Source organism: Achromobacter sp. (assembly GCF_032102605.1).
Lineage (GTDB): Bacteria > Pseudomonadota > Gammaproteobacteria > Burkholderiales > Burkholderiaceae_B > Achromobacter.
Genome location: NZ_DAMDGT010000001.1, coordinates 732381 through 842456, shown reverse-complemented (window position 1 = coordinate 842456; position 110076 = coordinate 732381). Strand labels below are relative to the sequence as shown.

At 66.0% G+C, this 110076-nt stretch carries 112 protein-coding genes and 1 pseudogene (1 of these 113 cut by a window edge); 56 read left to right on the top strand and 57 right to left on the bottom strand.

The genetic code is table 11. The annotated features are described in order from the left end of the window. Positions 1 to 142: 142 nt before the first annotated feature. A complete protein-coding gene (locus tag RT614_RS03970; RefSeq protein ID WP_313620428.1) occupies positions 143 to 979 on the top strand; it encodes an alpha/beta hydrolase in 837 nt (278 codons plus the stop codon). A gap of 78 nt (positions 980 to 1057) precedes the next feature. On the opposite strand, the gene RT614_RS03965 is transcribed toward RT614_RS03970, so the two are convergent. The 3 genes from RT614_RS03965 to RT614_RS03955 all read right to left on the bottom strand — a co-directional run bounded on the left by RT614_RS03965 (position 1058) and on the right by RT614_RS03955 (position 3453). Then, positions 1058 to 1987 (bottom strand): CysB family HTH-type transcriptional regulator, encoded by a 930-nt coding sequence (locus RT614_RS03965; protein WP_313620426.1) that lies wholly within the window; start codon positions 1985 to 1987, stop codon positions 1058 to 1060. Between the two features lie 10 nt (positions 1988 to 1997). Continuing rightward, positions 1998 to 2348 carry a VOC family protein gene (locus tag RT614_RS03960; protein ID WP_313620425.1) on the bottom strand — a complete coding sequence of 117 codons (351 nt, stop codon included), beginning with the start codon at positions 2346 to 2348 and terminating at the stop codon, positions 1998 to 2000. 268 nt (positions 2349 to 2616) lie between these two features. Then, entirely contained in the window at positions 2617 to 3453 is an 837-nt protein-coding gene (locus RT614_RS03955) for a DUF4189 domain-containing protein (protein WP_313620424.1), read from the bottom strand. 311 nt (positions 3454 to 3764) lie between these two features. On the opposite strand from RT614_RS03955, the gene RT614_RS03950 reads away from it, so the two are divergent. Then, positions 3765 to 4331 (top strand): hypothetical protein, encoded by a 567-nt coding sequence (locus tag RT614_RS03950; RefSeq protein ID WP_313620423.1) that lies wholly within the window; start codon positions 3765 to 3767, stop codon positions 4329 to 4331. A 96-nt stretch (positions 4332 to 4427) separates the two neighbouring features. Here the strand turns inward: RT614_RS03950 and RT614_RS03945 are convergent, their stop codons facing one another. The 5 genes from RT614_RS03945 to RT614_RS03925 all read right to left on the bottom strand — a co-directional run bounded on the left by RT614_RS03945 (position 4428) and on the right by RT614_RS03925 (position 9963). Then, positions 4428 to 6053, bottom strand: a complete 1626-nt coding sequence (locus tag RT614_RS03945) for a PepSY-associated TM helix domain-containing protein (RefSeq protein ID WP_313620421.1) — start codon at positions 6051 to 6053, stop codon at positions 4428 to 4430. Between the two features lie 2 nt (positions 6054 to 6055). Beyond that, positions 6056 to 6358 (bottom strand): hypothetical protein, encoded by a 303-nt coding sequence (locus tag RT614_RS03940; RefSeq protein ID WP_313620420.1) that lies wholly within the window; start codon positions 6356 to 6358, stop codon positions 6056 to 6058. Then, on the bottom strand, positions 6345 to 6632 hold the full coding sequence (locus RT614_RS03935) for a hypothetical protein (protein ID WP_313620418.1): 288 nt from the start codon (positions 6630 to 6632) through the stop codon (positions 6345 to 6347). Before RT614_RS03935 ends, RT614_RS03940 begins: the two co-directional genes overlap by 14 nt. Before the next feature lie 77 nt (positions 6633 to 6709). Further along, positions 6710 to 8818 carry a TonB-dependent siderophore receptor gene (locus tag RT614_RS03930; protein ID WP_313620417.1) on the bottom strand — a complete coding sequence of 703 codons (2109 nt, stop codon included), beginning with the start codon at positions 8816 to 8818 and terminating at the stop codon, positions 6710 to 6712. Positions 8819 to 9075: 257 nt separating this feature from the next. After that, a complete protein-coding gene (locus RT614_RS03925) occupies positions 9076 to 9963 on the bottom strand; it encodes a LysR family transcriptional regulator (protein ID WP_313620415.1) in 888 nt (295 codons plus the stop codon). 97 nt (positions 9964 to 10060) lie between these two features. Here RT614_RS03925 and RT614_RS03920 point away from each other — a divergent pair, with 97 nt between their 5' ends. Then, positions 10061 to 10810 carry a glucose 1-dehydrogenase gene (locus RT614_RS03920; protein ID WP_313620414.1) on the top strand — a complete coding sequence of 250 codons (750 nt, stop codon included), beginning with the start codon at positions 10061 to 10063 and terminating at the stop codon, positions 10808 to 10810. Between the two features lie 13 nt (positions 10811 to 10823). Here the strand turns inward: RT614_RS03920 and RT614_RS03915 are convergent, their stop codons facing one another. Then, positions 10824 to 11171, bottom strand: coding sequence for a DUF2625 family protein (locus RT614_RS03915; RefSeq protein WP_313620413.1), 348 nt, complete (start codon positions 11169 to 11171; stop codon positions 10824 to 10826). A 368-nt stretch (positions 11172 to 11539) separates the two neighbouring features. Between RT614_RS03915 and RT614_RS03910 the strand changes: the two genes are divergently transcribed. Further along, a complete protein-coding gene (locus tag RT614_RS03910; RefSeq protein ID WP_313620412.1) occupies positions 11540 to 12874 on the top strand; it encodes an MFS transporter in 1335 nt (444 codons plus the stop codon). A gap of 143 nt (positions 12875 to 13017) precedes the next feature. Next, entirely contained in the window at positions 13018 to 13785 is a 768-nt protein-coding gene (locus tag RT614_RS03905; protein WP_313620411.1) for an SDR family oxidoreductase, read from the top strand. Positions 13786 to 13801: 16 nt separating this feature from the next. Here RT614_RS03905 and RT614_RS03900 read toward each other — a convergent pair whose 3' ends face one another. Both RT614_RS03900 and RT614_RS03895 read right to left on the bottom strand, forming a co-directional pair. Continuing rightward, entirely contained in the window at positions 13802 to 15715 is a 1914-nt protein-coding gene (locus RT614_RS03900; protein WP_313620410.1) for a B12-binding domain-containing radical SAM protein, read from the bottom strand. Between the two features lie 81 nt (positions 15716 to 15796). Then, the gene (locus RT614_RS03895) at positions 15797 to 17002 is read right to left on the bottom strand and encodes an alpha/beta hydrolase family protein (RefSeq protein ID WP_313620409.1); all 1206 of its coding nucleotides are present in this window, start codon (positions 17000 to 17002) and stop codon (positions 15797 to 15799) included. Between the two features lie 256 nt (positions 17003 to 17258). Here RT614_RS03895 and RT614_RS03890 point away from each other — a divergent pair, with 256 nt between their 5' ends. The 5 genes from RT614_RS03890 to RT614_RS03870 are packed head-to-tail and all read left to right on the top strand — an operon-like array spanning position 17259 to position 22141. Continuing rightward, on the top strand, positions 17259 to 17912 hold the full coding sequence (locus RT614_RS03890; RefSeq protein ID WP_313620408.1) for a hydrolase: 654 nt from the start codon (positions 17259 to 17261) through the stop codon (positions 17910 to 17912). Between the two features lie 13 nt (positions 17913 to 17925). Then, complete coding sequence (locus RT614_RS03885) at positions 17926 to 18225, top strand: XapX domain-containing protein (protein ID WP_313620406.1); 300 nt, start codon at positions 17926 to 17928, stop codon at positions 18223 to 18225. Next, a complete protein-coding gene (locus tag RT614_RS03880) occupies positions 18218 to 20125 on the top strand; it encodes an amidohydrolase (protein ID WP_313620405.1) in 1908 nt (635 codons plus the stop codon). The genes RT614_RS03885 and RT614_RS03880 overlap by 8 nt, the downstream gene beginning before the upstream one ends. Next, positions 20122 to 20532, top strand: coding sequence for a DoxX family protein (locus RT614_RS03875; protein ID WP_313620404.1), 411 nt, complete (start codon positions 20122 to 20124; stop codon positions 20530 to 20532). The genes RT614_RS03880 and RT614_RS03875 overlap by 4 nt, the downstream gene beginning before the upstream one ends. Further along, the gene (locus RT614_RS03870) at positions 20519 to 22141 is read left to right on the top strand and encodes an MFS transporter (RefSeq protein WP_313620402.1); all 1623 of its coding nucleotides are present in this window, start codon (positions 20519 to 20521) and stop codon (positions 22139 to 22141) included. The genes RT614_RS03875 and RT614_RS03870 overlap by 14 nt, the downstream gene beginning before the upstream one ends. A gap of 24 nt (positions 22142 to 22165) precedes the next feature. Here RT614_RS03870 and RT614_RS03865 read toward each other — a convergent pair whose 3' ends face one another. After that, positions 22166 to 23278, bottom strand: coding sequence for a cyclic nucleotide-binding domain-containing protein (locus tag RT614_RS03865; protein WP_313620401.1), 1113 nt, complete (start codon positions 23276 to 23278; stop codon positions 22166 to 22168). Between the two features lie 287 nt (positions 23279 to 23565). On the opposite strand from RT614_RS03865, the gene RT614_RS03860 reads away from it, so the two are divergent. Further along, positions 23566 to 24477 carry an AraC family transcriptional regulator gene (locus tag RT614_RS03860; protein ID WP_313620400.1) on the top strand — a complete coding sequence of 304 codons (912 nt, stop codon included), beginning with the start codon at positions 23566 to 23568 and terminating at the stop codon, positions 24475 to 24477. A gap of 14 nt (positions 24478 to 24491) precedes the next feature. Here RT614_RS03860 and RT614_RS03855 read toward each other — a convergent pair whose 3' ends face one another. After that, positions 24492 to 25418, bottom strand: coding sequence for an AraC family transcriptional regulator (locus RT614_RS03855; RefSeq protein ID WP_313620399.1), 927 nt, complete (start codon positions 25416 to 25418; stop codon positions 24492 to 24494). A 326-nt stretch (positions 25419 to 25744) separates the two neighbouring features. Between RT614_RS03855 and RT614_RS03850 the strand changes: the two genes are divergently transcribed. Beyond that, a complete protein-coding gene (locus RT614_RS03850; protein WP_313620657.1) occupies positions 25745 to 27469 on the top strand; it encodes a sulfate permease in 1725 nt (574 codons plus the stop codon). A gap of 82 nt (positions 27470 to 27551) precedes the next feature. Here the strand turns inward: RT614_RS03850 and RT614_RS03845 are convergent, their stop codons facing one another. The 5 genes from RT614_RS03845 to RT614_RS03825 are packed head-to-tail and all read right to left on the bottom strand — an operon-like array spanning position 27552 to position 32476. Further along, the gene (locus RT614_RS03845) at positions 27552 to 28736 is read right to left on the bottom strand and encodes a M20 aminoacylase family protein (protein ID WP_313620398.1); all 1185 of its coding nucleotides are present in this window, start codon (positions 28734 to 28736) and stop codon (positions 27552 to 27554) included. Further along, the gene (locus RT614_RS03840; protein WP_313620397.1) at positions 28736 to 29749 is read right to left on the bottom strand and encodes a tripartite tricarboxylate transporter substrate binding protein; all 1014 of its coding nucleotides are present in this window, start codon (positions 29747 to 29749) and stop codon (positions 28736 to 28738) included. Before RT614_RS03840 ends, RT614_RS03845 begins: the two co-directional genes overlap by 1 nt. 17 nt (positions 29750 to 29766) lie before the next feature. Further along, the gene (locus tag RT614_RS03835) at positions 29767 to 30684 is read right to left on the bottom strand and encodes a polysaccharide deacetylase family protein (protein ID WP_313620395.1); all 918 of its coding nucleotides are present in this window, start codon (positions 30682 to 30684) and stop codon (positions 29767 to 29769) included. 26 nt (positions 30685 to 30710) lie between these two features. Beyond that, positions 30711 to 31451: an SDR family oxidoreductase gene (locus tag RT614_RS03830; protein WP_313620394.1), complete on the bottom strand. Its 741-nt coding sequence runs from the start codon at positions 31449 to 31451 to the stop codon at positions 30711 to 30713. Beyond that, entirely contained in the window at positions 31448 to 32476 is a 1029-nt protein-coding gene (locus RT614_RS03825; protein ID WP_313620393.1) for a 2-dehydropantoate 2-reductase, read from the bottom strand. The genes RT614_RS03830 and RT614_RS03825 overlap by 4 nt, the downstream gene beginning before the upstream one ends. Before the next feature lie 139 nt (positions 32477 to 32615). On the opposite strand from RT614_RS03825, the gene RT614_RS03820 reads away from it, so the two are divergent. Genes RT614_RS03820 through RT614_RS03810 form a run of 3 tightly spaced genes read left to right on the top strand, consistent with a single transcriptional unit; the run spans position 32616 to position 34626 of the window. Beyond that, on the top strand, positions 32616 to 33533 hold the full coding sequence (locus tag RT614_RS03820) for a LysR family transcriptional regulator (protein ID WP_313620391.1): 918 nt from the start codon (positions 32616 to 32618) through the stop codon (positions 33531 to 33533). Next, a complete protein-coding gene (locus tag RT614_RS03815) occupies positions 33530 to 33988 on the top strand; it encodes a DUF1801 domain-containing protein (RefSeq protein WP_313620390.1) in 459 nt (152 codons plus the stop codon). The genes RT614_RS03820 and RT614_RS03815 overlap by 4 nt, the downstream gene beginning before the upstream one ends. 32 nt (positions 33989 to 34020) lie before the next feature. Beyond that, positions 34021 to 34626, top strand: coding sequence for an HD domain-containing protein (locus RT614_RS03810; RefSeq protein WP_313620388.1), 606 nt, complete (start codon positions 34021 to 34023; stop codon positions 34624 to 34626). A gap of 73 nt (positions 34627 to 34699) precedes the next feature. On the opposite strand, the gene RT614_RS03805 is transcribed toward RT614_RS03810, so the two are convergent. Then, entirely contained in the window at positions 34700 to 35167 is a 468-nt protein-coding gene (locus tag RT614_RS03805; RefSeq protein WP_313620387.1) for a YMGG-like glycine zipper-containing protein, read from the bottom strand. Positions 35168 to 35385: 218 nt separating this feature from the next. Then, positions 35386 to 35910, bottom strand: a complete 525-nt coding sequence (locus RT614_RS03800) for a GNAT family protein (RefSeq protein ID WP_313620385.1) — start codon at positions 35908 to 35910, stop codon at positions 35386 to 35388. A gap of 87 nt (positions 35911 to 35997) precedes the next feature. Between RT614_RS03800 and RT614_RS03795 the strand changes: the two genes are divergently transcribed. Continuing rightward, complete coding sequence (locus RT614_RS03795; protein WP_313620383.1) at positions 35998 to 36816, top strand: alpha/beta hydrolase; 819 nt, start codon at positions 35998 to 36000, stop codon at positions 36814 to 36816. Positions 36817 to 36864: 48 nt separating this feature from the next. Here RT614_RS03795 and RT614_RS03790 read toward each other — a convergent pair whose 3' ends face one another. Both RT614_RS03790 and RT614_RS03785 read right to left on the bottom strand, forming a co-directional pair. After that, the gene (locus RT614_RS03790) at positions 36865 to 37833 is read right to left on the bottom strand and encodes a tripartite tricarboxylate transporter substrate binding protein (RefSeq protein ID WP_313620381.1); all 969 of its coding nucleotides are present in this window, start codon (positions 37831 to 37833) and stop codon (positions 36865 to 36867) included. Then, a complete protein-coding gene (locus tag RT614_RS03785) occupies positions 37830 to 38396 on the bottom strand; it encodes a GAF domain-containing protein (RefSeq protein WP_313620380.1) in 567 nt (188 codons plus the stop codon). Before RT614_RS03785 ends, RT614_RS03790 begins: the two co-directional genes overlap by 4 nt. A 63-nt stretch (positions 38397 to 38459) precedes the next feature. On the opposite strand from RT614_RS03785, the gene RT614_RS03780 reads away from it, so the two are divergent. Continuing rightward, positions 38460 to 39425 carry a LysR family transcriptional regulator gene (locus RT614_RS03780; RefSeq protein ID WP_313620379.1) on the top strand — a complete coding sequence of 322 codons (966 nt, stop codon included), beginning with the start codon at positions 38460 to 38462 and terminating at the stop codon, positions 39423 to 39425. Here RT614_RS03780 and RT614_RS03775 read toward each other — a convergent pair. The 3 genes from RT614_RS03775 to RT614_RS03765 all read right to left on the bottom strand — a co-directional run bounded on the left by RT614_RS03775 (position 39418) and on the right by RT614_RS03765 (position 42633). Beyond that, the gene (locus RT614_RS03775; RefSeq protein WP_313620377.1) at positions 39418 to 40608 is read right to left on the bottom strand and encodes a M24 family metallopeptidase; all 1191 of its coding nucleotides are present in this window, start codon (positions 40606 to 40608) and stop codon (positions 39418 to 39420) included. The genes RT614_RS03780 and RT614_RS03775 overlap by 8 nt on opposite strands. Positions 40609 to 40630: 22 nt before the next feature. After that, positions 40631 to 41614 (bottom strand): tripartite tricarboxylate transporter substrate binding protein, encoded by a 984-nt coding sequence (locus RT614_RS03770; protein ID WP_313620375.1) that lies wholly within the window; start codon positions 41612 to 41614, stop codon positions 40631 to 40633. Positions 41615 to 41736: 122 nt separating this feature from the next. Beyond that, entirely contained in the window at positions 41737 to 42633 is an 897-nt protein-coding gene (locus tag RT614_RS03765) for a LysR family transcriptional regulator (protein ID WP_313620373.1), read from the bottom strand. A gap of 226 nt (positions 42634 to 42859) precedes the next feature. On the opposite strand from RT614_RS03765, the gene RT614_RS03760 reads away from it, so the two are divergent. The 4 genes from RT614_RS03760 (at position 42860) to RT614_RS03745 (ending at position 46485) form a co-directional block, all read left to right on the top strand. Then, positions 42860 to 43843, top strand: a complete 984-nt coding sequence (locus tag RT614_RS03760) for an aromatic alcohol reductase (RefSeq protein WP_313620371.1) — start codon at positions 42860 to 42862, stop codon at positions 43841 to 43843. Between the two features lie 138 nt (positions 43844 to 43981). Further along, positions 43982 to 45208 carry a sulfite oxidase gene (locus RT614_RS03755; protein WP_313620370.1) on the top strand — a complete coding sequence of 409 codons (1227 nt, stop codon included), beginning with the start codon at positions 43982 to 43984 and terminating at the stop codon, positions 45206 to 45208. 14 nt (positions 45209 to 45222) lie between these two features. Then, on the top strand, positions 45223 to 45594 hold the full coding sequence (locus RT614_RS03750) for a cytochrome c (protein WP_313620368.1): 372 nt from the start codon (positions 45223 to 45225) through the stop codon (positions 45592 to 45594). A gap of 372 nt (positions 45595 to 45966) precedes the next feature. Continuing rightward, the gene (locus RT614_RS03745) at positions 45967 to 46485 is read left to right on the top strand and encodes a hypothetical protein (RefSeq protein WP_313620367.1); all 519 of its coding nucleotides are present in this window, start codon (positions 45967 to 45969) and stop codon (positions 46483 to 46485) included. A gap of 2 nt (positions 46486 to 46487) precedes the next feature. Here the strand turns inward: RT614_RS03745 and RT614_RS03740 are convergent, their stop codons facing one another. The 5 genes from RT614_RS03740 to RT614_RS03720 are packed head-to-tail and all read right to left on the bottom strand — an operon-like array spanning position 46488 to position 51227. Continuing rightward, positions 46488 to 47573, bottom strand: a complete 1086-nt coding sequence (locus RT614_RS03740; protein WP_313620366.1) for an SDR family oxidoreductase — start codon at positions 47571 to 47573, stop codon at positions 46488 to 46490. A gap of 7 nt (positions 47574 to 47580) precedes the next feature. Beyond that, a complete protein-coding gene (locus tag RT614_RS03735) occupies positions 47581 to 48552 on the bottom strand; it encodes a tripartite tricarboxylate transporter substrate binding protein (protein WP_313620364.1) in 972 nt (323 codons plus the stop codon). 58 nt (positions 48553 to 48610) lie between these two features. Further along, positions 48611 to 49528 (bottom strand): SMP-30/gluconolactonase/LRE family protein, encoded by a 918-nt coding sequence (locus tag RT614_RS03730; protein ID WP_313620362.1) that lies wholly within the window; start codon positions 49526 to 49528, stop codon positions 48611 to 48613. Between the two features lie 11 nt (positions 49529 to 49539). Continuing rightward, entirely contained in the window at positions 49540 to 49866 is a 327-nt protein-coding gene (locus RT614_RS03725; protein ID WP_313620360.1) for a hypothetical protein, read from the bottom strand. Positions 49867 to 49868: 2 nt separating this feature from the next. Further along, positions 49869 to 51227 carry an acyclic terpene utilization AtuA family protein gene (locus RT614_RS03720; RefSeq protein ID WP_313620359.1) on the bottom strand — a complete coding sequence of 453 codons (1359 nt, stop codon included), beginning with the start codon at positions 51225 to 51227 and terminating at the stop codon, positions 49869 to 49871. A 109-nt stretch (positions 51228 to 51336) separates the two neighbouring features. Here RT614_RS03720 and RT614_RS03715 point away from each other — a divergent pair, with 109 nt between their 5' ends. Next, positions 51337 to 52230 (top strand): LysR family transcriptional regulator, encoded by an 894-nt coding sequence (locus tag RT614_RS03715; RefSeq protein WP_313620358.1) that lies wholly within the window; start codon positions 51337 to 51339, stop codon positions 52228 to 52230. 19 nt (positions 52231 to 52249) lie between these two features. Here RT614_RS03715 and RT614_RS03710 read toward each other — a convergent pair whose 3' ends face one another. The 5 genes and pseudogenes from RT614_RS03710 to RT614_RS03690 all read right to left on the bottom strand — a co-directional run bounded on the left by RT614_RS03710 (position 52250) and on the right by RT614_RS03690 (position 55300). Beyond that, positions 52250 to 52966, bottom strand: coding sequence for an immunity 52 family protein (locus tag RT614_RS03710; protein ID WP_313620357.1), 717 nt, complete (start codon positions 52964 to 52966; stop codon positions 52250 to 52252). A gap of 159 nt (positions 52967 to 53125) precedes the next feature. Next, complete coding sequence (locus RT614_RS03705; RefSeq protein ID WP_313620356.1) at positions 53126 to 53245, bottom strand: hypothetical protein; 120 nt, start codon at positions 53243 to 53245, stop codon at positions 53126 to 53128. Then, positions 53242 to 53526, bottom strand: a complete 285-nt coding sequence (locus tag RT614_RS03700; RefSeq protein WP_313620354.1) for a hypothetical protein — start codon at positions 53524 to 53526, stop codon at positions 53242 to 53244. Before RT614_RS03700 ends, RT614_RS03705 begins: the two co-directional genes overlap by 4 nt. Positions 53527 to 53933: 407 nt before the next feature. After that, positions 53934 to 54152, bottom strand: a pseudogene (locus RT614_RS03695) (transposase); the annotation flags it as partial. A 323-nt stretch (positions 54153 to 54475) separates the two neighbouring features. Next, the gene (locus RT614_RS03690; RefSeq protein WP_313620352.1) at positions 54476 to 55300 is read right to left on the bottom strand and encodes a class I SAM-dependent methyltransferase; all 825 of its coding nucleotides are present in this window, start codon (positions 55298 to 55300) and stop codon (positions 54476 to 54478) included. Between the two features lie 458 nt (positions 55301 to 55758). Here RT614_RS03690 and RT614_RS03685 point away from each other — a divergent pair, with 458 nt between their 5' ends. Beyond that, positions 55759 to 56628 carry a LysR family transcriptional regulator gene (locus RT614_RS03685; RefSeq protein ID WP_313620351.1) on the top strand — a complete coding sequence of 290 codons (870 nt, stop codon included), beginning with the start codon at positions 55759 to 55761 and terminating at the stop codon, positions 56626 to 56628. Here RT614_RS03685 and RT614_RS03680 read toward each other — a convergent pair. Further along, positions 56625 to 58163, bottom strand: coding sequence for an AMP-binding protein (locus RT614_RS03680; RefSeq protein ID WP_313620349.1), 1539 nt, complete (start codon positions 58161 to 58163; stop codon positions 56625 to 56627). The genes RT614_RS03685 and RT614_RS03680 overlap by 4 nt on opposite strands. A gap of 293 nt (positions 58164 to 58456) precedes the next feature. On the opposite strand from RT614_RS03680, the gene RT614_RS03675 reads away from it, so the two are divergent. Genes RT614_RS03675 through RT614_RS03665 form a run of 3 tightly spaced genes read left to right on the top strand, consistent with a single transcriptional unit; the run spans position 58457 to position 61249 of the window. Beyond that, positions 58457 to 59215, top strand: a complete 759-nt coding sequence (locus tag RT614_RS03675) for a class II aldolase/adducin family protein (RefSeq protein WP_313620348.1) — start codon at positions 58457 to 58459, stop codon at positions 59213 to 59215. Positions 59216 to 59260: 45 nt separating this feature from the next. Further along, positions 59261 to 60250, top strand: coding sequence for a 2-dehydropantoate 2-reductase (locus tag RT614_RS03670; RefSeq protein WP_313620347.1), 990 nt, complete (start codon positions 59261 to 59263; stop codon positions 60248 to 60250). Positions 60251 to 60283: 33 nt separating this feature from the next. Beyond that, positions 60284 to 61249 carry a tripartite tricarboxylate transporter substrate binding protein gene (locus RT614_RS03665; RefSeq protein ID WP_313620345.1) on the top strand — a complete coding sequence of 322 codons (966 nt, stop codon included), beginning with the start codon at positions 60284 to 60286 and terminating at the stop codon, positions 61247 to 61249. Positions 61250 to 61261: 12 nt separating this feature from the next. Here the strand turns inward: RT614_RS03665 and RT614_RS03660 are convergent, their stop codons facing one another. Beyond that, on the bottom strand, positions 61262 to 61714 hold the full coding sequence (locus RT614_RS03660; protein WP_313620343.1) for an IclR family transcriptional regulator C-terminal domain-containing protein: 453 nt from the start codon (positions 61712 to 61714) through the stop codon (positions 61262 to 61264). Beyond that, positions 61645 to 62037: a helix-turn-helix domain-containing protein gene (locus tag RT614_RS03655; protein WP_313620341.1), complete on the bottom strand. Its 393-nt coding sequence runs from the start codon at positions 62035 to 62037 to the stop codon at positions 61645 to 61647. The genes RT614_RS03660 and RT614_RS03655 overlap by 70 nt, the downstream gene beginning before the upstream one ends. A gap of 156 nt (positions 62038 to 62193) precedes the next feature. Between RT614_RS03655 and RT614_RS03650 the strand changes: the two genes are divergently transcribed. The 5 genes from RT614_RS03650 (at position 62194) to RT614_RS03630 (ending at position 67708) form a co-directional block, all read left to right on the top strand. Continuing rightward, positions 62194 to 64182: an NAD(P)/FAD-dependent oxidoreductase gene (locus RT614_RS03650; protein WP_313620339.1), complete on the top strand. Its 1989-nt coding sequence runs from the start codon at positions 62194 to 62196 to the stop codon at positions 64180 to 64182. After that, positions 64183 to 65079, top strand: a complete 897-nt coding sequence (locus RT614_RS03645; RefSeq protein ID WP_313620337.1) for a patatin-like phospholipase family protein — start codon at positions 64183 to 64185, stop codon at positions 65077 to 65079. Between the two features lie 17 nt (positions 65080 to 65096). After that, positions 65097 to 66089 (top strand): tripartite tricarboxylate transporter substrate binding protein, encoded by a 993-nt coding sequence (locus RT614_RS03640; protein ID WP_313620336.1) that lies wholly within the window; start codon positions 65097 to 65099, stop codon positions 66087 to 66089. Then, the gene (locus RT614_RS03635; RefSeq protein WP_313620334.1) at positions 66086 to 66829 is read left to right on the top strand and encodes an SDR family oxidoreductase; all 744 of its coding nucleotides are present in this window, start codon (positions 66086 to 66088) and stop codon (positions 66827 to 66829) included. Before RT614_RS03640 ends, RT614_RS03635 begins: the two co-directional genes overlap by 4 nt. A gap of 348 nt (positions 66830 to 67177) precedes the next feature. Further along, complete coding sequence (locus tag RT614_RS03630; protein WP_313620333.1) at positions 67178 to 67708, top strand: hypothetical protein; 531 nt, start codon at positions 67178 to 67180, stop codon at positions 67706 to 67708. 43 nt (positions 67709 to 67751) lie between these two features. On the opposite strand, the gene RT614_RS03625 is transcribed toward RT614_RS03630, so the two are convergent. The 7 genes from RT614_RS03625 to RT614_RS03595 all read right to left on the bottom strand — a co-directional run bounded on the left by RT614_RS03625 (position 67752) and on the right by RT614_RS03595 (position 75444). After that, the gene (locus RT614_RS03625) at positions 67752 to 68132 is read right to left on the bottom strand and encodes a lysozyme inhibitor LprI family protein (protein ID WP_313620332.1); all 381 of its coding nucleotides are present in this window, start codon (positions 68130 to 68132) and stop codon (positions 67752 to 67754) included. A gap of 47 nt (positions 68133 to 68179) precedes the next feature. Continuing rightward, entirely contained in the window at positions 68180 to 68926 is a 747-nt protein-coding gene (locus RT614_RS03620; RefSeq protein ID WP_313620331.1) for a LysM domain-containing protein, read from the bottom strand. A gap of 420 nt (positions 68927 to 69346) precedes the next feature. Beyond that, positions 69347 to 70843 (bottom strand): PepSY domain-containing protein, encoded by a 1497-nt coding sequence (locus RT614_RS03615; protein ID WP_313620330.1) that lies wholly within the window; start codon positions 70841 to 70843, stop codon positions 69347 to 69349. A 13-nt stretch (positions 70844 to 70856) separates the two neighbouring features. Beyond that, complete coding sequence (locus RT614_RS03610; RefSeq protein WP_313620328.1) at positions 70857 to 72968, bottom strand: TonB-dependent receptor; 2112 nt, start codon at positions 72966 to 72968, stop codon at positions 70857 to 70859. Between the two features lie 186 nt (positions 72969 to 73154). Further along, complete coding sequence (locus RT614_RS03605) at positions 73155 to 73559, bottom strand: DUF2946 family protein (protein WP_313620326.1); 405 nt, start codon at positions 73557 to 73559, stop codon at positions 73155 to 73157. Positions 73560 to 73702: 143 nt separating this feature from the next. Then, positions 73703 to 74254, bottom strand: a complete 552-nt coding sequence (locus tag RT614_RS03600) for a sugar O-acetyltransferase (RefSeq protein WP_313620325.1) — start codon at positions 74252 to 74254, stop codon at positions 73703 to 73705. Between the two features lie 47 nt (positions 74255 to 74301). Further along, positions 74302 to 75444 carry a citrate synthase family protein gene (locus tag RT614_RS03595; protein WP_313620323.1) on the bottom strand — a complete coding sequence of 381 codons (1143 nt, stop codon included), beginning with the start codon at positions 75442 to 75444 and terminating at the stop codon, positions 74302 to 74304. Between the two features lie 131 nt (positions 75445 to 75575). Here RT614_RS03595 and RT614_RS03590 point away from each other — a divergent pair, with 131 nt between their 5' ends. The 4 genes from RT614_RS03590 to RT614_RS03575 all read left to right on the top strand — a co-directional run bounded on the left by RT614_RS03590 (position 75576) and on the right by RT614_RS03575 (position 79146). Next, positions 75576 to 76529 (top strand): 2-hydroxyacid dehydrogenase, encoded by a 954-nt coding sequence (locus RT614_RS03590; RefSeq protein WP_313620322.1) that lies wholly within the window; start codon positions 75576 to 75578, stop codon positions 76527 to 76529. Between the two features lie 29 nt (positions 76530 to 76558). Then, complete coding sequence (locus tag RT614_RS03585; RefSeq protein WP_313620320.1) at positions 76559 to 77257, top strand: fumarylacetoacetate hydrolase family protein; 699 nt, start codon at positions 76559 to 76561, stop codon at positions 77255 to 77257. A 55-nt stretch (positions 77258 to 77312) separates the two neighbouring features. Next, the gene (locus tag RT614_RS03580) at positions 77313 to 78077 is read left to right on the top strand and encodes an SDR family oxidoreductase (protein ID WP_313620319.1); all 765 of its coding nucleotides are present in this window, start codon (positions 77313 to 77315) and stop codon (positions 78075 to 78077) included. A 94-nt stretch (positions 78078 to 78171) separates the two neighbouring features. Then, positions 78172 to 79146, top strand: coding sequence for a tripartite tricarboxylate transporter substrate binding protein (locus RT614_RS03575; protein WP_313620317.1), 975 nt, complete (start codon positions 78172 to 78174; stop codon positions 79144 to 79146). 67 nt (positions 79147 to 79213) lie between these two features. Here the strand turns inward: RT614_RS03575 and RT614_RS03570 are convergent, their stop codons facing one another. Further along, on the bottom strand, positions 79214 to 79945 hold the full coding sequence (locus RT614_RS03570) for an IclR family transcriptional regulator (protein ID WP_313620316.1): 732 nt from the start codon (positions 79943 to 79945) through the stop codon (positions 79214 to 79216). Between the two features lie 95 nt (positions 79946 to 80040). Between RT614_RS03570 and RT614_RS03565 the strand changes: the two genes are divergently transcribed. From RT614_RS03565 to RT614_RS03530, 8 genes are all read left to right on the top strand, one after another. Continuing rightward, positions 80041 to 81009, top strand: a complete 969-nt coding sequence (locus RT614_RS03565) for a tripartite tricarboxylate transporter substrate binding protein (RefSeq protein WP_313620314.1) — start codon at positions 80041 to 80043, stop codon at positions 81007 to 81009. Between the two features lie 128 nt (positions 81010 to 81137). Continuing rightward, positions 81138 to 81821: an RraA family protein gene (locus RT614_RS03560; RefSeq protein WP_313620313.1), complete on the top strand. Its 684-nt coding sequence runs from the start codon at positions 81138 to 81140 to the stop codon at positions 81819 to 81821. Further along, the gene (locus RT614_RS03555; protein ID WP_313620311.1) at positions 81818 to 82765 is read left to right on the top strand and encodes an NAD(P)-dependent oxidoreductase; all 948 of its coding nucleotides are present in this window, start codon (positions 81818 to 81820) and stop codon (positions 82763 to 82765) included. Before RT614_RS03560 ends, RT614_RS03555 begins: the two co-directional genes overlap by 4 nt. Positions 82766 to 82776: 11 nt before the next feature. Beyond that, positions 82777 to 83838, top strand: coding sequence for a cyclase family protein (locus RT614_RS03550; RefSeq protein WP_313620310.1), 1062 nt, complete (start codon positions 82777 to 82779; stop codon positions 83836 to 83838). A 75-nt stretch (positions 83839 to 83913) separates the two neighbouring features. Next, positions 83914 to 84864, top strand: coding sequence for a tripartite tricarboxylate transporter substrate binding protein (locus RT614_RS03545; RefSeq protein WP_313620309.1), 951 nt, complete (start codon positions 83914 to 83916; stop codon positions 84862 to 84864). Between the two features lie 42 nt (positions 84865 to 84906). Beyond that, positions 84907 to 85869 carry a tripartite tricarboxylate transporter substrate binding protein gene (locus RT614_RS03540; protein WP_313620308.1) on the top strand — a complete coding sequence of 321 codons (963 nt, stop codon included), beginning with the start codon at positions 84907 to 84909 and terminating at the stop codon, positions 85867 to 85869. A 30-nt stretch (positions 85870 to 85899) separates the two neighbouring features. Then, the gene (locus RT614_RS03535; protein WP_313620307.1) at positions 85900 to 86898 is read left to right on the top strand and encodes a tripartite tricarboxylate transporter substrate binding protein; all 999 of its coding nucleotides are present in this window, start codon (positions 85900 to 85902) and stop codon (positions 86896 to 86898) included. Between the two features lie 12 nt (positions 86899 to 86910). After that, positions 86911 to 87834 carry an SMP-30/gluconolactonase/LRE family protein gene (locus tag RT614_RS03530; RefSeq protein ID WP_313620306.1) on the top strand — a complete coding sequence of 308 codons (924 nt, stop codon included), beginning with the start codon at positions 86911 to 86913 and terminating at the stop codon, positions 87832 to 87834. Between the two features lie 43 nt (positions 87835 to 87877). On the opposite strand, the gene RT614_RS03525 is transcribed toward RT614_RS03530, so the two are convergent. Genes RT614_RS03525 through RT614_RS03505 form a run of 5 tightly spaced genes read right to left on the bottom strand, consistent with a single transcriptional unit; the run spans position 87878 to position 92678 of the window. After that, on the bottom strand, positions 87878 to 89146 hold the full coding sequence (locus tag RT614_RS03525; RefSeq protein ID WP_313620305.1) for an FAD-binding oxidoreductase: 1269 nt from the start codon (positions 89144 to 89146) through the stop codon (positions 87878 to 87880). A 22-nt stretch (positions 89147 to 89168) separates the two neighbouring features. Next, on the bottom strand, positions 89169 to 90467 hold the full coding sequence (locus tag RT614_RS03520) for an FAD-binding oxidoreductase (protein ID WP_313620304.1): 1299 nt from the start codon (positions 90465 to 90467) through the stop codon (positions 89169 to 89171). A gap of 10 nt (positions 90468 to 90477) precedes the next feature. Next, on the bottom strand, positions 90478 to 91209 hold the full coding sequence (locus RT614_RS03515; RefSeq protein WP_313620303.1) for an amino acid ABC transporter ATP-binding protein: 732 nt from the start codon (positions 91207 to 91209) through the stop codon (positions 90478 to 90480). Then, a complete protein-coding gene (locus tag RT614_RS03510) occupies positions 91206 to 91865 on the bottom strand; it encodes an amino acid ABC transporter permease (RefSeq protein WP_313620301.1) in 660 nt (219 codons plus the stop codon). Before RT614_RS03510 ends, RT614_RS03515 begins: the two co-directional genes overlap by 4 nt. Positions 91866 to 91922: 57 nt before the next feature. Then, complete coding sequence (locus RT614_RS03505) at positions 91923 to 92678, bottom strand: transporter substrate-binding domain-containing protein (protein ID WP_313620300.1); 756 nt, start codon at positions 92676 to 92678, stop codon at positions 91923 to 91925. Between the two features lie 323 nt (positions 92679 to 93001). On the opposite strand from RT614_RS03505, the gene RT614_RS03500 reads away from it, so the two are divergent. Beyond that, positions 93002 to 93859, top strand: a complete 858-nt coding sequence (locus RT614_RS03500) for an IclR family transcriptional regulator (RefSeq protein WP_313620299.1) — start codon at positions 93002 to 93004, stop codon at positions 93857 to 93859. Here the strand turns inward: RT614_RS03500 and RT614_RS03495 are convergent, their stop codons facing one another. Continuing rightward, positions 93860 to 94762, bottom strand: coding sequence for a LysR substrate-binding domain-containing protein (locus tag RT614_RS03495; protein ID WP_313620298.1), 903 nt, complete (start codon positions 94760 to 94762; stop codon positions 93860 to 93862). Between the two features lie 232 nt (positions 94763 to 94994). On the opposite strand from RT614_RS03495, the gene RT614_RS03490 reads away from it, so the two are divergent. The 3 genes from RT614_RS03490 to RT614_RS03480 all read left to right on the top strand — a co-directional run bounded on the left by RT614_RS03490 (position 94995) and on the right by RT614_RS03480 (position 98072). Continuing rightward, positions 94995 to 95780, top strand: coding sequence for an SDR family oxidoreductase (locus tag RT614_RS03490; RefSeq protein WP_313620297.1), 786 nt, complete (start codon positions 94995 to 94997; stop codon positions 95778 to 95780). Positions 95781 to 95804: 24 nt separating this feature from the next. After that, a complete protein-coding gene (locus RT614_RS03485; protein WP_313620296.1) occupies positions 95805 to 96740 on the top strand; it encodes a dihydrodipicolinate synthase family protein in 936 nt (311 codons plus the stop codon). 453 nt (positions 96741 to 97193) lie between these two features. Further along, entirely contained in the window at positions 97194 to 98072 is an 879-nt protein-coding gene (locus tag RT614_RS03480; protein WP_313620295.1) for a hypothetical protein, read from the top strand. A 34-nt stretch (positions 98073 to 98106) separates the two neighbouring features. Here the strand turns inward: RT614_RS03480 and RT614_RS03475 are convergent, their stop codons facing one another. The 3 genes from RT614_RS03475 to RT614_RS03465 all read right to left on the bottom strand — a co-directional run bounded on the left by RT614_RS03475 (position 98107) and on the right by RT614_RS03465 (position 101493). Next, on the bottom strand, positions 98107 to 99285 hold the full coding sequence (locus tag RT614_RS03475) for a GGDEF domain-containing protein (RefSeq protein WP_313620293.1): 1179 nt from the start codon (positions 99283 to 99285) through the stop codon (positions 98107 to 98109). Between the two features lie 139 nt (positions 99286 to 99424). Then, positions 99425 to 100411, bottom strand: a complete 987-nt coding sequence (locus RT614_RS03470) for a tripartite tricarboxylate transporter substrate binding protein (RefSeq protein WP_313620292.1) — start codon at positions 100409 to 100411, stop codon at positions 99425 to 99427. A gap of 239 nt (positions 100412 to 100650) precedes the next feature. Continuing rightward, complete coding sequence (locus RT614_RS03465; RefSeq protein ID WP_313620291.1) at positions 100651 to 101493, bottom strand: IclR family transcriptional regulator; 843 nt, start codon at positions 101491 to 101493, stop codon at positions 100651 to 100653. Positions 101494 to 101712: 219 nt separating this feature from the next. Between RT614_RS03465 and RT614_RS03460 the strand changes: the two genes are divergently transcribed. Genes RT614_RS03460 through RT614_RS03425 form a run of 8 tightly spaced genes read left to right on the top strand, consistent with a single transcriptional unit; the run spans position 101713 to position 107855 of the window. Next, positions 101713 to 102540, top strand: a complete 828-nt coding sequence (locus RT614_RS03460) for an enoyl-CoA hydratase (RefSeq protein WP_313620289.1) — start codon at positions 101713 to 101715, stop codon at positions 102538 to 102540. A 26-nt stretch (positions 102541 to 102566) separates the two neighbouring features. Continuing rightward, positions 102567 to 103466: an SDR family oxidoreductase gene (locus RT614_RS03455; protein WP_313620288.1), complete on the top strand. Its 900-nt coding sequence runs from the start codon at positions 102567 to 102569 to the stop codon at positions 103464 to 103466. A gap of 14 nt (positions 103467 to 103480) precedes the next feature. Continuing rightward, positions 103481 to 104161, top strand: a complete 681-nt coding sequence (locus RT614_RS03450; protein ID WP_313620286.1) for a 3-oxoacid CoA-transferase subunit A — start codon at positions 103481 to 103483, stop codon at positions 104159 to 104161. Next, positions 104145 to 104828, top strand: a complete 684-nt coding sequence (locus tag RT614_RS03445) for a 3-oxoacid CoA-transferase subunit B (protein WP_313620285.1) — start codon at positions 104145 to 104147, stop codon at positions 104826 to 104828. Before RT614_RS03450 ends, RT614_RS03445 begins: the two co-directional genes overlap by 17 nt. A gap of 1 nt (position 104829) precedes the next feature. Then, positions 104830 to 105795, top strand: a complete 966-nt coding sequence (locus RT614_RS03440) for a nitronate monooxygenase family protein (RefSeq protein WP_313620284.1) — start codon at positions 104830 to 104832, stop codon at positions 105793 to 105795. A gap of 43 nt (positions 105796 to 105838) precedes the next feature. Beyond that, a complete protein-coding gene (locus tag RT614_RS03435; protein WP_313620282.1) occupies positions 105839 to 106303 on the top strand; it encodes a MaoC family dehydratase in 465 nt (154 codons plus the stop codon). Continuing rightward, positions 106300 to 106701, top strand: a complete 402-nt coding sequence (locus RT614_RS03430) for an OB-fold domain-containing protein (RefSeq protein ID WP_313620280.1) — start codon at positions 106300 to 106302, stop codon at positions 106699 to 106701. Before RT614_RS03435 ends, RT614_RS03430 begins: the two co-directional genes overlap by 4 nt. Continuing rightward, entirely contained in the window at positions 106698 to 107855 is a 1158-nt protein-coding gene (locus RT614_RS03425) for a thiolase (RefSeq protein WP_313620279.1), read from the top strand. Before RT614_RS03430 ends, RT614_RS03425 begins: the two co-directional genes overlap by 4 nt. Before the next feature lie 38 nt (positions 107856 to 107893). Here the strand turns inward: RT614_RS03425 and RT614_RS03420 are convergent, their stop codons facing one another. Together RT614_RS03420 and RT614_RS03415 are read right to left on the bottom strand one after the other, a co-directional pair. Next, positions 107894 to 108376: a VOC family protein gene (locus tag RT614_RS03420; RefSeq protein WP_313620277.1), complete on the bottom strand. Its 483-nt coding sequence runs from the start codon at positions 108374 to 108376 to the stop codon at positions 107894 to 107896. 136 nt (positions 108377 to 108512) lie between these two features. Further along, positions 108513 to 109391 carry a PhzF family phenazine biosynthesis protein gene (locus RT614_RS03415; protein WP_313620276.1) on the bottom strand — a complete coding sequence of 293 codons (879 nt, stop codon included), beginning with the start codon at positions 109389 to 109391 and terminating at the stop codon, positions 108513 to 108515. A gap of 163 nt (positions 109392 to 109554) precedes the next feature. Between RT614_RS03415 and RT614_RS03410 the strand changes: the two genes are divergently transcribed. Then, a protein-coding gene (locus RT614_RS03410) for an isochorismatase family cysteine hydrolase (protein ID WP_313620275.1) crosses the window boundary here: on the top strand, positions 109555 to 110076 show its 5' portion. Its footprint extends 81 nt past the window's final position; the window shows 522 of its 603 coding nt (coding positions 1–522); its start codon is at positions 109555 to 109557; its stop codon lies off the right edge, out of view.

The window sequence follows — 110076 nt, the reverse complement described above, 5'->3', positions numbered from 1 at the left end:
GGATGGTGGCGCATCGGCCACATCCGCCGCCGGCAAGCGCCTATACCTTTGTATGACGCGCCAAGCCCACCGTAGGATGTCGCCGCGACGCATTAGGCCCTAGTCTATCGCTGCGGTCCAACCCACCCCGGAGCAACTGACCATGAGCTTCATCACCACCCCCGACGGCGTCGACATCTTCTACAAGGACTGGGGCCCCAAGACGGCCCAACCCATCGTCTTCCACCATGGCTGGCCCCTGTCCAGCGATGACTGGGACACGCAGATGCTGTTCTTCCTGGCCCAGGGCTACCGTGTCATCGCCCACGACCGCCGGGGCCATGGCCGCTCCAGCCAGGTCAGCGATGGCCACGACATGGACCATTACGCGGCCGATGCCGCGGCGTTGGCCCAACACCTGGACCTTCGCAACGCCGTGCACATCGGCCACTCGACCGGCGGCGGCGAAGTCACCCGCTACGTCGCCCGCCATGGCGAGCCGCAGGGCCGCGTCGCCAAGGCCGTGCTGGTCAGCGCCGTCCCTCCCCTGATGGTCAAGACCGAGGCCAACCCGGGCGGCACACCGATCGAAGTGTTCGACGGCTTCCGCAAGGCCCTGGCCGACAACCGCGCGCAATTCTTCCTGGACGTGGCCGCCGGCCCCTTCTACGGGTTCAACCGGCCCGACGCCAAGGTCTCGCAGGGCGTGATCGACAACTGGTGGCGCCAGGGCATGATCGGCAGCGCCAAGGCGCACTACGAGGGCATCAAGGCCTTCTCCGAGACCGACCAGACCGAAGACCTGAAGGCCATTTCCGTGCCCACGCTGGTGCTGCATGGCGACGACGACCAGATCGTGCCGATCGACGATTCCTCGCGCCTGTCGGTCAAGCTGCTGAAGAACGGCACGCTGAAGGTGTACCCGGGCTTCCCGCACGGCATGCTCTCGACCCACGCGGACGTGATCAACGCGGACCTGCTGGCGTTCATCAAGGGCTGATCCCTTGCCTGCACGTGAAAAAGGAAGGCACATTGCCTTCCTTTTTTTTTGGGCCGGTGCGCACGGGGCGCAGGACGTTCAGGCCTCGCCTTTGAGCTCGCGCTCCACCACCTCGCGCGTCAGGGTCGGCACGAACATCTCGACAAAATGGAAGGCGTAGCCGCGCAGCCAGGCGCCTCGACGGATGGCCAGCCGCGTCAGGTTGATTTCGAACAGGTGCCGCGCATCGATGGCGCACAGCCGGCCGTCCCGCTCGGCGTCCCAGGCGACCGCGGCCACGATGCCCACGCCCAGCTCCAGCTCGACATAGGTCTTGATCACGTCCGCGTCCATCGCGGTCATGACGATATCGGGCGTAATCCCCGCCCGCGCGAAGGCCTCGTCGATATGCGCGCGGCCCGTATAGCCGCGGCCATAGGTGATGATGGGAAAGCGCGATAGCTGCGACAACGTGACGCCATCGTGCTGGCGCTCCAGCGGATGGCCGCGCGGCACGATGATGCTGTGGCTCCAGCGGTAGCACGGCAGGTTCACCAGGCCCGGATAGTCGGCCACGGCTTCTGTGGCCACGCCGATGTCGGCCTCGCCTTCCAGCAGCATTTCCGATACCTGCTTGGGCGAACCCTGGTGCAGGTGCAGCACCACGTCGGGATAGCGCTGGCGGAATTCCTTGATGACGGGCGGCAAGGCATAGCGCGCCTGCGAATGCGTCGCCGCGATCGACAGCACGCCTGTCCGGCTGTCCGCGTATTCCGCGCCCGCATGACGGATGTTGTCGGCGCACTGAAGAATCTGCTCCACCAGCGGCAGGATCAGCTCGCCCGGCGGCGTCAGGCCGATCAGCCGCTTGCCGGATCGCACGAAGATGTCCACGCCCACCTCCTCTTCCAGCTCGCGTATCTGGCGGCTCACGCCGGGCTGCGAGGTGTGCAGGCTTTCGGAAACGTCGGTCAGGTTGAAGTCGCGGCGCACGGCTTCGCGCACGGATCGCAGCTGCTGGAAGTTCATCTTGCGCGCCTCAGTCCAGGATGGCCAGCTGATTGCCGGACGGGTCTTTCACGTACATGACGCGCGGCTGCACCTGGGGCAGCGAACATACCGGGTGATGGCCCGCGCCGACAAGCCGCGACAGGATGGCGTCATAGGCGCCGGCCTTGATGGCCAGGTAATCCGGCCGGACCTCCCGGCTGATCTCAAGAACTGGCGACAACGACAGCGTCGCATCGCCCAAGGCGAAACGCAGCCGCTCACCGTCGGCGTTGGGCACCTCTTCCAGTCCGATGACCCGCAAGTAGAAATCGCGGACAGCATCGTGCCGATGCGACAAAAATGGAAGCTGTACCGATTCGATCGAGAGTAGTGTGGACATGCCCTGCCGCCAGCAATGGAACAGGGCAAATTCTAGGATGCGCAGGTACAACCAGACAAAGAGGTTGTAATTGCTTCTACATTGCCGGAAGCCCTAAAGACGGGGGCTCATTTGCATATGCGTGACGTGGCGTGACTGATCCGCTAGCCATTCCGGCACCGTGCATCGTGAATGGAGCGCGCGCGGCATTTCAACGTACATGGCCACGGCGCCCCACCCGGTTACCTTCCGACGTCGCTTCCGAAAACGACCGGCGGCGTCGCCGAACCTAGTTCGCCTTTTCGTCTTCGCCGGCGTAGCCGTCGATGTAGGCGCGTCCCGAGCAACGCACCATGGCCACGCAGGCGGGGTTGCCCGTCTTCGCCGTGCACGCTGAACGGGATTCGTCGCGGGCCGTCTTGGGATCGGTGTTGAGCGCCGTGAAGCTGTTGCCTCGGCCCTTGTTGCCTTTTGCCCAGGCCAATCCGACGCAGCTATCGGTATAGGTCAGCACCTTCCGGCAGCCCTTGCAGTCTTCCCATTCCAGCAGCTTCGACAACGCGTCCTTTTCGTTCGGGTAGCCATCCGCATAGAGCAGATCGCCCGCGTCGCTTTCAGCAATGGCGCCCCAGTACTCGCGCTGATTCATCCGGGCGGACAAGGCCTCCAGATCGGCGGGCCGCGCCCTGGCGGCCGCCTGCAAGTCCGCCGCGCTGTAGCCAGGGCCCACGCACAGCGGCATGGTCGTCAGGCGGCATTTCCCGTCGGGGCTGCCGGCCGTGCAACGGCGTATCGCCTTCTTGGCGGCCATTTCCGGCGAGACACTGTTGCCCGGGAAAAGGTCCTGGACCGAATTGCGCGCATAGACCATGCAACTGTCGGAGAACCAGCTCAGCACCTTGCAGTCCTTGCCGCCTGCTTTGCGGCATTCCGCCAGGGCCTCGGCCTCGGCCTCCTTGCGGTTCATCTCTGGCGCCGCCCAATACATCTTGGAATGCTTGCCGTCGGTGGCGAAGCCGCCGAAAAGCTGTTCGGCGGCGTGGGCTGTCGGGGACGCCAGGCCCGCGATCAGGGCAACAGCGGCGAATGCGGCGCGGACCATCGGAAGGAATCGGGCAGTCATCATCGTGGGAGATCGGCGTGGAGGATTTTGGCGGGACGATGTTAGCCCAGGGGTCCCTCGTTCCGTCCCTCTATGCCACCCTGCGGCCGGCATATTAAGTAACAAATTTCACACTTGTCTAAGGGGACTCCGGCCCCCTTTATCGGTAAAAATGTCGCACTTTGTTAAGCGGGGCGTCAGCGGCAGGGCCGTGCAACGCCCGACATGGGTCGCGGCTCAATGCCGACGCGTGTCACGAACAGAAACAATAGCGGCCGGGTCCTGCATCCCGCATGGGCGACGACCGACCAGTCACGGAACCTGGACAGCTCACCATGACGTCGCAACAGCCAACCCACCACTGCCGCGGGCCCCTCCTGATCTCGGCCTGCGCTTTCGTCGCGCTCGCCCTGCCCGGCTGCGCGCCGATGCCCACCGGCGGCAGTTCCACGATGCCGTCGCTGAGCCAGGTCTTCAAATCGGGGATCTCGTTTTCGCCCAGCGTGAACGTGGCCAAGAACATGGAAGGCCGCAGCATCAACGACGCCATTGCGGCGCTGGGCGAACCGTCCAGGAAGCGGTCCATCGGCAACACCATGGAGCTTGAGTGGTCCGACTTCCAGTCGGCTCCTTATACGGAGTGGGTCGTCACCGGATCCAGCCAACAGGTAGTGGGAATGATCCCCGCCACCAACACCACGGCCGCCACGCCGGTGTTCCAGACGAACACCACCGGCCATTACGCCAACCGCACCCGCGTCTACGAATGCAAGGTCCTGATGCGCATGCAGGACAGCGTCATCACGGACACGAGCGTCGACGGGAACGTATGCCCGGAATTCATCTCGGCCCTGCGCAAGTGGGCAGGAGAAGCCGAGATGAAGAACTACGTCGTGAATTGATTCGGCAGGCGGCACCGGCCGCCTTTTTTATTGGGTGGGCGGACGGCGCCAGGCGGCGAACGCCTGGACATGCGGTACCGATTCTGACGTTGGCGTCTACGCCCCGGATGCGAGCGTCCGGGGCGCCCACACGCTGTCCGCATCGCCGCGGGCCAGCCGGCGACGCGCCGCGACCGCCATCCAGGCAAAGCCCAGTCCCGCCGCCAGTGCGGTCGCATCCACGCCAAGCGTGGCGGGCGACGCATGCGCCCACAGTCCCGTCGCGGGGAACAGCGCCCCCAGCGCCGATGTGGCCGGAATGGCCAGCGTCAACGCCGCGGCCAGCCACAGCAGATGCACGCCCGCCGCCGCGCCGCCGCGCAGGAACGACCACGCGATGCCTGCAAAGAACGCCGCGTAGTACACGCCCTTGAGCCAGGCGTCCAGGTCCGCGACGCGGCCGCTCAGCGCTTTGGCGGCGATCATCATCAGCGAGATGCCGCATACGCTGCCCAGGCACACGCCGACGGTCGCCGACGCCATCAGCCTCGTATCCAGCCGCTGCGCCGGCAGTTCTCCCGTGCGCCGATCCGCGCGCTTGCGGCGCGTTTCGATCCACAGCAGGTTTCCGCTGTAGAAAAGCCACGCGCCGGCCAGTCCCAGCACGAAGTAAAGCCACTGCACCGCCACACCGCCGAAGGACGCCATGTGCAGCGCGAAGAAACTGCTGACCCACAGGTTGGCGGCGTCCTGCCGGCCCGGCATGTAGTCGGTGCTGAGCACCTTGCCACTGTACGGATCGATTGCCACGAAACCGCCGCGGGCACGCGGCGAGATTGCGGCCGGGTCCTTGCCCCAGATGCGCACGATGGCGCGCGGCGCCGTCACCTGCGTGTATTGCAGCGCAATCGGTTCGAACGACGGCGCGAGGCTGCGCGCTCGCGCCAGCAGCTCGTCCGGCGGCAGCATGGCCGACGGGTCGCGCGGCGCGGCGTCCGCCGCCGGTCCGCCGGCCCGCTGGAACACCGATTCCAGCTTGCCTTCGTACATCAGCCTGTCCTGCAGGTCGTAGATGCCGTCGTGAAAAGCGAAGACGACCGAACTGAGCGCCATGACGATGTGAAACGGCAGCGAAATGATGCCCACCACGTTGTGCGCGTCCAGCCACATCCTTTTCAGGTTCTTGCCCACGCGCAGCGCGAAGAAATCCTTGACGAGCGAAGGCAGCAGGACGATCACGCCGGACACCAGCGCAATGGCGTACAAGGACGCCACGACGCCCATGAACCAGCGGTTCGGGTCGCTGTCCACGGGCAGCCCGACCACGCGATGCAGCACGTCGATGAAGTTGCCCAGCCCGCTGGGCTGGGCTTGTTCGATCTGCACCCCGCCGTCCGCGTCCAGCCGCGCCACGTAATGCCGCACGGACGATTCGTCGTGATCGTTGGCGTGCGGATCGCGCACTTCCCATCCCATGCGTGCCGGCACGTGTTCCGCGTCCTGCAGGTGGATGGTGAATCCCTTGGCCACGTCGGGCCGCGTCGCCAGCGTCCTGGCGATCAGATCCGGGGCGGATTCCAGCGGCGTCATGGCGACGGCGTGCTGCGGCGAGGCCCAGCGGGCGATCGGCTCCTTGAACACGGTCAGCGCGCCGGCATAAAAGGCGATGAAAAGCGCCATGCCGGTCAGGATGCCCGTCCAGGTATGGACCGATTTATAGATGCGGATGTAGTCGGCGCGCATGATCACGGCCCCCCTTGGAGCGCCCCGGCGGCGAATAGTCCGCCATAGAGCGCGAGGCATGCTCCGCCCAGCCAGCCCCAGGCGCGCAGGCCGCTGCCGAAGAAATACACGGTGGAAAGAATGCCCAGCCACACGGGCGGCACCAGCCACATCGCAAGCTGCGAACGCGTCGCCAGCGGCACGCCTGCCGTGACGGCCGCCAGCGCCGCGCTGCATCCCACGGCGATGGCAAACCCGAGGAGAGCCCCGGCCAGGGTCTTGGAGATCCAGTCACGACGGATCGGCGCGGGCTTAGCGGGCGTCATGGGCCTCTCCCCGGCGAAGCTGCCGCAGCACGCCGATGTACGGAATGAGGCAGAAGAACAGCATCAGCGCCGTGCCGAACACGAACACCGCGGCCACCGGGGTGTAGCCTTGCAGGCAGCCCCAGCCGCCCAGCGCCAGCAGTGCGACGCCCGCGATGCGCGCGGGCGCGACGGGCCAGGACGCGCGCCCCCAACGCTGGTTGGGCGAAGCGCGATAGATGCAGAAACAGCCCAGGAACAAGGCAACCAGGCTTGAGAGGATCAGGACTTGCATTGCCATCTCGATAATCAGGGTGTCAGGCCCGCGCCGCTCCCGGATCGGGAATCACCGGGAGCGGCGGGCCTTGCCGATCAGAAGCTGATGTTGGCGCCCAACATGACGCTGCGGGCCGGCCCCAGGGTCGCGATCGGGGTGGTGTCGCTGAAGACGCCGGCGTAGTAGTACTTGTTGAACACGTTGTTGACGTTCAGCCGCAGCACCACGTCGCGGCCGTTGACCTGCGTGGCGTAGCGCGCGCCCAGGTCCACCTGGCCCCACCCGGGGATCTCTATTTTGTTGGCCGAGTCCGCATACTGGCTGGAGGTTGCCTGAATGCGGCCGGACAACGTCAGGCCGGGCACCCACGGAGTGTCCCACTCCAGCCCCGTGTTCACCTGCCAGCGCGGCGCGCCGACGGCGGTGTTGCCGTTGTAGCGGTTGTACGAGGTCTTGACCTGCGTGCCCTGCGTGTAGGTCACGCCGCCCAGCACGCGCACGCCTTGCGTGATTTCGCCGAACGTATTCCATTCCACGCCGCGCACGCGCTTTTCGCCGCCGTCCGCGTATGTCGGGTTCGACGTCGAGCCTTCGGTCACCAACATGGGCTTTTCAATTTCGAAGAGCGCCAACGTGTTGGTGAAGGTGCCGGCGTTCCACTTGACGCCCAGCTCCTTCTGCTTGGTCTTGTACGGCGCAAAGACCTGGCCGAAGTTGGTCGCGGTGGTGTCGCTGACGCTGTCGCCCTTGCTCAGGCTCTCGACGTAGTTCGCGTAGAACGACAGGTCCGGCCCCCACGGCTTGACCACGATGGCCACGGCGGGCGTCACCGCGTCTTCGTCGTAGCGCGACGTCGTCTTGCCCGTCTTGTCGAAGTTGCTGGTCTTCACGCGCTGGTTGCGCAAGCCGGCGGTCAGCAGCAGCCTATCGTCCAGGAACGACATGGTGTCGACGAGCGCCAGGCTGGACAGCGTGTTCTCGCTGGTCTTGGGCGCGCTGCCGGGCACCGGGGGCATCACCGGCGTGATCGGGTCATAGATATTGGATCTGAACACCGAGGCCGGCCCCGTGGCCGAACCGTCTTCGAGCTTCAGGATGGACGCTTGCAGCACGAGTTCGTGCCCCACGCTGCCGGTCTTGAATCGCGAGCGCAGGCCGCCTTCGGCCGTCATGGCGTCCGTGTAGGCGCGCTGGCCGACGATCTGCCCGGAGAAATTGCCGTTGGCGTCGATCTGCCGGGCATGCGTGCCATTGATAAGACCGGATTGGTCGCTGTCCCGCCAACCCACGCCCGCGAAGGCCGATACGTGGTCATTGAACCGGTATTCGGCCTGGCCGAGCACGGCGTTGCTTTGTATGTTGCCGTAGCCGGTGCTGAACTGGTTGATGCGGGGATCGGGGGCGACGGGCACGACGGGGCTGGCGAACCAGAACATGGCCGGCGTGCCGCCCGTGAACGATTCCTGGCTATGGTAGGCGTCGATCGACGCCGTCAGTGCGCTGCCGCGGTAATCCAGGCCAGCGGAGAAGAATTCCCGCTTGCGCGACTGGCCGTCCAGCGTGGTGGCGCCATCGCTGAACGATCCGTTGACGCGCGCGCCCCATTCATTGTTGGCGCCGTAGCGACGGCCAGCGTCTATGGTCGTGCCCAACTGGCCATCGGACTGCCAGTTCACGCCGAAGGTCGCGTTGGGCGTATCGGTCGCGCGCTTCGACACCAGGTTCACCGTCCCGCCCACCGCGCCGCTGGGCGCCATGCCGCTGAACAGCGAGTTGGGCCCCTTCAGGACCTCTACCCGCTCGACGAATTCGAGCGGCGTGCGTCCCATCGGCGCCAGGCCGTACATGCCGTTGATGGCCACGTCGTTCTGGTTGACGTCGAAACCGCGAATGCGGAAGTTCTCGTAAGCGTGGCCGCTTGACGTGGTGAAACGCACCGAAGGATCGTTCGCCATCACGTCGGCCAGCGTGCGGGCCTGCTGGTTCTGGATGAGTTCGGACGTGTAGCTCGTGACATTGAACGGCGTATCCATCACGGACTGATTGCCCATCAGGCCCAGCCGCGCGCCCTCGGCCACCTGGCCGCCCGCGTAAACCGGCGGCAGTTCGCCGTCATTCACCGAACCGGCGGTCACGGTGACGGGCTGCAGCGTGGTTGCCTGCGGCGCCCCTTGCGCCCAGGCCGCTGGCAGCGGCAACAACATGGTCAGCGCAAGGCACGGCGCAATGCGCCCCGCCCGCGAGTCAATAGAAAAACCTCTTTCCCCGGACACTTCTCTACCCCTCATGACTAACGCGAATGAGAATGATAGTCGCTTATGTTAAACGAAATATGATTAACATGACAGCGTTACAGGGAAACGTGTGTCCGGTTTGCGATGGATCAAGGTGGGAGTGGCCGCAGCGCCGAGCGCCATCGCCGTGGCGCCCCCCCCGCGAAAAAAAAGCCGCTGCCGCCCTGCTAACCCAGCGCCTTCAGCGCCTCCGCCAGGAAATCGATGAAGAGCCTTGCCCGGACCGGCGCCTGGCGGCCGAACGCGTGCAGCACGGAAACCGGCACTCGGGGCAATTCCGCGTCCGGCAGCAGCACGACAAGGCGTCCGGACGCGATATCCTCGCGCACGGCCAGCCGGAGGATCTGGATGATGCCCAATCCGCCCAGCGCCGCGGTCCGCAGCGCCGATCCGTCATCCGTGTCGAAGACGCCTGCGGGCTCCACGATCTGCCCCGAGGCAAAGGTGATGGGGAATGCGCGGCCCGCCAGCATGTATCTTGCATGGGCATGGCGCGACAGGTCTTCGATGCTGCGCGGCATGCCGTGCCGCTCCAGGTAGGCGGGCGACGCCACCAGAACCAGCGGAAGCTGCACCAGCTGTCGCACGTTCAGTTCCGAATCTGCGGCGCGGCCGGCGCGGATGGCCAGGTCGAAGCCCTCGCGGATCAGGTCGACGTGGCGGTCGGCGAGGCTCATTTCCAGCTTCAGCTCGGGGTGCGCCGGCATGAAGCGGCTCACGATGGGCTCCATCAACAGCCGACCCAGGTCGCCCGGCGCCGTGATGCGCAACCTGCCCTTCGCCGTGGCCTCGGGCTGCATGACCTCGCTGGCGTCGCCCAGCGCGCGCAGCAGCGGCGCGATGCGTTCGTAGTAGGCCGCGCCCTCGCGAGTTAGCGACAGCACGCGCGTGGACCGCTGGAACAGCCGGATCCCGAAGCGCTGTTCCAGGCGCGCGATCGCCTTGGATACGGCAGAGGGCGAGGATCCCAGGATCCGGCCGGCGGCGCTGAAGGAGCCGGCCTCGACCGTGGTGGCGAAGGCGATCAATGCCGATGCATGAGGCAGCACGTCCATCTTTGACATCCAGGAATAAGTGATTGGAACTTGCCCATCTATTTAACGCTAAACGGAATAGATAAAGTGGGTTTTCCTAATCGTTCCGGAGAACATCATGTCTTCACTATCGGGCAAAGTCGCCCTCGTCACGGGCGGCAACAGCGGGCTGGGCCTGGCCAGCGCCATCGCATTCGCGCAGGCGGGCGCGCAGGTCGTCATCGTGGGCAGGCGGCAGGACGCGGTCGACGCCGCCTTGCAGGCCGTCGGCCACGATGCCGTCGGCATCACGGGCGACGTGGCGGACCTGGACACGCACGACCGTGTCATCAGCGAGATCACCCAGCGCTTTGGGCGCCTGGATGTCTACATGGCCAATGCGGGCGTCGCCCTGCTGGAACCGTCCAGCCAGGTATCCGTCGAGCGCTACGACCGTCAATTTTCCACCAACGCGCGCGGCGTTTTCTTCGGCGTGACGAAGGCGCTGCCCATCATGAATGACGGCGGGTCGATCATCCTGGTCAGCTCCATCGCCAGCGCAAAGGTGCTGGAAGGCCATGCCGTCTACGCGGCCAGCAAGGCGGCGGTCGAAGCCTTCGCCCGAAGCTGGGCGTTGGAATTGAAGGGCCGGCGCATTCGCGTGAACGTGATCAGCCCGGGCCCCTTCGACACGCCGATACTGGAAAAGCTGGGGCTGGCGTCCGAGGCGCGGGCCGGCCTGGACGCGGCCATGGCCGCCGCCATTCCGCTTGCCCGCATGGGCCGGCCCAACGAACTGGCGAGCGCCGCGCTGTTCCTGGCCAGCGACGAAAGCAGCTTCGTCACGGGCGCCAACCTGGCTGTGGACGGGGGCATGGCGCTGACGTAACAGCCGGCCGGATCTACGCGGCGGTCGCGTTTCCTGCGGTCAGGGCATAGTGTTCCGCGACGTCCACCGCCTTGCGCGAGCTCGTCGCGGCCGATCCTTCCTGCGTCCACAGGAACGGATAGAACGAAAAACACTGATCCGGGCCCAACGCCCGCATGTCGGCGCGCCAATCCGGCCAACGCAGCGACGCGTAGAAGTCCTGTATCTGACCGCCCAGCATCGCCTGCAGGAAGGCCGAATAACCCAGGTCCAGCGGTTCCCATTCCAGGCTGTCCGGGGACCGGTAATACATCATGCCCGGGTCGTCGCCCAGCGCTCCGCCGTTCAGGGCGAAAAAGCCGCCCGCCGCGTCGTCCGCCACGGACCAGGGGCAAGGCTGGGTCGGTTTCGTTGATGAGTTCGGTCAAAGGTCGCATGGGGCGCGATGCTGAACGGTTCGCGCCGTTCTGGCAAGCCGCGGCGCTGGCATGCGGCGGGTCGATCAAGCCGCCTGAAGGGGACGGATCGAGCCAGCCCGAAGCGCCGCGGGGTCGCCCAGGGCGCCCGGAAAACGGCGCTACAATCCGCGCCGGATTCCCGCCGTCCGCCGCGCCCGCGCGCAGCCGGCCCGCGCCCAAGCGCATGGCATTGCCCCCAAGCCAGGCGAACCATGACGCATTCCCCCTCCCCCCATTGATCGTTTGTCCGGTCGCACCGGATGCTTTTGCTGTTCTGGAAATCGAGGATTTCATGTCTCGGCAGTTGTTGGGCCTGGTGCTCGGGCCCCTTCTTGGCTTGTTCGTTGTCTGCATCGGCAACGCTTTCATTTCTTCCCTTACGACTTTGCAGCTGGACGCGGCCGGAGAATCGGCCACCGTCATCGGCATCATTTCCTCGTCGTATTTCATCGGCCTGACGCTGGGCGCCATCTTCAATGACCGCCTGATCCTGCGCATCGGCCACATCCGCGCCTACAGCAGCTTCGCCTCGCTCATCGCCGTCACGGTGCTGCTGCAAGGCCTGATCTTCAGCCGCGAAGCGTGGTTCGTGCTGCGCCTGGTCAACGGCTGGGCCAGCGTCGGCGTCTTCCTGGTGGTTGAAAGCTGGCTGCTGCTGGCCGGCGACCCCAAGATGCGCGGGCGCCTGCTGGCGCTGTACATGATCGCCCTGTACGGCTCGGGCATGCTGGGCCAGGTCGAACTGGGCGCCATCACCCGGATGGGCGATATGGCCCCGTTCATGGTGGCCGGGCTGCTGGCGTCGCTTTCGGTGCTGCCCATGGTGATCATTCCGCGCGTGACGCCCCTGGTCGAGCGCGTGGAACCGCTGCTGCCGCACCATCTGGCGCGCATGACGCCCACCGGCGTGATGGGCTGCTTCGGATCCGGCGCGGCCATCGCGGCAATCTATACGTTGTTGCCGCTGTACCTGCAGCGCATCGGCCTGGACGTCGCGCAGGTGGGCAAAATGATGGGCGCCGTCATCCTGGGCGCCATGGTGCTGCAGTATCCGGTGGGACGCTGGTCCGACTTGCGCGACCGTCAGGTGGTGCTGATCGCGCTTGCCGTGTTCTGCGCGGTGCTCAGCCTGTTGATCCTGGCGCTGCCGCCCGGCTCGTCGCTGTTGATGCCACTGCTGTTCCTGCTGGGCGGCGGCGTGTTCGCCATCTATCCGGTGGCCGTCAGCCACGCCGCCGACCGCGCGCCGGCCGATGCGCTGGTGCGCATGATCCAGGGGCTCCTGCTGATCAATTCGCTGGGGTCCGCGCTGAGCCCCCTGGCGATTTCGTCGGTGATGGCGAAATTCGGCGCGGCCGGCCTCTTCTGGTGCTTCGCCCTGCTCAACCTGGGACTGGTGTCATTCTTCGTCTGGCGCCGCAACGAACGTCCGGCGCCCTCCCCCGTGGCGCCATTTGCCGCAGCCGCGCAGATGTCGCCAGCGGGCGTGGAGCTGCGCGTGACCGACGACCTGATCCAGGGCGCGCTGGATCACGAGATGACCGAGGACCTGACGAATGCGGTGCCGGGCGCCGAGGCGGCCGAACCGGTGCTGTCCGCCGCGCCCGAGGCCACGCCGGCGTCCTGACGAGCCGGGTCGTCGGTCCGAAAATCAACGGCGGCGACCCCCGGGCGGCGGGCATTGGTACCAGCGTGTATCAATCCCGCGCGCCGCATAGAGTGCGACACGAAAATGCGCGTGCGCGCATAACGGGTCCGGCGTGATGATGCATGCACCTTCTCAACCTGGTGCACATCATGCAAGACATCGCTACCCACGACTCTCCCGCCGCGCTCGTCTTCGGCGGATCCCGCGGCATCGGCGCCGCCATTGCCACAAGACTGGCGCAGGAAGGCCACGCAGTGGCCTTGACCTACGCCAACCGCGCGGACAGCGCGAACGAGGTTGTCGCTTCGATCGAAGCGGCCGGCGGACGCGCGCTGGCCATCGAAGCCGACAGCGCCGACCCAAGCGCCATCACGCGCGCCGTCGACACGGCAGTGCAGCGATTCGGCCTTCTGAGCGTGGCGGTCGTCAACGCAGGCATCTACCGGGCCAACCCGCTGGGCGCAGTCGCGCTGGAGGAACTGGACCAGATGCTGGCGGTAAACGTGCGCGGCGTGTTCCTGGCAGTCCAGGCCGCCGCCGCCAACATGCGCGACGGCGGGCGGATCATCACCATCGGCAGCAACACGGCCATCAGGACGGGCTCGCCGGGCAGCAGCGTGTACGCCATGACCAAGGCGGCGGTCGCCACGCTGGTCAGCGGCGCAGCCCTGGACCTGGCCCCGCGCGGCATCACCATCAACAACATTCAACCTGGCCCCATACAGACCGACCTGACGGCGGAGTGGACGGAGCATCTCATCCCCCGGATTCCGCTTGGGCGCATGGGCCAGTCCCGCGAAATCGCCGGCCTTGCGGCCTTTCTTGCGGGCGCCGACGCCGGCTACATCACCGGCGCCAGCCTGACCGCGGATGGCGGCTTCGTGCTGTAGCGCGACGCGAAGAAGATCAGCCGCGCGCGCTGAGCGCGCGCGCAATCCGGTTTCGCGACACCGTCGTGCGCGGCACTTTGAACGGGAACCAGGTTCGCACGTCCTCATCCAGGCCGATGCCGTGCATGAAGTTGTAGATGGCCTTCTTCAGCCCGCGGCCCAGCGCATCGTGATCCACGCCCGTGGGGTCATGGAAGCCCACGTCGTTCTTGGCGAACGTGACATCGGGCAACGGCTTCAGCGTAATGCCGTATTCGTCCGGGTTCTGCCCCACCGGCGAATGCACCGTACAGGCGAAGCGGTGAAAGAATCCGCTCTGGATGCAGTCGTTCTCGAAAAGCTGGCGCACGTATTCCAGCGCATCCACGGTGTCCTGCACCGTCTGCGTCGGAAAGCCGTACATCAGGTAGGCATGCACCAGCACGCCCGCGTCCGTAAAAGCGCGGGTCACGCGGGCCACCTGGTCGATCGACACGCCCTTCTTCATCAGGTTCAGCAGCCGGTCCGACGCGACTTCCAGTCCGCCCGACACCGCGATGCAGCCGCTGTCGGCCAGCAATTCGCACAATTCGGGGCTGAAGGTCTTTTCGAAGCGGATGTTGCCCCACCACGAAATGCCGGCGTTGCGCTCGATCAGTTCGGTGGCAAGCGCCTTCAGCGCCTTGGGCGGCGCGGCCTCGTCGACGAAGTGGAAACCCGTCTGGCCGGTCTCGCGCACGATGGACTCGATGCGGTCCGCCAGCACCTCTGCCGACGCGCCTTCGTAGCGGCCGATGTAGTCCAGCCCCACGTCGCAGAAACTGCACTTTTTCCAGTAGCAGCCATGCGCCACGGTCAGCTTGTTCCAGCGGCCGTCGCTCCAGAGCCGGTTCATGGGATTCAGCATGTCCAGCAGCGACAGATAGCGATCCAGCGGCAGGCCGTCCCACGTCGGCGTGCCAACTTCCGCAAACGCCACGTCGGGCTCGACCAGATTGATGTAGCGCACCTGCCCGGTTTCGCCGTCGCGCACGAAGGTGCGCACCAGACGCTGACGCGAGCGCTTGCCCTGCACGTGCTCCAACAGGGCCAGCAAGGGACGCTCGCCGGCGTCCAGCGAGACATAGTCGAAATAATCGAACACGCGCGGGTCTTTCAGTTCGCGCAGTTCGGTATTGACGAAGCCGCCGCCCAGCACCGTGACGATGGAGGGGTCATGCGCCTTGATGGCCTGGGCGATCCGGAAGGCCGCGTACACCGCGCCGGGAAACGGCACCGACAGCAGCACCATCGTCGGCGTGTGCCGCGCCAGCGCTTCCATCGTCAAATCGTGCAGGGTCTCGTCCACCAGATTTAGCGGCGCCGCCAGGGCCTGCGCCAGCGGATCGAAGGTGGGCTGGCTGCCCGCCAGCGACTCGGCGTAGCGCACGAATTCAAATCGAGGGTCGATCGCGTCGCGCAGCACGTCGGCCAGGTCGTTCAGATACAGCGTGGCCAGATGCTTGGCCCGATCCTGCAGGCCCAGCGCGCCGAACGCCCAGCCCAGCGGATCGCCGCCGTCCTCGTCCATATAGACGTCCAGCGAACTGAATCGCGGGCCTTCCGGCAGGAAATTGCGCCCGACGATCCGGTGCGCCAGCGTGGAATCGCGGCCTTGCAGGAATGCGATCACCGGCCCGATCGTGGCCAGATACCGCGGCTGCATCGCCACGAAGGCTTGGATGGCGGGGGTGTGCTTTTCAAGCGGCAGCGCGTCCACCCGCTGCGCCACGGCCTGCAGGCCGTCGGCGGACAACAGGCGCAGCACCAGGGCCAGCGCCAGGTCCTCCTGAAAGGACGGTACCTGGCGCGAACGCAGGAAGCCCGTGAGGTAGGCGGTGGACGGATAAGGGGTGTTCAGCTGCGTCATCGGCGGAATGACCGACAGCACGCGCAAAGGCAAGGTGGACATGAGGCACGGCAAGGCTGCCGTCAAAAAAAGCGGGGATCGCCGCAATTATAGGCAGCGCGGCGCGCAGGCCCCTGTCGCGGTCTACAGCACCCCATCCAGCCAGTCCAACACCCGGCGGTTCAACAGCGACCGGTTGGCCGATTCGCAATGGTCCCCCGCCCCTTCCGCCGCGGAAAAGCGCAGCAGCGCCTTGGGGCAGCGCAGCCGGTCGAAGAACTGCTGGGTGCCGGCCGCCAGCGGGTCGTTCTCGGCCAGCGTCATCAGCGTGGGGCAGGCAATCGCGTCCGCCCGGCCGTCCATCGTGAAGAGTTCGATCGCGCGCAGGTAGTCGCGCAGATTGTCGACCCCATGCACCCAGAAGCCGCGCTGCACGATTTTCCACGTGAACGCGGGGCTGGACAGCAGGAACTGCGAGAAGCGTTCCAGCACGGGCGGCTCCAGTTCGCCCAGATTGGCCGCTGCCTCGGGCGTCGCGCCCAGCTTTATTGCCAGGGGACGGAACAGCCCCGCCATGCTCCATTGGCCAGGGTCGGCGATGCAGGCCGCAAGGCGATGTTCGCCCGACGCGGCCCGGGGCGCCAGGTGGCCGCCCAGGCTCCAGCCGCTTAGTGCAATGCGGGCCGGATCAACCGTGGGTAGCTGGACGGCATGGTCGACGACGGCACCGACCACGGTCTCCCAGTCAGGACGCAGGGTCACGCCTTGCTCGTACAGCATGCCGCCCTGGCCCGGACCATCGAAGATCAGCGCGTGATAGCCCCGCCGGGAGGCGGCCACGGCGCTGGCGAAATACATGTCCGTCACGGTGGCGTCATAGCCGTTGGTAAAGATGATGAGCGGCCGCACCTCGAACTCGCGCCCTTCGGCGGGAATCAGGTAGGCAGGCATGGTTGCGCCCTGGAAGGGAATGCGCAGCGGCTCGATGGGCAACGCCGACAACGCCAGGCCCCGGTCGAACGCCGCCATCTGCTTGCGGAAAGCGGCCACCAGGCGCGGATCCGTCGGGACGCCATAGAGCGGGCGATAGGCCGTGGCATAGAACGCGCTTGCCCGAAGAAAGCCTTCGCGCGCGCTGGTTCGCAGGCCGAGTCGCTGCGCGTCTTCGGCTTGCCCGGCAATCCGGTCGCCAGCGGCCAGCCAGGCCTGCAGGAACGCCGCATCGTCCCCGTCCCCCACTTCCCGGCCCACCGCCAAAATTTCGCCCAGATCGGCCCCGCCATAGGGCATGTAGGCGACCGGCCGCGTGCCGAAGTCATCGTGCAGTTCGTGTTGAAAGGCCAGGCCCATGGCGGTTCTCCGCGGCTACCGGTTTGCGCTACGCGAAAGGGGAACCGCGCATGGCAGTTTCTCCCCGGACATGGCAGCCTAACCGAGCGGCGGAACGCTGGCGATACCGTCTATCCCTGATTCCCGGTCATCGCACCCAAGGCTCGCTGGCAGCGCAATCACAATCTTCAAACCGGCGGACTATCGTTCAATACGGCCCTTCTGCCGGCTGGCACATTGCCGGGGTCCCTCACCACGGCATCCGAAGGAGCCATCCATGCCTATTACCGCGACCCCCACCCCCGGCGCCAAGCTGCTGTCGCCCAAAGACCACACGCTCATCATGATCGACTTCCAGTCGCAGATGGCGTTCGCCACCCATTCCATCGACGCCGTCACGCTGCGCAACAACGCCGCGCTGGTCGCCCACGCCGCCGCCGGCTTCGGCGCGTCCACCATCCTGACCACCGTTGCCGAAAAGAGCTTCTCCGGCCCGATGTTCGAGGAAGTCACCTCGCCCTTCCCCGGCCAGGCGCTGCTGGACCGCACGTCCATGAACACCTGGGAAGACGCCGCCGTCATCAAGCAGGTCAATGAGATCGGCAAGAAGCGCATCGTGCTGGCCGGCCTGTGGACCAGCGTGTGCATCGTCGGCCCGGCCCTGTCGGCGCTGGATCAGGGCTTTGAAGTCTATGTGATCACCGACGCTTGCGGCGACGTGTCGGCGGAAGCCCACAACCGCGCTGTCGAGCGTATCGTGCAAGCTGGCGGCCAGCCGATCACGGCACTGCAGTACCTGCTGGAAATGCAGCGCGACTGGGCCCGCACGGACACCTATGACATGACCACCGGCATCGCCAAGAAGTTCGGCGGCGCCTACGGCCTTGGCATCGTCTACGCCAAGACCATGTTCAACGCCCACGAAGGCTGATCGGAGCACGCCGATGAAGGTCTACCTGGTTTCGCTTGGACTCGGCCTGCTGGTCGGAGTCATCTATGCGCTCTTTAACGTGCGGTCGCCGGCGCCCCCGGTGATCGCCCTGGTAGGCCTGCTCGGCATCCTGGCGGGGGAACAGATTCCCCCGCTGGTCAAGCGCCTGCTCGCGGACGACGCCACGCGCACGTCCTGGATCCATGAGCAGGTCAAACCCCATATGTTCGGCGAACTGCCCAGCTGCCCCAAGCCGGCCGCCGACCCCGCCCGCCAACCCGCCGATGCATGTGGAGACAAGCGCAATGGCTGACACCCTGGACACCGCGCGCCCTGGCGCCCCCGACCTCATCCTGCACCAGGGCCGCTTCACGACCCTGGACCCCGCCAACCCCACCGCCGACGCCGTCGCCATCAAGGACGGCCGCTTCACGCGCGTGGGCACCGCCGCCGACATCCTGCCGCTGGCCGCCCCCGCCACCCGCGTGATCGCGCTGAACGGACGCGGCGTGCTGCCGGGCCTGATCGACAACCACCTGCACATCATCCGCGGCGGGTTGAACTACAACATGGAACTGCGCTGGGACGGCGTGACGAGCCTGGCCGACGCCATGGCCATGCTGCGCCGCCAGGTCGCGATCACCCCGGCTCCGCAGTGGGTGCGCGTGGTGGGCGGCTTCACCGAGCACCAGTTCGCGGAAAAGCGCCTGCCCACGATTGAAGAGCTGAACGCGGCCGCCCCGGATACGCCTGTCTTCATCCTGCACCTCTACGACCGCGCCCTGCTCAACGCCGCGGCGCTGCGCGCCGTGGGCTACGACAAGAACACGCCGGCGCCTCCCGGAGGCGAGATCGTGCTCGATTCGGCCGGGAACCCGACCGGCCTGCTGCTGGCCAAGCCCAACGCGTCCATCCTGTACGCCACGCTGGCCAAGGGTCCCAAGCTGCCGTTCGAATACCAGGTCAATTCCACGCGCCACTTCATGCGCGAACTGAACCGCCTGGGCGTCACGGGCGCCATCGACGCCGGCGGCGGATTCCAGAATTATCCCGAGGACTACCAAGTCATCCAGCAGCTGGCCGACGCCGACCAGCTGACGATCCGCCTGGCCTACAACCTGTTCACGCAAAAGCCGAAGCAGGAAAAGGAAGACTTCCTGAACTGGACATCCACGTCCCAATACAAGCAAGGCACCGACTACTTCCGCCACAACGGCGCGGGTGAAATGCTGGTGTTCTCGGCCGCCGACTTCGAAGACTTCCGCCAGCCGCGCCCCGAGATGGGCCCGGAAATGGAAGGCGAGCTCGAAGAGATCGTGCGCATCCTGGCGCAGAACCGCTGGCCCTGGCGCATGCACGCCACCTATGACGAAACGATCTCGCGTTCGCTGGACGTGTTCGAACGCGTCAACAAGGACGTGCCGCTGGCCGGGCTGAACTGGTTCTTCGACCACGCCGAGACGATTTCGGAACGCTCCATCGACCGCATCGCCGCGCTGGGCGGCGGCGTGGCCGTGCAGCACCGCATGGCGTACCAGGGCGAGTATTTCGTCGAACGCTACGGCGCGGGCGCCGCCGAGGCCACCCCGCCCGTCAAGCGCATGCTGGAAAAAGGCGTGAACGTATCGGCAGGCACGGACGCCACCCGCGTGGCGTCCTACAACCCGTGGGTGTCCTTGTCCTGGCTCATCACGGGCAAGACCGTGGGCGGACTGCGCATCACGCCGCAGCGCAACTGCCTGGACCGCGATGCCGCGCTGCGCATGTGGACCGAGAACGTCACCTGGTTTTCCAACGAACAGGGCAAGAAGGGCCGCATTGCCGCGGGCCAGCTTGCCGACCTGGTCGTCCCCGACCGCGACTTCTTCGCGTGCCCGGAATCGGACATCGCCGACACCTCCAGCCTGCTTACCGTCGTTGGCGGCAAGGTGGTCTGGGGCGCGGGCGAATTCGCGTCGCACGACGAGGCCGCGCCGCCGCCCGCCATGCCTGACTGGTCCCCCACGCGCCTCTTTGGCGGTTATGGCGCCTGGGGCGACAGCGAGGGCAAGCCCCTGCAGGCCACGCTGCGCGAGGCCGCCGCGGCCTGCGCCTGCGCCAATGACTGCAACGTGCACGGCCACCAGCACGCCGGCGCCTGGGCCAGCAAACTTCCCGTGTCGGACCTGAAAGGGTTCTGGGGCGCGCTGGGCTGCGCGTGCTGGGCGGTATGACGGCGCGCCGGCTGTTGACGTCGCCGGCCGTGCGCTGGCTTGCCCTGCTGGCGCTTTGCGGCGCTTACATACAGGGCGGGCTGGTCAAGCTGCTGGACTTCGACGGCGCGCAGGCCGAGATGACGCATTTCGGCCTGCAGCCCGCCGCGCTGGCGGCCGCAGCGGTCATCCTTCTTGAACTCGGGGCAAGCGCGCTGGTCCTGTCGGGCAGGCTGCGCTGGCTGGGCGCCCTGGCGCTGGCCGTCTTCACCGCCGCGGCGGCGCTGATGGCCAACCGCTACTGGGAATCGCCCCCCGATGCGCGTTTCATGAATATGAACGCCTTTTACGAGCATTTCGGGCTGGCCGGGGCATGGGTCCTGGTCGCCTGGCACGATCTTACGGAGCGCCCGCATGGCCGGAGCTGACCGCAGTACCCCACCGCCCGCCGCCGTCGGCGGCATGGCCCCGCTCAAGCACACGTTGTTCGCGGTGCTGTGGGGCGCCACCATTCTGGGCAACATCGGCAGCTTCATGCGCGACGTCGCCAGCGCCTGGCTGGTCACCGACCTGTCGTCCAACCCGGCCGCCGTCGCCATGATGCAGACGGCCGCCACCCTGCCCGTCTTCCTGCTGGCCATCCCGGCGGGCGTGCTGTCCGACATCCTGGACCGCCGCCGCTTCCTCATCATCATCCAGGTGCTGTTGGGCTGCGTCAGCCTGACGCTGCTGCTGATGGCCAAGACCAACACGCTGACCGTCGAATACCTGATCGCGCTGACCTTCGTGGGCGGCGTAGGCGCGGCGCTGATGGGCCCGACCTGGCAGGCCATCGTGCCTGAACTGGTGCCCAAGCCGGAACTGAAGGCCGCTGTGGGGCTGAATTCCCTGGGCATCAACATTGCCCGGGCGCTGGGGCCGGCCGTTGGCGGCCTGTTGCTGGCGGCGTTCGGCGCCGCCGCGGCGTATGGCGCCGACGTGCTCAGCTACGTGTTCGTGATCGCCGCACTGGTGTGGTGGAAGCGCCCCAAGAAGACGGACGACGGCCTGCCCGAACAATTCTTCGGCGCCTTCCGCGCCGGCGTGCGCTACGCCCGCGCCAGCCGCGAGCTGCACGTGGTGCTGCTGCGCGCGGCGGTGTTCTTCATTTTCGCCAGCTCGGTCTGGGCGCTGCTGCCGCTGGTGGCGCGCAAGATGCTGGGCGGCACCGCCGGCTTCTACGGCCTGCTGCTGGGCGCCGTGGGCGTCGGCGCCATCCTGGGCGCGCTCGTGCTGCCCAAGTTGCGCCAGAAGCTCGACGCCGACGGCCTGGTGCTCGCCGCCGCGGGCGCCGCAGCGGTCGTGATGGCGGCGCTGTCGTTCGCGCCGCCCCAATGGGCCGCGGTGCTGCTGCTGTTGCTGCTTGGCATGGGCTGGATCGTCGCGCTGACCACGTTCAACGGCGTGGCCCAGGCCATCCTGCCCAATTGGGTGCGCGGCCGCGGGCTGGCGATTTACCTGATGGTGTTTAACGGCGCGATGGCGGCGGGCAGCCTGGGCTGGGGCCTCCTGGCGCAGCAGATCGGCGTGCCTGCGACGCTGCTGGCGGGCGCGGTCGGCCTGCTGGTCGCTGGCGTCGTGTTGCACCGCTTGCGCCTGCCGAAGGGCGAGGCCAACCTTGATCCGTCGAACCACTGGCCCGAGCCGCTGCTGGATACGCCGCTGGAGCATGATCGCGGTCCGGTCATGGTGCAGATCGAATACCGCATCCGCGTCCAGGACCGCCCTGCTTTCCTGCAGGCGCTGAAGGCCGTGGCCGAGGAACGCCGGCGCGATGGCGCCTACGCCTGGGGCATCGCGGAACACACCGGCGATCCCGAGCGGGTGCAGGAGTGGTTCCTGGTGGAGTCGTGGGCAGAACACCTGCGCCAGCACCACCGCGTGTCGCAGGCCGACGCGGATCTGCAAGGCGAAGCGCAGCGCTATCACGTGGGGCCGGACAAGCCCGTCGTGCATCACTTCCTGGCGCTGGACACGCGCAATACCGGGTCTCGTTAGCCGCGGCCCTTCAAGTCGGGGCGCTCAGTGCGCCGAAGCGTCCAGGAAGCGGTGCACCACGCGCACCGCGGCCGCGCCCTCGGCGATGCTGGCCAGCACGTGCTTGACCGAGCCGGCGCGCGCCGCCCCGACGGCGAAGACGCCCGGCTGCGAACTTTCATAGGCGCGGGCCTGCATCGACCCCGCCGCGGCGCGGCCCGTGTGGATGTAGCCCTGATCGTCCGTGTCCAGCCAGCCATCCAGCCACGCGGTGTTGGCTTCAAGGGCCGGTTGACCGGCCTTCCCTTCCTGCATGCCCGTCGCCACGATGAGGCTGCGCGCCTCGATCATGCGGCCGTCGTCCAGCCACACCCGGTACGGATAGCAGCCGCCGTCGAACCGGCTGACGGTACGCAAAGGCAGGAAATGCGCGCCGAAGCGACTGCTCTGGTCCTCGGCGCGGCGCAACAGCGGGCCGTCGCACAAGCCAGTGATGGTGCCCGGAAACCCCTTCAACGCGCTCATGCCGGACGCATCCCCACAGGACAGCGAACCGCCCACCAGCAGCGTCTGCAATCCCTCGGACGCAGCATAAGCGGCGGCGGCCAGTCCCGCAGGGCCACCGCCGATGACCGCCAGGTCCATCACCGGATCTTCCTGGCCCGCGCGGGCGGCGGAACGCAGGATGGCGCCGCCGTAGGGCCGCTGGCGCAGGTAGCCGATGCGGCGCAGGATGAACGCGCGCAGGATGATTTCCGCCAGCGGCCGTTCGGCCAGCAGCAGCGCTTCAAGCGCCGCGCGGCTCAGACGCAACAGGCGACTTGGGGAATCGGCGCGCACCGTCACTGCGTTCGGCCGGTCGGTAAACAGGTCCAGGCTGCCCGTAAACTCGCCGTCACGATGCACGAGCAAACTGTGCATGGCGCCGTCGCCTTCGCATTCGAGGACTTCGACATAGCCCTGCAGCAGGATGTAGAAGGCGGCCTCGGCATCGCCGCTGTTGAGCAGCACGCTGCCCGGCTCGGCCGAAATCTCTTCGCCATACGGCGCGGCTCGGTCGATCATGGCGCGGCCCAGCATCGGGAACGCCTGCGCATGCAGGGCGGCCAGATTGGCCGGCGAACTAGCCGGCGCGGGGCCGGCGGCAAGACGGTTCATGTAGACACTCCCGGATCATCCGAGGATTGCGGCAGGATATGGCACAAGGTAGCGCGGCCCGCGCGGGCAAGTCTTGCCCACTTGCATCCTGCTTTGTATGAAAGAGTAATGATCGCACTGTTATTCAACCGGCATCCTGTAGCCTCTTTTTTCGGCCCGCAGTGCGCTTTTGTGCAAAACAGCGCACTTGCGTCCAAGCCTTCGGGCGTGCGCATGCCTAGGATGACGCCGTCTTGCAACCGGCGTTTTGCGCAAACGTAAGCCCACCGAGATACTGCCGCCCGACCATGCCTGCCCTGCTTGACGCGCCATCCAGCCTTCGCAACGCCTACCCCGGCGCGGCGATCCAGGCTATCCGGACCAGTCCCGGCTGCAGCGCGGCGCTTGAGATCGCTCGGGTGGGCTATGCGCAGCCCGGCTTCGGCACGGCGCGCTCGCAGGCAGACGGCGACGGCTTCCTGCTCAGCGTCTCGCTCAACCGCGCGCAGCGCATCCTGTACTACGCGGACGAACCCCGGCCGATGCCGCTGGCGCCGGGCGTGATCACCATCCGGCGCGCGGACGAGCCTTATCGCGCCGAACTGAATTCACCGTTCGATTTCCTGTACTTCCGGGTCGCCCCCGAATCGCTGCACCGCGTGTCCGAAGATCTGGGCGTCTCGAATGTCCGGACACTCTCCTGCCCACCAGGACAGTCCGACCCCGTCCTGGCCCAGTTGGGCAACGCGCTGTTGCCGGCGCTGGCCGACCCGGCGCGCGCCGATCCCCTCTTCGTGGATCAACTGGCGCTGGCCGCTCAGGTCCACATGATCCATGCCTACGGCGGCGTCGCCGCGGATTCACAAGCTACCCCGACGGCCGCGCGCGGCGGGCTGGCCGTGTGGCAGGAAGAAATGGCCAAGGACATGCTGACGGCCGACCTCCTGGCCGACGTGTCGATCTCGGACGTCGCCCAGGGCTGCGGCCTGTCGCGCAGCTATTTCATCAAGGCATTCCGCCAGACCATGGGCACCACACCGCACCGCTGGCTGCTGGAATGTCGCGTCGAAAGGGCCAAGCTGCTGTTGCTGACGTCGGATTGCCCGGTGTCGGACATCGCGCGCGACTGCGGGTTTTCGGACCAGGCCCATCTGACCCGAGTCTTCGCCAGCGTGGTCGGCGCGCCTCCGGCCGCCTGGCGCCGGCAGAACCGCAACTGATTCCCGCGCCGCCTTCAGGCGCCGTTTTCCCTGCGCCACGCGCCCGGGGATACGCCCACCACGCTGGTGAACACCCGCGTCATGTGCGCCTGATCGGCAAAACCACACAACAGCGCGACGTCGGTGATGGAACGGGCCGGCGACCGCAATAGTTCCTGGGCCTTCTGCACGCGCTGCTCCAGCAGCCAGCGATGAGGCGTCGTGCCCACCGTCTGACGAAAAGCCTTGATGAAATAGCTGCGCGACAGACTGCAGGCCTCGGCGATGTCCGCGATTGAAGCCTCTTCGCGCAGTGTCGCCAGCAGCATGTCCTTGGCCCGCGCCTCGAGCTTGCGCGACAGGACGCGCGCTCCGCCCGTGTCGGCCCATCCAGTGGTGGCGCCGGCGCCGTAGTGTCCCAGAAGGTGCGTGCCGATGGCCAGGCTCAGGTGGTCCACGAACAGACTGCTGCTCGCCGCGGGATCCGCCACCACACCCGCGAGCACCTGCGACAGGTGGGCCAGCACGGGATCCCCCTGCCCGGCGCGCGGCAACAGGCTGCTGATCCGCGCGCCGCCCTTCTCGTCGTTCACGCGCTCGATGAAGGCGCGCGACAGCTCCATCAACACGAAATCGAATCCACCTTGCAGATCGGCCCGATAGTCGTCGGTGAAATCACGGATGTAGATCGAGCCCGTGTCGAAATCGTGGGTCGAGGCGTGGTTGCCCTGCATGATCCGGCGACGATGCCCGCCACGCATGGCGACGCCGACCAGAAAGCCGCGCTCGGATGCCGGCGTCTCCACATTGCCGAAGCGCTCGTTGTCCGTGCTCTTGCGATAGAACGTCAGCCCGCCCCCGTGAAACTCCTGATTCAGTACCAGCTTGCTGGCGGAGCAGCCCAGCGTGTCATTCGACGGCGTGGGCAGGGATTCGGAAATCAGAAGCGGTTGGGCGGGCATGGGCATTGTCCAAAACGGGGCGAACGCGTTTCGGGCTCGAAGATAGCAGCCTGTGTTGCTTTGCAACAAGCAACAATTCGCAAAAGTCACGTCCGCCGAGGTTTGCGAAGGACGCAACCACGGCAGGTCGTCGCGTCGCGCATTTCAGCGCCGGCGCCCTCGCCACCATCCCTGGCGAAGCTGATATGCTTTTCGCCAGGAAAAGCGCCGGGTTCATGCACGCCATCTTATGGGCCAGCCTGCCGGCCAAATCGGCGTTCCGCTTTCCGAGTAGCGCGTGGTCCATCCAGTCCCGCGAACAGAACGAACGTGCATACCGGGATTCCATGGCCACCACGCTGCCCCGCCCTGCTCAGAATCGTGCTTCGTCTTGGCTGCGCTGGCTGCCCGGGCTGGCGATGCTGAAGTCCTACCAGGCCGCTTGGTTGCCCAAGGATATTGCCGCCGGCCTGGTGCTGACGACCATGCTGGTGCCGGTGGGCATCGCCTACGCCGAGGCCTCGGGCGTGCCCGGCGTCTATGGCCTGTACGCCACCATCATCCCCTTGCTGGCCTATGCGCTGTTCGGCCCCAGCCGGATCCTCGTGCTGGGACCGGACTCCGCCCTGGCCGCGCCCATCCTCGCGGTCGTGCTCAGCGTGTCCAACGGCGATCCCATGCGGGCGGTCGCCGCAGCCAGCATGATGGCCGTCGTGGCCGGCGTGTTCTGCATCGTGATGGGCCTGCTGCGGCTGGGCTTCATCACGGAACTGCTGTCCAAGCCCATCCGCTACGGCTACATGAACGGCATCGCGCTGACCGTGCTGGTCAGCCAGCTGCCCAAGCTCTTCGCCATTTCCATCGACGACGCCGGCCCTCTGCGCGAAATGCTGCAGCTGGGACGGGCCGTGATGGACGGCCAGATGCATTGGTACAGCTTCATGGTGGGCGCGGGCAGCCTGGTGGTGATCCTGCTGCTCAAGCGCTATGACCGCGTGCCCGGCATCCTGATCGCAGTGGTCCTGGCCACTGCGGCGGTCCACCTGTTCCGGCTCGACGAGCAAGGCGTCAGCGTGCTGGGCGAAATTCCGCAGGGACTGCCGTCGCTGGCCTGGCCGTGGCTCAGCAACGCGGACCTGGTCAAGATCCTGCTGGGCGGCTGCGCCGTCGCGTTGATTGCGTTTGCGGACACCAGCGTGCTGTCGCGGACCTACGCCGCGCGCACCAACACGCGCGTCGACCCCAATCAGGAAATGGTGGGCCTGGGCGTGGCGAACCTGGCGGCTGGCTTCTTCCAGGGTTTTCCGATCAGCAGCAGCGCGTCGCGCACGCCGGTGGCCGAAGCCGCCGGGTCGCGCACCCAACTGACGGGCGTCGTCGGCGCGCTGGCGGTGGCCGCGCTGCTGGTGGCGGCGCCGAACCTCCTGCGCTACCTGCCCAACAGCGCACTGGCGGCGGTGGTGATCGCCGCAGCCATCGGCCTCTTTGAATTCAAGGACTTGCGCCGCATCTACCGCATCCAGCAATGGGAATTCTGGCTATCGATGCTGTGCTTCGCGGCCGTCGCGGTGTTCGGCGCCATTCCCGGCATCTGCCTGGCGGTGGTCATCGCCGTCATCGAGTTCCTGTGGGACGGATGGCGGCCGCACTTTGCGGTGCTGGGCCGCGTACCCAACCTGCGCGGCTACCACGACCTGAAGCGCTACCCGCAGGCCGCGCTGATCGACGGGCTGGTGCTGTTCCGCTGGGACGCGCCGCTGTTTTTCGCCAATGCCGAACTCTTCCAGCAACGGCTGACAGAGGCCGTGCAGGCTTCGCCCACGCCCGTGCGGCGCGTGGTGGTGGCGGCGGAACCCGTCACCAGCGTCGACGTCACCTCGGCGGACATGCTGCGCGAACTGTGCCAGAACCTGGCGCGCGAAGGCATCGCGCTGCACTTCGCCGAAATGAAAGACCCCGTGCGCGACAAGCTCAAGCGCTTCGAGCTGTCGCAGCTGTTCAGCGATGACCAGTTCCATCCCACGGTGGGCAGCGCGGTGGATGATTATCTGGGAAGGCCGGACGCCGAATGAGCCGCTTCCCAGGTGCGCTGCGCGTAGGCAGCTGTTTCCCGAGTCAAAACCGCGCGGCCAACGTCCCGCAGGGCCGCGCGCTTCAGGCGTCGCGCAGATAGGTCTCCGCCAGCCGGCTCCAGAACGCCGCCCCCACGCACAGGTTGTCGTCGTTGAAGTCGTAGTTGGCATTGTGCAGGGCGCGCCCTCCGTCCGCGGGCCCGTTTCCGATCCGAACCAGCGCGCCCGGGACGGCCTGCTGCATGTAGGCGAAGTCCTCGCTGCCCATCAGCGCCGGCATGTCCCCCACCACGTGTTCCTGGCCGACCAGTTCCCGAGCCACTTCCAGCGCCAGCAAGGTAGGCGCCTCGGCGTTGTCCACGACCGGATAGCCTTCCACGTAGTCGATCTGCACGCTGGCCTCGTGGCTGTCGGCGGTGGACCGGCAAACCTGAACGATGCGCTCGCGCAGCCGCGCACGCACCTGCGGACTGAACGAACGCACCGAAATGCCGATCTCCGCCTCGCCGGGGATCACGTTCAGTGCGTCGCCGGCCCGCAGCCTGCCCACGGACACCACGGCGGCTTGCGAAGGGTCGATGTTGCGCGACACGACCGTCTGCAGCGCCATCACGATGGCTGCCGCCGCCACCACGGGATCCGTCGCAAGATGCGGCCGGGCGGCATGTCCGCCGTTGCCGATGACCTTCACGAACACCCGGTCGCCCGCCGCCATGAACGGCCCGGTGCGCGTAAGGAACTGGCCCACGGGCGCGCCCGGGTGGTTGTGCATGGCCAGCACCATGTCGCAGTGAAAGCTTTTGAAGAGTCCTTCCTGCACCATGCGCTTGGCGCCGCTGTCGAAGCCGCGTTCTTCCGCGGGCTGGAAGATCAGGTGCAGCACGCCCGAGAAGTTGCGCGTGCGCGCCAGATGGCGCGCGGCGCCCAGCAGCATGGCCATGTGGCCGTCGTGCCCACACGCGTGCATGCGGCCTTCGGCCTGGCTGGCGTAGGGCAGCCCGGTCGTCTCGGCAATGGGCAGCGCGTCCATATCGGCGCGCAGCCCCAGCCGCCGGGAACCGGATCCGGCGCGCAACGTCGCCACCAGCCCCGTGCCGGCCAGTCCCGTGGTCACGTCGTAGCCCCACTCCGACAGCAGCTCCGCCAGACGCGCCGACGTGTCGTGTTCCTGGAAAGCCAGCTCCGGCCGCTGGTGCAGCCCCCGGCGCAACGCCGTCAGTTCGGCCTTCAAGTCTTCCAGGTCGGCAACCGTGGTGCGCGCCGTCATCACGCGATCCCGGTGGCGCCGACCAGTTTGACCAGGGCGCCCCATTTTTCGTATTCGCGCTTGAAGAACGCGTCGAGCTCGGCCTGGGACATGGGCGCATACGGCGGCACGCCTTCGTTCTCAAGCCGCGAACGGATTGCGGGATCCTCCATCGTGCCTTGCACGGCCTCGCGAAGCTTCGCGACGATATCGGCGGGCACGCCGCTGGGCAGGCAGAACGCGTTCCAGGTCACGATGTCGTAGTCCGTTTCCAGGACCTCGCCAACCGTCGGGATCTCTGGCGCGGCCTTGAGCCGTTCCGTTCCCGACACGGCAAGCGCCACCAGCCGCCCCGCCTTGACCTGCGGTCCCAGCACCGACCACGCGTCGAAGGCGAACGTGAGCTGACCGCCGGTCAGGTCGGTCAGCACTTGCGGCCCTTGCTTGTACGGCACGTGCAGCAGTTTGGGCACGCCCATCTTCTGCGCCAGGACGTGGCACGCAATATGGCTGGACGTGCCGTTGCCGTTGGACCCGTAGCTGGCCTTGTCCGGATTGGCCTTGACGTAGGCCATCAGCTCTTTAAGGGACTTGATCCCGGAGCTTGCGGACACCACCAGCACGACCGGCACCTGGATGGTCACGGCCAGCGGCTCGAACGCCTTCACGGGATCAAAAGGCAGGTTCGCGTAGATGTGCGGATTGATCGCGTAGGTGCTGGCCGTGCTGTAGAGCACGGTGTAGCCGTCGGGCTTGGCCCGCGCCACGGAGGCCGCGCCGATGTTGCCGCCCGCGCCGGCCTTGTTCTCGACCACGATATTGGCATCCAGCCGCTTCGCCAGGCCGGTGCCGATCATGCGCGCCACGATGTCGGTGTTGCCGCCGGGTGCGAACGGCACCACGACGGAAACGGGTTTGTCCGGATAGCCCGGCGCGGCCTGCGCGCTGCGCCACGGCAATGCGCCAGCGCCCGCCAGGGACAGCAGCGGCAATCCGGCCAGATGTGCGCACAAGGCGCGACGTTTTTCGTTCATGATTTCCCCTTGTTGGTTTATTTGGCGGCTTCCGGCGCAAACCGGCCCACGTGCGCGCTGACCTCGTAGCGGCCGGCGGTGGCCGACGCGCGGTGATAGTCGCGCAGTTCCATCGGCGTCGCCCACCAGACGCCTTCCGCGTTGGCGATATGGGCGAAGAACTTGTCCAGCAGCCGCAGGCGCTGCGCCCGGCCCGAGATCCAGTCATGGACCGTGATCATGCAAAGGCCACCCCATTCCCGCACGCCCTCGAATTCTTCGATCCAGCTCTCGAGCACGGCGTTCGGATTGGCCGGATGCGTCTTGTCGCGCGGGCCGTTGGTGTACCGGAAATACAGCGCGTCGTCGATGGTCCAGGTCACGGGAACCTGCACCAGGCCGTCGATCGAATACGGGTGGTCGAACCCCATCAGCGAGCTGTCGTAGGCCACGCCCGCGCGTTGCAGCGATGCCAGGCTGGCGGGCGAATGCTCGAACGACGGCGCGCGGTAGCCGCGGCATGCCTTGCCTGTCTGCTTTTCGAAGACCTCGATGCTGCGGCCCAGGTAATCGTCCAGCGTGGCATCGTCCAGCGTGTCCAGGCGCTCGTGGAAATAGCCGTGATAGCCGACCTCGTGCCCCGCCTTCAGCAGCAGGGGCAGCAGATCGGGATAGGTCGCGGCCACCACGCCGGGCACGTAGAACGCGCCCTTGATGCCCCACTTGTCCAGCAGCGCCAGGATTCGCGCCACGCCCTGGCGCGGGCCATACCTGCGCTGTTCCAGTTCGCCCAGCGCGAGCGGCTGCTTGTCGCGCGCCGTCCAGAAATACGGCGACTCGGCGTCCAGGTCCAGCGTGAACGCCACCGCGCAGCGCTTGCCTTCGGGCCACGCATACGACGGAAACGAAATCCGGCTGTCTTCATGCATCGTGATTGCGCGCATGGAGGTATCCATCAGTTTTCTCCTTGATATTGCTTTGTTCAGATCGGGGCGCGCCGATTGATGCCGCCCCCGCCGTCCACCGACAGCACCTGGCCCGTGGTGAACGACGCTGCGTCGCTGGCAAGAAACAACACGGCCCGCGCCAGTTCGTCCGGCTGGATCATGCGTCCCAGCGGAATGGCGGCCGCGATGCTGTCCAGATGCGCCTGCGGCAGCGCGGCGCTGTTCTCGCCCTGCGCCAGGCCCGGGCGGACTGCGTTCACGCGGATGCCGTGCGGGGCAAGCCTGACCGCCAGAATGCGCGTCATCTGCTCCAGCGCCGCCTTCGACGGCCCGTAGATCGCGCCATTGAAGCGGGCCACCTCGGCCGACGCGGAACTCACGTTGACCACCGCGCCGCGAATGCCCGCCGCGATCCAGCGCCGGGCCAGCGCCTGCGTCAATTGCAGCGGGCCCATCAGGTTCACGTCCAGAATGGCGCGGCACAGGTCCGGCGGCGCGTCCAGGATGTCCATGAACGGAAAGATCGCCGCGTTGTTCACCAGCACACGGGGCAACGACGCGTCGTCCCACCCGGAGACCAGGCGTTCGATCGCGGCGCCGTCGGTCACGTCCAACGCGACATAGCCTTCCGACTTGTCCTGCCCGGGCGCGCCGGCGCGGTCCGCACCGGTCACCGCCGCGCCCGCCTGCGTGAAGGCTTGAACCAGTTCGCGGCCGAAGTGCCCGTTGCTGCCCGTCACCAGCACGTGCTGATCCGAAAACGCGGCCGGGTTCATGCCGCGGACTCCATCAGCGCATCCAGGTTGGCGTTGCCGAAATCGCGCCGCCCCGCCTCCATCTCCCGGATCATCGCGATCAGGCGCGCCACCGTCGGCGTCTCGATGCCGGCGGCCTGCCCATGGGCCACGATGTCCGTGATCTGCGGATCCACTTCGGTCGGGCGCTTGCGCACCGCCAGGTCGCGCCACACGCCAGTGCGGGGCTTGCCCACCCAACGCCGGCAGTGATCGGTGATCTGCTGCATCTGCGCCCAGGCGTCTTCCCTGCTGGCCGACGCGGTGAACGCATCCGGGGCAAAGCCGTCGAACGGCGCCGGATCGACGCCGCTGGCGCGGGCCACCGTCACGACCTCGCGGCAGAGCGCGCGCCACAGCGGCAGGTAATGCTGGTTGCCAAGCTGCTCCACGATCGTGTCGTTCGACATCGCGGTGGTGAACAGCAGCGAACCGATGGCCACCTTGCTCCACTTGTAGCCCATCAGGCGGTCCGTCCAACTGGACTGCGGATCCACATGCCGCAGCAGCGTCTCGACCTGGCGCGAACGGGCCGTGTCTGCCCCATCGATCTCGCCCACCCGCAGGCTGCCCTGGCCGCCAAACTGGATGCGCCCGGGCCCCACGTAATCCGACGCGAAATTCACCAGCGCGCCCAGCGTGCGTTCCTGTCCCACCACGCTGGCGATCGTCGCCTCGGTCAGCCCGTTCTGCAGGGCCAGCACCCAGCCGTCCGTACTCAGGCGCGGCGCGATCGACGCCATGGCCGGACGGGTGTGCTGCCCCTTGACCGACAGCATGATCCTGGAAAACGTCCCCTGCACGTCGGCGGCCAGGCAGGCTTTCATGGGCGAAAACGTGCTTGCGCCATCCGGCCCGATGATCTCCAGCCCCTTCGCGCGCACCGCCTCCACGTGTTCGGGCACCACGTCCACCAGCAGCACATCCTGGCCGGCGTCCGCCAGCTTTGCCGCCACCACGCCGCCAATGGCGCCGCCGCCCCACACCACAATCGGATCCTGACTCACTGCCTATCACTCCCTTGTTACCGGCGCACGTTCAACGAACGCCTTGGGAGAAATTCTGAAAGCAGCGGACATATAATTCAATTTCGAAATTTGCTCGAATACTTGCGCAACACGCATGTATTTTCAAGGGACACACGGCATGAATACCCGCGCCTACGAAGCCCTGCACGCCTTCGTCGAGGGTGGCAGCGTCGCCCAGGCCGCGCTGCGCCTGCACCGCACCCAACCCCAGGTCAGCCGCCTGCTGGCCCAGCTTGAAGAAGAAGCGGGCTTTGAAATCCTGCGCAAGACCGGCCGCCGGCTGGAACTGACCGACGACGGGCACGAGTTCTACAAGCGCGTGTACGGCCTGCTGCGCGCGCAGGACGCCGTGACCGACTACGCCGAAGACATGCGCCAAGGACGGCGCGATCGCGTGCGCGTGCTGGCCGCCAACCACATCATCGACGGCCTGGCCATCGAAGCCCTGGGCCGCTGCCGCCTGAAGACGCCGGGCTTCACCGCCGCGCTGAACGCGCGCATGCCCGCCGAACTGCAATGGTGGCTGGCCCAGCAGCAGTTCGACCTGGCGCTGGTCCAGCTTCCGCTCGAGCATCCCGCCATCGAAACCGAACTGCTGTGCCAAAGCGAGATCGTCGCGGTCATGCACCCCGAACATCGTTACGCCAGCCGCAAGCAGATAGGCCCCGAAGACCTGCAGGACGAGCCCTACATCAGCCTGGGCCGCCGCAGCATCCTTGAACAGCGCTGTTTGGCCGCCTTTGAAGCCACCAATGCCGCCGCGCACAGCGAACTGGAGGTCTCCTTCAGCACCATGGCCATCCAGCTTGCGGCCATGGACTGCGGCATTGCGCTGGCCGATCCGATGGCTACACTGGCCCAGCGGCACCTGGACATCGCCGTCCGGAAATTCCGCCCCGCCATCAAACTGCATTACGGCCTGGTGTTTCCCAAGGGCAAACGCCGCAGCCCCGCTACCGAACAGCTCGTCGAAGAACTCCGCCTGGTGGCAGAGGCCAAGCTCACGGATCTTCAGGAACTACTGGACAAGCCATGACCGAACCGAAGCCCAAGACCGCCGCCGCGGGCAAAGCAACGTCCTCCAAGCCTGGCGACGCCGTCCTGCTCTCCGGCGGCAATCCCCAAATCGCCAAGGGCGACGGCAACGAGCCCGTCCAGGCCTACATCGCCGCCATGCCCGGCTGGAAATCCCCTATCGGCCAACGCATCGACGCTCTCGTCGAAACCGCCGTTCCCGACGTCGCCAAAGCCGTCAAATGGAACTCCCCCTTCTACGGGCTCGACGGCGAAGGCTGGTTTCTCAGCGTCCACTGCTTCAACAAGTACGTCAAAGTCACCTTCTTCCAGGGCGCGTCCCTTCAGCCGCCGCCCCAGGGCAAATCCAAATATCCGCAGGTTCGCTACCTGGACATCCATGAAGGCGAGTTCGACGAAGCTCAATTCCTCGACTGGGTCCGGCAAGCCAGCAAGCTGCCGGGCGAGCGGCTATAAGGAATCTGGACTCAACTTACGCGCAGGCCCCCATGCAATCGGACACACTGGCAAGGCAGCTGAATTTCCTTCGAGAAATCGACAGGCTGAAAACCGTCATGCGGCAGTCGCCGCTGCTGGACAAAAGCCGCAAGGAAAATTCGGCAGAGCATTCCTGGCACCTGGCGATGTATGCGCTGGTGCTCAGCGATTACGCCAGCGGGCCTGTGAACACTCATCGCGTCATCCAGATGCTTCTGCTGCATGACATCGTGGAAATCGACGTCGGCGACATTCCGATCCACGGCGCGGCCGGGCAGGAATTGCAGGCCGAAAAGGAATCCCAGGCGGCGGCGCGCCTGTTCGGCTTGCTGCCGCAACCGCAAGGCGACCAGTTCCTCGGCCTGTGGCAAGAATTCGAGCAAGCGGAAACCGAGGACGCGAAATTCGCGAAGGCGTTGGACCGGTTTCAGCCCTTGCTGATCAATGTGTTCACCGATGGCGGAACGTGGACCGAAAGCGGCGTGTCGCTCGAGCAGGTCTTTTCTCGATATGGACCCGCCATCAAGCGAGGTGCGCCGCGCTTGTGGGCCGAGTGCGAAAAATGGGTAACCCGGCATTTTTCGGCCGATGCGGCACGCCCGGAAGCGTCGGACTGAGCTTCCGTCGTGGCTCGCGACGGCAGAACGCAGTTGCCGCCGCAAGCCGATTCGAATCCGCTCCCCACGCGCTTCAGGGAGCCACCTGATAACCGCGCTGCTGCATGCAGGTGGCGTAGGCGGAAGACGCGGCCGCGCTTTGCTGCGACTGGTTGGCGCGATCCTGGCGCCGGTCCTGCCGCTGCCGCGAACCGCCCACCACCGCCCCGGCCACCGCGGCATCCTTCGCCTGGTTCTGCCGGTATTGCTGCTTGGTGTCGTCATCCAACCGGTCATAGACCTCTTCGTGCTGCTGGCCGCGCGCGCCGGCGACCACCGCACCCGCCGCCGCGCCGGCGGCGGCGCCGCGGGCGCGCCCTCCCGCCTGCGGGCTGTTCGTGCTGGTGCTGCTAGTGCTGCCGGCCTGCGCCTGACACGCGGCAATATCCTGCTGGGTGGTTTGTGGAGACTGGCCGTTGAGCGGCGTCACGGTCTGCGCGGCGGCGGACACACAAACGCCGCAGAGCAAAGAGGCGACGCAAGGGAACATGGACTTTTTCATGAAAAACTCCATAGATATTCGTAACCCTGGACCTTGCAGACCGGCCGGGCGCGTTGTGCCAGGCATGCAGTGCTGCAATACGTCCACTTTATGCCTGCGTGCGCAAAAAACAAGCTTCGCGACCGAAGGCACGCTTAGGTCTGAACGCCGCGACGCCCTCGGCCGAAGCCGTTCGTCGATAACGCCATCAATCGGTCGGCAAGGACGAAGACGCCGAATCATTCAGCCGGCGCCGCGGCCCATTCCGCCCGCAGCAGCCCCATCATCCCCGTATCCCAGCGCGCGTCGCCCGCCCGCGTGGAGGAACGCCTGACACCTTCCAAGGTGAATCCAAGGCCTTCATACGTGCGAATGGCGGGCGTGTTGAACATGTAGACATTCAGTTCCAGCCGCTCGATCCCGGGCGTGCGAAACGCCTCGTCGATCATCAGCGCAACCATGGGCCGGGCCAGGCCCTGTCCGCGCTCCGCTGGCGCGATCGCCACCCGTCCCAACCGCGCATTGCCGTCGGTCCAGTCATAGGCCAGCTGCGCATGGCCCACCGGCTTGCCGTCCCGGCACGCCATCCAGCAGCGGCGAACGGGCGGCTGGGATTGGCCTTGCGCCAGCATTTCCGACAATTGATCCGCCGAAAGCGGATAGGACACGTGCGACCCGCCCCATTGCACCACGTCGGGCAAGCTCTTGAACCAATCGGCCAGCACGGCAAAATCCGAAGTCGCAAAGGGGCGCAGGGTCAGCATTGAAGGTGCCTCGTGAACGGCGGTTGAGTGCCGGGCATGTTATCGCGATCAGGTACGCTAACGGCAGCCATCAACCGGGAAAAATCCATGCTCGCGCTGCCGAACACGTCGATCATCGAAGGAAACGCCATCCGCTGGGGCCAATGCGGCCATGGCCCCGCCTTGGTGGCCATCCACGGCACGCCCTTTTCGTCGCAGGTCTGGCGCCGGATCGTGCCATTGCTTGCCGACCGCCGGACCGTCTACTTCTTCGACCTGGCGGGCTACGGCCAGTCGGAAATGCGCGACGGCCAGGACGTGTCGCTGGGCGTGCAGAACAAGGTGCTGGCGGCGCTGTTCAAGGAATGGGCCCTGGACCGGCCCGACGTGCTGGCCCACGATTTCGGTGGCGCCACGGCGCTGCGGGCCTATTACCTGGACGGACTTCGCTATGGATCGCTGACCATCTTCGACGCGGTTGCCCTGGCGCCGTGGGGCTCGCCCTTCGTGCAGCACGTCCGCCAGCACGAAGCCGCGTTCGCGGGCATGCCCGACTATATGCATCGCGCGCTGCTGAAGGCCTATCTGCAGACGGCCGCGCACAAGCTTTTGTCCGACGAAGCGCTGGACGTGTACAGCGCCCCCTGGTTGGGGCCGGTCGGCCAGCGCGCCTTCTATCGGCAGATCGCCCAGATGGACCAGAAGTACACGGATGAAGTCCAGGCGCTCTATGCGCGCATGGATTGCCCTGTCCAGGTCTTGTGGGGCGAACAGGACCAGTGGATTCCCCACGCCAGAGGCGAAACGTTGGTGGCATTGATCTCCGACCGGCCGCTGGTCTCGGTGCCGGATGCCGGCCATCTTGTGCAGGAAGACCGGCCGGAAGCCATCGTGGCGGCGGTGTTGAAACAGATCGCGGGCGGCTGAACCGGCCTGTTCCGAACGCACGCGCCGCCGCCACGCTTCAACCTGCCGTCAATTCGGCTTCAATTCGATGTCGCGAACCACCTGGCCCAGCAGCGCGTAGTCCGCCCTCGCCCGTTCCAGCGCCTGCGCTGGCGTGTTGCCTACGATCACCCATCCCAGTTCCTTCAGCTTGCGCTGGACCTCGGGCTCCTGAAGCGTGGTGGCCAGCGTCGACTGGATCTTGTCGATGGCGGCGGGCGGCGTGCCCTTGGGCGCCGCCAGGCCGAACCAGCCGGCCGGCACAAGTCCCGTGATGCCCAGTTCCTTGGCCGTCGGCACTTTGGGATAGCCCTCGAATCGGTAGTCGCTGGTGACGAACAGCGCCGTCGTCTTGCCCGACACCACGTAAGGAATCTGCGACGCGGCGTTGTCCATCATGGAATCCACGTGCCCACCAAGAATGTCATTCACGGCGGGAGCGGCGCCCTTGTAGCCGATGATGCTGAGGTTCACGCCGGCCAGCCGCGCGAACGCCGCCTGCGTCAGGTGGGCCTGGGTGCCCAGCCCGGCGTTGGCCGACGTAAGACCGCCCGCCTTTTGCCCGCTGAGCGACTTGAACGACGCGTAGTCCTGGGCCGGGAAATCCTTGCCCACGACGAACACGAATGGCACTTCAACGGCGATGGAAACCTGCGCCAGGTCCTCGACGGGGTTGTAGCGCAGCTTGTAGATGTGGGGATTCACCGCGATGGTGCCGCTAGCGCTGAGCAGCAGCGTATAGCCGTCCGGCGCGGCCTTGACCACATGCTCGGTGGCGATCGAACCGCCGGCGCCCGGCTTGCTGTCGACGATGACCGGCTGGCCCAGCTTGCGGGACATGGCGTCCGCCAGCAAACGCGTCATCGTGTCCGACGCCGATCCCGGCGCGTACGGGTAGACGATCGTGATGGGTTTGGTGGGATAGGCATCCGCCGCGTAGGCCTGTGTCAGCCCCATCGACATCGCGATTGCGGCGATCTTTGCGCCAAGACGTTTCATGGTTTTCCCCCTGTCTGTCGGGTTGTGTGAGTGATTTCTTGTATGACCGGAATCGCAAGCGCCGCGTACCAGTTCAGTTCTGCAAGCATGTCCTGCCGATACCAGCCTGCCTGATGCAGCAGGTTCAGGGACGCGATGGTCTGGCCGTTCCACCGAACCGGCACGTTCACGGCGCTTTCGCAGCCCAGCGAAAAGATCAGATCGTGATCCGGAAACGCCTGTCTGCAGGCTTCGCGGTCATCGCAGATCCGCGCCTGGCCTTCCTGCACCACCCGCGCGTAGAACTCGCTGTCCTCACGAATGGGCTTGGCGCCGGCCGTCGGATACGCCACGGGCTGGCTTGAATAGAACCTGCGGCTCACTCCCGCCTGCCGATCGAGGACCAGGACGGTGAATAGCCGGTAGCCGATGCGCGCCGACAACGCGGCGGACAACGCGGCCAGGCCGCGATCCGGCTGACCTGCCTGCGCCAATGCTTGCGCCACGTCGCCCAGCGGCCCTGCCTGCGCCATGAAATCGCTTGAACTCATCACCGCCTGTCCCGTGGAATCGTCGAAACGCATTTTGGGCTGCGGCGGCCATATCCCGCCAATGAATAAAGCTGAGATATCCATTACCATTTCTGCATGGATACCCCCTCGACCGATCCTTCCTGGACCCGCCGTCTCAAGCTTCGCCATCTGCAGGTGCTGGCGGCCCTGGAAAGCGCCGGCACCGTCACCGCCGCCGCCAAGGCGATGCACATGACGCAGCCGGCGCTGTCGCATTGGTTGAGCGACATGGAAGACCTGGTCGGCACGCCGCTATTCATTCGCGGCCGCACGCTGGAGCTGACCGAGGCCGGCTGCGCGCTGTGGCGGTACGCCTGCCGCGTCCTGGGAGACACCGCGCGCACCGGCGAGGAAATCGAAGCGGTCAAGGGCGGCGTGGCCGGCCACCTGCATATCGGCACGATTCTGTCTGCGGCGCCCATCTTGCTGCCGCGCGCCATTGCGGCGCTGCACCAGCGCTCGCCCAAGGTGCAGATCGAACTGGTGGAGGGCCTGCTGGAACCCCTGCTGGAACGCGTCGAACGCCGGGAGATCGATCTCATCATCGGCCCGCTGGACGTGCGCGCCAGCAGGTCCGGCCTGTGCACGGAATGGCTGATGACCGACACGTTCAGCGTCGTCGCCAGGCGCGGCCATCCCCTGGCCGAACTGCCGGCGCCCCGATGGGAGGATACGGAAGGATATCCGTGGGTATTGCCCCCGCCTGGCACCCTGTCGCGGGTGCGGCTGGATCAGGCGGTGGCCGACGCCGGCATGCCGCCACCCAAGCCCGCGGTGGAAACCAGTTCGCTGGTAGCGCTGTTGTCCATGCTGCAGGACCGCGACTACATCGCCACGCTGGCCAGTTCGGTCGCGCATATGTATGAACAGCTCAACCTGATCAGCATTCTGCGCATGCCTTCCCGCCTGGAATTCGGCCCCATCGGCATGCTTTGGTCGGCGGACTCGCCCAGCATCGTGCTGCCCGCCCTGCGGGAGACGCTGCGCGAGGAGGCAAAAAGCCTCCTCGATATCGGCGGGGCCAACGCCGCCGTTACTTGACGGTCGCGTACTCCAGCGTCTTGGGCGTATTGGTCAGCACGCGCGGCGTGTCGCCCACCACGACGGTGTCGTCCAACCGGAATCCGCCGATGCCGTAGGCATAGATGCCCGGCTCGGCCGAGTAAACCTCGTTGTCCAGCAGCGGCCGCTGGCAGAACGCCATGTCTTCCGGATACTCGTGATGGATGATGCCCACCGCGTGCCCGGTCCGATGGCGTATGAAGTCCGCATAGCCGGCCTTTTCGATCTCGGCCTGGGCCGCGGCGTCGATCATGCAGACGGGGTTGCCGGTGCGCGCCGCGCCAATTGCCGCCTCGTTGGCGGCCTTCGCCGCCGACCACAGCCGGGTCTGCTCGGCGGAAGGCGTGCCGCAGAACCAGGTGCGCTCGTTCTCGATGGTCAGGCCGTTCAGCCGCGGGATGACGATGTTGACCAGCACGTCGCCTTCCTTGATGCGCGCGCCGCAGGACGCGCCATCGCCGTGCGGCGACGCGGACGCGGGGCCGCTCAGGGTCCAGCAGCGGATCACCTCGAAGTGTTCCCCCGGAAAGCGGTTGGCGGCTTCCTGGACAAACAGCGACGCCATCGCGAAATCCAGTTCCTGCACCAGCCGGCCAGGCCGGATGTTCTCGCGGTAACGGTCCTGAATCCAGTCCGAAATGGAAGCGGCCGCCGCCATGACGGCCAGTTCCTCTTCGTGCTTTTGCCACCGCAACGACCGGCATTCCGCCGTCGCGCCGCGCAGGACGATTTCGGGCAGGATGCGGCCCGTCTGCGCCAGCACGGGGCTGCCGCCTTCGACGGCGATGCGCGATCGCGCCAGTCCCGCCGCCTTCAGGCGCGACGCCAGCACCTCGGGCAGCTGCGAGATCAATGGCAGGCGGTTCGTCACCCGCGGATGCTCCGCGTAGTACGTGATGTCCGTGATCCACACCTTGCCTTGCTCTTGCGAGAAGCGCATGTGGTGCGTGGACAGTTCGTTCATCACCAGGAAGGGGCTGCCGTTGCGCGGCACGACGGCAAAGATCGGGCGCTCCCAGGGCAGCACGTCGGTGTGGAAATTGGTCGCGAACTGGAAAAAGTCCGCCGACGTGAAGATGATGGCGTCAACGGCCAGGTCGTCCATCAGCGCGTTCATCTTGTCCAGCCGGTAGTGCCAGACCGCTTTCGTGAGTTTGGGCATGAGGTTTCCTTGTGATTGAGGTTCAGTCGTTGCTCAGGCCGAGCTGCCGGATCAGCGGCCCCCAGGTGGCGCTGTCGCGTTGCGTCCATTCGGCCACGGTCGCGGGCGCCGACGGCAGCGGCTCAAGCTGCAGCTCATCCAGGCGCGCCTTCACGGCGGGGTCGTCGAAGAAGCGGCGGGTTTCGGCATTCAGGCGCTCGAGGGCCTGGGGCGGCGTGCCCTTGGGGGCAACCAGCGCATACCAGCCCGGCAGCGGAAAATCGGCCAGGCCCAGTTCGCCCAGCGTCGGCACGTCCGGCACGCTGGCCGCGCGCTTGGCGCCCACCACGGCCAGCGGCACGACCTTGCCCGCGCGGGCTTGCACCGCGCCCGTGTTCAGCACATCCGCCATCAGTTGCGTCTGGTTCGCCATGACGCTGGTCAGCCCTGCCGCAGCGCCGTTGTACGGGACATGCGTAAGCGGCATGTCCAGGCGCTTGGCCAGCATTTCCACGACCAGATGCGTGGAATTGCCCTTGCCCGCGGACGCGAAGTTCAACGCGTCCGGATTGCCCTTGGCCTTTGCGGCCAGGTCATTCAGTGACCGGATTCCCGTCTGCGTGCTGGTGACCAGCAGGAACGGCGTATTGACCAGCAGGCTGATGCCATCGAAATCGCGGGCCGGCTGGTAAGGCAGGTCCTTGTACATGTGCGGGTTGAAGGCCAGATAGGAGATCCCGCTGACCAGCACCGTGTACCCGTCCGCCGGCTGCTTGGCCACGTAACTCGAGGCCAGGATGCCGTTGGCGCCCGGCCGGTTCTCTACCACGACCGGCGTCTTCAACTGGCGCGACAGGTAATCCGCCCACAGCCGCCCGATGACGTCCGTGCCGCCGCCCGCCGCCTGCGGAACCACCAGCTTGATGGGCCTGTCCGGATAACCGGCGGCAACAGCCCCTGCGCTTGCCATCAGCGCGCACGCAACCCCCGCCGCCCGAAAGGCGCGCGTCAGAAAACTTCCCTGCATATCTGTTTTTCCCCTTGATCCATCGAATAGGCCGTCCACTGACGGCCGGCTGTAAAGCCAGATGGATTATGGGGAGATCAGGCATTAGCGCCCAATGAATAAACCTGAGGGTTCCATAAGCGTTATTGCATGACAGGCCGGGCGATCTCGACCACCCATTCCACGAACGCCCGCACTGCGGCGCTCGCGCGCGCCTGGGGATAGACGATGGAAACCGGCACCGGCTCGCAGCGCGCATCCGCCAGCACCTCGCGCAGGCGTCCGCTGCGCAGGTAAACGGAAGCCGCAAGCTCCGATAGCTGGATCAAACCCAGGCCCTCAAGCCCGCAATGCAGATAGGCCTCGGTTTCGTTGACGGCGTAGCGGCTGGGCAGGCTGACCGACACGGACTCGCCATCCACGCGAAACCGCCAGTCCAAAGGACGGCCAGTGGCGTTGGACAGGTAGTTGACGATGCGATGCGCTTGCAGGCTTTCCACGGAATCGGGCTCGCCAAAACGGGCCAGGTACTTGGGCGATGCGCAGGTCAGCCAGGCCAGCTCGCCCAGGCTGCGCGCCACCAGCGAAGAATCGGCCAGCATACCGCTGCGGATCGCGCAGTCGATGCCTTCGTAGATCAGGTCCGCGGGACGGTCGCTCAAGCCCAGGACGACCTCAATGTCCGGATACCGCGCCTCGAATTCCACCAGCCGCGGCACCACGATGGCGCGCCCGACGATGCCCGGCATGTCGACGCGCACACGGCCGCGGGGTGCTTGCACGGCCGCAGCAACGTCGCTTTCCGCGCTGGAAATGTCGGCAAGGATGGCCTGGCACGCGTGCAGGTACCTCTCGCCCGCATCGGTCAGGCTCAGGCTGCGGGTGCTGCGGCGCAGGAGCGGCGTGCCCAGATGGGCCTCCAGGTTCTTGATCATCGTCGTCACCGAGGAGGCCGGCATCGCCAGGGATTGCGCCGCTTTGCTGAAGCTGCGCATCTCGACGACCCGCACGAAAGTCGCCATCGCTTGAAGTTTGTCCATAAGCCGAATCCACCAGAAGTGCGCGCGCCGCGTGCGGCGGCAAGCAGCCGATATTAACAACGCCCCTACCCTCGCCGCCGCGGCGTTCGCGCGTTGTGAATTCAGGCACGGCGAACAATGGCTGGCATGCGCGCTCCTACACTGAAAACCACTACGGGAGCGCATCCTTTTGCATCGTGATTGCGACGCGCCCCGCCCCCCTCATCACCTCCAAACGGGACATTCCATGAGCAACAACAACGCCATCCTGGTTCTCGGCGCAGGCCAGCTAGGCATGGCCATGCTGCGCCATCTGGCGCCTCGCGTGAACCGCATCGACGGCGCCTCCCTTTCCGTGCTGCTGCGGCCGTCGGCCATTGCATCCGCCGATCCGGCGAAGCAACAGGATCTGGCCGAACTGCAAGGGCTGCACGTCGCCATCATCGAAGGCGACCTTGCCGCGCAATCCAGCGCCAAGCTCGCCGCCACGTTCAGCCGCTACGACACCGTGATCTCCTGCACGGGCTTCGTCGGCGGACCGGGCGTGCAGCGCAAGATCGCCCGCGCCGCCCTGGACGCGGGAGTCAAGCGCTTTCTGCCGTGGCAATTCGGTGTGGATTACGACGTGATCGGACGCGGCAGCCCGCAAGACCTCTTCGACGAACAGCTCGACGTGCGCGACATGCTGCGCGCGCAACAGGCCACCGAATGGATCATCGTATCGACCGGCATGTTCACCAGCTTCCTGTTCGAGCCCGACTTCGGGGTGGTCGATCTGGCCGCCAATACCGTCAGCGCGCTGGGCAGCTGGGACAACGCCGTCACCCTCACAACCGCCGACGACATCGGCGCCCTCACCACCGAGATCCTGTTCGCCCAGCCGCGGATCTCCAACCGCGTGGTGCTTGTCGCGGGCGATACGGTGACGTACCGGGAAGTTGCGGATGCGTTGGATCGTCTGCGTCCGGGCAAGGTCACGCGGCGTGAATGGTCGGTGGCGGAGCTGAAGCGCCAATTGGCCGCGGAACCGCAGGACACGATGCGCAAGTATCGCGCCGTGTTCGCGGAGGGTCGCGGCGTGGCCTGGGACAGGGCGCGGACGTTCAATGCCGAGCGCGGCATTGGCGTCTGCGGGTTGGAAGCATGGATGCGAGAGAACCTGGCAAGGCCCGATCAGGAGCGCCCCGCGGCGGCTAGAGGTCGGATATCCGAAACGCTTATATCTGAATAAACCATAAACCTATAGTGCTTTAGAACCGATTGACATAAGGGCGGGCATTGCTGATGATGCGGAAGGCCGCAGCCGCGGACCGACATAAGCACAACACCGCGCCTGCCCTGCAAGGCGCGGCTACCAGGGAGCCATGCCATGGAGACAACCCCTCACAATCCCACCCGGCGCCGCCTGCTTGCCGGCAGCGCTGGCGCGCTGGCGGCGGCCGGCCTGGGCGCACCCACTCTCGCCAGAGCGGCCGATGCGCCCGCCAAACCGGCCGCCGCGGCGGCCAAGGCGCTGCCGCCCTATGCTGCGTGGAAAGACGCCGACAGCGTCATCGTGCACAGCGCCAACACCATCGAAACCAAGCGCAGCGCCTTTGGCGACGGCGTCATCACGCCGTCGCGCCAGCTCTACGTGCGCAACAACCTGCCGCCGCCCGACCCCTCCATCCTGGATGACCGCGATGCATGGAAAGTGGAGATTGCCGGCGTCAAGCAACCGCGCACGCTGACCGTGGGCGAACTCAAGACGCTGGGCGTCGAATCCATTGCCACGGTGCTGCAATGCTCCGGCAACGGCCGCGGATATTTTCCGCACAAGCCCAGCGGCACGCCCTGGCAGGTCGGCGCCGCCGGCTGCGTCATGTGGACGGGCATTCCGATCCGCACCCTGGTCGAATACCTGGGCGGTGTCGAAGGCGCGCCCGCCTACATGACCGGCACGGGTGGCGAAACGCTGCCCGAAGGCCTGGACCCCAAGTCCCTGATGGTGGAACGATCGGTGCCGCGTGAAGCCATGCAGGACGCCCTGCTGGCCTGGGAAATGAACGGCGAGCCCCTGTCGTTGGCGCATGGCGGCCCCCTGCGGCTAATCGTGCCCGGCTACACCGGCGTGAACAACGTCAAGTACATCAAGCGGCTGGCCTTCACCGCCGACCAAAGCCCCGCAAAAATCCAGCAGACCGGCTATCGCCTGACCCCGATGGACGCCAAGCCCGATCCGAGCCAACCGTCGGTATGGGCCATGGATCCCAAGTCCTGGATCACCGGTCCCGGCGCGGACGGACAGGCCGTCAAGGCGGGTCGCGCCGTCGTGCGCGGCGTGGCCTTTGGCGGCATGAACGCCGTCAAGAAGGTGGACGTGTCCATCGACGGCGGCAAGACCTGGAAACAGGCCGCGCTGATCGGACCGGACCTGGGCAAATACGCGTGGCGCCAGTTCGCGCTGCCCGTCGAGCTTTCCGCCGGCCAGCACATGCTGATCAGCCGCGTGGAAGACACGCAAGGCAATGTGCAGGTCGAAAAACGTTCTGACAATGCGCCCGGCTATGTGAACAGCAGTTGGCGCGACCACGCGTTGACCGTCAACGTGACCTGACCAAGGCGGCATCGATGCAAAGTGATTCGTTGTATGTTGCGCCCCGCCGCCCGTTCGGGTGGCGGTTTTCGTTTGCTTTCGCGGCGAGCCTGCTGTGCCTGGCAGGACAAGCGGCGCGCGCCGCCGAGGCCACCGACGCCGAGGCCGGCCGCGCCCTGTTCCTGAAGGGCGCAACGCCGGCCTGTGCGGTTTGCCACACCCTGGCCGACGCCGGCTCGGCCGGCACCATCGGCCCGAACCTGGACGAACTGAAGCCGGACGCCGGCCGCGTCGCCCAGGCCGTCCGCAACGGCATCGGCGTCATGCCGGCGTTCGAAGCGTTAAGCGATGCCGACGTGCAGACGCTGGCAAAGTATGTGTCCAGCGCAACCGGGGCTGCGCAGTAACCCAGCGGGGTGCGCAGTAAACCTACGGGGGATGCGCCGTAAGCTTGCGGGGGCTGCCGCGCCCCCGTTATTGCTTTCCATCGTGGTACGCTTTTCGCCGCCCCGGCGCTCGGCGGCCAGCGCCGATAGACTGCCGCATCAGACTCCGGTCTGTTGATCGCTGCCTTTCAATGATGCGCCCCCCTGCCGACGCACAAGCGTCGTGCGGCTTCCATGGACGACGTGACCAAACCAATGACCGTTCGACGGATTCTCGCGACGCTTGCCGCGCTGACCTTCCCGCCCCTGCTCTCCGCCCAAACACCATCCAACGCTGTGGCCCTTACCCCGCAGGGCTCGACGACATGCAGCTTCTCGGGTTGGACGACCGACGTGAAGCCTTTCATTCAGGTCCGTGCGGCGGCGTCCCCCGACGCCAAGGCTGTGGGCACCCTGCCCACCACACGCGGCGAAAGCCAGGCCCCCAACGTCGACTACTACAGCGTCACCTTCGACGTGACCGAAGCGCGCGACGGCTGGCTCAAGATCCGCAACGCAAGCGACGACATGAGCGGCGGCGACCACAACAAGCCGCGCCCCGTGTACCAGGGCGAAGGCTGGATCGCGGCCGCCGACGCGCAGGTCGGCATACAGTCGGCGCGCGGATACGCCCGACCGGATGCGGGCAGCGAACGGTTGCTGGACCTGGGACACGACTGGCTTACCGAAAGAGCCACGCTGCAAGGCATCGTCGCGTGCGACGGCGAATGGCTGCTGCTGGACTACGAAATGCACAGCAGCGCCACCTTCGAGCGGCTGGAGCCCAAGGACCGCACGCGTGGGCGGGCTTGGTTTCGCGGTGTGTGTTCGTCTGCGGAGACGACGTGCGACATGCGGTCGGTGGATAAGTAGCGCTATACGGGCGGAATAACCCTTCGCTCCATCAACACCCCCAGCCAGTGCTTCACGCATGCCTCGGTGTCATAAGTCTGCGTAAAGCCCGCCTGCTTGATCTTCACCGTGCTGACAAAGGCCGGCGGCGGCGGTGTTTTCAGGCCGTAGCCGAACCGCGCGTCGGCGGAAAAATGGGATTCACCCAGGATCTGCGCCATGCTCAGCGGACGCAAGCCATGCCGCTTGACGATCTCGTCCCACAGCGACGCGCGGCTGGGCAGGTATTCCGCCAGGCGGACAGGCTGGTCCGGGCCCGGTTCGACGCCCAGAAAGTCCGCCAGCGACGGCCACAGGTCGCGCCAACTGAAGACTTCGCCGTTGGTCAGGTTGTAGTGCTCGTTCCAGGATTGCGGATTCTCCGCGGTCCAGACGCCCGCATCGCCGATCAGCCGCACGTCCACGGCTTCGCGCGGGTAGGAAATGTGCCCCGGATAGCCAAACGACTTGCCTTCGGCGCGGCACAGCGCCGCATAGACACCGATGACCGGGACGGTATTCATGGCCACGCCGACGTTCGGCCCAACCACGATGGTGGGACGGAAGATCGTCCAGCCAAAGCCGCACTGCGCCGCCTTTTCCCGGATGTAGTCTTCCTGGAACCAGTAGGAATTCGGATGGTCGTCCCGGGGTTGACGCTCGCGCGCCGGAATGCGGATGGGGTGCAGATGCACGCCATAGGCCTTGGTGCCCTGCAACACCGTGACGTGGCGCAGCGCCCCGCTGCGGGCCAGCGGCTCGATCACGTTCCGGATCATGTTCAGGTTGGTGGCCATCTGCTCCGGGTCCTGCCAGCCCGCAATCAAGCCAGGCTTTTCATACACGGCCGCATAGAACACATGCGTGACTTGCGGCAGGGACTCGAAGGCGCGACGACAGGCGTCGGCGTCCTGCAGGTCCACCTGCAGATGCGTGAACGGCCGTTGGCTGACGATTTCCGGGCGACGCCGGGAGACTGCGATGACGTCCCAGCCCGCGTTCAGGAAGGAGTCGACGGCAGCGGATCCGACCAACCCGCTGGCGCCAGTGACGATAACGGTGCGCGACATGATGCCCTCAGTCCATGACCAGGTTGATCTGCTTGAACAGCTCTTTGAAGCGCGCATGCTCGTCCGACATCCGCTTGCCAAAGTCGGCGCGGCTGTCCGACGACGGAACAATGCCCAGGCCCGCGAACTTCTCCTGCGTTTCGGGGTTGTTCACCGCCTTCATGATCTCGTCGTGCAAGCGATCCAGGATCGCCTGCGGCGTACCGGCAGGCGCCACGATGCCATACCAGGCAACGCTTTCCGCGCCCGGCAGGCCGGCTTCGGCAACGGTGGGCACGTCCGGCAGCAGCGGCGACCGCTTGGTGTCCGCCACCGCCAGGGCGCGCAGCTGGCCCAACTTTACGAACGACAGGATGGGCGGCACGCCGCTGATGACCATCTGCGTGCGCCCGCCCAGGGTGTCCGTAATGGCGTCGCTATTGCCCTTGTAGGGCACGTGCAGGATTTCGGTCTTGGACAGGTGCTGGAACAGCTCGCCCGCGATATGACCGCTGGTGCCGACACCCGCCGAGGCGTAATTCACCTTGTTCGGATTGGCCTTGATGTATTCGATCAATTCCTTCAGGTTCTTCACCGGGACTGATGCGTTGACCAGGATCACGTTCGGGCCAGTGGCCACCAAGGCCACAGGCGCCAGGTCTTTGAGCGGGTCGTAGGGCATCTTGCTGCGGGCGTTGGGATTGACCGTGATCGGCCCCGCGGACGCAAAGCCGATGGTGTAGCCGTCCTTGGCGGACTTGGCGACAAGGTCGGTGCCCAGGTCGCCGCCGGCTCCCGGCTTGTTCTCCACGATCACCGGCTGGCCGAGCTGCTCACCCAACGGCTTGGCGACCAGGCGCGCGATGATGTCGATGGAGCTGCCCGGGCCGAAGGTGGCGATCAGGCGGATGGGCCGCGCGGGATAGGCGTCGGCGGCCTGGGCGCTGGTGAACGCGGCCAGGCTCAGAGCCAGGCCGGCAATCAATCGAGAAGAAATCATGATGTTGTCTCCGGTGTGCGGTGGTTTTTCTACGTGAATGGGCTTCGTGGCAGGCGGATCAATCGCTGTGCGAATACATCGGCTTGCCGGGATGCGGCAGGCGGGCGCGCAGAATGACGCCCTGCTCCGCTTCGGTGATGTACAGGGTGCGCATGTCCTCGCCGCCAAAGGCAACGTTGGTGGTGCGCATGCCTGCGCAGGACCGTATGCGGTAAAGAGGTTCGCCCAACGGACTGAACAGCCACACGGTGCCCGCCTGCGCATGCACGATGGCCAGGTTGCCGGCGCTGTCGATCGCCATGCCGTCCGGCCCCGCGGTGCTGCCCGAAAGCTGGATGAATCGGCTGGCCTTCTTCATCTGGCCACCGGGTTCCAGGCGCAGCGCATAGATCGCGTTGTCGTGCGTGATCGCCACATAAAGCACGTTCTCGGCCCTGTTCATCACCAGGCCATTGGGCCCGGCCAGGCCATCCATCAAGAGATCCACGGTCTTGCCGTCCGCGCGCAAACGGAAAACACGGCCCGTTGGATTCTCCAGCGCGCTTTCGCCCTGATCCGTGAAGTACAGGTCGCCGTTGGAGGCAAAGAACAGATCGTTCAGGCCCTTCAGGCCTTCGCGCTGCACATGCTGCAGATACGGCCGGATGGTGCGGGCTTCGGGATCCAGCAGCATCAGCCCGTGCAGATGATCGGCAACAAAGATGCGCCCGTCGCGATGGATCTTCAGGCCATTGGGCTCGCCGTCGTAGCTGACGATGACCTCGAAGTTGCCTGCCGGGTCCACGCGCAGGATGCGCCCATGCGCCAGATCGACGCACCAGAGATTGCCCGCGCGGTCGAAAGAAGGCCCCTCCAGGAAGGAGTGCATCTTCACGTGACGCGCGGCCAGCCACGTCGAAGGCTGATCGGTCAGGTGCAGGGATTCGGGCAGCCGGGCGAATATCTCGGTGCCCATCGGTTCAGCGGGAGGATACATGGAGGGTCCTTTCAGGATTGCGGTTGACTGGCCGGAAGCGCAATGCCCAGCATCAGCGAACTGAGCGACTTGCCGTGCGGATCCAGCCGCAGCGACCGCGTGACGCCGCCGGACAGCACGTTCGGGATCACGAAATTCAGCGCCTTCAGGCTTTCAACCTCGTAACGCCGCACCTTGCCCGCGCCCAGATGCGCAAAGGCCTGCTCGACCCGTTCGGCGGTAAGCGCCTGGCGCAAGATCCGCCAGCCGTCGTCGTCATAAGCAATGACGGCGATGCTCGACGTATTGCCCTTGTCGCCGGCGCGCGCATGCGCCACGTCATAAACCAGAATGCTCATCGTCAGGCTCCCAAGGTGATCACTTGCGGGGTGACCCAGTCGCGCGGAATCAGCAACGCATCCACGGCAATCACCTCCTTCGCGCCCAGATTGACCGGACCGCCTGCCCCATACGGACCCTGCATGTTCAGCTGCCGCACGTGATCGCCAAGCAGGTGGGCGCTCTTTTTGTCCGGGCAGCGCGCCGACACCCGCAGCCGGACCTCGTAGGGTTGGCCGGCCAGCGCTTGCGCAGCGTCCCCATGCAGGCTGCTGATGCCGATCAGATCAACCTGGATCTCGCTGGCCACGCCGCCATCCAGGCGGAACCGCTTCTTTACCGTGTCGGCCGCCAGCCGCGCCCGGGCGATCGCGTTCACACCCGCGTAAGCGACCTCGCCCGTGCCGATCCAGCCATCGAAGTAGCCGACCACGACCTTGTAGCGATCGGTGCGCGGCGCCGCGTGAATACCGCGCACCGCCACCCGGTCGGCGTTCTGTTCCTCGAAATGCAGCCCATCCAGACTCAGCACGCAATCAGGCGTGATGTAGGCCCTGGGGTCGTGAATTTCGTACAGCGCCTGCTCGGTGCAGGTCATGCGGTCCAGGCGTCCGCCCGAGCCGGCTGGCTTGCCGATGTAAAGCTCGCCATCGCTGTAGAGATCGGCATAGGGATAGGCCAGTTCGGCCAGGCGCGGAACATCCTTCTTCCCCGGATCCGCAAAATAGCCGCCGGTGACCTGGGCGGAGCACTCCAGCAGATGACCCATGATCGTGCCGGCCGCCAGCCTGGGCAGGTCGTCGTAGCCCCAACCGTGATGATGCAACGCCACCCCCAGAAACAGCGAAGGATCCGCGACTCGGCCCGTCATCACCACGTGCGCGCCGGTCGCCAACGCATCGCGGACCACATCGGCGCCCAGATACGCGTTAGCCGAGGCCAGTTGAGGCAGGATAGCCTCCAGCGGCAGGTCGCGGTCCATCAGCCGCAGTTCAGGATGCTGGCGCACGCGGTCCGCCACGTCATCGCCAACCACGGCGGCGCACTTCAGTTCATGCCACCCAAGCTCGCGCCCGATATCCAGCGCCGCCTGCGCGGCCCCGGCCGGATTGGCCGCGCCCATGTTGGACACCAGCCGCACCCCCTTCTCCCGGCATGCCGGCAAAAAAGCGCGCATGCGCTCCTGCAGCATCGGGTTATAGCCGTGCGCCCCGTCGTGCTTGCGCGACAGCGTCTCGCGCGCAATCGTCCGCTCGGCCAGGCACTCGCACACCAGGTAATCAATATCGCAATCTTCCAGCAACGGCATCGCGGGGCCAATGCGGTCATCGGCCATGCCGGCGCCGACGCCGATGCGCAGCCGCTTGCGCGGGTCATTCATGTCTGTCTCCGTCCGTGTGTTTACGGTTCGGCCCAGTATCGTGCGATGCCGTTGATTTGGAAATTGATATATTTACATCTTGGTGATAATCCAAACGCATCACGCAGCGATGACCCTGACCATCTCCGAACTCGAAGCCGTCCTGTTGGTGGCCGAAACGCTCAACTTCCGCATGGCGGCGGAACGCGCGCATATCTCGCAGCCAGCCCTGAGCCGGCGCGTGCAGGCCGCGGAACAAAAGCTCGACGCCCGACTCTTCGACCGCGACAAACACGGCGTCGCCCTGACCGCCGCCGGCGCGGAACTGGTGCCCATCGCCATGCGCATGCTGTCCGAATTCCGCGACTCGCTCAGCGACCTCTCCGAATTCATCGCCGGCCGATGCGGCAGCATCAACGTCTGGGCCCTCCCCTCGGTCGCCTCCGCCCTCCTGCCCGCAGCGGCGCGCGCCTTCCAGAAGTCGCACCCCCAGGTCCGCCTGAACATTCACGCCGTCTCCGCCCGCCAGATCACGCAAGCCGTCGCGGACGGCAACGCCGACATCGGCATCTCCATCGAAGTTTCCGACCAGCCGTCCAGCGTGACCTTCTCTCCGCTACTGCAAGAGAAGTTCGTGCTCATCTGCCCGATCGACGACCCGCTTGCGCGCAAAAAACGCGTCGACTGGAGCGTCTTCGCCGACCGCCCCTACATCGCAAGCGGCCCCGCCAGCAGCATCCGCCAGGTCACCGACCGGATTCTTGCGGCGTCGGGGCGGATGCCGGAGATGAACTACGTCTCCGACAATATTTCGGTGGTGGGTGCGATGGTCGCCGCCGGGGTTGGTATTGCTGCGGTTCCGCAGTTGGCGTTGAGGCTGATGGATGCCACGCGGCTGTGCAGCTTGACGCTGCATTCGCCTACGGCTTCGCGGGAGATTGGGATATTGCTGAAGAAGCAACGGTCGTTGTCGGCGGCGGCGTTGCGGTTTTTGGAGACGTTGAGGGGGATGGAGGCGCGTTAATCCATCGAGGCGCCCAGCCCTACAGGTCAGCGTAGCGCGGCAACAAATCCTGATCCACCAGACGCATTTCAATGCGGCTTGCCAAATCGACGTGGCGGGGATTATCCAGCGAAAAAATCGCGTCAGCCACGCTGACAGCGATGGTGCCGGTTTGCTCCTTTCCCGCGGCGGGAAGTGGTATCAGAGCCTGAGCCTCCGGGACCTGCTCGGCATTGATGACCTGGGGCAAATACAGCATCCAGCCTACACCGGGCTTGTCGTCGAAGACTTGCTTCTCGAAGTAATTGCGCGGAGAGACGGCAATATACTGAGCGACAAACAAGCGGGCCAACGTTGCAACAATGTCCTTTACCGAATCTGCGGCGCCGAATCGGTCATCGCGACGCTTGTGGTATGAAATGGCAAGGCTACACGGTATGTTCTGATTGTTCCCCTGCAGTTCAAGGACCACGCGGTCGCGCTGCTCGTCCGAGCCACTCCAGATAGAAATTGCCGTAAACGACTTGTCAAGCCGATACTCATGATCCAACACGGCAAGCAACACCGGCGACGGTTCCGCACCTTCGAAAGCAGGATATGACTTGGCGACGTCAATCGACTCACCCTGCGCATACCAGTGCGTCAACCCCTCTGACTTCTGCGCCAGTACTGTCGTGACGGCGTGCATCCGGCGCAACATCTCCGGACAATCGATTGACTGATGCGCTGGGTCTTTAAATTGGCATGTGATGAGCATGTTCGTCTCGTTAGGGCAAGACTACAGATTCGGCGCCGAGGGGGGCTTAGCATCGTTGCAGCAACGCCTGCGGTCTAGAAGTCTATAGATGCCATAGGAAAGTAAACCGCCTACCAAAACTTCCCTGCAACGGAGGGCCGCGATCCGTGTGAACGCACGCTACTTGAACGGCAATTCCGCCACCGCGTCGCGCAACTGTCTGGCCCTGCGCTGATTGAGCTCTGCCTGACAGGCCAATTTGCCCATCTCGCGCGCATTGCCCGCCGCACCTCCGCTCAACGAAGCGGAATATTCGCACTGCGCCGCACGATACTTCGAAACGCCTTGTTCGATGCCACTAACCGTGCCTTCGCCTGGTCAACGTACTTCCGGTCCTCGTCCCATTTACCCAAGGCCTCGGCAGCCTCCTTCTCCGCGGCCCCCAGTATCTTTACGCTTTCCTCGGCCTTGTCGGCCAGGCAGTTCCGCATGCCGGCCTGGGAATTCCAGGAATAGAGCTCGTATAGTTCTTGTTCCGTCAGCTCGGCGTCTGCGGCGACTGCCGCGGTGAACGGCGCCAATGCGCATAGGCAACAAGCTAGATGCATTAGTAGGCGCATGACGCCCCCTGCTCCTGGCTAACCAGGTAATTGGCGTGGCGCAGTTTCCTTGCAGCACTCTTGACCCGAAGCATCGAGTTGTAGTGTGCCGAGACGGACACCGCTTTGGTCAAGTCGTCTCGCCAATTCTTGAACTTGGCTTCCGTCGAAGATTCGTCTTGCATCGTCATCCTTGCTGGTTTATCCCCGTAGCCACGGGGGTATCCGATTCGCAACAGCCCAACCTGCAACGAGATCGGAATTCCAACAAGAGTGTTAGACCATTGGCAGCACAGCGCCATCGGAGCGGTCTGAAATCGAGCCGGCCAGGGATGAACTCAACACATCGGGATTTGGCGGTAGATTGACATATCTCAGAAACCTGTGCGGTAGCCGTAGATGTAGATCTTCAGCAGCACGGACGGGTGATACGACGGGCGGCCGGTAGCTGCTGGCGCTGCCTTCTCAAATTCCAGCGACTCCAAGTTGAGCTCGTCGACGAATGCGTCGATTATGCGCACCGGGTTGTCGTCGGCGATGAAGTCATCCAGGCATTCCGGGATCAACGCTACTTGCTGCCGGTCCTGACCTTCGATGAATCGGGGCATGTCGACTCCCGGGATCGAGATACCAAACTCTATCTAGATCACCGTAGCGGCGTCAAAGAGTTTTCACACAGCCTCGGTCGGAAGCGGACAGCAAGGAAACCGCTTCCAACCGAAAAGCGGCCTGTAGCGATCACCGGCTGCTTTCACCGTTTCTTCGGAAAACTCTGGTCAACGGCGAAGCTCTACGGGACAGCAAGTTCGCTCGCCAAGCTGCTTGGAAACCAAAGGGGGAAGGCCGTGCGCACGCACGCAACAGCTAGCCCTGGCCGATCCATTTGGACGAGCCGTTCGCGAAGTAATCAGGCGAAGACTGAATAATCGCCCTACGCCTTCTTCGTCGCGCAGACAACGTGCGCCTGAATCTTCCCGCTGACCTGCCCATCACCAAAACGCTTTTGAATGGCAGCGGCAGCAACGTCCGTTGCCTTGTCCAGAATTGTGGCGCCTCGCCCTTCGAGTTCGTTGCGCAGCGGTGTTCCCTGGCAGAAGGCGATTGCGACAGATCGCGGTGATTCGCCCCGGCTCTGCATAGCAACCGTCTCGAACAGAATGGGGTCCGCGAATCCGGCTTCCAAAAGCGCTTGGACGATCGCCGCGCGGTCATAATAGCCATGCGGCACCCTCACCATGAATTGAGAAGGATTATTCGGGAACTGGCGCGCCATCGCCTGATTGATGCAATCGGCGAATTCGCTTTCTTCTATTCGATCCCAGACGTTGAACAAGAACGCCCCACCCGGCCGTAGTACCCGGTTTGCCTCGGCGAAGGCTTTGGCCTTGTCCGGAAAGAACATCACGCCGAATTGGCATACCACCACATCGAAGGCGCCATCGGGAAACGGAAGGTTCATCGCATCGGCCTGCTTCCAAGTCACCGCGCGCTTCGTGCCAACGGTCAATGCATGATCGAGCATTGCCTGATTCAGATCAGTCGATACGACTGACGCAGCAGCGGGCAATTTGACAGCCAGTTGGCGGGTGACCACCCCAGTGCCCGCGGCGATTTCCAGGACGGCCGTTGGAGCAAGGGAGGCTACTCGGTCTGCTAGATCTCTTGCATACGGCTCGAAGATCAGCGGAACCAAATATTGCTCGTACACCTGAGGAATGGGCCCGACGAAGGCGCGATCGCCACTGGACGTGTTCATGATGATCGACTCCGAAATACGTCGATGATGCTACCTACCGGGCCGCGAACGGGCCAGGGGTTCGTCGACGCAGCGAAAGCCAGGCGGTGGCACCGAGCCTGCGCCATCAGGGCATCGAGTCACCAGCCGAAAGGCGTCTTACACCTGCGCCCGACCCGCGCAGCGGCGCCCACCAGTCTAGTTGCCGGCCAGGGGATGAGCCATACCGAATTTTGGGTACGGTAATTGGCGACTAAACCGACTCTTGTCCCCCCGCCCAGGGTGCTGACGTCAGTTCGCCGACGGCAACGGGAGATTGAACCTGGTTGTGGGGTTGTGTCCTGCCCACACACACCGTGCGCCAAAGCGCCGCTCGACCGAAAGCGCGTTCGTCCCCAATTTGCCTTTAACATACCGCCGTCAGCCAACACTGCCTTCCCATGCCCCGTCCAAACCTGGTCAATGCCGAAACCCTGTGCATGATTGCGAAGCTCGGCAGCTTTCGCGCCGCCGCCGAACGGCTGCACACATCGCAGCCCGCCGTGTCCGCGCGCATGCGCGAACTGGAACAATCGCTGGGATTTCCACTCTTCGAGAAGCGCGGCCGCAGACTGGAGTTGACGGTGCCTGCGCGCCGTTTCGTCGAGCGCGTCGAACCCCTGATGCTGGCGGTGGAAGACGCCTTCACGGATGCGGAGGCCGTCACGAACGCGGCTGGCACCGTGCGCATCGGCATGGGCGAAATCTCCATGACGTGGTTTTCGCGTGTGTTGCCCGAGCTGCGCCGTGCTTTGCCCCGCGTATCCTACGAAGTCGAGCTAGACCTGGCGGTCAAGCTGCAGGAGCACCTCGCGTCCGGCGCACTCGACGTCGCCATCGTCGCCAATCGTCTGCGCGACGACCAGTTCGTCTGCACGTCGCTCGGCACGACTCGCATGTCCTGGATGGTGTCTTCCCGATTGCTCACGGACGCCCAGGGCCGGCCCCGCGACATGCAGTCCCTGCTGCAAACCGAACCCCTCTGGTGCGTCTCTCGCCCCTCTGGATTCTTCGGCCCTGCGCAGGATGAACTGCGCGCCATGGGCGCCAACCTGGACAATGTCTGCAGCTGCAATCGGCTCAATAGCCTGATCGATGTGATCGAGGCAGGCGGCGGCATTGCCCAGCTGCCTGAGATGATGGTGAACCGCCAGGTCAAGGCAGGCTCCCTGGTGCTGGTGGACCCCGCCCTCAAACCGTTGACGTTGGAGTTCACCCTGGCGACACATCGCAACCAGGGCCAGGCCATCGTCCGGCAGGTCGTTGAGTCCCTGACCCGGCTGGGCAAAGCCGCCACCGGCGCGGCCTAGGCTCCCAACAGCGCCCGCTTCAGCACCTTGCCGCTCGCGTTGCGAGGCAGCTCCGCCATGAACTCCACGTGCTCCGGCACCTTGAAGTACGCCAGCTTCGTAGCGCAGTAGGCCTTGATGGCTGCGACGTCCTCCAGACGTTCACTGTGCAGCACGATGAACGCCTTGACCGACTGATCGCGTACAGGATCCGGGATGCCCACCACGGCCACGTCCCGGACATCGGGGTGGCCCATCAATGCCTCCTCCACTTCCGCCGCCGAGATGTTCTCGCCGGCCCTCTTGATGACCTCCTTCTTTCTGCCAAAGAAGAAGAAGTTGCCCTTGGCGTCCTGATAGCCCAGATCTCCCGTGTGCAACCAGCCACCGTCGAACGCGGCCTTTGTGGCGGCCGGGTCCTGGTAATAGCCCAGCGTCAGAGTCCGCCCGGGCTGGCCTCGCACCACGATCTCGCCCACCTCGCCCACGCCTACCGGCTGGTTGTCGTCATTCACCAGAAACACTTCGCGATCTGGGGTTGGACGGCCGATGGACGGATAGGTCGACGGCGACGAGTGCGACTGCAGGGTGATGTAGAGCATTGACTCCGACTGCCCATACCCGTTGCGCAGCGGTATGCGGAAACGCTGGATGAAAGCCTCGATCTCCGCCTCCGATATGTTGATGGCGTAACCCGCGTAGCGCACCTGGTGCGCAGTGTCGAACGGCGACGGAGGCTGGTTCAGCAAGGTTCGGCACAGCATCCCTGACAGGCTGCACACGGTGATGCGATGCTCGATAAGCTGGCGCAGGTAACGAGAAGCGCTGTAGCGTTCACCAATAACCGCGGTGGCGCCCGCAGTCAGGCACGACAGCACCGTTTCCTGGCAGTTGGCATGAAACAGGGGCTTGTTGTTGAACACGCGGTCGACGCGCGACAGGCCGCTGTTGGCCGCGCCGGCCTGCCCGCACCACAGCAGATTGGCCTGCGTCAGCATCACTCCCTTGGGGCGCGCCGACGTGCCCGAGGTGTACAGGATCTGGGCCAGATTGTCGCTGCCCAGCATGGGCGGCTGGAACGTATCCGGCGCCCCGGCCAATTCGCAGGACAGACCTTGCGGCCCCAGGCTGCCCCGGGGAATCCGCACCATTTCGGGCGCCTGGTCCATGCCTGCGCACACGTCGCGGATCAGCGCCTCGTGCTCCGGCTCGACGACGACCAGGGCCGGCTGGCAATGCGCCAGCTGGTAAGCCACTTCCGGGGCCGTCAGATAGATATTGCCTGCCACGATGACAGCGCCCGCCAGCATCAGTCCCATCCACAGGGGCACGTATTCCGCCGTGTTGCCCATGAAGACAAAGACACGATCCCCGGGCTTCACGCCTCGGGCCTGCAGCCCCGCAGCGACACTCTGTGCTGCGTCGCGCAATTGAATAAAGCTCAGCTGACTTGCGCCGCCGTTCTGGTATTCGTGCACGACCGCCACCCGATGCCCGTGACACAGCGCCTGTTCATCAAGCAAATCCGAGATCGTGCGATTTCCTACAGCGTCCATCCAGCCTCCTGCCTCTTCTGATTGTCAATGGCGCGCCGGTGTCTCCGGACGCGCTTTCCGGGAAGAAAATCAGTATAGGAAGCGGCCTTTGCACGCACCAGCCAAAGGTTTTTATGCGTATTGATCAAAGATATTCATGCGTTGCCGCACGCGCGACGCATTGATGGAATTTATGCGTTTCCATCAAAAGGTTTGCTTAGTCGCAGCCGGCGTGAAAACCTATACTGCGAGTCAAAGGCGCTACCGACGAAAGGCGCAATCACGTAGAAACAACGGCAACCGGAGGGGCAGTCGTGACAGCAGCATCGATCAAGGAACAGGTATCGGCCGAGGAGTGGGCGGTCCGCGTGGACCTGGCCGCCGCCTACAATCTGGCGGTCGCCATGCGTATGACCGACCACATCTATACCCATATCTCTGCCCGAGTCCCCGGCGGCGAACCCCACTTCCTGATCAACGCCTACGGCCTGACCTTCGACGAAATCACCGCGTCGAACCTCGTGAAGGTAACCATCGACGGCGAGATTCTGCTCGACCAGACCGGCCTGGGCATCAACCCGGCGGGCTTCGTCATCCACAGCGCCATCCACCGCGCCCGGCACGACGCCGCCTGCGTCATGCACACCCATACGGCCGCCGGCATCGCAGTGTCCGCGCAAGAGGCTGGCCTGCTCATGATCTCGCAGCACGCAATGCGCTTCCATAAGCGCCTGGCCTATCACGACTACGAGGGCGTGGCCCTCGACATGGACGAACAGCAGCGCCTGGTGGCGGACCTGGGTCCGCACAGCGCCATGATCCTGCGCAATCACGGCCTGCTCGCGTGCGGCGCCAGCGTGCCGGATGCGTTCGACGCCATGTTCTACCTCGAACGTGCCTGCCAGGCGCAGATCGCGGCGCTGGCCGGCGGCATGCCGCTAGTGGTTCCGTCCGACGAGGTCGCCGAAAAGGTCGGCCGACAGTTCGACCGCCTAGACCGTCCCTCGCGCCACAAGCACTGGCCTCCCCTGCTCCGGATGCTCGAACGCATCCGACCGGCGTACCGGGACTAGCGACAACCGCGCCGGCATATAGCGGCGCATTTTCGTAGCATGGCAATGGAAAAATCTCATCAATGCCGCATTGCGGTATACGGTGCGGGGGCTATCGGCTGCCTGCTCGCGGCGCGCCTGGCCAAGGCGAGCTGCGAGGTATCCATGGTGGCGCGCGGCCAGACCCTGTCTGCCCTGCGGCAACACGGCGTGGGCCTGGAAACGGACGGAACCACCCATCGCTATCCCGTGCACGCCACGGACGATCCCGCCCAGATACGCGGCGTCGACTACCTGTTCCTGACTGTCAAGCAGCAGGCGCTGGCCGGCATCGCCCCGGGTCTGGTGCCCATGCTTGCCGAGGGCGGCACGATTGTCCCCGCCATGAACGGCATCCCCTGGTGGTATCTGCCCACGCGGGACACGCCACTGGGCGGCGTAATGCTGCGCTCAGTCGACCCGCAGGGCGTGCTGCAACGCACACTGCCGCTGGACCGCGTGCTTGGCGCGGTGGTCTACGTTGCAGCGCACACATCCGCCGCCGGCGTCGCCACGCAGGACGCCCGCAACAACCTCGCCATCGGCGAACCGGACGGTACGCTCTCCGTCCGCGCCAATCGTCTGGCCGGACTGCTGAGAGACGGCGGCCTGCAATGCGACGTCAGCCCGCGCATCCACGAGGCCGTCTGGATGAAGGCCGTGGGCAATGCCACGTTCAACCCGCTGAGCGTGCTGGCCAACGCCGGCATGGATGCGCTGGTGGAAGACCCTTACCTGGGCCGGCTGGCCCGCGCCATGCTCCAGGAATACCTGTCGCTCGGAAAGAAGCTGGGTCTTGACCTGGACGTAAGCGTCGAACAGCGCATGCAGGCCGCCGCGAGCGCAGGCTCCGCCAAGACATCGATGCTCCAGGATGCGCTGAAAGGAAAGCCCCTGGAGGTCGATGCCTTGATTGGCTCCATGGTGGAAATCGCTGAAAAACTAGATCGGGACATGCCCTACGCCAGCATGGTTTGGGGCCTGATCCGGCATCGGAACCTGGTTGGTTCCTCTTGACCCCCACAATCAAAACATATCAGGAGACAACACATGAAATGGCTATCACACAGCCTGGCCGCCACCCTTCTCTGCGCCGGCTCCGCCGCCTATGCGCAGGACTATCCTTCCAAGCCGATCAATATCGTGGTTCCGTTTACGCCCGGCGGTGTCACCGACGTCATGACCCGCCAGATCGCCGCCAAGCTACAGGGCGACCTGGGCCAGCCAGTGGTGGTGCTGAACAAGCCTGGCGCCGGCACCATGATCGCGTCCGCCTACGTCGCCAAGTCCCCCGCGGACGGCTACACCCTGCTGATGGCCGCTTCCTCGTTGGGGATCGCGCCCAGCCTCTACAAGACCACGGCGAACTATGACCCGGTTAAGGATTTCCAGCCCGTATCGCTGATTGCCAGCGTGCCGCACATTCTGGTTACCGGCAACCAGGTGCAAGCCACCAACGTCAAGGACCTGATCGCCACGTTCAAGAAGGAAAACAAGCCCTCGACCTTCGCGTCCTCGGGCAACGGCACCTCCAACCATCTGGAAGGAGAGCTCTTCGCCGCGCTCACCGGCCTGATGATGACGCACATCCCATACAAGGGCAGCGTGCCCGCGCTGACCTCCCTGGCCAGCGGCGAAGTGGACCTGCTGTTCGTGGACATCGCGGCCGCCCAGCCCTTCATCGACGGCGGCAAGGTGCGCCCGCTGGCCGTCACCACCAAGACCCGCTCCTCGGTGCTGCCCAACCTGCCCACGGTGGAAGAGTCGGGCCTGCCGGGCTATGACGCCATGCCGTGGTTGGGCATCGTCGCCCCCGCCGGCACACCGCCCGCGGTCGTGGAACGCTTGCAGGCGTCGCTGCAGAAGATGAAGAGCTCCCCCGATATCCAGGAGCAGTTCAAGAAGATGGGCCTGGACGGGCAGTTCAGCAAGCCCGCCGAGTTCGGCGCCTTCATCGTCAGCGACAGCGCCAAATGGGCCGAGCTGATCCAGAAGTCGGGCGCGACGGCGGAGTAAGCCTGGTCAGGTTCACCGGGCGGGTTTGAACCGCGGTTCAAACCCCTCGGCGCGCAATTCCTCGGCGATCAACTCCGCTATCTGCACCTTACGGTCGCCCTGCATGCGGCTGTTGATCGCGGCGACGCTGACGGCCGCATGGTTTCCCGGCGTGATCTGGAAGCTCATGCCCACGCCGCTCACTCCCTCCGTGACGAGGTTATCCGTGCTTGCATACCCCAGCTTGCGGGTCTGCGTTACCAGGCGCCGCACCTGCGCCAGTGTCGGCCCCTTGGGCTTGAACTCGTCGCGGTGGCGCGCATACAGCGCTTCGATCTCCTCATCGGACGACAAGGACAACAGCGTCATGCCGGCCGAGCCGATGCCGAGCACCCGCATGCCGCCGACTTGCAGGACTAGCGCCTTGACCGGAAACGTGCCTTCTTCGGACAACAGGCAATGGCCATAGTCGCCGTTGCGCACCACCAGGAAGCCGTGTCCTCGGTGCGGCGCGCCAGGCGCTGCATGAAGGGGCGGCAGCGTTCCAGGATGGGAGCGCCCTTCATGGCCGCCAGCCCCAGCTGCATCGCGCCCAAACCCAGCCGGTAGACCTTGTGCGGATCTCGCTCCACAAGCCCCGACTCCACCAGACTCGAGGCCAGGCGGTAGGCAGTTGCGCGGTCGAGTTCCGCCGTCTGCGCCAAGGCGCCAAGCGCGATTCCCGCCGGGTGATGCTCGGCGATCTGCTTGAGCAAACCCACCGCTCGAAAGACCGTTTGCGCGCCCTTGGTTTGCGTTTCCGTACCCATGATTCCTACCGCCTCAGCCTGGATGTTCACATATTAAATGTTTAAAAGTTTTTTGTTTGCTCTATGAATATTCCAGATGAAATCATGGCCTGACGTTGTCGACGCGCATCCGCGCCAGCCATATTCCCCAAGCCTTTCCTTAGAAGGACCCGAGACATGCAACGCGATACCCTGGCCTCCGATTTCCCGCTTAGCGACGACGCTTGGGAGGCCGAGCTCAAGCGCTCGCTGGCGAGCGCCAACATCCCCACCCTGCTGATGGTGCTGGTCCACCTGACCGGGGACAGTGATTGGCTGTCCGAGCGCTTTCATTGCTCGCGTATCCGCGGCCTGGAGGACAACGATCCTGGCGGCCTGTCAGAGGAGGCACAGGACGAGGTCCGCGCAGCCGCCTTCGCCGCTATCGTCCGCGCGCGCCAGGGCGAGGCGCCGGCCCTTCCCGCCCCCAACCACGCACAGCTCGTCGAGATGTTGCGCACCAGCGTCGGCGAAGACATCCCCGATTCGTATGGCCCGATGATCGCCGCCTGGCTTGGCCTGGACGCCGACTTCGCCCTGGAGCAGCGCGACACCTTTCCCGTTCCCGAGGGCTACCGTGTGCTGGTCATCGGCGCGGGCGTGGCGGGCCTGTGCGCCGCCATCCGCCTGCAGGGCGCCGGCATCCCTTACGTTGTGATCGAGAAGAACGCCGAAGTGGGCGGCACCTGGTACGAAAACCGCTACCCGGGCTGCGGCGTCGACACGCCCAACCATATCTACTCGTACTCCTTCGCCAAGCACGACTGGTCGCGCTACTTCGCGCTGCAGGGCGAGATCCAGGGATACTTCGAAGGCGTGGCCGACCAATTCAACGTACGGCCCAATATCCGCTTCAACACGCGGGTCGAGACCGCCCGCTATGATGAGGAGCACTTGTGTTGGCACGTGCACACCGTCAACGACGACGGCCGCGAACAGGACTACGTTGCCGACATCCTGATCAGCGCCGTGGGCCTGTTGAACGTTCCCAAGCTGCCCGCGATTCCTGGCCTGGAGTCGTTCGAAGGTCCGTGCTTCCACACGGCCCACTGGCCACAGGACATCGACTTGCGCGGCAAGAACGTCGGCATCATCGGCAATGGCGCGAGCTCCATGCAGGTCGTTCCGGCGATCGCTGACCAGGTCAAATCGCTGACCGTCTTCCAGCGCTCCAAGCAATGGGCCGCACCCTTCGAAAAGTTCCAGAAGCCGGTCCCGCAAGACGTGCGATTCCTGCTGCGTGAAGTGCCCTACTACCAGGAGTGGTACCGGCAACGACTGGCCTGGATCTTCAACGACCGGGTTCACGCGACGCTGCAGATCGACCCGGCCTGGCCGCATCCGGAGCGCTCGATCAACAAGATCAACGACCGCCACCGCGAGCATTTCACCAGCTATATCCAGGCAGAGATTGGCGAACGCCAGGACCTGCTGCCCGACCTCCTGCCCGACTACCCCCCTTTCGGCAAACGCATGCTGATGGACAACGGCTGGTTCCGCACCATGGCGCGCGACCACGTCAAACTGGTCACGGGCGGCATCGAGCGCGTTACCCCCAATGCCGTCGTCAGCGACGACGGCAAGGCCCACGAGCTGGATGTGCTGGTCGTGGCGACGGGTTTCGATGCGATCAACCTGCTGTCCTCGTTCAAGCTGTACGGCCGAGGTGGACGCTCCATCCGCGAGGCCTGGGACGAAAAAGGCGCCGAGGCCTTCATGGGCGTGGCCGCGCCGGGTTTTCCAAACATGTTCATCCTGGCTGGCCCCAACACGGCGCTGGGCCATGGCGGCAGCGTCGTCGCGCTGCTGGAAACGCAGGTGCGCTACGTCATGGGCCTGCTGCAGCAAGGGATGGTGCGCGCCGGCGGCCGCTTCGAGCTCGAGGTTCGCAAGGACCGGCACGATGTCTATAACGCCCGTGTCCAGGCCGCGCACGACCGCATGATCTGGACACACAAGGGAATGAGCAACTGGTATCGCAATGCACACGGGAAAGTCGTGGCGCCCACGCCCTTCCGCAATGACGACTACTGGCACATGCTGCGCAAGACCGACATGGATGACTATCGGTACCGCAGCGCGGTGGCGATCCCGGCGCCAGCGTCCTCCGATAAGGAGATTGCCTGAATGGCCGGCACTGGCGACGGACGCTGCCTGGTCCTGGGCTGCGGCGGCGTGACCGGCCTGGCTTGGGAGATCGGGCTGCTGGCCGGCCTCGCCCGCCAGGGCATTGATCTGGCCGACGCGGACATGATCATCGGCTGCTCCGCCGGCTCCGTGGCTGGCGCCCAACTCGCGCGGGGCGTGCCGCCCGCGCACCTGCTGGCCGTGCAGCTGGACGCCGAGGCGGCGGCACGCGAGCAGTTCCGCCCTTACTCGCAGCGAGACGCCGATGACAAGAACCGCGCGCTCTACGACAAGACCGGCGGCGATCTGGCGCAGGCCCGCCAACGCATAGGCGCCTACGCGCGACGCAGCGCCACGCCCACGCTGGCCGAGCGGCGCGCCATCATCGCCGCCAGGCTGTCCGGCGCAAACTGGCCGCTGCGGCCATTCCGTGTGGTGGCCGTGGACGCAAGCACCGGAGAGGGGCGCAGCTTCGAGGCACGCGATGGCGTTGATTTCGTCGACGCCATCGCCGCCAGTTGCGCGGTGCCGGGCGCCTGGCCCGCCGTGCCCATCGGCGGAGCGTCTTACATGGATGGCGGCATCCGCTCCATGACCAATGCCGACATGGCCGCCGGCTTCCGACAGGTCATCGTCCTGGCGCCGCTGGGCTACCGCGACGACAACCCCGTGAGCGGCCATCTGCGCCGCGAATTGCGGGAACTGGAGGCTGCCGGCAGCCAGGTCCTCGCGCTCCTGCCCGATGTCGCCAGCGCGGCGGCCATTGGCGACAACGTCCTCGACCCTACCGGGCGGGCGCGAAGCGCCGATGCCGGTTACCGGCAGGCCGAGTCGCTAGCGCAGGCCGTGCGCAACATCTGGAGTCGTCCTTCCGCACCCGCTGTTCCCCCCCAATAATTCCAAGAGGAGACATCATGTCCACCAAGACGAAACATCCTGCCCGCGCGCTGCGCATCGCGTTTGCCGCAGGCCTTGCCGCGTGCGCGCTATCGCTGACCGCAACCGCCCAGGGCTATCCGGACCGGCCCATCAAATTCATCGTGCCTTTCTCCGCGGGCGGGTCCACCGACGTCACGGCGCGGACGGTCGGCGAAGCCATGGCCAAAGATCTGGGACAGACCGTCATCGTCGAGAACAAGCCCGGCGCGGCCGGCACCCTGGGCGCGGCGCAGGTGGCCAAGGCCGCGCCCGACGGTTACACCGTGCTGGTGGGTGGCGTGGGCCCGATCATGGTGGTGCCTGAGCTGGACCCCAGCCTGCCATACAAGCCGGCCAAGGACCTCGCCGCCATCGGCCAGATCACCAACAACGACTATGGCTGGGTAGTCCGTGCTGACAGCCCCCTCAAGACCGCAGCCGACCTTGTCGCCACGGCGAAGCAGCAGCCCGGCCAACTGAGCTACATGACCACCGGCGTGGGCGGCCCGCTGCACGTCAGCATGGAGTACTTCACCAAACGCCAGGGCCTGAGCATGAACCACATCCCGTACCAGGGAGAGAGCCAGGCCATGGGCGACCTGATGGCCGGCCGGCTGGACGTGGCCGTTATGTCGCTGACCGTGGCCGCGCCACAGATCAAGGCGGGGAAGGTGCGCATGATCAGCGTGCTGAGCGCCCAGCGCTCCACGCTGCTGCCGGAGATCCCCACACTGGCCGAAGGCGGCTTCCCCGGCTATGAAATCCCCGTCTGGCTCGGGCTGTTCGTACCCGCTGGCACCCCGGAACCGGTGCAGGACAGGCTAGCCGCCGCAATGCAGAAATCCCTGCAACAGGCTTCCGTACAAGCCCGCATGCGCGACCTGGGCGCGGAACCGGTCGGCGGCACGCGGGACCAGTACCTAGCCTTCCTGAAATCGGAAGCGACGCGCTGGACAACCCGCGCCACCGAAACGGGGATCAGCCGATGACATCCTCCGCTCACGTCGGCGGCACCGCGGTCATCACCGGGGGAAGCCATGGCATCGGCCGGGCGACCGCCATCCGTCTGGCCGCAGACGGCATGCAGTGCATCGTCACGGTCGATCGCGTGCCCCCGAAGAACCTGCTTCCCGGAGAACGCTACATCCAGGCCGACCTGCTGGACCCCGCCTCCCGCGACGTCGCTCTGGCGATCTTGGGCGATATCCCCGATCCGGCGGTGCTCGTCAACAACGTCGCCATCGTGAAATTGGCGCCCGTGGACACCCTGTCGCTGGCCGACCTGCAGACCAGCGTGGACCTGAACGTTGCCGCCGCACTGCTCTGCACACAGGCGGTGCTGCCGGCGATGAAGCGGCGCGGTTACGGCCGCATCGTCAACATCAGCAGCCGGTCCGCGCTGGGCAAGGAGCTGCGCTCCGCATACACCGCGTCCAAGGCCGCGCTCATCGGCATGACTCGGACCTGGGCGCTTGAGCTGGCGCCTTGCGGCATCACCGTCAACTGCGTCGGCCCCGGTCCCGTCGCCACCGAGATGTTTCGGGCCGCCAACCCAGACGACAGTCCGCAAACCCGCAAGATCATGCAGACCATCCCCGTCGGCAGGCTCGGCGCCCCGGAAGAGATCGCGCACGCCGTGGCCTGCTTCGCGCATCCCATGGCCGGCTTCATCACCGGGCAGGTCATCTACGCCTGCGGCGGCATGACCGTGGGACTGACCCACATCTAGCTTTGGCGTACAGGTAGGGCCATCAGAGGAAGGGCGGATCGCAAAGGCGGTCTGCCCTTCTTTCTGCCCTTCTTATATGTGAGATCAAGGCTTTCTCACCCGTTGGCTAGTTAAGCGCTAGTCGAGGCTCGGGCGCAAACCCGCGCACGCTGATGTCCTCCAGGTTTCCACGCGCATGCGATGAATTCAGTGGCACACTGACGCCCTTCCGCGCGAACGGTCACCCTTGATTAGCCGCCCTTCGCCCCCACGCCTCCCCATCCCCGAATGCCGAACTGCGATTTCTACGCCACGCCCCAAGACCACGCGTCCCTGCTGGACTGGCTGTTCACGGACGCTGCCTGCCACGTGTACGAAAGCTATTCGGATTTCGAACGCCCGTTGCGGCAATTCCATTCCGCAGACGAGGTGCTGAGCCAGTTCGAGCGCACGTATCCCAACGGTAAGCCCTGGGACACCGTTTATCTGCAGTTGTATGTTCTCGACGCGGGCCCCGCGTTCACACCCACGCGCATTGAACTAGACCCCGACCGCTGCGGCGGCGCCACGTTTCGGTATTCGGCTGCGGGATGGGGGCTGGTGCAGCTTCATCTCAACGCGCCGAAGGCCGAATATCTGGGAAATTCGCACACCAATCACAATTCGCTGAAGCGTGCGGAAACCTGGGCGCCGGTGGTGGGGCTGGAGGCTGGACCCGACGCCTGGGATTTTGAGCGGATCATTGCGTTTTCGTCACGCCTGAATCGGCAGATCCGAAAACAGAGCGTCGGCAAGCTGGGCAGCCGTCCGGTATTGCCCGGCGCCAGCCAGCTTTGGGAGCAAGGCGTTTCCCTGTCACCCTACACGCCGGGCAAGGATGTGCTTCAGATAAAGAAGTAAAGCCGCGCGCGCCAGGCACCTACGCAAGCCGCGTGCACCCACGTTATTTCGACGGCAAATCCGCCACGCCGTCGCGCAGCTGTCTGGCCCTGCGCTGATTGAGCTCCGCCTGGCAGGCGAGTTTCCCCATCTCGTGCGCATTGCCCGCCGCACCGCCGCTCAGCGAAGCGGAATACTCGCATTGCGCCGAGCGGTAACTCTGAAATGCCTTGTTCGAAGCAGCGAGCCGCGCCCTCGCATGGTCGACGTACTTCCGGTCCTCGTCCCATTTACCCAAGGCTTCGGCAGCCTCCTTCTGCGCGGTCGCAAGCGCCTTTACGCTATCCTCGGCCTTGTCCGCGAGGCAGTTCCGCATGCCAGCCTGGGAATCCCAGGAGCAGAGCTCGTAAAGCTGCTGTTCCGTCAGTTCGCTGTCGGCGGCCACTGCAGAGGTCAACGGCGCCCACGCGCACAACCAACACGCCAAATGCATCAGTAGGCGCATGATGACACCCCCAAGCCCTGGCCGACCAGGTCATAGGCGTGGCTCAGTTTCCTTCCATAATTCTTGTCCCGGCGCATGGAGTTGTATTGAACCGCGACGGACATTACGGTCACCGCACGCCAGCTTGTAATGACCTGCTTGATGTGAGCCTTTTGAACTTTCACGGATTGCCCTGGACGGAGAACAACGGCGGTTGGGTTTAGCTTTTGCATGACCTCGAGCGTGCTTTGCTGCGCGCTCGCGATCTTCGCAAGGCTGTCACCCGGCTTGACCTTGATTTCGTGAATTTTCCCATCCCCGGCCACTACGCTCACATACTTGAAGTTCGCCATACGCATGAGCAGATAGCCGATCCCCGCGCGGATATTGTGCGATGGATTCGTGCGGACTGAACTGATCGTCATGCGTTCCTTCCATTCCGGAAGAAGAATCAGATCCCCGCCTTCTTTGCTCGACAGCAGCGCATGCAGCCCCGGATCGCCCATCACGCCAATTTGCAGGGGTTTGACTTTCCATTCCGAATGATTGGCGCCGGTTTCGACCCAAACCATTGCCTTGATCATTTTCCAGTCCAAGGAAACATAGCCGGCCTTGCCCGACAAATGCCTGTTGTACTCGTTGACTGCCATCTGGATTTCGCAGTCCCAACCATTCCATTTGGGGTTGGTCACCGCACGCGTCAAGCCGTCCCGCCATTTTTGGAAATTGGTATCAGTCAAAGATTGGTCGGCCATTGTCTTCCTTGTAGGTTGATCCCCGTCGCTACGAGGGGAATCCGATCCGCAACTCTTCTACATGCAACGGGATCGGAAATTCGAACAAGAGTGTTGAGCCGTTGGCAGGACGGCGCCATCGGAGCCGTCTGAAATTGAGGCGGGCCGAAATGCGATCAAGTATTTGAACCAGGCGGGATCTGACGGTGGGACACCATTTATCTGCAGTTGTATGTGCTTGACGCGGCCCCGGCGTTCACGCCCACGCGCATTGAACTCGACCCCGAACGCTGCTGCGGCGCCGCGTATCGGTATTCGGCTGCGGGATGGGGGCTGGTGCAGCTTCATCTCAACGCGCCGAAGGCCGAATACCTGCGAAATTCTCACACCAATCACAATTCGGTGAAGCGTGCGGAAACGAATCACCCCGAACCAGCGCCATCAAAGTCCGCCCGAACGCGGCTTCACCCTCTGCCACCCCAGCCGCCTTGCAGACAAAACGATTCCGGTAGCCGACAGCAGCAGCCCACCCACGCTCAGCAGAATGATCGCCAAGTCTCTCCCAACACCAGCCCGCAACAGAGACGGCGTGTCCCAGCTATGCAGGAAGTAAAAGAGCCAGCGGCTGACCCGTTGCGCGTGCGTCAGACTCAGGCTCACCTGCCCCGTCCGCAGGTCGATGTAGACGCGGTCTTGCGCCGGCGTGTCGAAGTCCAGCCGCAAGGCCGGCAGGCCGCGTGGTGCGCCGCCGTTCATGGCTTCGGCGTGCCGGGCGTAGTAGTAGGCGTCGTATTGTTCGATCACCTGCGCGTGGACTGCCGCGCCCGGGAACAGCGCGCGGGCCGCCTGCTGGACGGTGTCCGGGCTCCAAGCGCGTTCTAAAGTCAGCCCGGAATCCCCCAGGCGCACGATGCGGCTATCGGCGTTCGCGTCGCGCGCCAGCACGTAACGTTCGCCGCTCATCGCGCCCCACTCCAGCTCGACCGGCAGGAAACCCGCTTCGTGCAAAGCCTGCAACACCGGCCGTGGATCCGAAAGATGATCCGCGTGCGCCAGCCCAGCCATGGCTTTTCGATCCGGACCGGGACCATCCCCCGAGAAGATCCCCGCCGGATTCATGGACATGAGTCCGCTGAAGATCCACGTGCAGACGAAGGCGCTGAACAGCAAGCCGGCGATGTGGTGCCAGCGCATCCAGGACTCCCGGTACGGCGTGCGGGCGCCGGACTTGTATCGGCCGCGAAAGCGCCAGCGCCACACGCCCACCAGCACGCCGCTGACGGCCAGGACGGTGCAGACACCCGACAGGATGATGACGATCCAGGACCAGACGGGGTCCACGGAACGGTCCCGGACGATGTAGAGCCAGTGCAGCCATGCACCGACGTAGTTCCAACGTTGCTGGACCACAGGCGCATCCAGCACGACTTCGCCGCTGGCCGACGAGATGTACAGGGTTCCCGTGCGTCCGCCGTCCATCTGGACTCTGTGCAGCGGCCGATGGCGGTCCAGGCCGCGCGAATGGGTCCACCGGTCTTCCGGGATCAGCGCGTCGTAGCGCGGATTGGCGTCCGGCCAGAAGGCGTGGGCCGCGGCCAGCGCCATTGCGGGTGTGACCGGCCCCTGCGCGTCGCCGGTCAGCGTTGCGTACGCCCGTGGCCCCGCTGCTGTCGACACGACGTAGCTCGGCTCGCCCCGCAACGAAGTCAGGGTCCGGCTCTGGCCGGGCGGAAAGGCCACCGGGTCCAGGACGCGGTAGGCGTCCGGCACCAGCACCGGCAGGCTGGCCAGCCGCTCGGCCGGAGTCAGCTTCGGGTACCCGACATAGAGCATGACGACGCCGCTGACGAACCACAGGAACATCAGCAGGCAGCCCGCCACGCCCAGCCAGCGGTGAGCCAGGTAGGTCAGTCTGCGGCAACGCGTCCGGACATCCATGGGCCGGTCTCCGTCAGAACCGGTGGTTGAGCGTCAGCTCGAAGCGGCGGCTGGGGCCGTACAGCCACTGCGTGCTGGTGTAGTAGGCCGTGGTGTAGTAGGCGCGGTCGAAGACGTTGTAGCCGCGCGCGGTCAGCGTGGTGTCTTTGTTGACGTCCCAACGCAGGGCCAGGTCGGTGGTGGTGTAGGACGGCAGTTCGAGGGTGTTGGCGTTGTCGGCGTACCGCTTTCCGACGTAGGTCATCCCGCCCATCGCGGTCCAGCCCGGCTGGAAGTTCCAGCTCAGCCACAGGTTCGCCAGGCGTTGCGGCACGTTGGGCGGCACATTGCCCGCGCGCGACACGGCGGCGCCGCCCGCCGACTCGGTGAAGTCGTCGAATCTGGCGCGCAGCATCGCGGCGTTTGCTTCGATCTTCCAGCCGGGCGCGAAGGCCAGCGACAGCGACGTCTCGATGCCGCGCGAGGACTGCTCGCCCACCTGGACCCGCAGGCTGGGGTCGGCGGGGTCTCGCGACAAAAGGTTGGACTTGCGGATCTGGTAGGCCGCCAGCGTCCATTCGCCGCGGTTGTCCAGGAAGGCTTGCTTCAGGCCGACTTCGATCTGCTTGCCCTTGGACATGTCGAACTGGGCGTTTGCCGCGCTGATCATCAACAGGCCGCTGACGGGGTCGGCGGCTTCGGCGTACTGGGCGTACAGGGCAAGGTCGGGGGTGACGTCGTAGACGGTGCCGATGCGCCAGCCAATGTCCGAGTATGTCTGCGACAGCGCGCGCTGGTTGGTGACCAGGTCGTCGCGCGTGATTCTGGCGTGGTCGTAGCGCAGCCCGCCGATGACGGACCATTTGTCCGTCAGCGCCAGCCTGTCTTCCATGAACAGCGCGAACTGGTCCGCCTTGTTGCGATAGCGCGGCACGAACGGCGCGTCGCTCTGGAACTTGCCGTGATCCGGGTGATAGGGGTCGACCGGCCCGGAGCTGCCGCTGTACGTGTTGTTGATGTGCTCGAAGCTGGCGTGGTTGGCGTCGAAACCCACCGACACGGTGTTGCCCAGGCCCGCCAGCGTGCCCTTGAACACCGCGCTGGTGGTCAGGCCCGTCTGGGACTGGTCGTGCGTGATCTGCGTGTTGTCCGAGCGGTCGATCAGGCTGGTGGCCGGGTTGTAGACGTAGCGCTCGGCGTTGCGCCAGTCGCGGTCGCTTTGCACGTGGTACAGGCGGGCGCGCACCGTGGTCGCGTCGTTTGGCGTCCACACCGTATCCAGCTGCGTCCACTGGTCGCGAAAGCGCATGAAGCTGTCGCCGACGTTGTAGTTCTGTTTGCGGACGGCGGGATCCTGCGCGCCGTCGATCAACGGCGTTCCGAAGTAGCGCATCGGCCGTTGATAACCGTATGCGTAGCTGAGGGTGAAGTTCAGATCGGACGTGGCGTCCCACCGCAACGCGCCCGAAAACGTCGCGTCGCCGGCCTGGCCGTTGTCCACCCATCCGTCCGTGTAGTTGCCGCTGACGTCCAGCCGATACGACAGCGTGTCGCTCAGCGAGCCGCCGCTGCCCAGTCCCAGCCGGGCGGTGTCCTGCGTGCCGATGGTCGCCTGGATTTCGTTTTCGATGGGCCCTTGCGTCGGGCGCTTGGGGATCACATTGACCACGCCGCCGATGGCGCCGTCGCCATAGATGACGGACGCGGGCCCGCGCAGGACTTCGATGCGCTCGACCGACCAGGTGTCGAAGGGAAACGTCAGGCCGACGCCGCCGTACTGGCGCAGTCCGTCGTACAGGCGCATGACCGACGTGCTGTCGGTGAAGCCGCGCACCGACAACGCGCTGTTGCCGTTGCCGGGATGCGGCATGGCCGAGAAGCCGGGCGCGCGGGTGATGGCGGTGACGACGCTGGCGTCGCCGCGCGCCTCGATCTGCTCGCGCGAGATGACGTCCACGCTGGCCGGCGTCTGCATCGGCGTGAGGCCCAGGTTGGAGCCGGTGCTTGCGGGCGTGGTCAGCGCCTTTTCGGCGCCGCCCATCACGGTGATGGGCGCCAGCGTGGCGGGAGTGGATTGGGCGGCCGCATTGCATGCGGCCAGCGCCAGGAGCGTGCCGAAGCACGTCTGCGATCGAACGATGGCCAAGATGACCCCTCTTCTTCAAATATCCTGTCGTGCCCTGTCACCGGCGCCTGGCCGATGGAAGAGCGGAAATCGAAGGGGGGACAATCGTGCAGGCGGTTCGCCTCGCGCCGGCGCTATCGGGATGACGTGGCGGATGCTCCCTCCCTTCGTTGCCGTGCGCGGCGTCACGCGCGCGCTGACGGCATATCAGGCGTACAGGGAAGGAGGTGCGCGCGAGCCTAAGGGAGGACCGACCGGCGGCAATGCCGGCGCGGCGTGATAGACGGGAATACGGGGCGCTGCGAAAGCCGCCTGCGCGACCATCACGGGCGTCAGGCCCGCTTGGGGCAGGATGACATGACCCGCCAGCGCGCCGAAGGCGCAGGCGTCGGACGGTGCGTGGGTGGACTCGCTTTTGCCAGGCAGGTCGAACGAGATGTTCATGGCCCCGCCGGCCTCGCACAGCGTCAGCATCAACGAGGTCGTTGAAGGCGCGGCCATGTAGCCATTCGGGATGGCGGCACGAAGCACGAACATGGCCAACGCCAGGCAGATCAGGATCCGCCAGGGCAGGCCGCGCGGCTTGTTCGCAGAGTCCCGGATGCTAGGCATGGGCCGGATTCTATTACAGAGTCTTGCGGTTGCTCCGCATTTTTTTGGGCAGTGCGGCAATCGGCCGCAGGCCTTGCGGGCTGCCTGCAGCGCCGCTCAAGCACGGCTTTGCAGCCGGGCGAGATCAATGCAGCGGCGCCGCCCTACCCCCTGACGCGCGCCGGATTGCCCACCACTTTGGCGCCGGCGGGCACGTCGCGCGTCACCACGCTGCCGGCGCCGATGATCGCGTCGTCTCCAACCGTGACCCCGGGCAGGATGATTGCCCCGCCCCCTATCCACACCTGCCTGCCGATGTGAATTGGACGGCCGAATTCGAGCCCGGCGCGCCGCTGTTCAGGATCGTGGGGGTGGTCGGCGGTGTAGATCTGCACCGCCGGGCCGATCTGCGTGCCGTCGCCGATGGTGACCTGCACGACGTCCAGGATGACGCAGTTGAAATTGATGAAGACGTTGTCGCCCAGCGATACGTTGTAGCCGTAGTCGCAGTGAAACGGGGGGCGGATGATTGCGCCGTCGCCGACACGCGCGAGCCGTTCTTTCAAGAGCGCATGCCAGCGGTCCGGCCCTTCGTCCAGCGTGGCGTTGTACCGCTTCATCCAGACGCCCGCGGCAAGCTGGTCTGCCTGGATTTCGGGGTCGACGGCCGTGTAGAGCTCGCCGGCAAGCATCTTCTGCTTTTGCGTTCGTGTCATCGCAATCTCCGTGTCGGTTTGACGAAGCATAACCACGAATGGAACCGTTACGCGACCTCGGGCATGACGCCCACGTATCGGCCCCGCGGCCTGATCACCTGCGCCACGCTCAGCTGTTCCAGGCTGTGCGCCAGAAGCCCGATGCTGCGCGCCGTGGCGAACAGGCCGAATGCCGCGTCATCCGGCAGCCTGCAATGCGCCGCCAGCGCGGCCAGCGCGACATCGATGTTCGGATGCAGGCCGGTGAGCTGCGTGGCCTTGTCGATGAAGCGGGTGATGACCTCGGCAGGCTCGAACAGCGCAAGCAGCGCGGCGGCGCGAGGATCGCCGTCGGGATACAAGTGGTGGCCGAACCCGGCAAGCGGCATGCCCGTGGACAGGTAGTGCGCCATTACCTGGTCTTCGCCCTGCCTTTCAACTTCGTTGAACAAGGCCTTCACGCGGCCGGAAGCGTCGCCGTGCAACGGGCCGGACAAGGTCGTCAATCCCGACAGCAGGCATGCCGGAAGCGACGCCCCCGTGGACGCCGCGATGCGCGCGGCAAAAGCCGAGCTGGTGAGCTCGTGATCCACCAGCAACACCATCGCGGTGCGCAGCAGTTCCGCCGCCTGGTCCGACAGCTTCCAGCGTTGCGCGAAGCGCAGATGCAGCGGCCGCTTGCCGTGCTGGGCGCCAAAGGCGTTGGCCAACTGGCCCACCAGATTCTGGCATTCGCCATGCAGGACGCGGGTCATGCGGCCGTGGGTGGAATGCCCCGTTGCGGCCAGCCCTGCCAGGGTGGTGAACGCCGCCACCCGCCCCGGAGACGCCACGCGCCCCACGGACGAGAAATCGGGCGCCTGCTCGGAGTTCCACAGCAACTGCGCCGCATCTTCCAGGGTGGCTGAACCCGCCAGCGTCACGGCGTCCTGCCCGCGGTAATACAGCCGCTGCCGGTGAAACGTGGAGATGGCGGTGGGAATGCTGGGCTCGGCCCCAAACAGCGTGTTGGCGGCCAGGGTTTCGTGCTTGCGGCCGGCCTGCTTGCGCTTGGCCAGTCCGGCGACGTCTTCGGCGCGATAAAGGCTGCGGCGCGTGTCGGCCGGATCGGCCATGACTTCAAGCTTGCCGCGGCTGACGTAGGCGTAAACGGTTTGCGGGCGCACGCCAAGCCGGCTGCAGGCTTCAGCCATCGTTATCCAGGAGGCCATGATCATCTTGTAGCAATGTTTATATGTTGATTTTATAGATCAATATTGCCTTACAAATCAATCATTAAATACCATGGACTCAATCTTCAACGCGGGCCGCCCTTCGGTCCCAACTTCAGAGCCGAACCGATATGAAGCCTCAGGTCCTGCAACTCAATCCCATCCTGATCCCGGCGGTCAATGACCAGCTCGCGTCGCTGTACCAGGTGCACAAGTTCTTCGAAATCTCCGACCAGGCGGCGTGGCTGCGCGAGCATGGCGCCACGATCGACGCCGTCATCACGGGCGGCCATACGGGGATTTCCCGCGCGATGCTGGAGCAGTTGCCCAGCGTCAAGGTGGTGGCCGTCAACGGCGTGGGCACCGATGCGGTGGATCTGCCGTATTGCCGGGAACGCGGCCTGCCGGTCACCGCAACGCTGGGCGCGTTGACGGAAGATGTGGCCGACCTGGCGATCGGGCTGCTGATCGCCGCCTGCCGCAACCTCTGCGCCGGCGACCGCTTCGTGCGCGAAGGACTGTGGGAACAATTCCCCTCGCCCAGCGCCATCCCGCTGGCGCGCCGCTTCAGCGGGATGCGCGTCGGCATTGTCGGCATGGGCCGCGTGGGCCGCGCCGTCGCTACCCGGGCTGCGGCCTTCGGCTGCCCGATACGCTATACCGACCTTCGCGCCATGGACGACGTCCCGCATGCGTTCGTGCCGTCGTTGATCGACCTGGCGCGGGAGTCGGACGCCCTGGTGCTCAGCGCGGCGGCGGACAAGGCCGAAGGCATCATCGACGCCGCCGTGCTGGACGCGCTGGGCCCGCAAGGCTTTCTGGTGAACGTGGCGCGCGGCCGACTGGTCAACGAGGCCGACCTGACCGAAGCGCTGGTCGCCGGGCGCATCGCGGGCGCGGGGCTGGACGTGTTCGTCGACGAGCCGCGCGTGCCGGCGGCGCTGCGCCACTCCGACCGCACGACGTTGCAGGCGCACCGCGCCAGCGCCACCTGGGAGACCCGCGCCGCGATGGGACAGATGGTGCTGGACAGCATCGCCCAGGCGCTGGCTGGCCAGCGCCCGTCGATGAGCCTGACGACCTGAGCCGCAGGTGCCTTTCCGAAATGACTGCCATGACGGACCTAGCCTTTCCCGCCCTTGCACCCACCACGCTGCCCATTGCCGGCAGCACGTCCCGGTTTCCCGTGGCCCGCGTGTTCTGCATCGGGCGCAACTATCGATGGGCGCCAGACGAAGCCCCGCCGCGCGACATGCCTGCATGGTTCATGAAGCCGGCCAGCGCCGTCTGGCCAGCCGAAGGCGCGCTGCCCTATCCCGCCGACACCGCGGACTTCTGCCACGAAATTGAACTGGTCGTGGCGATCGGACGCGGCGGCAGCGACATCGCGCCCGCCGACGTCGAGGCCCAATACGTCTGGGGCTATGCGGCCGGCCTGGACCTGACCCGGCGCGACCTGCAACAGCAGGCCAAGCGCGCGGGCGGCCCGTGGGAACCCGCCAAGGCCTTCGACCATTCCGCGCCCTGTACGCCCATCGTTCCCGTCGCGAATTGCGGCCACCCTCAAGAGGCCGCGATATGGCTCAGCGTCAATGGCGTCGAGCGCCAGCGAGCCGACGTGTCCGGGTTGCTGTGGCCCGTGGCCGAACTGGTGGCGATGCTGTCGCGGTCCGTGGCCCTGGCGCCCGGCGACCTGATCTACACCGGCACGCCCGCGGGCGTCGGCCCGCTTGCGCCCGGCGACGTCGTCAGCGCGGGCGTGGCGGGCATCGGCGAACTCACCATGACGGTCGCCAACACCCACCCCGGCTGAAGGCCGCCTAGCAACCCGAATTTTTCAATCACTGCGCCATCCGAGGAGTCCTGTCTTGAACACCAGCAACAACGAGAAAATTGCATTGGTCACCGGCGCGGGCAGCGGCGTGGGCCGCGTCACCGCCATCACCCTGCTGAATGACGGTTGGACCGTCGTGCTGGCTGGCCGTCGTTCCGATCCCCTGCAATCGCTGCAGGCCGAGGCCGCCTCGCGCGGCCAGACCGCCCTGGCCGTGCCCACCGACGTCACCAGCCCGGAAAGCGTGCAGGCGCTGTTCGACACCATCGAAAGCCGCTTCGGCCGGCTGGACCTGCTGTTCAACAACGCCGGCGTCAATGCGCCCGCCGTGCCGATGGACGAGCTGCCGCTGGACAAGTGGTTCAACGCCATCAACACCAACGTGACCGGCGTGTTCCTGTGCGCCCGCGCTGCGTTCGGCCTGATGCGCCGCCAGTCGCCGCAAGGCGGCCGCATCATCAACAACGGGTCGATCTCGGCGCACACGCCGCGCCCGTACACCGCCCCCTACACCGCCAGCAAGCACGCGGTGACCGGCCTGACCAAGTCGCTGGCGCTGGACGGCCGCGCGTTCAACATCGTGGCCGGCCAGATCGACATCGGCAACGCATTGACCGAGCTGTCCGAACGCATGACGCGCGGCGTGCTGCAGGCCAACGGCACGACCGCGCCCGAACCCATGATGGACGCCATCCACGTCGCAAAGGCCGTGCGCCACATGGCGTCGCTGCCGCTGGACGCGAACGTCCTGACCATGACCGTCATGGCCAGCGCCATGCCCTTCGCCGGGCGCGGTTAACACCTTCCCGCGCCCCGGGCCTGCACACCCCCCGGAGCGCTTTTCCTGCACGCATCACAGAGTTGACAGAAGTTGACCACCCAAGGAGACAAGCATGACCCTCACCACGCTGGCCAAGACCCTGGCCGTTTCGGCAGTCCTTGCCGCCCTGCCCGGCCTGTCCGCGGCGCAGAACTATCCCGCCCGTCCCATCAGCATCATCGTGCCCGCGCCGCCGGGCGGCGGCATCGACATGATCGCGCGCGTCGTCGGCGAAAAGCTGTCGGTGTCCCTGGGCCAGCCGGTCATCGTGGACAACCGGCCGGGCGCGTCCAATAACCTGGGCACCGCCCTGCTCGCCAACGCCAAGCCCGACGGCTACACGATCGGCATCGTGGGCGGCAGCCACAACATCAACAAGTATCTGTTCAAGAACCTGGGCTGGGACCCGCAAAAGAGCTTCGAGCCCATCGTCTACACGCATGAGATCCCGCTGGTGTTCTCGGTGTATCCGAAGGTGCCGGCCAAGACGCTGCCCGAACTGGTGGACTGGATGAAGGCGCATCCCGACGACGCCAAGGTCGCGACCTCCGGCCGCGGCAGCGCGCAGGAAATGGCCGCCGAGATGTTCCGCATGGTCAGCGGCGCGCCCATGCTGCTGATCCCGTACAAGGGTTCGTCGGCCGCCCACCCCGATCTTCTGGCCGGCCGGACCGTGCTGTACATCGACACGCTCAGCGCGATGCAGGAACAGGTCAAGGCGGGCAACGTGCGCGCCGTGGCGATTTCCACGGCCAAGCGCGCGAAGGCCTTGCCCGACGTGCCGACGGCGCAGGAACAGGGCTTCAAGACCTACGACGCCAACACCAACGGCGGCTTCCTGGCTCCGGCCGGCACGCCGAAGGAAATCGTCGCCAAGCTCAACGCCGAGATCAACGCGGCATTGAAGCAGCCCGCCGTGCGCGCCAAGCTGGAGGCCGCCGGCATCGAAGTCCAGGGCGGCACGCCGCAAGATTACGCGGCGCTGATCCAGTCGGATCTGGACAAGTGGGGCAAGGTGGTGAAAGAGGCCGGGATTCAGCCGGAGTGATGCAGGCAGGCAGCGGCGGAGAGCGTAAAGCGTCCGCCGTTGCCGGTTTTTTTAGGCGGCATCACGTCTACACCGACCTTTTCAGCCCCATCATCGACCGAGACAAACGGCTAGCCGCCGCAAGCACGGGCTCTTTGAGCTCAAGCAGCACGCTTTCGGTCAAGCGTGATATCGGCCCGGATATGCAGATCGCGCCCACCAGCGTCCAGTTGATGCCGTAGACCGGCGCTGAAATGCTGGACACTTCGGCGTCGCGCTCGCCCAGCGAAATCATGTAGCCGGCGCGGCGCACCGATTCGTAGGGTTCGCCCGGTTCTCCGGAGAACGCGAGCAGGACGCGGCCCGGGCTGCCCAGTTCCAGCGGCAGCGCGGCGCCGACGCGCACGTGATGGCGGATCGACTTGGGGCCTTCGACGCGCGCCATGCAGATGCGCTGCTTGCCTTCGCGCACGTAGAACGTTGCGCTTTCGCCTGTGGCCACCGACAGTTCGCGCAGTATCGGCTGCACCACTTCCGCGATGTTGAACGTGGCCTGGTAGCAGGCGCCCAGCCAGCCGGCGGCGCGCGCCAGGCGCCATGTGCCGTCTTCGCGTTGCGCCAGGTAGTCGTCCATGGCAAGGGTGCGCGCCAGGCGCAACACGGTGGAACGGTGGCAACCCGTGCGCCGGCTGAGTTCCGCCAGCGACAGATTGGCGTCGTCCACGCCGAAAGCCTCAAGGATGCGCATGGCGCGGCGTACCGCCACTACGCCTTCTTCGGCAGCTGATTCGTCCGAATCCAGGGTCTGATCATCGTTCATGGTACGCAACATGTTCCGCTATACGAACATGGATTGTATTGTGCGGAACAGCGATCCACAATGCTTTCACCAAAAACAGATATCGGAGACAAACCATGAAGAGCATCGTGCGTGTGCTGTCGGGCCTGGCCCTGGTGTGCGTGACCAGCCTGAGCGCAGCCCAGGGCTATCCCAACAAACCCATCCGTCTGATCGTCCCCTTCCCGCCCGGAGGCGGCACCGATGTGCTGGCGCGCGAAGCCGCGATCAAGGTGGCCAGCAATACGGGCTGGAACATCGTGACCGAGAACCGGCCCGGTTCCGGCGGCAACATCGGCGTGGACACGGTCGCCAAGTCCGCCCCGGACGGTTATTCCCTGGTGTTGGGCCAGACCAGCAACCTCGCGATCAATCCCACGCTCTACGCAAAGTTGCCGTACGACCCCGAGAAGGACCTGACCGCCATCGGACTGGTGGCGGATGCGCCGCTTGTGATCGTCGTTCCGGCGAATTCGCCGCTGAAGTCCTTCGAGGACATGATCGCCGCCGCGAAGGCCAAGCCCGGCGTCTTGAATTTCGCCAGCTCGGGCAACGGCACGGTGGCGCACCTGGCCGCCGTGCAATTGCAGAACGCCGCGGGCATCAAGCTCACTCATATCCCGTACAAGGGCGCGGCGCAGGCCTCCAATGACCTGATCGGCGGCCAGATCGACATGTACCTGTCGTCGGTTCCCACGCTGATCGGCCACGTGCGCAACGGCAAGATGCGGGCGCTGGCGGTGACCTCGACGCAGCGCGTGCCCGATATGCCCGACGTGCCCACGATCGCGGAACGCGGTTTTCCCGGCTTCGAAGCGGTGACCTGGTTCGGCCTGGCTGCCCCAGCCGGCACGCCCAAGGACATCGTGCAGCGCCTGAACGTCGAATTCAACAAGGCCCTGCAGGCCAAGGACCTGAGCGTGAAGTACCAGGAACAAGGCGCGCGCGTGCTGACCAGCACGCCCGAGGAATTCGGCAAGCTCATCCACGACGACCGCATCCGCTGGGGAAAGATCGTCAAGGACTCGGGCGCCAAGGTCGAGTGACGCGCCGACGCGCTTCGTATTTCCAACCCCGCTGAATTCGACAGCAATCGCACGGTGATTCGCAACGCTGGCATCAGGCCCGCATGGCTTCCCCGCGCCCGGACTTTCAACTTTTCTCAGGAACAAACATGGCCAATCAGGACATCATCAAAGACTTCCCCCGCGTCAGCGCCGACATCGTCCGTCGCGCCGGGGAACTGCAACCCGCCATCCTGGCCGACGTGGCCGGCCGCCGCGGCGCGCTGAACGGCCGCATCCGGCCGCTGCATCCCGGCATGAAGCTGGCCGGAAACGCGCTCACAGTCGAAGTGCGCCCGGGCGACAACCTCATGATCCACGCGGCCATTTCCCTGGCGAAGCCGGGCGACGTGCTGGTGATCGACGGCAAGGGCGACCTCAGTTCGGCGCTGATGGGCACGATCATGATGAACGCCTGCCGCAAGCTGGGCATCGCCGGCGTGGTAATGGACGGCGCCGCGCGCGACACGGTTGAAATCATCGAAATGGACTATCCGGTGTTCGCGGCGGGCACGAATCCCAATGGTCCGACCAAGAACGTGCCCGGCCGCATCGGCCACCCTGTGTCGGTGGGCGGCGTCACCGTCAATCCCGGTGATTTCATCATCGGCGACGCCGACGGCGTGGTGGTGGTCGAACGCGACAAGATCGAAGGCCTGCTGCCCGCCGCCGAAAAGAAGGTGCGCGATGAGGCGGCGCGCATCGCCGCGATCCAGGCGGGCGACACGGAAGCCAAGTGGCTGACCGCCGCGCTGCGCGCCGCCGGCGTCCTGAAGGAAGGGGAATCGCTGTGAACACCGCCACTGCGGGCAAGCCCGCCATCGTCGTGACCGCGGCGGACCTGGCGCCGGAAGCACTGGCGCTGCTCGGAGATTTCAACCTGGTGTTCGCCGGCAAGACGCCCACCGAAGACGACATCGTGGCGCTGTGCCGCGAACACAATCCGGTCGCCATTATCGTGCGCTACAGCAAGGTAGGCGCCGCCGCGATGGACGCCGCCCCCGCCTTGCGCGTGGTCTCCAAGCACGGCAGCGGCACGGACACCATCGACAAGGCGGCGGCCGCGCAGCGCGGCATCCAGGTTGTCGCCGCAGTGGGCGTCAACGCCGCCGCCGTGGCCGAACAGGCACTGGCCTTGCTCCTGGCCTGCGCCAAATCGGTCGTTGGACTGGACGAACGCATGCGGTCGGGCCACTGGGACAAGTCCACCCACAAAAGCCTGGAACTGGGCGGCAAGACCATCGGCCTGATCGGACTGGGCGCCATCGGCCAACGCATGGCGGCCATGGCGCACGGGCTGAACATGCGCGTGATCGGTTTCGATCCGTACGCCAAGAACCTGGCGGATTACGTCGACAGCGTGCCGCTGGATCAAATCTGGCGCGACGCCGACGTCGTGTCCCTGCACTGCCCGCTGACCGACGAAAACCGCGGCATGGTCAATGCGGCGACGCTGGCGCAGTGCAAGCCGGGCGTGATCCTGGTAAACACGGCGCGCGGCGGACTGGTCGACGAAGACGCGCTGCTGCAGGCGGTGCGCTCGGGGCATGTGCTGGCCGCCGGCCTGGACAGCTTTGCCGTCGAACCGATGACCGCCGGCCATCCGTTCCAGCAGGAACCGCGCATCATCCTCAGCCCGCACATCGGCGGCGTGACCAGCGCAGCCTACGTCAACATGGGCGTGGCGGCGGCGCGCAACGTGCTGGACGTCCTGGCCCGCGCCAACGCGTCCGCGTAAGGAGCCACGCCATGCCACAACGATGGAAGCAAGCGCCGGCCGGGAGCAACTGGGGCGAGTTCGGCCCCGACGACCAGCGCGGCCGCATGAACCTGGTGGATCGCGCCAAGGTGCTGCAAGGCATCGCCGAGGTCCGCGAAGGGCTGACCTTCTGCCTGTCGCTGCCGCTGGACGTGCCGGGCGGCATGGCGCTGAATCCGCGGCGGCTGCCGCCGCAGCGCTACGCCACGCTGCGCGATGGCAAGAGCGCCGGCGCCCAGGGCTTCTGCTGGTCGTATGCGTCGGAAGATCCGCTGCTGACCGACGTGGTGTGCGACGACGTGCTGCTGATGAACACGCAGTATTCGACCCAATGGGACAGCCTGGGAAGCCGCTTTGACGCCGATGGCGACGGCGAAGCCGAAGCCGTGTTCTACAACGGCTATCGGGCTGGCGCGGAGATCCAGGCGGCGGATGAAGATCCGCAGGCGCCGACGGATTGGGCGCGCTTTCCCGGGCCCCGCGCCGGCGCGCTCGGCATCGAACATCTGGCCGAACACGGCGTGCAGGGCCGCGCGGTCCTGGTCGACCTGGAGGCCCACGTCGGCCGCACGCGCACCGCGGTGGGTTACGACGCCTTGATGCGCATCCTGGACGCGGACGGCGTGCGGATCGAAGCGGGTGACATGGTGTGCCTGCACACCGGCTTTGGCGACACGCTGATGTCGATGAACCGCCAGCCCGACGTCGCTCGCCTGCACGACACCGGCAGCGGCCTGGACGGGCACGATGAGCGCTTGCTGCAATGGATCGTGGACTCCCGCCTGGCCTGCCTGATAGCCGACAACCCCGCGGTCGAACTGGTGCAGCCGGTGAACCTGCGCGGCGCGGCAACGCCGCTGCGCCGCCCGCGCCTGCCGCTGCACGAACACTGCCTGTTCAAGAACGGTATCCACCTGGGCGAACTCTGGTGGCTGACCCCGCTGGCGCGCTGGCTGCGCGCGCACGGACGCCATCGCTTTCTTCTGACGGCGCCGCCGTTGCGGCTGCCCGGCGCGGCAGGATCGCCCGCCACGCCCATCGCCACGGTCTGAATCCCGAACACGAACACCCCCATCGGGCGCAGCAGCCGGCACAGGCTGCACGCCCATCAGACGAGGAGACACCTCATGAAGTTGATCCGCATCCTGCCCGTCGTCCTGGCGTTCTGCGCCGGCGCCGCGGCCGCCGAATACCCTGATCGTCCGTTCAAGCTGGTGGTCCCCTATTCCGCCGGCGGCGCCGCCGACGCCCAGGCCCGGCTGGTGGCTCAGAAACTGGGCGCACGCCTGGGCCAGACCGTGGTGGTCGAAAACAAGCCCGGCGCCAGCGGCACCATCGGCGCGGCCAACGTGGCGCATGCCGCCGCCGACGGCTACACGCTGCTGTACGACGCAACCGCGTTCGCCATCAATCCGTCGCTGTACAAGAAACTCAGCTACGACAGCCGCCGGGACTTCCAGCCCATTTCGCTGGTCAGCCTGACGCCCAATCTGCTGGTGGTGCCGGCAGCGGCGCCCTATCAGCGCATCGACGACCTGACGGCCGCCGCGCGCAAGGGCCACCTGACGTTCGGCACGCCGGGCCAGGGCACGGCGCAGCACATCGCCGCCGCCTGGTTCGCGCAGGGCAACAAGCTTGAACTGACGCATGTGCCCTACAAGGGCGGCGCGCCTGCGCTGACCGACCTGATGGGCGGGCAGATCGACATGATGTTCAGCAACATGGCGGCGTCCTACCCTTTGGTGAAGAGCGGCAAGTTGCGTGCGCTGGCCGTGACGTCTCCCAAGCGCGTCGACGCGCTGCCCGACCTGCCCACCGTGGCTGAAAGTGGCGTGCCCCAGTACGCAGTCTTCGAATGGAACGGCGTGCTGGCGCCCGCCGGCTTGCCATCCGACGTGGCCACTCGCATCGAACAGGAATTGCGCGCCACGCTGCAGGACCCCGCTGTGCGCCACAGCCTGCAGGAGCTGGGCGCGCAACCGGTGGGGTCGACCGCCGCCGAGTTCCGCACCTTTCTTGACGACCAGATGGCGCGTTCGGCCCACATCCTGGCCGAAGCCGGCATCCACAAAGAATGACGCGGCGTCCAGCCGCGCGACCCAGTTTTACGGAGACCTGACATGAAATCCAAGCTGTCCGCTTTGGCGGCATCACTGCTGCTTGCCGCCGGCGCCGCCCACGCCGCCTACCCCGACCATCCCGCGCGCGTGGTCGTCGGGTTCTCGCCCGGTGGCCCCACCGACGTCGTCGCGCGCGCATTTGCGTCTTACGCCTCTCAGGCGTTGGGCCAGACCTTCGTCGTGGAGAACCGCCCTGGCGCCAACACCATCCTGGCGGCCGAGGCCGTCGCCAAGGCGGCGCCCGACGGCTACACGCTGTTGATCGGCGCCACCAACCACACCATGATTCCGGCGCTGTACGCCGACCGGGTCAAGTTCGATGCGCTGAAGTCCTTCACGCCGCTTTGCGCCGTGGCGGTAAGCCCCACGGTGCTGGTTACCGGTCCGGCCCTGAAGGTGGATACGCTGGGCGCATTCCTTGCGCGCGCCCGCGCCGAGCCGGGGCGCCTGACCTACGCAACGCCGGGCACCGGCAGTTCCGGGCATTTCGCCACCGAACAGTTCCTGCGCCAGACCGGCGTCAGCATGAACCACATCCCGTACAAGGGCGCATCCCAGGCGATTTCGGATCTGATGGGCGGCCAGGTCGATGCTTCCCTGGCGACGTTGGGCTCGGTGCTGCCGCAGGTGCAGTCCGGCAAGCTCACGGCGCTGGCCGTCGCCGCGCCCAAGCGCCTGGCGCAGTTGCCGCAGGTGCCAACGTTCGACGAAGCCGGCGTATCGGGCTACACCGCCGACGCCTGGTATGGCGTCCTGGCCCCCGCCGGCCTGCCGCAGGACGTGCGCGCCCGACTGGAACAGGTGGCGCGCGAGTTTTCCCAGGCCGACGGCACCGCCAAAAGCCTGGACGCCCTGGGCATGCAGCCCCGCCAGACCTGCGGTGACGCATTCGGCGCGCAACTGGCCACAGAGATCGATACGTACCGCAACCTGGCCCAGCAGTTGGGGCTGAAGGCCGAGTAAGCCTTGCACCACAACAACAGAGGATGACAAATGACCGACCGTAATCGAACCCTGGCCCGCACCCGCCGTGCCGTCCTGGCGCTGGCCGGCGCCCTGCCGCTGTTGGCTTGCGGCATTGCGCATGCCGCGGACGCGTGGCCCAGCCGGCCCGTGCGCATTGTGGTGCCGTATGGCCCCGGCGGCGCCGTCGACGTGGCGACGCGCAAGATGGCGCAGATGCTGTCCACGCAGACCGGCCAGAGCTTCATCGTTGAAAACAAGCCCGGCGCCACGGGCACGATCGGCGTGAGCCAGGTCGCGCGCGCCGCGCCCGACGGCTACACGCTCGTAGCGAACGACACGACCTACTCGCTGCTGCCCCACATCTTCAAGCAGCTTCCCTTCGATCCCGCGAAAGATCTGGAGCCGGTCTCGGCCTTCGTGTTTGCGCCGATGGCGCTGGCGGTTTCGGCCGCCGGTCCGTATAACAAGCTGGATGACCTGCTGGCCCAGGCGCGCGCCAAGCCCGATATGGTGACCTACGGCTCAGGCGGACCCGGCACCACGCCGCACTTTGCCGCCGAAGGCCTGGCGCTGGCGACCGGCGTCAAGTTCATGCACGTGCCCTTCAAGGGCGCGGCCGAAGCCACGCAGGCGGTGCTGGGCAAGGTGATCGACTTCCAGTTTGCGTCCACCACGGGCGTGATGGGTGCGGTGCAAGGCGGGCAGTTGCGGCTGCTGGCCGTCAGCGGCGCCAAACGCCTGGCGGTGCTGCCCGACGTTCCGACCTTTGCCGAGGCTGGCGTGAAGGATTTCGGCGTGGTCAACTGGACCGGCCTGTGGGCGCCCAAGGGCACGCCGCCGGAAGTCACGCAACGCCTGCAGCAAGAGATCGCCAAGGCCATGGCTTCCGAGGAAATGCAGTCATTCGCCACCAAGATGGGCGCCGAACCGCGCGCGGCGGATGCCGCCGAGTTTGGCCGCATCCTGGCCGACAGCGGCGTGATGTGGGGCAACGTGGCCCGCAACATCGGCTACGACGCCAAGTAGGAAGGAGACGCCATGTTTTTCCTGCATGCGCCCGAGGTGGCGCAATTCGAGGTGTGGTCGCCCATGCCGGAACGCTTTCGCCGCGCCGAGCGCAGCGACTGGGCCGACGCCAACCGGGGCGGCGCGCCCGTGGATTCCTTTCTGGAAGGTCCCGTGTTCGCCCCCGGCGGCAATCTGTATGTGACCGACATCCCGTGGGGCCGCGTGTTCCGCATCACGCCGGATCGCGAGTGGTCACTGGTGGCGGAATACGACGGCGAGCCCAACGGCATGAAATTCATGGACGACAGCCGCCTGCTGATCACGGACTACAAGAACGGCTTGATGGCGCTGGACGTGGCGAGCGGCCAGGTTACCCCTTACCTCTCCCGACGCAACAGCGAACGATTCAAGGGTGTGAACGACCTCGTCTTCGACGCGCAAGGCAATCTGTATTTCACCGACCAGGGCCAGAGCGGCCTGCACGACCCGACCGGCCGGCTGTTTCGCCTGCGCTCCGACGGTCAGCTGGACTGCCTGCTGGACAACGTGCCCAGCCCCAATGGCGTGGCCCTGTCGCCCGACGGCAAGGTGCTGTACCTGGCGGTGACGCGCGGCAATTGCGTATGGCGCGTGCCGCTGATGGCCGACGGCAGCGTCAGCAAGGTCAGCCAGTTCTTTACCTCGTACGGGCCCAGCGGTCCGGACGGCCTGGCGGTGGACGCCGAAGGCAATCTGCTGGTCTGCAACCCCGGACTGGGCCATGTGTGGCTGTTGAACCCCCGCGCCGAGCCGCTTTTCGTCTGGCGCAGCCCCAAGGGCATGTCCACCACCAACCTGGCCTTTGGCGGCGATGATGGACGCACGCTGTTCTGCACCGAATCGGTGTCGGGCACCATCCTGACCGCGCGTGCGCCCCACCCCGGAGTACCGCTGTTCCGGCTGGGCCGCGATTGAAACGATGTGGCGGCGGGCGCGCAGGCGGATGCGCCCCGCCCCTTCAGGCGTAGCGTTCCAGCCTGAACGGCTGCAAATCCACCGGCGCCTGCCGCCCCTGGATGATTGCCGCCATGGTTTCGCCCACTGCCGGCCCGATGCCGAAGCCGTGTCCGGAGAACCCGGACGCCAGGAACAGCCCCGGCGCCTGCGCCACGGGCGCCATGACGGGCATGGCGTCGGGCGTCACGTCGATATAGCCGCCCCAGGATTGCGCGATGCGCGTCTGGCGGAATATCGGGAAAGCCTGCTGCAGCCGGGTCCACGCCTGGTCGATGCCGCGCGCGTAGGGCGACGGGTCCAGGACGCGGCAACGTTCGTAGGGCGATTCGCGGTCGGCGGGAAAGCGGCGCGGAATCGCCAGTTCTTCGAAGAAGCGCTTGCTGAACCGCACGCGAACCAGCGCATTGTTTTCGATCCAGGTGCGCAGGAACTTGCCCATCAGGCGGAAGCTGTCCGGCACCACTTCGGCCAGGGATGCCGAGAATTGCGAGACCGTGTAGCCGCCGTCGGCGCGCTTGCGGCAGGTAAAGTCCTTGCCGTTGATGGCCAGCGACACGCCGGCGTCGAACGGCTCCGTGCGCAAAGCCGACCCGCGCACCTTGAGTTGCGGAAAGTCCACGCCCAGGTTGCCGCAGAACAGCCGCGACCAACCGCCCGCCGCCACCAGCACCGCCTGCGCGCGCACGGCGCCGCGTTCGGTGATGACGGTATCGACGCGGCCCGCGGTCTTTTCCACGCCCCGCACCGCGCACCCTTCAAAGATCATCGCGCCGGCCTGACGCGCCAACGCGGCCACGCCCTGCGTGGCGATCTGCGGCTCGGCCACGCCGTCGCCGGCGCTGTACATGCCGCCTGTCCAGGCGCGCTGGGATTGAGGCAACAGGCGCAATGCCGCCTCGCGCCCCAGCATGTCGGCCTTGACGCCATGGGCGCGGGCCTCGCGCAGCCAGGTTTCGTTCGCGGCCGCGTCTGCTTCGTTCTCGTGCAAATACACCAGGCCGTTGCGGCGGTAGCCGACCTCGACCTGCGCCTGGATGTCGCTCCAGAGCTGGTGCGCCCGCACCGCCAGCGGCACTTCGGGCATGTCGCGGCCCAGCGTGCGCACCCAGCCCCAGTTGCGCGACGATTGCTCGCAGGCCAGCGTGCCCTTTTCGAACAGCGCGGTGCGCACACCGGCCCGGGCAAGCGCCAGCGCCGTGCTGACGCCGATGATGCCGCCGCCGATGATCGCCACGTCCACGGTGGCGGGAAACTGCGTTTCAGTTGTCATGACGATAGAGGTAGAACGGCGTTCATGCGGGGTAGCCCAGCGCATCGCGCAGGCGGTACCAGTTGATGGCCAGCGTAGCGCCAAGCTGGCGCGCCGGATAGAACGGCATTCGGCCGATGGGAGTGACCGGGTAATCGAGCTTGTCCGCCGGCACGCCGCGGATGGCGTCGGTCAGCACGCGGCCCAACGCCGTTCCCATGGCCACGCCGCGTCCGCAGTAACCGTAGGCGGTCCAGATGCCGGACGCCAGCCGATGCACGTGCGGCAGATCGTCCATCGTCATGCCCACCCGGCAGGCCCAGCCATGGCTCCACGCCACGTCAGCCAACTGCGGGAACCGCGCGACCGCCGCGCGGCGAAGCTGGTCGCGGGTCGAGGGATCCAGACGTTCCGAAGAATGGCCACGGCCGCCGATGACGAATCGCCCTTCGGGATCGATACGGCAGTAATAGGTGATCTTGCGCGTCTCGGACACGCCGGCGCGCAATGGCATCAGTTCCTGTTGCAGCGTCGCGGGCAGAGGATCGGTGGCGATCTGCGCGCTGGCCACGTTGACATAGGACTGCGCCACGGCCGGCCAGAGCCGGTCGGTGTAGGCGTCCGTCGCCAGCACGATGTGGCGCGCCTTCACGGCAAGTCCATTGACGGTCAGCACTCCGCCCCCGTCAGCCGCCGGCGCAATGGCGGACACGGGAGAGTGGTCGTAAATCACCGCGCCCGCCTGCCCTGCCGCGCGCGCCAGGCCGCGGGAAAACGCCAGAGGATGCACGGAACCCGCGCGCTTCTCGCGCAGCCCTGACGGCCAGAAGGATGACCCCGTGGCCGCGCGCATCCCGTCAGCATCCAGGAATTCGACGTCGCCGCCGTGCGCGTTCAGTTCGGCCGCGCGACGCTTGACGTAGTCGCCGGAAGCCGCCGAGAACGCGCCCTGGATCCACCCGTTGCGCGTGGGCGAGCAGTCGATGCCCAGGCGCTCCACCAGATCGAACAGGTAGTCCGCGTTGCCGTAGGCGAAGCGGATCATGCGGGTGGCGGTGTCGGCGCCGAACCGCCGGATCAGGGCTTCGGGACCAGGCTTTACGCCCGGCACCACCTGGCCCCCGTTGCGCCCGGAGGCCCGATGCGCGATTTCGTGCGCCTCGAACAGCGCGACGTTGAAGCCGGCCTGCGCCAGGTGCAATGCGGCCGACAGGCCGGTGACGCCGCCGCCGACCACGGCGGCGTCGACGCTGAGCGGCTGGGCCAGCGCCGGCGACGCGGAGCGTGGCGGCGTGCTGGCGGCCCACAGCGACGCCGCGGGCGAAAAGAGATCGTTGTTCATGGCGCCGGGACTATTGGACGTGGGTGACGCGCTTGAGGAAGTCGCGCATGCGTTCGTTGCTGGGGTTGGTCAGAACGTCGCGCGAGGGTCCTTGTTCGGCGATGCGTCCGTTTTCCAGGAAAAGCACGCGGTCCGAGACATTCCGGGCGAAATCCATTTCGTGCGTGACGATGACCATGGTCATGCCTTTCTCGGCCAGCGTGCGCATGACCGCCAGCACCTCGCCCACCAGTTCCGGATCCAGCGCCGACGTGGGTTCGTCGAACAGAATGGCGTCGGGTTCCATGGCCAGCGCCCGGGCGATGGCCACCCGCTGCTGCTGCCCCCCGGATAGCTGCTGCGGATAGTGGTTCATCTTTTCGGCCAGCCCCACGGACGCCAGGATCTCGCGTCCGCGCTCGGTGGCCGACGCCAGGCTTTCGCCCTTGACGTGCACGGGGCCTTCCAAGACGTTTTCCAGCGCCGTGCGGTGCGGGAACAGATTGAAGCGCTGAAAGACCATGGCCACCCGCTGCCGGATGTTCTGGATGTCCTTCTTGCGCGCGTCGACCGTGACGCCGTCGATCGTGATGAGGCCGCCGTCGTAGCGTTCCAGGCCGTTGATGCAGCGCAGGAGCGTGGACTTGCCGGAGCCCGACGGCCCGATCAGGCACACCACTTCGCCCTGGTTGATGCTGGCGTTGATGTCTTCCAAAACGCGGTGGCTGCCGAACGACTTGCTGAGGTTTTCGATGGTGATCATTGGCGGCGTCCCAGGCGGCGTTCGAGTTTGCCGATGAAATACATCATGGGAAGGCTCATGGCCAGGTACATCAGGGCGACCAGCGTAAAGATGGTGGCGCTCTTGAAGGTGGCCGAGGCGATCAGCTTGCTTTGCATGGACAGCTCGACCACGGTGATGACCGCCGTCTGCGAGGAGTCCTTGAGCATCATGACGACGTTGTTGCCATAGGGCGGCAGCGCCACCTTGAAGGCCTGCGGCAGCACCACGCGGCGCATGAGCTTGGCGCGCGACATGCCCAGCGACTGCGCCGCTTCAAACTGGCCGGGATCGACGGCGTCGATGCCGGAGCGAAACACTTCGGACATGTACGAGGAATACGCCACGCCCAGGCCCAGCGCGCCGGCCTGGAAGGCGGTCATGCTGAGGCCGGCCTCCGGCAGCACGAAATACATATAGAACAGCACGACGATGATCGGCACGCCGCGGATGACGTTGGTCAGAATGCGGCTGGCGTGCGACAACGACGCGACGCCGCTGACCCGCAGCATGGCCCAGAACAGGCCCAACACCGTGGCGATCACCAGCGCCGCGGCAGTGATGGCGATGGTGGTCACCACCCCCTGCATCAGCACCGGGAAGAACTCCGCGGCGTCACTGAAGAATGTTTCGAACATCTTGGAAAACCCTGGTTGGCTGCGCGCCGCGCCGGCTTGACCGGGCGGCGCGCGGGATCAGTTCGCGACGCCCCACTTCTTCATGATGGCGGCGATGGTGCCGTCCTGTTTGAGCGCGTCGATGGCGGTGTTGAGCTGCTTCACGCGATCGGCGTCGCCCTTGCGCACGGCCAGCGCGATGTTGGTCGGCATGGACGGCTTGTAGCTTTCGACGTAGCGCACGTTGCGCACGCCCTGGGTGCGAACCTGGTACGAGATCACCGGACCGTCGCCGAAGGCGGCGTCCAGGCGGCCCAATGCGACGTCGCGCACCAGATCGGCCATGGTGTCGTACATCTTGACTTCCTTCAGGCCAGGCGCGGACTTCAGGGGCTCGACGTAGAGCGTGCCGATCTGCACACCGACAGTCTTGCCCTTCAAGTCGGCGATGCTGTGGTAGTCGGTCTTGTCCTTGTCCGGCACGACCAGGGCCTCGCCGTACTCGAGCACCACTTGCGTGAAGTCGACGACTTCCGCGCGCTGCGGCGTCTTGGCGAAAGCGGACGCAATCATGTCGATCTTGCTGGTCTGCAGCGCCGGCACCAGCGACGCAAACGGGATCGGCATCACTTCCGGCTTGAATCCGGCCTGCTTGCCCACCGCATCGGCGATGTCGATCATCACGCCCTTCAGCGTGTTGGTCTTGGGATCGAGGAAGTTGAAAGGCACGGCGGTGGGCGTGGCGCCAACCTTGACGGTCTGGGCGTGCGCACCCGACAGCGCGGCGGCGCACAGCGCCGTCGCCAACAACGATTTCAGTGTTTTGTGCAGCATCGGGGTCCCCTTGGAAGCCGGATTCGCGCGCCGTCACGTCTCTTGGACGTTCGATTTCGTCCCGTTTTGGCGCCAGTTATCGTATCGAATAGCGATATGGCAATATCGCATGTAGATTTTATAAGCGCTGCAGTTGACCCATGTCAACACGGGGCAAACCATAGATAAGGCCTTATCAATTAAGGGTTTTCCCGAAACAATCATAGGGATTTGATGCCGGAATTTCGGTGGATCAGACCGCTTTTTTCTTGCTTTCATTCGGATTGGAATGCAATCTGTGCGTATCGAACTTTGTAAACGGCGGCGGCGACCGTCCTTGATCCATGAATCCGGAATCCTCTTCGCTCTACGTTCAATCGCTGGCCACGGGCATCGCCGTGCTGGACGCCTTCACGGCCGAACGCGCCTCGATGAGCCTGCCGGACATCGCCGCCGCAGCCGGCATCACGCGCAGCGCGGCGCAGCGTTTCGCTTTCACGCTTGAAGCCTTGGGTTTGCTCAACAAAGACCCGGTGACCAAGCGCTATTCGCTGTCTTCACGCACGCTGGACACGGGCTGCCGGTATCTGGAATCCCATCCGCTGCTGGACCGCGCGAATGCGTTCCTGCTCGAGCTCAACCGCAATGCCGGCGAAACCGTCAACCTGGCCGAACCCGCCGGGCAGGACATGATCTACATCGGCCGGTTTCCCAGCCCGCTCCGCCTTCTGGTGCACATGCCGGTGGGCCGCCGCATTCCCATGTACTGCTCTTCCACCGGACGCGTGTACCTGGCCGGGCTGAGCGATGACGAAGCCCATGCCACGCTGGCCGCCTGCGACCGCGTCAAGTACACGCCGAATACGCTGACCGACCTGGACGCGTTGATGGAACAGGTGCGCGTGTCGCGCGAGCAAGGGTATGCCTGCTGCCTCGAGGAGTATTACCGCGGCGACCTGGCGCTGGCCGTGCCCATCCACGATGTGAGCCAGCGTGTCGTGGCGGGCCTGCAGCTGTCGGTGTCGGCCAGCAAATGGACGGCAAAGCGCGCCATTTCGCGCTTCATCCCGATGATGCTGGAAACGGCGCGGCAGATATCGAATTCCCCGCCCACGCCTCGCCCGCTTGCGCCCTACGGCGGCGGCGCGGCGCGCGATCTGCATGCCCAGCCCCCCGGAAAGCCGGCGGGCCAGAAGACCTGATCAGGCGGAAACGCCGCCGCTTTCCGCCAGCAGCCAGTCCCGGAAAGCGGCCAGTGCCGGCGTCGCCAGCTTGTCGGGCGAGGCCAGGAAAAAGTACCCCGCGCCTGTGCTGAAGGTCTCGTCCAGCGCGGGAACCAGCACTCCCTGTTTAAGTTCGTCCTGCACCAGGAACGTCGGCAACAGACCGATACCGATGCCTGATGCCACCGCCTGGATCAGGTGGGTCGTCAGCTCGAACTGCGCGCCCCACCGCATCGACCGCACAGGCAGGCCGTGCGCTTCGAACCAGCGCTGCCAAACGGCAGGACGCGCAGCCACTTGCAGCAGCATGTGCTGGGCCAGATCCGCGGGCTTGCGCGCGGGGTGGCTTGCCGCCATTTCGGGACTCATCACCGGGATGACCTGCTCGTCCAGCAGGCGGTGCGGCACCAGGCCCGGCCAATCGCCGTCCCCCACCGCGATCACCGCATCGATGCCCGCCAGTTCCAGGTCGAAACGGGTCACCCGCGAGTGCAGGTGAACCAGGATGCCGGGGTGTTGTTCGTAGAAGCGGTTCAGCCTGGGCATCAGCCATTTCGCCGTGAACGTGGGCAGCGCGGCCAGGTGGAAGGCGCCGCGCCCGCTGCGGTGGGAGATTGCCTGTAGCGATGCGCTGCGGATGCGTTGCAGGGCCGCCGCCAACTCCTTCTGGTAACCCCTGCCCGCCTCCGTAAGCAGGATGCGGCGCTTCTCGCGTCGGAACAGCGGCACCTCGAGCAGATCCTCAAGCGCCTGCACCTGCCGGCTGACCGCGCTTTGCGTCAGCGCCAGTTCCGTCGCCGCCCGCGTGAAACTCAGGTGGCGCGCGCTGGCCTCGAAGGCCAGCAACAGGGACATCGACGGAGTCAGGCGGCGGGGATTCATTCTCTTGGCACATGGATCGGGTGGGCCAATATACCCCGGTGCGCCCGACGGTCCTTGTTTCCCTTGCCTGTCGACCCGCCACCATTTCCTTTGATCATTCACAAAATGAATGAACTACCCGAGCATTTTCCGTTTTCGCGGATCCCCGGCAAGGCCGACAATACCCTTCAGGGCCACGGCGCGTTCCGACGGACGCCCCGGCCGGCCAGGCATTTTCTTTCAGGAGGCAGGTATGGATTTGGGTATCGCAAACAAGACGGCGCTGGTGCTGGGCGGCGGCGGCGGATTGGGCGGCGCCATTGCGCAGTCGCTGGCGCGCGAAGGCGTCAAGGTCGTCGTGGGCGACCTGAACCTCGACGCGGCCACGGCCACCGCGGACAGGATCAAGGCTGCGGGGCAGACGGCCCACGCGCTGCAATGGGATCTGCGCGCGCTGGACGCCTTCGACGCGCAGGTCGACTGGATCGAGGCCAATGTGGGCCCGGTCGACATCCTGGTCAACAATACCGGCGGCCCGCCGCCCACGCCGGCCTCGGGTCAGCAGGCCGACCTGTGGCGCGAGCATTTCGAAGGCATGGTGCTGTCCGTCGTCAAGCTGACGGACCGCGTGCTGCCCGGCATGCGGGAACGCGGCTGGGGACGTGTCATCACGAGCACGTCGTCGGGCGTGATTGCTCCGATTCCCAACCTGGGCATTTCCAATGCGTTGCGCATGTCGCTGGTGGGTTGGTCCAAGACGCTGGCGCGTGAAGTCGGCAAAGACGGCATTACGTCCAACATCGTGCTGCCGGGCCGCATCGCCACCGCCCGCATCACCTTCCTGGACGAAGCCCGCGCCAAGCGCGAGGGCCGCAGCGTCGAGGACGTGAGCCGCGAAAGCACCGGTTCCATCCCCGTGGGCCGCTATGGCGACCCCGAAGAATATGGCGACGCCGTCGCCTTCCTGGCCAGCGCCCGCGCCAGCTACATCACCGGATCGACCATCGGCGTGGACGGCGGCCTGATCGCCAGCATTTGACCGCCTTTTTCCAAGGACATAGAGATGAAACTGACTGCTGACGCCAAAGGCGTATTCCCCATCGCCCCCACGCCGTTCTTTGATGACGGCGCCGTCGACTACGCGTCGATTGACCGCATGATGGATTTCTACCTGGCATGCGGATCGACCGGGCTGACCGTTCTGGGCCAGCTGGGCGAGGCCCCGAAGCTGGACTTCTCGGAATCGCTGGAAATCGCTTCCCGCGTGATCGCCAAGTCGGCGGGGCTGCCCATCGTGGTGGGCGTGTCCGCGCCCGGCTTCGCATCCATGCGTTCGCTCACGCGCGAGGTCATGGACCGGGGCGCGGCCGGCGTGATGATCGCGCCGCCCAATACCCTGCGCACCGATGACCAGATCGTCACGTATTACCAGCAGGCCGTCGAAGCCATCGGCAGCGACGTTCCGTTCGTGCTGCAGGACTACCCGCTGACGTTCTCGGTGCAGATGACGCCGTCCGTCATCCGCCGCATCGTGACCGACCTGCCGTCTTGCGTGATGCTCAAGCACGAGGACTGGCCCGGCCTGGAGAAAATCTCCACCCTGCGCCGCTTCGAAGCCGAAGGTTCCATGCGGCACATCTCCATCCTTTGCGGCAACAACGGCCTGTTCCTGGACTACGAAATGGCCCGCGGCGCCGACGGCGCCAACACCGGCTATTGCTTTCCGGACATGCTGTGCGATTTCGTCCGCATGGTCGGCGAAGGCGACACCGAGGCGGCGCATGATCTCTTCGACGCGCACCTGCCGCTCTTGCGCTACGAGCAGCAGCCCGGTGTCGGCCTGGCCGTGCGCAAGTACGTCATGATGCGCCGGGGCATCCTGGCCAGCGCCGCGCAGCGCCGGCCCGGCGGCGCCCTGACGCCGCAGGCCAAGGTGGAAGTCGATCACCTGCTGGCGCGACTGGGCCGGCGCGATCCGCGGGCGAAAAACCTGGTTTGAGCCGGGCGGACGCCGACGCATCCGCGGCGTCGACGGACGGGGGCAGCGCGCCAACGGCGCTCGCCCTCGTCCGGCTCACACTTGGTAACCCCGGATATTGCCAAGGTAACAACAAGTAGCGGCCGCCATCCAGCGACGCCCGATACCCGCTGCGTCGCGCGACCCTTTGCGTCAGGCATCCCGGGACCTTCCCCCTCAAACGGCCGCCGGACATGCGCATCCTGTCCGACGTCGGACGCCCCAGCACTTTGCCTTGACACTCTTCGAACACAGCCTCTATGTTCGAGTCCGCCCAAGGTCCGGACCCTTGAATTCCCCTTTTCGAGAGGCGATCCCTGCCCGCATCTTGCGCGGCAACGGGCGTAGTCCGACCGTTTCCAAACGGCGATTTCAGCTGGCTTTACACACAGAGAGAGGTACATGGCGTTTTCTCGCAAATCTTACGGATTGGTGATGCGCACCCGCAAGACGGCAGCCACGTTGCTTGCCGCCGCGTTGCTTCCCGCCACGGCCATGGCCGTGTTTGCCGCGGCGCCCGCGCCCGCCAGCGCCGCCGAGCAACCTGCCGGGCAGGCCGCCAACGCGGTCACGCCCCCCGACGCGGCCTCGGTCCTGTACGCCATCCACCAGATCGACGGCAAGGGCGCCTCGTCCTACGAAGTCGCGAACGGCAGCATCGCCACGTTCTGGTTCGGCCATGGATTCGAACTGGAGGGCACGCGGTATTACACCGGCTTTGTGTGGGAAACCGCGGATCGCTACGGCAAGCCGGGCGAGGAAGACATCGGGCCCGAGACGCAGGTCAACCTGTCCGAAGCCACCTTCATCCTGGACAATCCCGCGTCCGAGCGCCCCTGGAAGTTCCGCGGCATGGAGCCGACCATCGGCGAATTCGGGGCCTATGAACAGCCGCCGCAAGTGGACACGCGGCGCAAGCCGCTGGAGCACCGCACGCCGTCCGGCAAGCTGGTGCTGGCCGTGCCCACCGAGTCCTTCGATAACGGCATCACCGTCAGCGGATACACCCTTCTCGTTTTCACGCCGCCCGAAAAGCGCCAGGACGAGAGCAAGGACAACGTGTGGGCCTACGCCGGCAACGTGCTTGCCGGCGAGGACAACGGCCCCGCCTGTGCGGACGGCGACGTCATGCCGTGCACGCGCAGCGACGGCGAACTGGTGTTCAGCACGAATGCGAACGGCGACCTGCCTGTCCTGACGGTGAAATTCACCGGCACCACGATCTCCGGCCCGGGCAAGACCCGGAAGCTGGGCGCCGCCGACAGCGTCACGTACGCCTACGATCCGGCGAGCAAGACGTACGCGCCGCGTTAGGGACGGAAAGCCGGCGTTCCGGCCAGCGGGGTTGTCAGACGGCGGCGCGCTCGGGCGCAGTCCTCTGCGCCCGCTCAAGCCGGTTGCCGCCCAGGGACTTGGCACGATAAAGCGCCTGGTCTGCAAAGGCCAGCGCGTCCACGATGTTGGGCGCGTCGCCGTCGAAGCGCGCAAGACCGATGCTGACCGTGGCCGCAATGCCGATTCCGTCCATGCGGTTTGAAACGGTGATGGCGAAACGTTCCGCAATGGCCTTGCCCAGCGTGTGGGCGCCCAGGGCGTCATCGCCCCACAGCAGTGCGGCGAATTCCTCGCCGCCGATGCGCGCAAGAATGGCGTCGTGGCCCAGGACCTCGCGCGCGGTTTCGGCAAAGGACTTCAGCACCTTGTCGCCCGCCTGGTGGCCATAGCGGTCGTTGACGGACTTGAAGTGATCCAGGTCGAACGCCAGCACCGACACGGCGCCCCGCCCTTCCTTGCCATTCAGGACGCGCGCCCCTTGCTCGAAGAACCAGCGCCGGTTGCCCAGCCGCGTCAGGTAGTCCGTTTGCGACTCAAGCAAAAGCTGCCCGTGCGTTTCGTCGCGGATGAGCTTGAGCAGCGTCATCGGCAGCACCACCGAATACAGCACGCCTTCGTAAATGGTGAGCTTGCCCATCAGGGACTCGAGCTGCTGTCCTTGCACCGACACCATCCACGGCATGATGAAGGCCCGGAAGGCATAGAGCGCGGTATGCACGCCCGCCACCGCCACGACGATGTACCGCGCCTGCAGCCGCTTCATGGGTTCGCAGCGCAGCATTTCCCAGGCTGTCAGCCCGCTGATGATCGCGATGGGCACCGAACTGACGTAGGTCCACATCACATCCAGCCAGCGAGCGCCCCCGACGGCCCACACCAGCGCCATCGCGCCGATTATTCCGATCGATGCTCTGTAGTAGCGGCGGCCGCCCAGCGCGGCGACCCCGTTCAGAATCAGCGCGTAGCCGGAAAGAATGATCAGGTTGCTGATGGCGGAACCGGAGACGCCGGGCAGGTTGTGGCGGTACAGCGCGGCGGCGCAGCCGGTAGCCAGCGTGGCAAAGCCCGCGGTCAGGATCCGCAATTCCTTGCTGCGCTTGGGATTGGTCCGCTGCTCCCAGAAGGTCATCCCGGCGCTGGCCAGGAGGGTTCCGATGGCCAGGAAATAAAGAGTAAGTAGATCGACGTACATCTCGGGGAGAAGATTTCGCCGAAATATTGCGGCGGCTGCCGGATTTTACGGTGAAAACGCCGCCGCCCATGGACTTGCCGAGCATGCTGCTACCTGCCCGGGCAGAGAACCATGGCCCCCTATCCGGCCCTAAATTGCATCACTCGGCCGACAGGTTCAGTTTCTTGATCCAGTCGCCGAACCGCTTGATTTCCGATTGATAGAACTGGTCCAGTTCCGCGGGCGTGCGATAAGTCCCTTCAGCCGATTGCGCGTCCAGGCTTTTCTGGACCTCGGGGTTCGCAAGCGCCACTTTGTTCGCAGCGTTCAACTTCTGGACCACGGCATCCGGCGTGCCGGCTGGCGCGAACAGCGCGTACCACTGCGAGAACTCCAGGCCGGGATAGCCCGCTTCGGCCATGGTGGGCACGTCGGGCAACGCGCGGGTACGGGTCGGATGCGCGACGGCCAGGATCTTGATCCTGCCGGAAGCCTGCTGCGTCGTGGCCGACGCCGTGCCCACGAAAGCCAGGTCGACCTGGCCGCCCATGGCGTCCGTGACGGCCGGGCTGTCGCCCTTGTAAGGCACATGGACCATGTCCAGCCCCGTTGCCCCCTTGAAGGCCTCGCCGGTCAGGTGGCCGGTGCCCCCGATGCCGCTGCTGCCGAATGACAGTCGGTGCGTCTTGCCGTACTGCAGCAGCTCATCGACGCTGTTGATCCCCAGCCCTGCGTTCACCACCATCACGATCGGCACCGAGGCCACCATCGCCACCGGCGTGAAATCCTTGCCGGCGTCATACGGCTGCTTCTTGTACAGCGTGGGGTTGGTGCCGTGCGTGGCGCTATTGCCCATCAGGATGGTGTAGCCATCCGGATTGGACTTCACGACAGCGGCCGCGCCGATCATGCCGTTGGCGCCGCTCTTGTTGTCGACGACGACGTTGGCCTTGAGCTGCTCGCCCATGTAGCGCGCCATCAGGCGCGTCAGGAAATCGTTGGCGCCGCCGGCCGCGTACGGCGAGATGAACTGGACCGGGCGGTCGTTGGGGTATTCGGCCATGGCCGGCAACGCCAGGCCGGCGGCCAGGATACCCGCTGCGGCGCGGCAAGCCAGCCGCTTTGTGATGGGACCAAGTTTCAGCATTGGTGTGTCTCCTCGGACGGTGCGGACGTTATTGGTATGGGAAGGCAAGTCGCCTCCGGTTCACGCTGTCCGCAGTCTAAGCGGCGCTGGCAAGGGGTCGCGCCGCCCTCCTCGCCCGGCGCGCAGATTCAAGTCCACGCTGTGGAATATCCGCCGGATGCGCGCCTTTGCCGGGCGCGACCGCACCGGCGTGCAGCCCGCCCCGTCCGCATGATGGAAGCCGCCGACTTCCTGAGCGATCAGGCCAGGGCCACCGTCGGCATGGCGTAAGGCACCCGGTCCCGGTCCACATGGTTGCGCAACTCTGCCTCGATGGACCTGACCGTATCGTCCAGGCAGCGCACCACCATCTCGAGACGGTCGGCGCCCAGGCGCGAGGCCAGCGTCGACACGCTGACGCCCGCGGCGGGCGCGCCATCCGGCGACCGGATCACCATGCCCACCGAATGCACCGGCGGCTCGTCCATCACCTTGTTGGTGGCGTACCCGCGGCGGCGCGTGCTGTCGATGCTGGCGCGCAGCGCGGCCTCGGTGAAACGGGGGCTCTTGCGCCGCGTGCGCTCTACATTGATGCGGCAGATGCGGTCGATCTCGTCGTCGGGCAGCGCGCTCATCAGGGCCAGGCCGCTGGCGCCCACGTTCAGCGGGCGATGACGGCCGACGTCGTGCACGAACATCTTGATGGGAAACGACCCGTCCGCGCGCGCGACGCAGATGCCGTCGAACCCGGAACGCACGGTCAGGAACACGGTGTCGCCCGTGTGTTCCGCGATGGCCTCCAGATAAGGCAGGCAGATATCGCGCATGGCCACCTTGGGCGCCGCGGCCAGGCCCAGCTCGTAAGCCAGCCCGCCGAGGTAATAGCGCTTGGTCTGCGCTTCCTGGCGGATCAGCTTTTCGGCCACCATGCCCTGCAGCAGGCGATGCACGGTGGGGCGTTCCAGGCCGGTGCGCCGATACAGGTCGACGAGCCGGCTGCCGCTGCGGTTGTTGACGGCAATGATCCGCAGCAAGGCGATGGCGCGCTGCAGGGATTGCGTGCCCGGGGCGCCGTTGTCGGCGGGCGAACTCGGCTGCTTCATGGTTGTCTCCTCGGCGGTTGACCGCCAGCGGGCGTCCTGCCTGTCGATAGTCTGCAATGCGGACGCCTCTGCAATGGGATTGTGCCCGTATTCGCCAGCAGGCTGAACCCGGAGTTCACAATGCGGACCTGTTTCGGCCCGTCCCCGTCTGGCCGGAGCCGGCGCGCGGTCAAAAGGACCGCACCATACAAGCCTTCTCATCCCGCTATTGGAAGGCCCATGTCGCAAGAGCCGGAACTGATCGCCCGCCAGGATGGCGGCGTGCTGTGGCTGACGCTGAATCGTCCCGCGCGGCGCAACGCCCTGAGCCCCACGCTGTACGAAGCCCTGCTTGCCGCGCTGGATGCGGCGGCGGGCGACGCGTCCGTCGGCGCGGTGGTGCTGACCGGCGCCGGCTCCGCCTTCTGCGCCGGCGGCGACGTGGCCCGCATGAACCAGCAGGCCGACGTGCCCGCGCCGTCGCCCGCCGAACGCATTGCCGCCATGCGGACGCGCACCCGCATCGTCGAGCTTCTGCACGGCATGCCGCAGCCGACGATCGCGATGATCCGCGGCGCGGCCGTGGGCGCCGGCCTGTCGCTGGCGCTGGCGTGCGACCTGCGCTACGCAGATCCTTCCGCCCGGCTGCGCACGGGCTTTGCCGGCGTCGGCGTGCCCGGCGACTTCGGCGGCCATTACTTCCTGCCGCGCATCGTGGGCCCGGCCAAGGCGCGCGAACTCTACTTGCGTTCCCCGATGCTGTCCGCGGCGCAAGCGGCCGGTATCGGCCTGCTGAACGACCTCTTCGAGCCCGATCAGCTCGAGGCCGAGGTCGGCGCCATCGCCCGCGCCCTGGCCGCCGGACCGCAACCCGCGCTGGCCCACATCAAAGCCAACCTGGCCGACGGCCTGCGACTGGAACTGCCTGACCTGCTGGACCGCGAATGCGCCCGCCACGTCGAGTGCGTCGACAGCCCCGATCACAAGGAGGCCGTGCGCGCCTTCATGGAAAAGCGCCCTCCCGTATTCGAACGCACCCGCCCGGCCGCCGGCCGCGGCGCGGACTGACCTACCTGCTTACCAAAGGAGTCCCCATGTCCTTACTCTGCAAAGACCGCGTCGTCATCGTGACCGGCGCCGGCCGCGGCATCGGCCGCGAATATGCGCTGCAACTGGCCCGCGAAGGCGCGCGCGTCGTCGTCAACGACCTGAGCGTGTCGCGCTCGGGCGAAGACACCGCCGAAAGCACCGCCGAAGCCGTGGCGCGCGAGATCGTCGAGAACGGCGGCCAGGCCGTCGCCAACCATGACAACGTGGCCGACTTCGCCGGGGCCAAGCGCATGATCGACACGGCGCTCGAGCACTTCGGCGCCTTGCACGGACTGGTCAACAACGCCGGCATCCTGCGCGACCGCACCTTGTGCAACATGTCCGAAGAAGAATGGGACGCCGTCGTCAACGTGCACATGAAGGGCACGTTCGCGCCCAGCCGTCACGCCGCCGCCTACTGGCGCGACCTCTACAAGCAGACCGGCGAGCCGGTCAATGCCCGCATCATCAACACGTCGTCCTCGTCCGGCCTGTACGGCAACATCGGCCAGCTGAACTACGGCGCGGCCAAGGCCGGCATCGCGGCGATGACCATCATTTCGGCGCGCGAGCTCAAGCGCTACGGCGTCACGGTCAACGCGATCAACCCGCACGCGCAGACCCGCATGACCGAAGGCATCCGCGAGCGCAGCGTTGAAGAGATCGAAGCCCGGCACCCGCGCTGGATCGCCCCCGCGATCGTATGGCTGGCCAGCGCAGACAGCCATGACGTCACCGGCCGCATCTTTGAACTGGGCGGCGGCCACCTCGCGGCGATGGAGGGGTGGCGCCGCGGCCCGGCGGCCGACCCGATCGACGACGCCTCGCGCATCGGGCCGGTCATGCGTGACCTGGCAGAGCGCGCGCGCCGCAATGTCGACATGAAAGGCCATGACCTCGACTGACCCGGGAGCGCGCTGTGATCGATAAACGTGTAAGCACCCTGGCCGATGCGGTGGCGGGCATCCAGGACGGCGCCGTCATCCTGGTGGGCGGCTTCGGATCGTCCGGCCGCCCCGCGGACCTGATGGAGGCCTTGCTGGACCTGGGCGTCAGGGACCTGACCATCGTGGCCAACAACGCCACCGTGGGCGACGACATCGTCAGCGAACTGATGAGCGCCGGCCGCATCCGCAAGGTCGTGTGTTCTTTCCCTCGCGGCCTGAAGGGCCGCACCATCTTCGACGAGCTGTACGCCGCGGGCAGGATCGAACTGGACCTGGTGCCGCAGGGCACGCTGGCCGAACGCATCCGCGCCGGCGCCGCGGGCATCGGCGGCTTCTACACGCGCACGGCCGCCGGCACCCGGCTGGCCGAGGGCAAGGAGACACGCGTCATCGACGGGCAGACCTACGTGCTGGAGCATCCCATCAAGGGCGACGTCGCCTTGCTCAAGGGCCTGCGCGGCGACCGCTGGGGCAACCTGGTCTATCACCGCGGCGCGCGCATCAACAACCCGGTCATGGCGGGCGCAGCCAGACTGGTCATCGCGCAGGTGCGCGAAATCGTGCCGCTGGGCGCGCTGGACCCCGAACACATCGTCACGCCCGGCGTTTTCGTCGACCGTTTAGTGGAGCAACGCAATGAACGCAAGGCTTAGCCGGCAGGAGATCGCCCGCATCGCGGCCCACGACATCCCGGACGGCGCGTGCGTCAACCTGGGCATCGGCCTGCCCACCCTGATCGCCGATTACGTCCCGGCCGGTCGCGAACTGATGCTGCACAGCGAACAAGGGCTGCTGGGCCTGGGCCCTGCTCCGGCGCCCGGCCAGGAAGACTACGACGTCATCAATGCCGGCAAGTTTCCCGTGACGCTGCTGGCCGGGGCCTCGGTATTCAGCCACAGCGATTCGTTCCTGATGATCCGCGGCGGCCACATCCACATCGCCTGCCTGGGCGCCTTCCAGGTGGCCGCCAATGGCGACCTGGCCAACTGGACCGTGGACGCGCCCGGCCAGATCCCAGGCGTGGGCGGAGCCATGGACCTGGCCGCGGGCGCGGAAAACGTGTGGGTGCTGATGGAGCACTGCACCAAGGAAGGCGAGCCTCGCATCCTGCACCACTGCACCTATCCGCTGACCGCGCCGGCCTGCGTGGACCGCATCTACACCGACCTGGCGGTGATCGACGTCACCGAGGCCGGACTCGTCGTGCGGCGCCTGGCCGACGGCTGGACGCTGCAGGCCCTACAAGCCGTCACCGGCGCCCCGCTCACCCTGGCGCCCGATTGGTCAGCGTACGGCGATCCCATTCCCCAAGGAGAATAAGTTGCAAACCGCAGTTACCCGAATGCTCGGCATCGAGCACCCCATCGTCCAGGGAGGCATGCAGTGGGTTGCGCGCGCCGAACTGGTCGCGGCCGTGTCCAACGCCGGCGCGCTGGGCATCCTGACCGCGCTGACGCAGCCCAGCCCCGAAGACCTGCGACGCGAAATCGCCCGCGTGCGGGACATGACCGACCGTCCGTTCGGCGTGAACCTGACGTTCCTGCCCACGCTCAAGCCCGTGCCCTACGCCGAATACCGCGACGCGGTCATCGAATCCGGCGTCAAGATCGTGGAGACGGCGGGCAACAACCCGCACGAACACATGCCGGCGCTGAAGGCGGCGGGCGTGCGCGTGATCCACAAATGCACCACGCCGCGCCACGCGCGCAAGGCGCAGGACATCGGGGTGGACATCGTGTCCATCGACGGCTTCGAATGCGCCGGCCACGTCGGCGAAAACGACATCCCGGGCCTGATCCTGATTCCGGCCACGGTGGCGCAGGTGACGATCCCCGTGATCGCATCGGGCGGCTTTGGCGACGCCCGTGGCCTGGTGGCCGCGCTGGCGCTGGGCGCCGAGGGCATCAACATGGGCACGCGCTTCATGTGCACCCAGGAGTCCCCCGTGCACGCCACCATCAAAGAGGCCATCACGCAGTCCAGCGAAACCGACACGCGCCTGATCCTGCGCAGCCTGCGCAACACCAGCCGCGTGTGGCGCAACGCGCTGTCCGGACAGGTGGTGGAGCTTGAGCAGGCCGGCGCGGGCATCGATCGCATCGGCCCGCTGGTTGCCGGCGCCAAGGGCCGCGGCGTCTACGAAAGCGGCGACGTCGAGGGCGGCATCTGGACCGTGGGCATGATCCAGGGGCTGATCGACGACATCCCCACCTGCGGCGACCTGGTGCGCCGCATCGTCGACCAGGCGCACGCGCTGGTCTCGCAACGCCTGGCGTCGCTCGTCTGAACCGGAAAGCGCCGCACGGCGCGCCCTTCTTGCAAGGAAGACCATGCTGATACTAGATACTCCCCGCGATCTTGAAGCCCACGTCGGCAAAGTGCTGGGCACCACCGAATGGGTGGAAGTCACCCAGGACATGATCGACGACTTCGCCCGCATCTCGGGCGACCGCAACTGGATCCACATCGACGTCGACCGCGCCCGGCGCGAGCTACCCGACGGCAAGACCATCGCCCACGGCATGCTGACGTTTTCGCTGATGACGGGCATGGGCGGCGACATCGTGCAGGTGCGCTCGCGCGGCCGGGGCATCAATTACGGATCGAACAAGGTCCGCTTCACCGCGCCGGTCCAGGTCGGATCGCGAATCCGGCTGGAGCGCACGCTGCTGGCGTTCGAACGCGTCGAGGACGCGGTGCGCCTGACGTACGGCAACACCATGTACCGCGAAGGCAGCGAACGCCCGGTCATGGTCGCCGAGACCCTGAACCTGATGTACGCCAAGGGGAAATGATGCAGGCCGACCATCCGCCCGGCGCCGAGGCGCCGTACGCCCGTTACGTCCGGCACTTGCGCGCCGGAGAGCTGGCCTACCAGTTCAGCCCGGCGGCCGGACGCGCCGTCTTCTTTCCGCGCGTGCGCTGTCCCCATACGGGCCGGGATTGCCTTGAATGGCGCATCAGTCAGGGTGTGGGCGCCGTCTACAGCACGTCCGTCGTCTACCCGCGCAACGGCGCGCCCTACAACGTGGCGCTGATCGACCTGGACGAGGGCTTTCGCATGATGAGCCGCGTCGACGCCGCCGACCCCTTGCACGTCGCCATCGGCCAGCGCGTGCGCTTTCACGCCGTGCACGAAGAAGGCCTGGACGATCCCATTCCCGTATTCACGCTAGTGGAGCCCGCGCAATGAGCACCGATTTTCGACCCGGCCGCGCCGTCATCGTGGGCGCCGCGGAATCCGACCTGGGCGCCGTGGGCGACGCGTTTTCCGCCATGGACCTGATGGCCCAGGGCGTCTACCGCGCGCTGGATGACTGCGGCCTTTCCGTGCGCGACGTGGATGGGCTGTTCTGCGCCACGACGCAGAGCCGGCTTGCAGGCCTGGCGCTGGCCGAATACCTGAACTTGCCCGAAGCGCACATCGACTCCACCTCGACCGGAGGCTCGTCGTTCATGGGGCATCTGGCGCGGGCCGAAGCGGCCATCGCGGCGGGCCTGTGCGAAGTCGCCGTGGTGGCCTACGGCAGCACACAGCGCTCGCTGGGCCGCAAGAACACCAGCCGGCCGGAATGGAATCCCTACGAATCGCCTTTCAAGCCGTTCCTGCCCACGACCGCCTACGCCATGGCCGCCGCCCGCCACATGCACGAGTTCGGCACCACGCGCGAGCATCTGGCCGAGGTCGCCGTGGCGGCCCGCCAATGGGCGCTGCTCAACCCGGCCGCCTGGGAGAAGGAGCCGCTGACCGTCCAGGACGTGCTGTCGTCGCGCATGGTCAGCCATCCCTTGACCATCCGGGACTGCTGCCTGGTGTCCGACGGAGGCGGCGCGGTGATCCTGACAACGCCGGCGCGGGCCAAGGCGCTGCGCAAGCCGCCGGTCTACCTGCTGGGTTCCGGGCACTGCACCACGCACCAGACCATCTCCAACATGCCGGACCTGGTCAATACCGGCGCGCGGGTGTCCGGGTCCCTCGCCTATGCGCAAGCCGGGCTGATCTCCTCGGACATCGACGTGGTCGGCCTGTACGACGCCTTCACGATCAACACGATCCTGTTCCTGGAAGACCTGGGTTTCTGCGCCAAGGGCGAAGGCGGCGCGTTCGTGGGCAACGGTCGGATCGGGCCGAAGGGATCGCTGCCCGTCAATACCAACGGCGGCGGGTTGTCGTACTGCCATCCCGGCATGTACGGGATCTTTCTGCTGATCGAGGCCATCCGCCAGCTGCGCGGCGAGTGCGGGGCGCGCCAGGTCGCCGGCGCCGAAGTCGCGCTGGCGCACGGCAACGGCGGCGTGCTGTCGTCGCAGTACACGGTCATCCTGGGCGGCCCTTCCACCCTGTAGCGGCCGCGCCTGTCCACGCCTCGCACAGGGCGCGGCGTTCACCCGCCGCGCCGGGCCTTCTCGATCGTCGCGATGTCGATCTTCTTCATCGTCATCATGGCTTCGAACGCGCGCTTGGCCGCGGCCTGATCCAGGTCGGTGACCGCCGCCATCAGCGCGCGGGGCGTGATCTGCCACATCACTCCCCATTTGTCCCGACACCAGCTGCATTCGCGTTCTTCGCCGCCATTGCCGACGATCGCGTCCCACAGCCGGTCGGTTTCGGCCTGGTCTTCGGTCAGGACCTGGAACGAAAAGGCCTCGTTGTGCTGGATGCCCGGGCCGCCGTTCAGGCCCAGGCACGGAATGCCCATCACGGTGAACTCGACCATCAGCACGTCGCCCTGCTTGCCGGCCGGATAGTCGCCCGGCGCGCGATGCACCGCGCCCACCGCGCTGTCCGGGAACGTCTTGGCATAGAACGTGGCGGCGTCCAGCGCGGCGCCGTCGTACCACAGGCAAATCGTGTTCTTGCTGGCCATCGGATGTCTCCTTGATAGGAAAGTGATGCGCTCAAACCCTGCTGCAATGTGCGACGTTCAAGCATAGTCCAGGGCAGACCATGCGGAAAAGCCATCACGGGGCGCTGCCGGGCGCCGCGACGGCGGGTTGCCGGCGTCAGACTGCGATGCTGCCATCGATGCATGTGACGGATTGCCCGCCCACGCGGATCACGCCCGAGTCGTCGAACGAAATGCTGAGTCTGCCGGACCGGCCGACGGCCGCGCCCTGGGTGCTGAGGTACTTGGTTCCGAACTGCGCCACCTGCCCCGCCTCGCGGATGAACGCCGCAACCGAGCCGTTCCCGCTGCCGCACACCGGATCTTCGTTGGCGCCCAGGCTTGGCGCGAAGGCGCGGACCTCGATGGCGGCTTCCGCGCCCTCTCCGTACGCGCCATACACGACGATCCCGGCAGCCTTGTTGCCCCGGTCGAAATCGGCCATCAGCGCGAAATCGGGCCGCAGCGTCAGCACCGCCTGCGCGCTGGGCATCTGGGCGATCGTCCACACCGGGCCGACGTTGACGAGCTTGGGCGCGGGATCATGCAGCACCGCCGAGCCAAGAATGGACTCCATCACATCCACCTGCTCGGCGCTCAGCGCCGTCAGGCTGGCGTCCGGCAGCGTGAACGCGATCAACGGCGTGCCCACGCCCGTGTCGGTCACCGCCAGTTCGATCAGGCCCGCCTCGCATTCCTGCACGAGCTTGCCATTGCGGGCCGCGATGATGCCGGCCTCGAGCAGCGCGTGCGCGGTGCCCAGCGTGGGGTGCCCGGCGAAAGGCAGCTCCGCCTGCGGCGTGAATATGCGCACCCGATAATCGGCGCCCGTCTGCGTGGCCGGCAATACGAACGTGGTTTCCGACAGGTTCGTCCAGTTGGCGATACGCCGCATCTGCTCGTCCGACAGTCCTTGCCCATCGAGCACGACGGCAACGGGGTTGCCGCGATAGGGTTCGCTGGTGAATACGTCCACTTGCTTGAACGGCACGCTCATGATCCTGTCCCTTGCAGTAGCGCCTTGCGGGCGGCATCCTGCCCGCACGGCAATCGGTGTTGCAGTGATATTACGAGCCGATCCGCCTCGGGTACAGTGACAATTCTTGCGGGCTTTGTCATTACAGTTCAGGGCGCCCCCCCTCCACACCAAGGGATACTTCATGACGCGCAGCAACGAATCCGCCCCATCGCACACCCGCCAGCCGGCCATCGATCCGGCCAAAGCCGCCCTGTTGGTCATGCACTACCAGACCGACATCACGAAGCTGTTTTCCGATGTGGCGCCAACGCTGCTCGCCAACACACGCCAGCTCTGTGACGCGGCGCGTCAAAAAGGCGTGCAGGTGTACTTCGCGCAGATCCGCTTCAGTCCGGGGTACCCCGAGGTCAGCCCGTTGAACAAGAACGGCCAGGGCATCAAGGAACTGGGGTTGTTCACCACCGATGACATCGCGCCTGAGCTGCACCGGCAGCCGGACGAACCGCTCATCGTCGCGCATCGCGCCAGTGTGTTCTTCGGCACCGACCTGGAACTTCGGCTTTCGGCCCGCGGCATCGATACGCTGATCCTGGCCGGCATCGCGTCCACCGGCGTGGTCCTGTCGTCAGTGGCGTATGCCAGCGACGCGGATTACCGGCTGTACACGGTCAAGGACTGCTGCTACGACCCCGACCAGGTCGTG

What these genes read in the sequence shown, in the direction of transcription:
- RT614_RS03800 (WP_313620385.1), bottom strand. Translation starts at nt 35,910, where the DNA reads ATGCTGACCCTGCGCCCCTTTGCGACTTCGGATTTTGCCGTGCTGGCC.
- RT614_RS03930 (WP_313620417.1), bottom strand. Translation starts at nt 8,818, where the DNA reads ATGTTGTTGCCGCTGCCAGCGGCCTGGGCGCAAGGGGCGCCGCAGGCA.
- RT614_RS03935 (WP_313620418.1), bottom strand. Translation starts at nt 6,632, where the DNA reads ATGCAAGTCCTGATCCTCTCAAGCCTGGTTGCCTTGTTCCTGGGCTGT.
- RT614_RS03810 (WP_313620388.1), top strand. Translation starts at nt 34,021, where the DNA reads ATGCAATCGGACACACTGGCAAGGCAGCTGAATTTCCTTCGAGAAATC.
- RT614_RS03560 (WP_313620313.1), top strand. Translation starts at nt 81,138, where the DNA reads ATGGCCAATCAGGACATCATCAAAGACTTCCCCCGCGTCAGCGCCGAC.
- RT614_RS03860 (WP_313620400.1), top strand. Translation starts at nt 23,566, where the DNA reads ATGCCTGCCCTGCTTGACGCGCCATCCAGCCTTCGCAACGCCTACCCC.
- RT614_RS03870 (WP_313620402.1), top strand. Translation starts at nt 20,519, where the DNA reads ATGGCCGGAGCTGACCGCAGTACCCCACCGCCCGCCGCCGTCGGCGGC.
- RT614_RS03950 (WP_313620423.1), top strand. Translation starts at nt 3,765, where the DNA reads ATGACGTCGCAACAGCCAACCCACCACTGCCGCGGGCCCCTCCTGATC.
- RT614_RS03780 (WP_313620379.1), top strand. Translation starts at nt 38,460, where the DNA reads ATGGATACCCCCTCGACCGATCCTTCCTGGACCCGCCGTCTCAAGCTT.
- RT614_RS03790 (WP_313620381.1), bottom strand. Translation starts at nt 37,833, where the DNA reads ATGAAACGTCTTGGCGCAAAGATCGCCGCAATCGCGATGTCGATGGGG.
- RT614_RS03490 (WP_313620297.1), top strand. Translation starts at nt 94,995, where the DNA reads ATGGATTTGGGTATCGCAAACAAGACGGCGCTGGTGCTGGGCGGCGGC.
- RT614_RS03690 (WP_313620352.1), bottom strand. Translation starts at nt 55,300, where the DNA reads ATGAACACGTCCAGTGGCGATCGCGCCTTCGTCGGGCCCATTCCTCAG.
- RT614_RS03670 (WP_313620347.1), top strand. Translation starts at nt 59,261, where the DNA reads ATGGAAAAATCTCATCAATGCCGCATTGCGGTATACGGTGCGGGGGCT.
- RT614_RS03890 (WP_313620408.1), top strand. Translation starts at nt 17,259, where the DNA reads ATGCCTATTACCGCGACCCCCACCCCCGGCGCCAAGCTGCTGTCGCCC.
- RT614_RS03425 (WP_313620279.1), top strand. Translation starts at nt 106,698, where the DNA reads ATGAGCACCGATTTTCGACCCGGCCGCGCCGTCATCGTGGGCGCCGCG.
- RT614_RS03955 (WP_313620424.1), bottom strand. Translation starts at nt 3,453, where the DNA reads ATGATGACTGCCCGATTCCTTCCGATGGTCCGCGCCGCATTCGCCGCT.
- RT614_RS03640 (WP_313620336.1), top strand. Translation starts at nt 65,097, where the DNA reads ATGTCCACCAAGACGAAACATCCTGCCCGCGCGCTGCGCATCGCGTTT.
- RT614_RS03740 (WP_313620366.1), bottom strand. Translation starts at nt 47,573, where the DNA reads ATGTCGCGCACCGTTATCGTCACTGGCGCCAGCGGGTTGGTCGGATCC.
- RT614_RS03835 (WP_313620395.1), bottom strand. Translation starts at nt 30,684, where the DNA reads ATGGATACCTCCATGCGCGCAATCACGATGCATGAAGACAGCCGGATT.
- RT614_RS03650 (WP_313620339.1), top strand. Translation starts at nt 62,194, where the DNA reads ATGCAACGCGATACCCTGGCCTCCGATTTCCCGCTTAGCGACGACGCT.
- RT614_RS03530 (WP_313620306.1), top strand. Translation starts at nt 86,911, where the DNA reads ATGTTTTTCCTGCATGCGCCCGAGGTGGCGCAATTCGAGGTGTGGTCG.
- RT614_RS03850 (WP_313620657.1), top strand. Translation starts at nt 25,745, where the DNA reads ATGGCCACCACGCTGCCCCGCCCTGCTCAGAATCGTGCTTCGTCTTGG.
- RT614_RS03535 (WP_313620307.1), top strand. Translation starts at nt 85,900, where the DNA reads ATGACCGACCGTAATCGAACCCTGGCCCGCACCCGCCGTGCCGTCCTG.
- RT614_RS03755 (WP_313620370.1), top strand. Translation starts at nt 43,982, where the DNA reads ATGGAGACAACCCCTCACAATCCCACCCGGCGCCGCCTGCTTGCCGGC.
- RT614_RS03925 (WP_313620415.1), bottom strand. Translation starts at nt 9,963, where the DNA reads ATGGACGTGCTGCCTCATGCATCGGCATTGATCGCCTTCGCCACCACG.
- RT614_RS03505 (WP_313620300.1), bottom strand. Translation starts at nt 92,678, where the DNA reads ATGCTGCACAAAACACTGAAATCGTTGTTGGCGACGGCGCTGTGCGCC.
- RT614_RS03940 (WP_313620420.1), bottom strand. Translation starts at nt 6,358, where the DNA reads ATGACGCCCGCTAAGCCCGCGCCGATCCGTCGTGACTGGATCTCCAAG.
- RT614_RS03885 (WP_313620406.1), top strand. Translation starts at nt 17,926, where the DNA reads ATGAAGGTCTACCTGGTTTCGCTTGGACTCGGCCTGCTGGTCGGAGTC.
- RT614_RS03965 (WP_313620426.1), bottom strand. Translation starts at nt 1,987, where the DNA reads ATGAACTTCCAGCAGCTGCGATCCGTGCGCGAAGCCGTGCGCCGCGAC.
- RT614_RS03460 (WP_313620289.1), top strand. Translation starts at nt 101,713, where the DNA reads ATGTCGCAAGAGCCGGAACTGATCGCCCGCCAGGATGGCGGCGTGCTG.
- RT614_RS03435 (WP_313620282.1), top strand. Translation starts at nt 105,839, where the DNA reads ATGCTGATACTAGATACTCCCCGCGATCTTGAAGCCCACGTCGGCAAA.
- RT614_RS03475 (WP_313620293.1), bottom strand. Translation starts at nt 99,285, where the DNA reads ATGTACGTCGATCTACTTACTCTTTATTTCCTGGCCATCGGAACCCTC.
- RT614_RS03960 (WP_313620425.1), bottom strand. Translation starts at nt 2,348, where the DNA reads ATGTCCACACTACTCTCGATCGAATCGGTACAGCTTCCATTTTTGTCG.
- RT614_RS03840 (WP_313620397.1), bottom strand. Translation starts at nt 29,749, where the DNA reads ATGAACGAAAAACGTCGCGCCTTGTGCGCACATCTGGCCGGATTGCCG.
- RT614_RS03875 (WP_313620404.1), top strand. Translation starts at nt 20,122, where the DNA reads ATGACGGCGCGCCGGCTGTTGACGTCGCCGGCCGTGCGCTGGCTTGCC.
- RT614_RS03680 (WP_313620349.1), bottom strand. Translation starts at nt 58,163, where the DNA reads ATGGACGCTGTAGGAAATCGCACGATCTCGGATTTGCTTGATGAACAG.
- RT614_RS03895 (WP_313620409.1), bottom strand. Translation starts at nt 17,002, where the DNA reads ATGGGCCTGGCCTTTCAACACGAACTGCACGATGACTTCGGCACGCGG.
- RT614_RS03455 (WP_313620288.1), top strand. Translation starts at nt 102,567, where the DNA reads ATGTCCTTACTCTGCAAAGACCGCGTCGTCATCGTGACCGGCGCCGGC.
- RT614_RS03520 (WP_313620304.1), bottom strand. Translation starts at nt 90,467, where the DNA reads ATGAACAACGATCTCTTTTCGCCCGCGGCGTCGCTGTGGGCCGCCAGC.
- RT614_RS03920 (WP_313620414.1), top strand. Translation starts at nt 10,061, where the DNA reads ATGTCTTCACTATCGGGCAAAGTCGCCCTCGTCACGGGCGGCAACAGC.
- RT614_RS03715 (WP_313620358.1), top strand. Translation starts at nt 51,337, where the DNA reads ATGACCCTGACCATCTCCGAACTCGAAGCCGTCCTGTTGGTGGCCGAA.
- RT614_RS03590 (WP_313620322.1), top strand. Translation starts at nt 75,576, where the DNA reads ATGAAGCCTCAGGTCCTGCAACTCAATCCCATCCTGATCCCGGCGGTC.
- RT614_RS03515 (WP_313620303.1), bottom strand. Translation starts at nt 91,209, where the DNA reads ATGATCACCATCGAAAACCTCAGCAAGTCGTTCGGCAGCCACCGCGTT.
- RT614_RS03485 (WP_313620296.1), top strand. Translation starts at nt 95,805, where the DNA reads ATGAAACTGACTGCTGACGCCAAAGGCGTATTCCCCATCGCCCCCACG.
- RT614_RS03770 (WP_313620375.1), bottom strand. Translation starts at nt 41,614, where the DNA reads ATGCAGGGAAGTTTTCTGACGCGCGCCTTTCGGGCGGCGGGGGTTGCG.
- RT614_RS03795 (WP_313620383.1), top strand. Translation starts at nt 35,998, where the DNA reads ATGCTCGCGCTGCCGAACACGTCGATCATCGAAGGAAACGCCATCCGC.
- RT614_RS03465 (WP_313620291.1), bottom strand. Translation starts at nt 101,493, where the DNA reads ATGAAGCAGCCGAGTTCGCCCGCCGACAACGGCGCCCCGGGCACGCAA.
- RT614_RS03750 (WP_313620368.1), top strand. Translation starts at nt 45,223, where the DNA reads ATGCAAAGTGATTCGTTGTATGTTGCGCCCCGCCGCCCGTTCGGGTGG.
- RT614_RS03665 (WP_313620345.1), top strand. Translation starts at nt 60,284, where the DNA reads ATGAAATGGCTATCACACAGCCTGGCCGCCACCCTTCTCTGCGCCGGC.
- RT614_RS03775 (WP_313620377.1), bottom strand. Translation starts at nt 40,608, where the DNA reads ATGCCCAAACTCACGAAAGCGGTCTGGCACTACCGGCTGGACAAGATG.
- RT614_RS03785 (WP_313620380.1), bottom strand. Translation starts at nt 38,396, where the DNA reads ATGCGTTTCGACGATTCCACGGGACAGGCGGTGATGAGTTCAAGCGAT.
- RT614_RS03830 (WP_313620394.1), bottom strand. Translation starts at nt 31,451, where the DNA reads ATGAACCCGGCCGCGTTTTCGGATCAGCACGTGCTGGTGACGGGCAGC.
- RT614_RS03685 (WP_313620351.1), top strand. Translation starts at nt 55,759, where the DNA reads ATGATTGCGAAGCTCGGCAGCTTTCGCGCCGCCGCCGAACGGCTGCAC.
- RT614_RS03805 (WP_313620387.1), bottom strand. Translation starts at nt 35,167, where the DNA reads ATGAAAAAGTCCATGTTCCCTTGCGTCGCCTCTTTGCTCTGCGGCGTT.
- RT614_RS03855 (WP_313620399.1), bottom strand. Translation starts at nt 25,418, where the DNA reads ATGCCCGCCCAACCGCTTCTGATTTCCGAATCCCTGCCCACGCCGTCG.
- RT614_RS03765 (WP_313620373.1), bottom strand. Translation starts at nt 42,633, where the DNA reads ATGGACAAACTTCAAGCGATGGCGACTTTCGTGCGGGTCGTCGAGATG.
- RT614_RS03655 (WP_313620341.1), bottom strand. Translation starts at nt 62,037, where the DNA reads ATGGGTACGGAAACGCAAACCAAGGGCGCGCAAACGGTCTTTCGAGCG.
- RT614_RS03565 (WP_313620314.1), top strand. Translation starts at nt 80,041, where the DNA reads ATGAAGAGCATCGTGCGTGTGCTGTCGGGCCTGGCCCTGGTGTGCGTG.
- RT614_RS03510 (WP_313620301.1), bottom strand. Translation starts at nt 91,865, where the DNA reads ATGTTCGAAACATTCTTCAGTGACGCCGCGGAGTTCTTCCCGGTGCTG.
- RT614_RS03605 (WP_313620326.1), bottom strand. Translation starts at nt 73,559, where the DNA reads ATGCCTAGCATCCGGGACTCTGCGAACAAGCCGCGCGGCCTGCCCTGG.
- RT614_RS03495 (WP_313620298.1), bottom strand. Translation starts at nt 94,762, where the DNA reads ATGAATCCCCGCCGCCTGACTCCGTCGATGTCCCTGTTGCTGGCCTTC.
- RT614_RS03910 (WP_313620412.1), top strand. Translation starts at nt 11,540, where the DNA reads ATGTCTCGGCAGTTGTTGGGCCTGGTGCTCGGGCCCCTTCTTGGCTTG.
- RT614_RS03540 (WP_313620308.1), top strand. Translation starts at nt 84,907, where the DNA reads ATGAAATCCAAGCTGTCCGCTTTGGCGGCATCACTGCTGCTTGCCGCC.
- RT614_RS03545 (WP_313620309.1), top strand. Translation starts at nt 83,914, where the DNA reads ATGAAGTTGATCCGCATCCTGCCCGTCGTCCTGGCGTTCTGCGCCGGC.
- RT614_RS03500 (WP_313620299.1), top strand. Translation starts at nt 93,002, where the DNA reads ATGAATCCGGAATCCTCTTCGCTCTACGTTCAATCGCTGGCCACGGGC.
- RT614_RS03635 (WP_313620334.1), top strand. Translation starts at nt 66,086, where the DNA reads ATGACATCCTCCGCTCACGTCGGCGGCACCGCGGTCATCACCGGGGGA.
- RT614_RS03430 (WP_313620280.1), top strand. Translation starts at nt 106,300, where the DNA reads ATGATGCAGGCCGACCATCCGCCCGGCGCCGAGGCGCCGTACGCCCGT.
- RT614_RS03420 (WP_313620277.1), bottom strand. Translation starts at nt 108,376, where the DNA reads ATGGCCAGCAAGAACACGATTTGCCTGTGGTACGACGGCGCCGCGCTG.
- RT614_RS03600 (WP_313620325.1), bottom strand. Translation starts at nt 74,254, where the DNA reads ATGACACGAACGCAAAAGCAGAAGATGCTTGCCGGCGAGCTCTACACG.
- RT614_RS03620 (WP_313620331.1), bottom strand. Translation starts at nt 68,926, where the DNA reads ATGGCCGACCAATCTTTGACTGATACCAATTTCCAAAAATGGCGGGAC.
- RT614_RS03820 (WP_313620391.1), top strand. Translation starts at nt 32,616, where the DNA reads ATGAATACCCGCGCCTACGAAGCCCTGCACGCCTTCGTCGAGGGTGGC.
- RT614_RS03480 (WP_313620295.1), top strand. Translation starts at nt 97,194, where the DNA reads ATGCGCACCCGCAAGACGGCAGCCACGTTGCTTGCCGCCGCGTTGCTT.
- RT614_RS03905 (WP_313620411.1), top strand. Translation starts at nt 13,018, where the DNA reads ATGCACCTTCTCAACCTGGTGCACATCATGCAAGACATCGCTACCCAC.
- RT614_RS03720 (WP_313620359.1), bottom strand. Translation starts at nt 51,227, where the DNA reads ATGAATGACCCGCGCAAGCGGCTGCGCATCGGCGTCGGCGCCGGCATG.
- RT614_RS03900 (WP_313620410.1), bottom strand. Translation starts at nt 15,715, where the DNA reads ATGTCCACCTTGCCTTTGCGCGTGCTGTCGGTCATTCCGCCGATGACG.
- RT614_RS03760 (WP_313620371.1), top strand. Translation starts at nt 42,860, where the DNA reads ATGAGCAACAACAACGCCATCCTGGTTCTCGGCGCAGGCCAGCTAGGC.
- RT614_RS03735 (WP_313620364.1), bottom strand. Translation starts at nt 48,552, where the DNA reads ATGATTTCTTCTCGATTGATTGCCGGCCTGGCTCTGAGCCTGGCCGCG.
- RT614_RS03865 (WP_313620401.1), bottom strand. Translation starts at nt 23,278, where the DNA reads ATGAACCGTCTTGCCGCCGGCCCCGCGCCGGCTAGTTCGCCGGCCAAT.
- RT614_RS03945 (WP_313620421.1), bottom strand. Translation starts at nt 6,053, where the DNA reads ATGCGCGCCGACTACATCCGCATCTATAAATCGGTCCATACCTGGACG.
- RT614_RS03470 (WP_313620292.1), bottom strand. Translation starts at nt 100,411, where the DNA reads ATGCTGAAACTTGGTCCCATCACAAAGCGGCTGGCTTGCCGCGCCGCA.
- RT614_RS03575 (WP_313620317.1), top strand. Translation starts at nt 78,172, where the DNA reads ATGACCCTCACCACGCTGGCCAAGACCCTGGCCGTTTCGGCAGTCCTT.
- RT614_RS03645 (WP_313620337.1), top strand. Translation starts at nt 64,183, where the DNA reads ATGGCCGGCACTGGCGACGGACGCTGCCTGGTCCTGGGCTGCGGCGGC.
- RT614_RS03595 (WP_313620323.1), bottom strand. Translation starts at nt 75,444, where the DNA reads ATGGCCTCCTGGATAACGATGGCTGAAGCCTGCAGCCGGCTTGGCGTG.
- RT614_RS03880 (WP_313620405.1), top strand. Translation starts at nt 18,218, where the DNA reads ATGGCTGACACCCTGGACACCGCGCGCCCTGGCGCCCCCGACCTCATC.
- RT614_RS03710 (WP_313620357.1), bottom strand. Translation starts at nt 52,966, where the DNA reads ATGCTCATCACATGCCAATTTAAAGACCCAGCGCATCAGTCAATCGAT.
- RT614_RS03615 (WP_313620330.1), bottom strand. Translation starts at nt 70,843, where the DNA reads ATGGATGTCCGGACGCGTTGCCGCAGACTGACCTACCTGGCTCACCGC.
- RT614_RS03725 (WP_313620360.1), bottom strand. Translation starts at nt 49,866, where the DNA reads ATGAGCATTCTGGTTTATGACGTGGCGCATGCGCGCGCCGGCGACAAG.
- RT614_RS03730 (WP_313620362.1), bottom strand. Translation starts at nt 49,528, where the DNA reads ATGTATCCTCCCGCTGAACCGATGGGCACCGAGATATTCGCCCGGCTG.
- RT614_RS03815 (WP_313620390.1), top strand. Translation starts at nt 33,530, where the DNA reads ATGACCGAACCGAAGCCCAAGACCGCCGCCGCGGGCAAAGCAACGTCC.
- RT614_RS03445 (WP_313620285.1), top strand. Translation starts at nt 104,145, where the DNA reads ATGAACGCAAGGCTTAGCCGGCAGGAGATCGCCCGCATCGCGGCCCAC.
- RT614_RS03970 (WP_313620428.1), top strand. Translation starts at nt 143, where the DNA reads ATGAGCTTCATCACCACCCCCGACGGCGTCGACATCTTCTACAAGGAC.
- RT614_RS03415 (WP_313620276.1), bottom strand. Translation starts at nt 109,391, where the DNA reads ATGAGCGTGCCGTTCAAGCAAGTGGACGTATTCACCAGCGAACCCTAT.
- RT614_RS03570 (WP_313620316.1), bottom strand. Translation starts at nt 79,945, where the DNA reads ATGAACGATGATCAGACCCTGGATTCGGACGAATCAGCTGCCGAAGAA.
- RT614_RS03585 (WP_313620320.1), top strand. Translation starts at nt 76,559, where the DNA reads ATGACGGACCTAGCCTTTCCCGCCCTTGCACCCACCACGCTGCCCATT.
- RT614_RS03845 (WP_313620398.1), bottom strand. Translation starts at nt 28,736, where the DNA reads ATGACGGCGCGCACCACGGTTGCCGACCTGGAAGACTTGAAGGCCGAA.
- RT614_RS03525 (WP_313620305.1), bottom strand. Translation starts at nt 89,146, where the DNA reads ATGACAACTGAAACGCAGTTTCCCGCCACCGTGGACGTGGCGATCATC.
- RT614_RS03550 (WP_313620310.1), top strand. Translation starts at nt 82,777, where the DNA reads ATGCCACAACGATGGAAGCAAGCGCCGGCCGGGAGCAACTGGGGCGAG.